125 protein-coding genes, 2 tRNA genes and 1 riboswitch (2 of these 128 only partly in view) are annotated in these 113,141 nt (G+C 57.4%); of the genes, 7 read left to right on the forward strand and 120 right to left on the reverse strand.

What is annotated here, in order from left to right; translation table 11 throughout:
- The 7 genes from sdhA to rph form a co-directional block, all read right to left on the reverse strand.
- Window positions 1-1,213, reverse strand: the 5' portion of a protein-coding gene (gene sdhA, locus C8273_RS07125; protein ID WP_106627053.1) for a succinate dehydrogenase flavoprotein subunit. The gene continues 599 nt to the left of window position 1, outside the view; the window shows 1,213 of its 1,812 coding nt (coding positions 1-1,213); its start codon is at window positions 1,211-1,213; the stop codon falls past the left edge of the window.
- Between the two features lie 24 nt (window positions 1,214-1,237).
- A complete protein-coding gene (locus C8273_RS07130; RefSeq protein ID WP_106627054.1) occupies window positions 1,238-1,870 on the reverse strand; it encodes a succinate dehydrogenase in 633 nt (210 codons plus the stop codon).
- Between the two features lie 114 nt (window positions 1,871-1,984).
- On the reverse strand, window positions 1,985-2,542 hold the full coding sequence (locus tag C8273_RS07135) for a Fe-S-containing hydro-lyase (RefSeq protein ID WP_006692615.1): 558 nt from the start codon (window positions 2,540-2,542) through the stop codon (window positions 1,985-1,987).
- Window positions 2,543-2,580: 38 nt separating this feature from the next.
- Window positions 2,581-3,423, reverse strand: coding sequence for a fumarate hydratase (locus tag C8273_RS07140; protein ID WP_106627055.1), 843 nt, complete (start codon window positions 3,421-3,423; stop codon window positions 2,581-2,583).
- A gap of 341 nt (window positions 3,424-3,764) precedes the next feature.
- Window positions 3,765-4,247: a YfcE family phosphodiesterase gene (locus tag C8273_RS07145; RefSeq protein ID WP_106627056.1), complete on the reverse strand. Its 483-nt coding sequence runs from the start codon at window positions 4,245-4,247 to the stop codon at window positions 3,765-3,767.
- Window positions 4,244-4,867, reverse strand: coding sequence for an RdgB/HAM1 family non-canonical purine NTP pyrophosphatase (gene rdgB / locus C8273_RS07150; RefSeq protein WP_106627057.1), 624 nt, complete (start codon window positions 4,865-4,867; stop codon window positions 4,244-4,246). The genes C8273_RS07145 and rdgB overlap by 4 nt, the downstream gene beginning before the upstream one ends.
- Window position 4,868: 1 nt before the next feature.
- Window positions 4,869-5,615, reverse strand: a complete 747-nt coding sequence (gene rph / locus C8273_RS07155; RefSeq protein WP_106627058.1) for a ribonuclease PH — start codon at window positions 5,613-5,615, stop codon at window positions 4,869-4,871.
- 141 nt (window positions 5,616-5,756) lie between these two features.
- On the opposite strand from rph, the gene C8273_RS13170 reads away from it, so the two are divergent.
- Window positions 5,757-5,870, forward strand: a complete 114-nt coding sequence (locus tag C8273_RS13170; protein ID WP_106627304.1) for a secretion protein HlyD — start codon at window positions 5,757-5,759, stop codon at window positions 5,868-5,870.
- Between the two features lie 62 nt (window positions 5,871-5,932).
- Here C8273_RS13170 and C8273_RS07165 read toward each other — a convergent pair whose 3' ends face one another.
- The 6 genes from C8273_RS07165 to C8273_RS07190 all read right to left on the reverse strand — a co-directional run bounded on the left by C8273_RS07165 (window position 5,933) and on the right by C8273_RS07190 (window position 9,156).
- Window positions 5,933-6,595, reverse strand: coding sequence for a Rossmann-fold NAD(P)-binding domain-containing protein (locus tag C8273_RS07165; RefSeq protein ID WP_106627059.1), 663 nt, complete (start codon window positions 6,593-6,595; stop codon window positions 5,933-5,935).
- Complete coding sequence (locus C8273_RS07170) at window positions 6,588-7,160, reverse strand: hypothetical protein (protein ID WP_106627060.1); 573 nt, start codon at window positions 7,158-7,160, stop codon at window positions 6,588-6,590. The genes C8273_RS07165 and C8273_RS07170 overlap by 8 nt, the downstream gene beginning before the upstream one ends.
- Complete coding sequence (locus C8273_RS07175; RefSeq protein WP_106627061.1) at window positions 7,150-7,584, reverse strand: acyl-CoA thioesterase; 435 nt, start codon at window positions 7,582-7,584, stop codon at window positions 7,150-7,152. The genes C8273_RS07170 and C8273_RS07175 overlap by 11 nt, the downstream gene beginning before the upstream one ends.
- Window positions 7,585-7,607: 23 nt before the next feature.
- On the reverse strand, window positions 7,608-8,396 hold the full coding sequence (murI, locus tag C8273_RS07180; RefSeq protein WP_106627062.1) for a glutamate racemase: 789 nt from the start codon (window positions 8,394-8,396) through the stop codon (window positions 7,608-7,610).
- 131 nt (window positions 8,397-8,527) lie between these two features.
- Window positions 8,528-8,932 (reverse strand): type II toxin-antitoxin system VapC family toxin, encoded by a 405-nt coding sequence (locus C8273_RS07185; RefSeq protein ID WP_106627063.1) that lies wholly within the window; start codon window positions 8,930-8,932, stop codon window positions 8,528-8,530.
- Window positions 8,932-9,156, reverse strand: coding sequence for a type II toxin-antitoxin system Phd/YefM family antitoxin (locus C8273_RS07190; protein ID WP_234343935.1), 225 nt, complete (start codon window positions 9,154-9,156; stop codon window positions 8,932-8,934). Before C8273_RS07190 ends, C8273_RS07185 begins: the two co-directional genes overlap by 1 nt.
- A 157-nt stretch (window positions 9,157-9,313) precedes the next feature.
- On the opposite strand from C8273_RS07190, the gene C8273_RS07195 reads away from it, so the two are divergent.
- A tRNA-Ser gene (locus C8273_RS07195) sits at window positions 9,314-9,402 on the forward strand.
- 111 nt (window positions 9,403-9,513) lie between these two features.
- Here the strand turns inward: C8273_RS07195 and upp are convergent.
- The 43 genes from upp to C8273_RS07410 form a co-directional block, all read right to left on the reverse strand.
- Window positions 9,514-10,170: a uracil phosphoribosyltransferase gene (gene upp / locus C8273_RS07200; protein WP_106627065.1), complete on the reverse strand. Its 657-nt coding sequence runs from the start codon at window positions 10,168-10,170 to the stop codon at window positions 9,514-9,516.
- A 25-nt stretch (window positions 10,171-10,195) separates the two neighbouring features.
- Complete coding sequence (gene glyA, locus C8273_RS07205; protein WP_106627066.1) at window positions 10,196-11,443, reverse strand: serine hydroxymethyltransferase; 1,248 nt, start codon at window positions 11,441-11,443, stop codon at window positions 10,196-10,198.
- A 12-nt stretch (window positions 11,444-11,455) separates the two neighbouring features.
- Window positions 11,456-11,908, reverse strand: coding sequence for a ribose 5-phosphate isomerase B (gene rpiB / locus C8273_RS07210; protein ID WP_106627067.1), 453 nt, complete (start codon window positions 11,906-11,908; stop codon window positions 11,456-11,458).
- Between the two features lie 80 nt (window positions 11,909-11,988).
- Window positions 11,989-12,831, reverse strand: coding sequence for a metal ABC transporter permease (locus tag C8273_RS07215; RefSeq protein WP_106627068.1), 843 nt, complete (start codon window positions 12,829-12,831; stop codon window positions 11,989-11,991).
- Window positions 12,815-13,633, reverse strand: coding sequence for a metal ABC transporter ATP-binding protein (locus C8273_RS07220; RefSeq protein ID WP_106627069.1), 819 nt, complete (start codon window positions 13,631-13,633; stop codon window positions 12,815-12,817). Before C8273_RS07220 ends, C8273_RS07215 begins: the two co-directional genes overlap by 17 nt.
- A 9-nt stretch (window positions 13,634-13,642) precedes the next feature.
- A complete protein-coding gene (locus C8273_RS07225) occupies window positions 13,643-14,380 on the reverse strand; it encodes an ABC transporter permease (protein WP_106627070.1) in 738 nt (245 codons plus the stop codon).
- Window positions 14,380-15,267: an ABC transporter ATP-binding protein gene (locus tag C8273_RS07230; RefSeq protein WP_106627071.1), complete on the reverse strand. Its 888-nt coding sequence runs from the start codon at window positions 15,265-15,267 to the stop codon at window positions 14,380-14,382. Before C8273_RS07230 ends, C8273_RS07225 begins: the two co-directional genes overlap by 1 nt.
- Before the next feature lie 5 nt (window positions 15,268-15,272).
- Entirely contained in the window at window positions 15,273-16,259 is a 987-nt protein-coding gene (locus C8273_RS07235) for a Gfo/Idh/MocA family protein (RefSeq protein WP_106627305.1), read from the reverse strand.
- A gap of 141 nt (window positions 16,260-16,400) precedes the next feature.
- Window positions 16,401-17,432, reverse strand: coding sequence for a sirohydrochlorin cobaltochelatase (locus tag C8273_RS07240; protein WP_106627072.1), 1,032 nt, complete (start codon window positions 17,430-17,432; stop codon window positions 16,401-16,403).
- A 115-nt stretch (window positions 17,433-17,547) separates the two neighbouring features.
- A riboswitch (cobalamin riboswitch) is annotated at window positions 17,548-17,734 on the reverse strand.
- 80 nt (window positions 17,735-17,814) lie between these two features.
- Window positions 17,815-18,627 (reverse strand): RNA polymerase sporulation sigma factor SigH, encoded by an 813-nt coding sequence (sigH, locus tag C8273_RS07245; protein ID WP_106627073.1) that lies wholly within the window; start codon window positions 18,625-18,627, stop codon window positions 17,815-17,817.
- A 191-nt stretch (window positions 18,628-18,818) separates the two neighbouring features.
- The gene (gene pyrR, locus C8273_RS07250; protein ID WP_106627074.1) at window positions 18,819-19,367 is read right to left on the reverse strand and encodes a bifunctional pyr operon transcriptional regulator/uracil phosphoribosyltransferase PyrR; all 549 of its coding nucleotides are present in this window, start codon (window positions 19,365-19,367) and stop codon (window positions 18,819-18,821) included.
- Window positions 19,368-19,379: 12 nt separating this feature from the next.
- Window positions 19,380-20,288 carry an RluA family pseudouridine synthase gene (locus C8273_RS07255; protein ID WP_106627075.1) on the reverse strand — a complete coding sequence of 303 codons (909 nt, stop codon included), beginning with the start codon at window positions 20,286-20,288 and terminating at the stop codon, window positions 19,380-19,382.
- Window positions 20,285-20,743 (reverse strand): signal peptidase II, encoded by a 459-nt coding sequence (lspA, locus tag C8273_RS07260; RefSeq protein ID WP_106627076.1) that lies wholly within the window; start codon window positions 20,741-20,743, stop codon window positions 20,285-20,287. Before lspA ends, C8273_RS07255 begins: the two co-directional genes overlap by 4 nt.
- A gap of 5 nt (window positions 20,744-20,748) precedes the next feature.
- Window positions 20,749-21,303, reverse strand: a complete 555-nt coding sequence (locus C8273_RS07265) for a DivIVA domain-containing protein (protein ID WP_199821023.1) — start codon at window positions 21,301-21,303, stop codon at window positions 20,749-20,751.
- A 16-nt stretch (window positions 21,304-21,319) separates the two neighbouring features.
- Window positions 21,320-22,114 carry a YlmH family RNA-binding protein gene (locus C8273_RS07270; protein ID WP_106627077.1) on the reverse strand — a complete coding sequence of 265 codons (795 nt, stop codon included), beginning with the start codon at window positions 22,112-22,114 and terminating at the stop codon, window positions 21,320-21,322.
- Complete coding sequence (proC, locus tag C8273_RS07275; RefSeq protein ID WP_106627078.1) at window positions 22,114-22,926, reverse strand: pyrroline-5-carboxylate reductase; 813 nt, start codon at window positions 22,924-22,926, stop codon at window positions 22,114-22,116. The genes C8273_RS07270 and proC overlap by 1 nt, the downstream gene beginning before the upstream one ends.
- Before the next feature lie 5 nt (window positions 22,927-22,931).
- Window positions 22,932-23,441, reverse strand: a complete 510-nt coding sequence (locus C8273_RS07280) for a cell division protein SepF (RefSeq protein WP_106627079.1) — start codon at window positions 23,439-23,441, stop codon at window positions 22,932-22,934.
- A gap of 7 nt (window positions 23,442-23,448) precedes the next feature.
- Window positions 23,449-24,171, reverse strand: a complete 723-nt coding sequence (locus C8273_RS07285; protein WP_106627080.1) for a YggS family pyridoxal phosphate-dependent enzyme — start codon at window positions 24,169-24,171, stop codon at window positions 23,449-23,451.
- Window positions 24,168-24,983 (reverse strand): peptidoglycan editing factor PgeF, encoded by an 816-nt coding sequence (pgeF, locus tag C8273_RS07290; protein WP_106627081.1) that lies wholly within the window; start codon window positions 24,981-24,983, stop codon window positions 24,168-24,170. The genes C8273_RS07285 and pgeF overlap by 4 nt, the downstream gene beginning before the upstream one ends.
- Window positions 24,980-26,731, reverse strand: coding sequence for a radical SAM protein (locus C8273_RS07295; protein ID WP_106627082.1), 1,752 nt, complete (start codon window positions 26,729-26,731; stop codon window positions 24,980-24,982). Before C8273_RS07295 ends, pgeF begins: the two co-directional genes overlap by 4 nt.
- Before the next feature lie 21 nt (window positions 26,732-26,752).
- Window positions 26,753-27,217: a transcriptional regulator NrdR gene (gene nrdR / locus C8273_RS07300; RefSeq protein ID WP_106627083.1), complete on the reverse strand. Its 465-nt coding sequence runs from the start codon at window positions 27,215-27,217 to the stop codon at window positions 26,753-26,755.
- Window positions 27,218-27,247: 30 nt separating this feature from the next.
- Window positions 27,248-28,183 carry a helix-turn-helix domain-containing protein gene (locus tag C8273_RS07305; protein WP_106627084.1) on the reverse strand — a complete coding sequence of 312 codons (936 nt, stop codon included), beginning with the start codon at window positions 28,181-28,183 and terminating at the stop codon, window positions 27,248-27,250.
- A gap of 81 nt (window positions 28,184-28,264) precedes the next feature.
- Window positions 28,265-29,410, reverse strand: coding sequence for a cysteine desulfurase family protein (locus tag C8273_RS07310; protein WP_106627085.1), 1,146 nt, complete (start codon window positions 29,408-29,410; stop codon window positions 28,265-28,267).
- Window positions 29,398-29,841: an RrF2 family transcriptional regulator gene (locus C8273_RS07315; protein WP_106627086.1), complete on the reverse strand. Its 444-nt coding sequence runs from the start codon at window positions 29,839-29,841 to the stop codon at window positions 29,398-29,400. The genes C8273_RS07310 and C8273_RS07315 overlap by 13 nt, the downstream gene beginning before the upstream one ends.
- A gap of 95 nt (window positions 29,842-29,936) precedes the next feature.
- Window positions 29,937-30,389, reverse strand: a complete 453-nt coding sequence (locus tag C8273_RS07320) for a dCTP deaminase/dUTPase family protein (protein WP_106627087.1) — start codon at window positions 30,387-30,389, stop codon at window positions 29,937-29,939.
- Window positions 30,390-30,452: 63 nt separating this feature from the next.
- Window positions 30,453-30,686: an RNA chaperone Hfq gene (gene hfq / locus C8273_RS07325; protein ID WP_106627088.1), complete on the reverse strand. Its 234-nt coding sequence runs from the start codon at window positions 30,684-30,686 to the stop codon at window positions 30,453-30,455.
- Window positions 30,683-31,651 (reverse strand): tRNA (adenosine(37)-N6)-dimethylallyltransferase MiaA, encoded by a 969-nt coding sequence (miaA, locus tag C8273_RS07330; RefSeq protein WP_106627089.1) that lies wholly within the window; start codon window positions 31,649-31,651, stop codon window positions 30,683-30,685. Before miaA ends, hfq begins: the two co-directional genes overlap by 4 nt.
- Window positions 31,648-32,325, reverse strand: coding sequence for a metal-dependent hydrolase (locus C8273_RS07335; RefSeq protein ID WP_106627090.1), 678 nt, complete (start codon window positions 32,323-32,325; stop codon window positions 31,648-31,650). The genes miaA and C8273_RS07335 overlap by 4 nt, the downstream gene beginning before the upstream one ends.
- A 125-nt stretch (window positions 32,326-32,450) precedes the next feature.
- Window positions 32,451-35,570 carry an isoleucine--tRNA ligase gene (gene ileS, locus C8273_RS07340; protein ID WP_106627091.1) on the reverse strand — a complete coding sequence of 1,040 codons (3,120 nt, stop codon included), beginning with the start codon at window positions 35,568-35,570 and terminating at the stop codon, window positions 32,451-32,453.
- A 192-nt stretch (window positions 35,571-35,762) separates the two neighbouring features.
- Window positions 35,763-36,548, reverse strand: coding sequence for a tryptophan synthase subunit alpha (gene trpA, locus C8273_RS07345; RefSeq protein ID WP_106627092.1), 786 nt, complete (start codon window positions 36,546-36,548; stop codon window positions 35,763-35,765).
- A complete protein-coding gene (gene trpB, locus C8273_RS07350; protein WP_106627093.1) occupies window positions 36,545-37,732 on the reverse strand; it encodes a tryptophan synthase subunit beta in 1,188 nt (395 codons plus the stop codon). The genes trpA and trpB overlap by 4 nt, the downstream gene beginning before the upstream one ends.
- Window positions 37,733-37,735: 3 nt before the next feature.
- Window positions 37,736-38,515, reverse strand: a complete 780-nt coding sequence (gene trpC, locus C8273_RS07355) for an indole-3-glycerol phosphate synthase TrpC (RefSeq protein WP_106627094.1) — start codon at window positions 38,513-38,515, stop codon at window positions 37,736-37,738.
- Between the two features lie 20 nt (window positions 38,516-38,535).
- The gene (locus C8273_RS07360; protein WP_106627095.1) at window positions 38,536-39,207 is read right to left on the reverse strand and encodes a phosphoribosylanthranilate isomerase; all 672 of its coding nucleotides are present in this window, start codon (window positions 39,205-39,207) and stop codon (window positions 38,536-38,538) included.
- Window positions 39,208-39,304: 97 nt separating this feature from the next.
- On the reverse strand, window positions 39,305-40,408 hold the full coding sequence (locus C8273_RS07365) for an ABC transporter substrate-binding protein (RefSeq protein WP_106627096.1): 1,104 nt from the start codon (window positions 40,406-40,408) through the stop codon (window positions 39,305-39,307).
- Complete coding sequence (locus C8273_RS07370; protein WP_106627097.1) at window positions 40,405-41,205, reverse strand: ABC transporter ATP-binding protein; 801 nt, start codon at window positions 41,203-41,205, stop codon at window positions 40,405-40,407. The genes C8273_RS07365 and C8273_RS07370 overlap by 4 nt, the downstream gene beginning before the upstream one ends.
- A gap of 20 nt (window positions 41,206-41,225) precedes the next feature.
- Window positions 41,226-42,230 (reverse strand): FecCD family ABC transporter permease, encoded by a 1,005-nt coding sequence (locus C8273_RS07375; protein ID WP_106627098.1) that lies wholly within the window; start codon window positions 42,228-42,230, stop codon window positions 41,226-41,228.
- Entirely contained in the window at window positions 42,227-43,255 is a 1,029-nt protein-coding gene (locus tag C8273_RS07380; protein ID WP_106627099.1) for a FecCD family ABC transporter permease, read from the reverse strand. The genes C8273_RS07375 and C8273_RS07380 overlap by 4 nt, the downstream gene beginning before the upstream one ends.
- A gap of 67 nt (window positions 43,256-43,322) precedes the next feature.
- Complete coding sequence (locus C8273_RS07385) at window positions 43,323-45,533, reverse strand: TonB-dependent receptor (protein ID WP_106627100.1); 2,211 nt, start codon at window positions 45,531-45,533, stop codon at window positions 43,323-43,325.
- 47 nt (window positions 45,534-45,580) lie between these two features.
- Complete coding sequence (locus C8273_RS07390; RefSeq protein ID WP_234343938.1) at window positions 45,581-46,270, reverse strand: energy transducer TonB; 690 nt, start codon at window positions 46,268-46,270, stop codon at window positions 45,581-45,583.
- A 168-nt stretch (window positions 46,271-46,438) separates the two neighbouring features.
- Window positions 46,439-48,490: a glycine--tRNA ligase subunit beta gene (gene glyS / locus C8273_RS07395; protein ID WP_106627101.1), complete on the reverse strand. Its 2,052-nt coding sequence runs from the start codon at window positions 48,488-48,490 to the stop codon at window positions 46,439-46,441.
- The gene (gene glyQ / locus C8273_RS07400) at window positions 48,487-49,368 is read right to left on the reverse strand and encodes a glycine--tRNA ligase subunit alpha (protein WP_106627102.1); all 882 of its coding nucleotides are present in this window, start codon (window positions 49,366-49,368) and stop codon (window positions 48,487-48,489) included. The genes glyS and glyQ overlap by 4 nt, the downstream gene beginning before the upstream one ends.
- A gap of 71 nt (window positions 49,369-49,439) precedes the next feature.
- Window positions 49,440-49,718, reverse strand: coding sequence for a hypothetical protein (locus tag C8273_RS07405; protein ID WP_106627103.1), 279 nt, complete (start codon window positions 49,716-49,718; stop codon window positions 49,440-49,442).
- 29 nt (window positions 49,719-49,747) lie between these two features.
- Window positions 49,748-50,287 (reverse strand): 3'-5' exonuclease, encoded by a 540-nt coding sequence (locus tag C8273_RS07410; protein ID WP_106627104.1) that lies wholly within the window; start codon window positions 50,285-50,287, stop codon window positions 49,748-49,750.
- A gap of 482 nt (window positions 50,288-50,769) precedes the next feature.
- Here C8273_RS07410 and C8273_RS07415 point away from each other — a divergent pair, with 482 nt between their 5' ends.
- Window positions 50,770-51,930, forward strand: coding sequence for an FprA family A-type flavoprotein (locus C8273_RS07415; RefSeq protein ID WP_106627105.1), 1,161 nt, complete (start codon window positions 50,770-50,772; stop codon window positions 51,928-51,930).
- A gap of 84 nt (window positions 51,931-52,014) precedes the next feature.
- Here C8273_RS07415 and C8273_RS07420 read toward each other — a convergent pair whose 3' ends face one another.
- The 17 genes from C8273_RS07420 to C8273_RS07500 all read right to left on the reverse strand — a co-directional run bounded on the left by C8273_RS07420 (window position 52,015) and on the right by C8273_RS07500 (window position 65,358).
- Entirely contained in the window at window positions 52,015-52,284 is a 270-nt protein-coding gene (locus C8273_RS07420; protein WP_106627106.1) for a type II toxin-antitoxin system RelE family toxin, read from the reverse strand.
- Window positions 52,285-52,512 carry a type II toxin-antitoxin system RelB family antitoxin gene (relB, locus tag C8273_RS07425; RefSeq protein WP_106627107.1) on the reverse strand — a complete coding sequence of 76 codons (228 nt, stop codon included), beginning with the start codon at window positions 52,510-52,512 and terminating at the stop codon, window positions 52,285-52,287.
- Window positions 52,513-52,558: 46 nt separating this feature from the next.
- Window positions 52,559-53,047 carry a siroheme decarboxylase subunit beta gene (ahbB, locus tag C8273_RS07430; protein WP_106627108.1) on the reverse strand — a complete coding sequence of 163 codons (489 nt, stop codon included), beginning with the start codon at window positions 53,045-53,047 and terminating at the stop codon, window positions 52,559-52,561.
- Window positions 53,048-53,065: 18 nt separating this feature from the next.
- On the reverse strand, window positions 53,066-53,539 hold the full coding sequence (gene ahbA, locus C8273_RS07435; protein ID WP_106627308.1) for a siroheme decarboxylase subunit alpha: 474 nt from the start codon (window positions 53,537-53,539) through the stop codon (window positions 53,066-53,068).
- A 100-nt stretch (window positions 53,540-53,639) separates the two neighbouring features.
- Window positions 53,640-54,263: a ribosome biogenesis GTP-binding protein YihA/YsxC gene (gene yihA, locus C8273_RS07440; RefSeq protein ID WP_106627109.1), complete on the reverse strand. Its 624-nt coding sequence runs from the start codon at window positions 54,261-54,263 to the stop codon at window positions 53,640-53,642.
- 11 nt (window positions 54,264-54,274) lie between these two features.
- Window positions 54,275-56,590 (reverse strand): endopeptidase La, encoded by a 2,316-nt coding sequence (gene lon / locus C8273_RS07445; protein WP_106627110.1) that lies wholly within the window; start codon window positions 56,588-56,590, stop codon window positions 54,275-54,277.
- 87 nt (window positions 56,591-56,677) lie between these two features.
- Window positions 56,678-56,791: a secretion protein HlyD gene (locus C8273_RS13175; protein ID WP_106626817.1), complete on the reverse strand. Its 114-nt coding sequence runs from the start codon at window positions 56,789-56,791 to the stop codon at window positions 56,678-56,680.
- A gap of 53 nt (window positions 56,792-56,844) precedes the next feature.
- Entirely contained in the window at window positions 56,845-58,110 is a 1,266-nt protein-coding gene (gene clpX / locus C8273_RS07455) for an ATP-dependent Clp protease ATP-binding subunit ClpX (RefSeq protein WP_106627111.1), read from the reverse strand.
- Window positions 58,111-58,124: 14 nt separating this feature from the next.
- Window positions 58,125-58,736, reverse strand: coding sequence for an ATP-dependent Clp endopeptidase proteolytic subunit ClpP (clpP, locus tag C8273_RS07460; RefSeq protein ID WP_106627112.1), 612 nt, complete (start codon window positions 58,734-58,736; stop codon window positions 58,125-58,127).
- Window positions 58,737-58,760: 24 nt separating this feature from the next.
- A complete protein-coding gene (tig, locus tag C8273_RS07465; RefSeq protein ID WP_106627113.1) occupies window positions 58,761-60,050 on the reverse strand; it encodes a trigger factor in 1,290 nt (429 codons plus the stop codon).
- A gap of 136 nt (window positions 60,051-60,186) precedes the next feature.
- Window positions 60,187-60,756, reverse strand: a complete 570-nt coding sequence (locus tag C8273_RS07470; RefSeq protein WP_407695408.1) for a GerMN domain-containing protein — start codon at window positions 60,754-60,756, stop codon at window positions 60,187-60,189.
- Window positions 60,757-60,785: 29 nt separating this feature from the next.
- Entirely contained in the window at window positions 60,786-61,832 is a 1,047-nt protein-coding gene (locus C8273_RS07475; protein ID WP_106627309.1) for an N-acetylmuramoyl-L-alanine amidase family protein, read from the reverse strand.
- A gap of 22 nt (window positions 61,833-61,854) precedes the next feature.
- Window positions 61,855-62,055: a DUF3006 domain-containing protein gene (locus C8273_RS07480; RefSeq protein WP_106627115.1), complete on the reverse strand. Its 201-nt coding sequence runs from the start codon at window positions 62,053-62,055 to the stop codon at window positions 61,855-61,857.
- A complete protein-coding gene (locus C8273_RS07485; RefSeq protein ID WP_106627116.1) occupies window positions 62,052-62,966 on the reverse strand; it encodes a ComEC/Rec2 family competence protein in 915 nt (304 codons plus the stop codon). The genes C8273_RS07480 and C8273_RS07485 overlap by 4 nt, the downstream gene beginning before the upstream one ends.
- Before the next feature lie 21 nt (window positions 62,967-62,987).
- Window positions 62,988-64,322, reverse strand: coding sequence for an NCS2 family permease (locus C8273_RS07490; protein WP_106627117.1), 1,335 nt, complete (start codon window positions 64,320-64,322; stop codon window positions 62,988-62,990).
- 59 nt (window positions 64,323-64,381) lie between these two features.
- Window positions 64,382-64,472, reverse strand: a tRNA-Ser gene (locus C8273_RS07495).
- A 205-nt stretch (window positions 64,473-64,677) separates the two neighbouring features.
- Window positions 64,678-65,358: a hypothetical protein gene (locus tag C8273_RS07500; protein ID WP_234343942.1), complete on the reverse strand. Its 681-nt coding sequence runs from the start codon at window positions 65,356-65,358 to the stop codon at window positions 64,678-64,680.
- A gap of 121 nt (window positions 65,359-65,479) precedes the next feature.
- Between C8273_RS07500 and C8273_RS07505 the strand changes: the two genes are divergently transcribed.
- Window positions 65,480-66,382, forward strand: coding sequence for a LysR family transcriptional regulator (locus C8273_RS07505; RefSeq protein ID WP_106627119.1), 903 nt, complete (start codon window positions 65,480-65,482; stop codon window positions 66,380-66,382).
- 75 nt (window positions 66,383-66,457) lie between these two features.
- Here the strand turns inward: C8273_RS07505 and C8273_RS07510 are convergent, their stop codons facing one another.
- The 8 genes from C8273_RS07510 to C8273_RS07540 are packed head-to-tail and all read right to left on the reverse strand — an operon-like array spanning window position 66,458 to window position 75,013.
- Window positions 66,458-67,003, reverse strand: a complete 546-nt coding sequence (locus C8273_RS07510; RefSeq protein WP_106627120.1) for a flagellar hook assembly protein FlgD — start codon at window positions 67,001-67,003, stop codon at window positions 66,458-66,460.
- A gap of 19 nt (window positions 67,004-67,022) precedes the next feature.
- On the reverse strand, window positions 67,023-68,798 hold the full coding sequence (locus C8273_RS07515; protein ID WP_106627121.1) for a flagellar hook-length control protein FliK: 1,776 nt from the start codon (window positions 68,796-68,798) through the stop codon (window positions 67,023-67,025).
- A 48-nt stretch (window positions 68,799-68,846) separates the two neighbouring features.
- On the reverse strand, window positions 68,847-70,223 hold the full coding sequence (gene radA / locus C8273_RS07520) for a DNA repair protein RadA (protein WP_106627122.1): 1,377 nt from the start codon (window positions 70,221-70,223) through the stop codon (window positions 68,847-68,849).
- 30 nt (window positions 70,224-70,253) lie between these two features.
- Complete coding sequence (locus C8273_RS12740; protein ID WP_199821025.1) at window positions 70,254-70,403, reverse strand: hypothetical protein; 150 nt, start codon at window positions 70,401-70,403, stop codon at window positions 70,254-70,256.
- Window positions 70,393-72,897 carry an ATP-dependent Clp protease ATP-binding subunit gene (locus C8273_RS07525; RefSeq protein ID WP_106627123.1) on the reverse strand — a complete coding sequence of 835 codons (2,505 nt, stop codon included), beginning with the start codon at window positions 72,895-72,897 and terminating at the stop codon, window positions 70,393-70,395. The genes C8273_RS12740 and C8273_RS07525 overlap by 11 nt, the downstream gene beginning before the upstream one ends.
- A 13-nt stretch (window positions 72,898-72,910) precedes the next feature.
- Window positions 72,911-73,981: an ATP--guanido phosphotransferase gene (locus tag C8273_RS07530; RefSeq protein WP_106627124.1), complete on the reverse strand. Its 1,071-nt coding sequence runs from the start codon at window positions 73,979-73,981 to the stop codon at window positions 72,911-72,913.
- Window positions 73,971-74,501, reverse strand: coding sequence for a UvrB/UvrC motif-containing protein (locus tag C8273_RS07535; protein ID WP_106627125.1), 531 nt, complete (start codon window positions 74,499-74,501; stop codon window positions 73,971-73,973). Before C8273_RS07535 ends, C8273_RS07530 begins: the two co-directional genes overlap by 11 nt.
- Window positions 74,502-74,560: 59 nt before the next feature.
- Window positions 74,561-75,013, reverse strand: a complete 453-nt coding sequence (locus C8273_RS07540) for a CtsR family transcriptional regulator (RefSeq protein ID WP_106627310.1) — start codon at window positions 75,011-75,013, stop codon at window positions 74,561-74,563.
- A gap of 182 nt (window positions 75,014-75,195) precedes the next feature.
- Between C8273_RS07540 and C8273_RS07545 the strand changes: the two genes are divergently transcribed.
- The 3 genes from C8273_RS07545 to C8273_RS07560 all read left to right on the forward strand — a co-directional run bounded on the left by C8273_RS07545 (window position 75,196) and on the right by C8273_RS07560 (window position 76,504).
- Window positions 75,196-75,423: a hypothetical protein gene (locus C8273_RS07545; RefSeq protein ID WP_106627126.1), complete on the forward strand. Its 228-nt coding sequence runs from the start codon at window positions 75,196-75,198 to the stop codon at window positions 75,421-75,423.
- Window positions 75,420-75,821 (forward strand): type II toxin-antitoxin system death-on-curing family toxin, encoded by a 402-nt coding sequence (locus tag C8273_RS07550; RefSeq protein ID WP_106627127.1) that lies wholly within the window; start codon window positions 75,420-75,422, stop codon window positions 75,819-75,821. The genes C8273_RS07545 and C8273_RS07550 overlap by 4 nt, the downstream gene beginning before the upstream one ends.
- A 461-nt stretch (window positions 75,822-76,282) precedes the next feature.
- Window positions 76,283-76,504 carry a nuclease gene (locus tag C8273_RS07560; protein WP_106627128.1) on the forward strand — a complete coding sequence of 74 codons (222 nt, stop codon included), beginning with the start codon at window positions 76,283-76,285 and terminating at the stop codon, window positions 76,502-76,504.
- Between the two features lie 139 nt (window positions 76,505-76,643).
- Here the strand turns inward: C8273_RS07560 and C8273_RS07565 are convergent, their stop codons facing one another.
- The 39 genes from C8273_RS07565 to C8273_RS07755 form a co-directional block, all read right to left on the reverse strand.
- Window positions 76,644-77,624, reverse strand: coding sequence for a lysylphosphatidylglycerol synthase transmembrane domain-containing protein (locus C8273_RS07565; protein WP_106627129.1), 981 nt, complete (start codon window positions 77,622-77,624; stop codon window positions 76,644-76,646).
- A 22-nt stretch (window positions 77,625-77,646) separates the two neighbouring features.
- Window positions 77,647-78,438, reverse strand: a complete 792-nt coding sequence (folE2, locus tag C8273_RS07570; RefSeq protein WP_106627130.1) for a GTP cyclohydrolase FolE2 — start codon at window positions 78,436-78,438, stop codon at window positions 77,647-77,649.
- Window positions 78,438-79,124, reverse strand: coding sequence for a 7-cyano-7-deazaguanine synthase QueC (gene queC / locus C8273_RS07575; RefSeq protein WP_106627131.1), 687 nt, complete (start codon window positions 79,122-79,124; stop codon window positions 78,438-78,440). Before queC ends, folE2 begins: the two co-directional genes overlap by 1 nt.
- Window positions 79,125-79,134: 10 nt before the next feature.
- Window positions 79,135-79,848 (reverse strand): ribulose-phosphate 3-epimerase, encoded by a 714-nt coding sequence (gene rpe, locus C8273_RS07580; protein WP_106627132.1) that lies wholly within the window; start codon window positions 79,846-79,848, stop codon window positions 79,135-79,137.
- Between the two features lie 10 nt (window positions 79,849-79,858).
- Complete coding sequence (rsgA, locus tag C8273_RS07585) at window positions 79,859-80,734, reverse strand: ribosome small subunit-dependent GTPase A (RefSeq protein ID WP_199821028.1); 876 nt, start codon at window positions 80,732-80,734, stop codon at window positions 79,859-79,861.
- 7 nt (window positions 80,735-80,741) lie between these two features.
- Window positions 80,742-82,496: a Stk1 family PASTA domain-containing Ser/Thr kinase gene (pknB, locus tag C8273_RS07590; RefSeq protein ID WP_106627133.1), complete on the reverse strand. Its 1,755-nt coding sequence runs from the start codon at window positions 82,494-82,496 to the stop codon at window positions 80,742-80,744.
- 63 nt (window positions 82,497-82,559) lie between these two features.
- Window positions 82,560-83,963 carry a peptidoglycan D,D-transpeptidase FtsI family protein gene (locus C8273_RS07595; RefSeq protein WP_106627134.1) on the reverse strand — a complete coding sequence of 468 codons (1,404 nt, stop codon included), beginning with the start codon at window positions 83,961-83,963 and terminating at the stop codon, window positions 82,560-82,562.
- The gene (locus C8273_RS07600) at window positions 83,956-85,230 is read right to left on the reverse strand and encodes an FtsW/RodA/SpoVE family cell cycle protein (RefSeq protein ID WP_106627135.1); all 1,275 of its coding nucleotides are present in this window, start codon (window positions 85,228-85,230) and stop codon (window positions 83,956-83,958) included. Before C8273_RS07600 ends, C8273_RS07595 begins: the two co-directional genes overlap by 8 nt.
- Complete coding sequence (locus C8273_RS07605; protein ID WP_106627136.1) at window positions 85,227-85,940, reverse strand: Stp1/IreP family PP2C-type Ser/Thr phosphatase; 714 nt, start codon at window positions 85,938-85,940, stop codon at window positions 85,227-85,229. Before C8273_RS07605 ends, C8273_RS07600 begins: the two co-directional genes overlap by 4 nt.
- A 4-nt stretch (window positions 85,941-85,944) precedes the next feature.
- Complete coding sequence (locus tag C8273_RS07610) at window positions 85,945-86,388, reverse strand: FHA domain-containing protein (protein ID WP_106627137.1); 444 nt, start codon at window positions 86,386-86,388, stop codon at window positions 85,945-85,947.
- Window positions 86,388-87,134: an FhaA domain-containing protein gene (locus C8273_RS07615; RefSeq protein WP_106627138.1), complete on the reverse strand. Its 747-nt coding sequence runs from the start codon at window positions 87,132-87,134 to the stop codon at window positions 86,388-86,390. The genes C8273_RS07610 and C8273_RS07615 overlap by 1 nt, the downstream gene beginning before the upstream one ends.
- Window positions 87,135-87,211: 77 nt before the next feature.
- Window positions 87,212-88,252, reverse strand: coding sequence for a 23S rRNA (adenine(2503)-C(2))-methyltransferase RlmN (gene rlmN, locus C8273_RS07620; protein WP_106627139.1), 1,041 nt, complete (start codon window positions 88,250-88,252; stop codon window positions 87,212-87,214).
- A complete protein-coding gene (gene rsmB / locus C8273_RS07625; protein WP_106627312.1) occupies window positions 88,249-89,595 on the reverse strand; it encodes a 16S rRNA (cytosine(967)-C(5))-methyltransferase RsmB in 1,347 nt (448 codons plus the stop codon). Before rsmB ends, rlmN begins: the two co-directional genes overlap by 4 nt.
- Window positions 89,595-90,437, reverse strand: a complete 843-nt coding sequence (locus tag C8273_RS07630; RefSeq protein ID WP_106627140.1) for a DUF116 domain-containing protein — start codon at window positions 90,435-90,437, stop codon at window positions 89,595-89,597. Before C8273_RS07630 ends, rsmB begins: the two co-directional genes overlap by 1 nt.
- The gene (gene fmt / locus C8273_RS07635) at window positions 90,434-91,372 is read right to left on the reverse strand and encodes a methionyl-tRNA formyltransferase (protein WP_106627313.1); all 939 of its coding nucleotides are present in this window, start codon (window positions 91,370-91,372) and stop codon (window positions 90,434-90,436) included. Before fmt ends, C8273_RS07630 begins: the two co-directional genes overlap by 4 nt.
- 5 nt (window positions 91,373-91,377) lie before the next feature.
- Complete coding sequence (gene def, locus C8273_RS07640) at window positions 91,378-91,848, reverse strand: peptide deformylase (RefSeq protein WP_106627141.1); 471 nt, start codon at window positions 91,846-91,848, stop codon at window positions 91,378-91,380.
- A 13-nt stretch (window positions 91,849-91,861) separates the two neighbouring features.
- Entirely contained in the window at window positions 91,862-92,683 is an 822-nt protein-coding gene (locus C8273_RS07645; protein WP_106627142.1) for an amidohydrolase family protein, read from the reverse strand.
- A gap of 86 nt (window positions 92,684-92,769) precedes the next feature.
- A complete protein-coding gene (locus C8273_RS07650; RefSeq protein ID WP_106627143.1) occupies window positions 92,770-93,501 on the reverse strand; it encodes a 7-carboxy-7-deazaguanine synthase QueE in 732 nt (243 codons plus the stop codon).
- A 1-nt stretch (window position 93,502) separates the two neighbouring features.
- Entirely contained in the window at window positions 93,503-93,883 is a 381-nt protein-coding gene (gene queD / locus C8273_RS07655; RefSeq protein WP_106627144.1) for a 6-carboxytetrahydropterin synthase QueD, read from the reverse strand.
- 65 nt (window positions 93,884-93,948) lie between these two features.
- Window positions 93,949-95,223 carry a glycosyltransferase family 2 protein gene (locus tag C8273_RS07660; RefSeq protein WP_106627145.1) on the reverse strand — a complete coding sequence of 425 codons (1,275 nt, stop codon included), beginning with the start codon at window positions 95,221-95,223 and terminating at the stop codon, window positions 93,949-93,951.
- A gap of 6 nt (window positions 95,224-95,229) precedes the next feature.
- Window positions 95,230-95,943 (reverse strand): CDP-diacylglycerol--serine O-phosphatidyltransferase, encoded by a 714-nt coding sequence (gene pssA, locus C8273_RS07665; protein WP_106627146.1) that lies wholly within the window; start codon window positions 95,941-95,943, stop codon window positions 95,230-95,232.
- On the reverse strand, window positions 95,940-96,572 hold the full coding sequence (locus C8273_RS07670) for a phosphatidylserine decarboxylase (protein WP_106627147.1): 633 nt from the start codon (window positions 96,570-96,572) through the stop codon (window positions 95,940-95,942). The genes pssA and C8273_RS07670 overlap by 4 nt, the downstream gene beginning before the upstream one ends.
- 258 nt (window positions 96,573-96,830) lie before the next feature.
- The gene (locus C8273_RS07675) at window positions 96,831-97,556 is read right to left on the reverse strand and encodes a WecB/TagA/CpsF family glycosyltransferase (protein ID WP_106627314.1); all 726 of its coding nucleotides are present in this window, start codon (window positions 97,554-97,556) and stop codon (window positions 96,831-96,833) included.
- 65 nt (window positions 97,557-97,621) lie between these two features.
- Entirely contained in the window at window positions 97,622-99,430 is a 1,809-nt protein-coding gene (aspS, locus tag C8273_RS07680; RefSeq protein ID WP_106627148.1) for an aspartate--tRNA ligase, read from the reverse strand.
- Window position 99,431: 1 nt separating this feature from the next.
- Window positions 99,432-100,697, reverse strand: a complete 1,266-nt coding sequence (hisS, locus tag C8273_RS07685) for a histidine--tRNA ligase (protein ID WP_106627149.1) — start codon at window positions 100,695-100,697, stop codon at window positions 99,432-99,434.
- Window positions 100,697-102,202 carry a coproporphyrinogen dehydrogenase HemZ gene (gene hemZ, locus C8273_RS07690; protein ID WP_106627150.1) on the reverse strand — a complete coding sequence of 502 codons (1,506 nt, stop codon included), beginning with the start codon at window positions 102,200-102,202 and terminating at the stop codon, window positions 100,697-100,699. Before hemZ ends, hisS begins: the two co-directional genes overlap by 1 nt.
- Entirely contained in the window at window positions 102,199-102,681 is a 483-nt protein-coding gene (locus C8273_RS07695) for a Fur family transcriptional regulator (protein WP_106627151.1), read from the reverse strand. The genes hemZ and C8273_RS07695 overlap by 4 nt, the downstream gene beginning before the upstream one ends.
- Before the next feature lie 125 nt (window positions 102,682-102,806).
- Window positions 102,807-104,261 (reverse strand): beta-Ala-His dipeptidase, encoded by a 1,455-nt coding sequence (gene pepD / locus C8273_RS07700; RefSeq protein ID WP_106627152.1) that lies wholly within the window; start codon window positions 104,259-104,261, stop codon window positions 102,807-102,809.
- Window positions 104,262-104,351: 90 nt separating this feature from the next.
- A complete protein-coding gene (locus C8273_RS07705) occupies window positions 104,352-104,822 on the reverse strand; it encodes an FMN-binding protein (protein WP_106627153.1) in 471 nt (156 codons plus the stop codon).
- A 2-nt stretch (window positions 104,823-104,824) separates the two neighbouring features.
- Complete coding sequence (locus tag C8273_RS07710) at window positions 104,825-105,484, reverse strand: ABC transporter ATP-binding protein (RefSeq protein ID WP_106627154.1); 660 nt, start codon at window positions 105,482-105,484, stop codon at window positions 104,825-104,827.
- Between the two features lie 13 nt (window positions 105,485-105,497).
- Window positions 105,498-106,631 carry an ABC transporter permease gene (locus tag C8273_RS07715; protein WP_106627155.1) on the reverse strand — a complete coding sequence of 378 codons (1,134 nt, stop codon included), beginning with the start codon at window positions 106,629-106,631 and terminating at the stop codon, window positions 105,498-105,500.
- Window positions 106,632-106,634: 3 nt separating this feature from the next.
- On the reverse strand, window positions 106,635-107,918 hold the full coding sequence (locus C8273_RS07720; RefSeq protein ID WP_106627156.1) for an ABC transporter permease: 1,284 nt from the start codon (window positions 107,916-107,918) through the stop codon (window positions 106,635-106,637).
- 21 nt (window positions 107,919-107,939) lie between these two features.
- Window positions 107,940-109,205, reverse strand: a complete 1,266-nt coding sequence (locus C8273_RS07725) for a DUF2318 domain-containing protein (protein ID WP_106627157.1) — start codon at window positions 109,203-109,205, stop codon at window positions 107,940-107,942.
- Window positions 109,206-109,326: 121 nt separating this feature from the next.
- Complete coding sequence (locus tag C8273_RS07730) at window positions 109,327-109,896, reverse strand: iron transporter (RefSeq protein WP_106627158.1); 570 nt, start codon at window positions 109,894-109,896, stop codon at window positions 109,327-109,329.
- Between the two features lie 51 nt (window positions 109,897-109,947).
- Window positions 109,948-111,144: an FTR1 family iron permease gene (locus C8273_RS07735; protein WP_106627159.1), complete on the reverse strand. Its 1,197-nt coding sequence runs from the start codon at window positions 111,142-111,144 to the stop codon at window positions 109,948-109,950.
- 33 nt (window positions 111,145-111,177) lie between these two features.
- Window positions 111,178-111,828, reverse strand: a complete 651-nt coding sequence (locus C8273_RS07740; RefSeq protein ID WP_106627160.1) for an energy transducer TonB — start codon at window positions 111,826-111,828, stop codon at window positions 111,178-111,180.
- Complete coding sequence (locus tag C8273_RS07745) at window positions 111,829-112,239, reverse strand: ExbD/TolR family protein (protein WP_106627161.1); 411 nt, start codon at window positions 112,237-112,239, stop codon at window positions 111,829-111,831. It abuts the gene before it with no gap.
- A complete protein-coding gene (locus C8273_RS07750) occupies window positions 112,229-112,816 on the reverse strand; it encodes a MotA/TolQ/ExbB proton channel family protein (RefSeq protein ID WP_106627315.1) in 588 nt (195 codons plus the stop codon). The genes C8273_RS07745 and C8273_RS07750 overlap by 11 nt, the downstream gene beginning before the upstream one ends.
- A gap of 205 nt (window positions 112,817-113,021) precedes the next feature.
- On the reverse strand, window positions 113,022-113,141 hold the 3' portion of the coding sequence (locus tag C8273_RS07755; protein ID WP_106627162.1) for a pyridoxal phosphate-dependent aminotransferase. 1,077 nt of this gene lie beyond the right edge of the window; the window shows 120 of its 1,197 coding nt (coding positions 1,078-1,197); its start codon lies beyond the right edge, outside the window; the stop codon is at window positions 113,022-113,024.

Genomic DNA, 113,141 nt, shown 5'->3' on the forward strand with positions numbered 1-113,141 from the left:
CGACGTAGCCGGAGTAGCTCGCTGAGAGAAGCGAGTTCGCACCAAGACGGTTCGCACCGTGGTACTGGTGATCGCACTCGCCCGCCGCCATGAGACCGGGGATGTTCGTGTGGTGCATACGGTCGACCCAGATGCCGCCCATCGAGTAGTGCACGGACGGGAAGATCTCCATCGGCACCTTGCGCGGATCCTGACCGACAAACTCGGAGTACATCTCGAGAATGCCGCCGAGCTTATGCTCGAGGTAGTCCGCAGGGATGTGCGAGAGGTCGAGGTAGACGCGGCGGTCGTTGTTGACGCCGAGTCCCATGTGCACGCAGACCTTGAAGATCGCGCGTGAGGCAACGTCACGCGGAACGAGGTTGCCGTATGCGGGGTACATCTCCTCAAGGAAGTACCAAGGCTTGCCGTCCTTGTACGTCCAGACGCGTCCGCCCTCACCGCGGCACGCCTCGGACATGAGACGGTTCTTATCCGATCCGGGGATTGCGGTCGGATGGATCTGGATGAACTCGGGGTTGCCGATGTGCGCGCCCTGCTGGTACGCAGAGGAGACAGCCGAGCCGTTGCAGATCGTGGACGCTGTGCAGCGGCCGAACACCTGTCCGGGGCCGCCCGTCGCGAGGATGACGACATCCGCAGGGAATGCCTTGATCTCGTTTGAGTTCATGTTCTGTGCGACCAGACCGCGGACGATGCCGTCCTTGTTCTTGATCGCGCGGATGTATTCCCAGAACTCGTATTTCGTGATCTTGCCCTTGACCTCCCAACGGCGCACCTGCTCGTCGAGTGCATAGAGAAGCTGCTGCCCCGTCGTAGAACCGGCAAAGACCGTGCGCTTGTTCTTCTGTCCGCCGAAGTTGCGCAGATCGAGCACGCCCTCTGGCGTACGGTTGAACGGAACACCCATGCGGTCAAACATCTTGACGAGCTTCGGCGCTGCCTCGACCATGCCCTTGACGGCAAGCTGATCGGCGAGGAAGTCACCGCCGTAAACGGTGTCGTCGAAATGCTCGTAGACACTGTCGTGCTCGCCCTTCGTATCCATGCAGGCATTCATGCCGCCCTGTGCACAGAGCGAGTGCGAACGCTTCACCGGGCAATAGGAAAAGAGGTCGACCTTACCGCCGCCCTCGCAGATCTTCAGTGCTGCAAGAAGTCCCGCAAGACCGCCGCCGATGATCGCAATGTTGTTTTCTGGTAGCTTAGCCATTCTTACTCTCCTTTGCTGCGGTTCTTACATGAAATAGCTTGCCATAAAGGCGAGCGTAATGAGACTCATCAGCGTGCAGAGACCCATCGACAGTGCGTTGATGACGGACTGTGCACGAGGCCCCTTCGCGATGCCCCACGTCATGCAGAACGTCGAGATGCCGTTGCAGAAGTGGAAGATCGCTGCAAGCATACCGAGCGTATAGAGCACCGTGTGGAGGATTGCATAATCGCCGGACACAAAGTAGGTGTAGAGGAGGTCATAGTTGATATGGGTTCCCATGACGCCCTTTTCCCATACGCGCATATAGCCGACGTGCCAGACGAGGAAGGGGATGAGCAGCCATGCCGTATAGCGCTGCACGGCGAACTGCCAGTTGCGGACATAGCCATAATTGCTGGGGTTGTTCTTCGCCTGCGCTGCGATGTAGATGCCATAGATCGCGTGGAAGAGGATCGGCACGGCGATGGCAAAGACCTCAAGCCCATAGAACACAGGGCGCGGGATGAGATCCATCATGGCGAGCGAGTCATTGAACGCCTTCGCCCCACCCAGCACGGTCGAGTTCGTAAAGACGTGCTCGAAGAGGAACACGCCGATGATGACGAGTCCGACCAATGAATGCAGCCGCCGCATGTAAAAGGTTGTGTGGAACATTTCATACCTCCTGAAATATGTTGACCTTTGGAGCCGCTGCTCCGAACCACGTCCGGAGCAGCGTCCCCGAATGATTTGTCATGCGCCAAACCATCGGCATGAACACTCTCTAAATTAGAGTTTGCGGTAGGGTTTCTGCCCCATTTCGTAGAAGTTGTTGCCCTCGGAGTCAATGACGACGATGCAGGGGAAGTCCTCGACCGTCAGCTTTGCGACTGCCTCAGGGCCAAGCTCGGGATAGCCTACGACTTCGTACTTCTTCACGGATTTCGCGATGAGCGCCGCAGCGCCGCCGACAGCGGCAAAATAGGTGACGCCGTTCTTCTTCATCGACTCCACGACAGCAGCCGAGCGTGAGCCCTTGCCCACCATGCCCTTGATGCCCTGCTCAAGCATCGTCGGCGTGTAGGCATCCATGCGGCCGGAGGTCGTCGGACCTGCCGAGCCGATCGGATCGCCCGGCTTTGCAGGGGTCGGCCCCAGGTAGTAGACGATCTGGTCGTGCCAGTCGACCGGCAGCGGCTCGCCCTTTGCAAGCGCCTCCGTCATCGCCTTGTGCGCCGCATCGCGCGCGCTGATGATCGTGCCCGTAATGAGAACGCTGTCGCCCGCCTTCAGCTTACGCGACATTTCCTCCGTGAACGGAGTCGTAATACGGATACTTTCCGCCATGAGTATTCCTCCCTAACGATAATACACAGAAAAATTTGTTACAGGGCACGATGTGCATGACGAAGTGCGTGGCAGCAGATCGTCACCGCAACGGGGAGGCCGGCGATGTGCGTCGCGCCCCACTCTACGTTCACAGCAAGTGCAGTCGTCGTTCCGCCCAGCTGCGGTCCGATGCCCGTCTTGTTGATCATCTCAAGGAGCTCACCCTCAAGCTTTGCATACTCGGGCATCGGATGGCGCTGGTCGATGGGACGCGTGAGCGCCTTCTTCGAGAGGAGTGCCGCCTGATCCATCGTACCGCCGATGCCGACACCGACCACCTCGGGGGGGCACGGATTCGGCCCTGCGTGCTGGATGATCTCCATGACCGCCTTCTTCACGCCCTCCACGCCGTCCGCAGGAACGAGCATCTTGACACCGGACTTGTTTTCCGAACCAAAGCCCTTTGGTGCAATCGTGATGCTGAGTGCGTCCCCCGCGACAATCTTCGTGTAGATCACGCCCGGCGTGTTGTTCTGCGTGTTCTTGCGGTTGAAGAGCGGCTCCGCGACGACCGACTTGCGCAGATAGCCCTCCGTGTAGCCCTTCGCAATGCCTTCGTTGATCGCGTCCTCAAGGAGTCCGTCTGTGATGTGGAGATCCTGCCCGACCTCTACGAACACAATCGTCATGCCCGTATCCTGGCAATACGGACGATCCTCTTCACGCGCGATCTCAGCATTGCGAATGATCTGATCCAATACGACTCTTCCTACGGGTGACTCCTCTATCTCTCGCCCCTTTTTGAGTCCCTCGTAGACATCATCCGGGAGATAGTACGCCGCTTCTTTGCACATCTCGGCGACGTTCTCCGTGATTGCTTTTGCGCTTAGCTCTCGCAAAATAATCCCTCCTATAAATATAACTTATACACAGGTTAGTTAGACTATATCATATTTTTTTCTTGCTTTCAAGTCTTTCAAATTCGCCGCAAAGCCTTGAAAAAAGTGAATCTCATTCAATTTAGGAATGAGATTCACAAGGTGGAACAATATCGTTCTTTTTCATCTTTATCTTATTGTTTTATATTTCAATCGAATTATTTTATGCGAAACAAGATATTGTTTATGTTTAATTTGTTATTATATATATAAAATCCATATCATAAGATATGGATTTTATATCGTAAATTTTTTTGAAAATTTTTTATATGGCTCCATCCTCGATCAATCAAGGCGATCCATTATATGCGAATGAGCTGCACCGTTGGTGTTTCGTTCTCACGCAGATCGACCAGCATGAACGAACCGCGGGCAGCATCGCGCGGGCGTGCAATGCTGCCGGGGTTGAGCACGGTCACATCTCCATGCTCCTCCAGTGCGATATGCGTATGCCCATAGACTGCGATATCCGCCCCCGCAGTGCGCGCTGCCTCGGCGAGCATCATGGTGTCAAAGCGCACGTTGAAGAGATGTCCGTGCGTGAGGAAGATGCGGTGTCCCGCCGCCTCGACCACGGTTTCATCATAGACGCCGTCCATGAAAAGGTCACAGTTGCCCAGCACGCGTGCAACGCGTCTGCCCGACAGGATCTCCAAATCATCCGCATCGGGCGCGAAGTCCCCCGCATGCAGCCACAGCTCTGCCTCGCGTGCCCCCGGCACGGCAAGCATCGTCTCAAATACACTGGTGTTCCCATGGCTGTCACTGACAATTCCGATCTTCACACGACACCTCTTTCCAGCAGTAATTTCTTCATCATGTCGAGTGCCGCGCCGCGATGGCTGATCGCGTGCTTTTCCTCACGCGAGAGCTCTGCCATCGATCTCCCGTCTGCGCGATAGAAATGCGGGTCGTAGCCAAACCCCTCCGTACCGCGTGCCTCGGGGCGGATGAAGCCCGTGCACGTTCCCTCGGCAGTGAGTTCCCGTCCGTCCTCCAGTGCCAGCACAAGGGCGCAGTGATAGGCGGCAGCCGCATTCTCCGTACCGTGTGCCCGTATATCTGCGATGAGCTTTGCGTTGTTCGCCGCATCATCGCCGTGCACGCCGGCATAGCGTGCGGAGTAGACACCGGGAGCACCGTCCAGTATCTCCACGGAGAGTCCGGAGTCATCGGCAAGCGCGGCAAGTCCTGTTTTCTCCATGTAGTAATGCGCTTTGATCCGTGCATTTTCCATAAAGGTCGCTCCGTCCTCCACCGGCTCTTCGATCTGCCCCACCGAGGGAAGTACCTCACGAATGCGTGAAAGCGGGACAAGGCGCACGGGAAGCCCCGTAAACGCTTTCTCCATCTCGCGCACCTTGCCTTCGTTCGATGTGGCAATCAGTATTATTTTTTCGCTCATACTATCCCTCCCGCCCCGGCATCCATGAGAGCGCTTCGCCGAGTGCCACTTTCTGCGCATCGATGAGTTCGCGTATGCCGCGTTCGCCGAGGTCGAGCAGCGCGTTCATCTCCGCACGCGAGAACGCGCGTCCCTCACCCGTTCCCTGTACCTCGACAAACGCCCCCGCGCCCGTCATGACGAGGTTCATGTCGACCATCGCCGTCGAATCCTCCTCATAGCAGAGATCGAGCAGCGGCGTATTCTCCGCATCGATGCCGACGCTGACCGCCGCCACGTAGTCGCGCACAGGGAAGATGCCGCGTCTCGTGTAAAACGTCGCGCACGCCTCCACAAGTGCGACAAATGCTCCCGTGATCGACGCTGTACGCGTCCCCCCATCCGCCTGCAGGACATCGCAGTCAAGGTGGATCGTGCGCTCACCGAGTGCCTTCGTATCGACGACGGCGCGCAGTGCACGCCCGATGAGCCGCTGGATCTCCTGCGTCCGCCCCGTCTGATGTCCGCGCATTGCCTCGCGTGCCGTACGCTCGGTGCCCGCACCGGGGAGCATGGAGTACTCCGCCGTCACCCAGCCCGTCCCCGTGCCCTTCAAAAAGAACGGTACGCGTTCCTCCACGGTCGCCGCGCACAGGACGCGCGTATGCCCCATCTCGATGAGCGCCGAGCCTGCGGGGTAGCGCTGGTATCCACGCTCGATCCGCACGGGACGCAGCTGGTCAGCACGCCTCAGATCTCTTCTTGGCATGAAATATGTTCTCCTTTGGAAGATTATGCAGAGTGCCCCTATCGGCTCTCTTTGCACGCCACTTCCCCCGTTTCGACGGGGGACGCTAAGGAATCGCTGATAAAATGAAGTCCGTCAGATTGGCGTAGATTTTTTCGTCCGATTGAGGAGGCAAACCGGACGCATAGCCAAAGCTATGTGGAGGATTTGCCGACAAAAAGCGGGCAAAAAAGATGCGCTAAGATGGCGCGGCTGAATTTATCAGTGCTTCCCTAATATACCGTAATGCAAAGCCTCCCCCGTCGAAACGAGGGAGGGGAACCATGCACAGCATGGTGTTACGCCTGATGACGCTCCTGATACTGCCGATAGTTTTTGATGATGCAGATCGGCGTTTTCTGCGAGGCGTTGCCGAATGGATTGTCGAGCAGCAGCTTCGCTGCGAGTTCGCCGTTGACCCCATCCGATACGCCGACCACACGCGAACGCTTCAGGTCGTTCACGTCTGCGATCATGCCGCCGAATGCGCCCACACGGTCGCGAATCTGCGTGGCGACCACATCCGGCTCGGCAGGGCCGTAGACAACCACCTTGTCGAACGGCGGCATCGTTCCCGTCACGTCGTCGATGAGCGCCGCCTCCTTGCCGCCCCACTGGTAGAACAGCCCGTTTTTGCCGACGAGCTTTCCGAGGAATCCCGCAAAAAGTGCAGCCGTGACGCGCCATTTGCCCTCGACATCCATGAGTGACTGCATCCCATGCGGGGTTGCAAGACTGCCATAGTCCGGAATAAAGCGACACAGAAATTTTGCCATGCCGGAAATATGAAGTTCCTCCGGTCGGACAAAGCGCCCCTGCGTCACCGCAACGACACTCTCGGCACAACAGACGAGATCATCCGCCGTTACCTGCGCACCCGCATAGTACGCAATGGCATCTGCGATGTCGTCCGCATCGGTCAGAATGCGCGTCGGAACGGGGAGAATATTCAGTTCAGCCATTCTTCCTGCCCCCTTCCTGTGCAAGCGTGACGCCTGCAAGCGCAGCAATTTCCGCCGCCGTAATCTTCAGTATAACTTTTGAATAGTGCGCAGGAATGCGTCCCGTCTCCTGATAAATGAGATCCATGCGGAAGTCCGGCAGACCTGCAATCGCCTCTTCGAGCGTATTTCCCTTGCGTCCCTCGATGGAAAGTTTCAGGACGAGGTCGATGCGCTCACGCTTCTGGATCAGCGCCGCCTCGAAATAGTCGTCCTCACGCGGTGCGCCTGCTAGCTCGACCTTACCGCGCACGCATGCGCCGTCATACTGCTCGAATGGAAGCTGCACGCGCAGGATCGCATCCATGATGACGCCACATTGCTCTCCCTCGTTCGCAAGGGGAAGTGCCGCGCCGATCACGAGCCTGTCCTCCGTTCGTTCAACCACGGAGAACGGTGTCATCTCCTCCGCTTTCGGAACGATCTTCTCCGCGCCAAAATAGGAAAAAAATGCCTTCTTTCCAAGCTCTAAAAGAACCACCAATGCAAGCAGCCAATAGGTCCACCATACGAACTCAGTATCCAATGTCCCGTCCTTCTTTCTCCGCGCTCATCGCTGCCTCAAAGCGCTCATAAAACTCCTTTGGCAGGCGTGTGATATGCCCCGTCTCGCGCACGGTAAATACATTTTCCGAAAATCCCGTCACGAGCACGGTTCCCGCCGCATTCAGAATGCGGTAGGAAAACGCCATCTTTGCTCTTGTGAGAGCGGTCGCCGTTGTTTCAATCACGAGTTCATCGTCGAAGTGTCCCGGCGCGTGAAACTCTGCGCCAACCTTTATGATGGGAAAGACGTAGCCCGCCTCCATCAATGCCCCGAGTGTAATGCCGATGCGGCGCAGATAGGCGACGCGCCCGATCTCGAACCAACGGATATAATTTGCATGGTGCACAACCTCCATCGCATCCGTATCGTAAAAATTCACCCGATGTGTAGAAATAACCGGCATGAATGCTCCCTTCCTTCAAATCTTCAGACAATCTCCTCCATGCGCGCCGCGCGTACCAGGTAACTCTCGATGCGCGCCAGCGGCTCAACCCCCGTGACCGGTCTGCCGGACTCAAAAAACGTACAGTGCGCCGTCTGCACGCCGGCAGCTGCAATATGGAGCCCTGTGCGCCGCGCCAGTTCCTCGACCGTTCCCTCGTTGCCATCAACGAAGCGAATCGTCTTTGGCAACAGCCGCCGCAAGGTGTCCTTAAAATAGTTAAAATGTGTGCAGCCGAGTACAATCGCTGAGTATTTCAACAGGTCGTAGGGCGCAAGCGCATTCCATAGATACTCCTCCACCTGCGGCGAGACGAACTCTTTGCGCTCCGCGAACTCCACCAGACGCGGCAATGCGAGGAGGTCGACGAGAGACTTTGTATCATGTGCCGAAACAAGCCGCCGCAGCTTCTCCCCATTGATCGTGATGGGCGTCGCTGTCACGAGTACGCGCCGTTCACCGTCCTGCTCAAGCGCTTTCTTGACCGCTGGCTCCATCCCGATGATCGGCACCTCGTAAAGCCGCCGCATCTCATCCACAGCGACCGAGGTCGCCGTATTGCACGCGACGACAACCGCCTCAGCGCCCTGTTTTTCGACGAGGAAGCGAAAGGCCTCGCGAACATAGCCGCGCACAGCAGTGACGGACTTCGTCCCATAAGGGACGTGATCCCGATCAGCAAAGAATAAAAACTCCTCCGATGGAAGCACCCGCCGTGCATGACTGAGTACGGTCAGTCCGCCAATCCCCGAATCAAACAGAGCAATTCGCATACGCCATCTCCTCCTTTGCGTCAATGATATTTTCTTATTATAGCAACTTCTTCTGTCTTTGGCTATATGTAGTTCGTGCAGCAGCCCCATGATGATCGTCTATGACTGCTCCGAAAATATCAGCGATTCCCTTATACAATGCTTACACACGGCTCATTGTAATCTCGAAGCAGAACATCATGGGTGAGAAAGAGCATATTCTCACATTTTGCCTGACAGATGAGCAGACGGTCAAACGGATCTTTGTGGGGCTTCGCAGAATCGGTGCGCGCAAGGGTATGCAGCAAAAAAATATGCTTTCCGTATATGGGGAGTTGAGGAATTCCTGCCTCCGCACAATACCCGCTGATGTCCTCGGCATTGACTGGCATTTGCACCGGATGCAGCAGATGTTTGAGCTCGATCTCCCAAAGGGAAATGATACTATGGTATATGTCATTTTTAGGATGTTTGATGAGCGCCCTTGCCTGCTGCGACAGTTTTTCGTCATCCGAGAGCGCCCACAGTAAAATATGCGTATCCAGTAAAATCTTCATCAGGATTCCTCAAACAGATCCACGACTTCCTCATCCCAGCGCTGGAAGTCGTCGGGAACAACGAATTTCCCCCGTGCCACACCGATGCGCTCCGTTTCCTTCTTCGGGTGGATGAGCGTCATTTGTACGATGGGCGTGCCGCTGCGCGCAATGCAGATCACATCCTCCTCGCCGCTTTCCAGCGTTTTGACGAGTTTCGACAGATCCGTTTTCGCTTCGAGCATATTTACCTGACGCATAGCAAACTTCACTTCCTCTCTGGCTAACTTGACTAATATCATGATACTACAAAGAAGATGTGTGTCAAGATGGCGCGGCTGAATTTATCCGTGCTTCCTTGACAGTGCCCTGTAATTTCTGATACAATAACCACGCTGACACGGAGAGGTGTCCGAGTGGTTTAAGGAGCCGGTCTTGAAAACCGGTGATGCGGCAACGCACCGTGGGTTCGAATCCCACCCTCTCCGCCATATTTTGAAACTTAAAAGAGACTGTTACACGAATGTAGCAGTCTCTTTTTTGTCCCCCTTCCACCGCTTGCGCGGTCCCCCTTCCCCGTCATACGGGGAAGGCTGAAGGTTTTACAGCGTCCCAAAGATACGGTCGCCTGCATCACCGAGGCCAGGTACAATGTAGCCGTGCTCATTGAGGCATTTGTCCACGGCGGCGACGTAGATCGGCACGTCCGGATGATCGGCAGCTACGCGCCGAATGCCCTCGGGCGCCGACACGAGGCACATGAGGATGATGTTCTTTGCCCCCTTCTGCTTGAGCATGGTGAGCGCTGCCGATGCGCTTCCGCCCGTTGCGAGCATGGGATCCGGAACGATGAGCGTGCGATCCTCCACGCCGCTCGGGAGTTTGGCGTAGTACTCGACCGGCTCCAAGGTCTCCGGATCACGATAGAGTCCGATGTGTCCCACGCGTGCGGCGGGCACAAGCGTCAGGATGCCGTCGAGCATGCCAAGGCCTGCGCGCAGGATGGGGACGATGCCGAGTTTCTTGCCCGCAAGCATCTTTGCATGGCATTTTGCGACGGGTGTCTCGATCTCCACGTCACGCAAGGGGAAATCACGCGTGATCTCATACGCCATGAGCATGGCGATCTCCGAGAGCAGTTCGCGGAACTCCTTCGTCCCCGTCTCCTTCCTGCGCATGATCGTCAGCTTATGCTGAATCAGTGGATGATCGACGAGATGGAGACTCTTGATGTCGGACGGATGAAATGTATCAGCCATGGAAGGCTTCCTTTCTTCCAGAAAATTACTCATAGATGGGATATTTTGCACAGAGCGCAGCAACACGACTCCGCGCCTCTTCCTTGCGCGCTTCGTCCGTCGGCGCATCCAGGACATGAGCGATGATCCGCGCGACCTCGCGCATATCCTCCTCCTTGAAGCCGCGCGTGGTGAGGGCGGGCGAGCCGAGGCGGAGTCCGCTCGTGACGAACGGGCTGCGCGGCTCAAACGGGATCGTATTGCGGTTCGCCGTGATGTTGACCTCGTCGAGGAGGGTCTGTGCCTCCTTGCCCGTGATCTCCTTATTCGTGAGATCAACGAGCATGACATGGGTATCCGTTCCGCCCGAGACGATGCGATAGCCGTGCTTCATCAACTCGTCTGCGAGCACTGCCGCATTCTTTACCACCTGTGCGCCGTACTCCTTGAACGAGGGGGCGAGTGCCTCGCCAAGCGCCACCGCTTTCGCTGCAATGACGTGCATCAGGGGGCCGCCCTGAATGCCGGGGAATACCGCCTTGTCGATCTTCTTGCCCATCTCCGCATCGCGGCTGAGGATGATGCCGCCGCGCGGACCGCGCAGGGTCTTGTGCGTCGTCGAGGTGACTACGTCGGCATGGGGCACGGGGCTTGGATGCTGCCCTGCGGCAACGAGTCCCGCAATATGTGCCATGTCCACCATGAAGATCGCACCGACTGCCTTTGAAATTGCTTCGATGCGCTCGAAGTCAATGATCCGCGCATAGGCAGATGCACCCGCAATAATCATCTTCGGCTTGTTCTCTTTGGCGAGGCGCTCCAGAGCGTCGTAGTCAATGCGCTCCGTCTCCCTGTCCACGCCATAGGGAATGACCTTGTAATAGGCGCCGGAGATATTGACGGGGCTTCCGTGCGTCAGATGTCCGCCATCCGTCAGATTCATGCCGAGGATCGTGTCGCCCGGCTGCAGGAGTGCAAAGAACACCGCCATATTCGCCTGTGCGCCCGAATGCGGCTGCACATTTGCCCATGCTGCGCCGAAGAGTTCCTTCGCGCGGTCAATGGCAAGCTGCTCCGCCACATCGACATACTCACAGCCGCCGTAGTAGCGCCTACCGGGATAGCCCTCCGCATACTTGTTGGTGAGTACGCTTCCCTGCGCCTCCATGACGGCGCGGCTGACGATGTTCTCCGAGGCGATGAGTTCCAGCTTTGTGCGCTGGCGGTTCAGCTCCTGCTCAATCGCCGCATACGCCTGTGGGTCAACCTTTTCCAGTGGATCCATAATGCTCATACAAAACTCTCCTTAATCATTTTTCTGCTGCTCAAGTGCCATCATCTTCTCGATGCGGCGGGCATGGCGTCCGCCCTCGAACTCCGTGCGAATCCACGCGCGCACAATCTCACCCGCAGGACCGAAGCCCGTGACGCGTCCGCCGAGAGCGAGCACATTTGCATCGTTGTGTTTCCGCGCCATGATCGCCGTATAGACATCGCCGCAGAGTGCGGCACGAATGCCGTGAATCTTGTTCGCTGCAATCGAGATGCCGAGTCCTGTGCCGCAGAGCACAATGCCGCGATCCGCTTTGCCTGAGACAACATCGGCGCAAACCTTCTCTGCGATATCCGGATAGTCAACCGCCTCTTTGCCAAATGTACCGACATCCTTGACGCGCACATCGCTGAACTCGTGGAGCACCATCTTGACCTCATCCTTGAGCTCCACTGCACCATGGTCGCTTCCAATCGTAATGTTCATGACAGCTGCCTCCTTTACATAATACGCCTCTGTCATTGTAGCATAGTTCGGTGAAAAAAGACAGGGTTCTAGCCGGGACATCAGCGCCGAAAATGCGAACGCAGAGAGAGAGAGACGAAGAAGATGAATGCCGCCGCCGCGACGATTGCAGCGCCTGCCGCAATACCGAGGTAATAGGCGGAAAAGAGTCCGATCAGTCCGGCAAAGAGCGCGATCAGGACGGAGATGAGGTGATACTCCTTTACGCTGCGTGCGATGTTGCGCGCAGCTGCCCCCGGCAGTACAAGCAGTGCGTTGATGATGAGGATGCCGACCCACTGGATGCTCACGGCAACGACGACGGCAAGCAGAACAGCAAAAAGAGATTCCACAGCAAAGATGGAAATGCCGCGGCTGCGCGCGAGCGAGGGGTTGACCGAGAGCAGGAGCAAGCGGTTGAAGAGAAGCACCCAACCGATGAAAACAAAGACGTTAACCGCAGCCAGTCCCGCAAGATCGGCGGGGGTAATGCTCAGGATGTCACCGATGAGCAGCGGCGAGAATTTTGAAAACCCTCCGCCACGGCTCATAATCATAAGGCCAACGGCAATCGCCGTCGAGGAGAATACGCCGATCACCGTATCCGCCGACGCTGCCGTCCGGTGCTTGATGTAGGTGATGAGGAGCGCAAAGACGATCGAGAAGAGGATCAGCGAGGTCAGCGGTGAAGCCATCCCCACAAGCGCACCGACGGCAATGCCCGTGAACGCGCCGTGCCCGAGCGAGTCCGAAAAGAACGCCATGCGGCTTGAGACCACCATCGTGGAGAGCAGCCCGAAGAGCGGCGTCATGAGGAGTATTGCAAGGAGAGCGTTCTTCATGAATGTATACTCCACCCACGCAAATGGCAGAAGCATATCCATTCCGTCATAGATCAGATCCATGTGCGCCCCCTTCCTCTGCCGCTTCCGGTAAATGACGCAGATCGGGCAGAATGCCAAAGAGGCGCTCCATCTGCGGGTCGGAGAATACCTCCATCACACTTCCCGCCGCAGCAATCCCGTGATCCATCAGCACTACCTTGTCTGCATGGCGCGCAACCATGCCGAGATCGTGGGAGATCAGGAGGATCGCCAGATCCTCCTTGGTGCGCAGCCCACTGACGATATCGTAGAAGAGTGCAAGACCGCTTTGATCGACGCCCGAGACCGGCTCATCGAGGAGCAGGAGGTTCGGCATGGGATCGAGCGCAAGCGCGAGCAGCACGCGCTGCAGCTCCCCGCCCGAGAGTGCGCCGAGACGGCGGTCAATGAGATGCTCCGCACGCACGCGTGTCAGCCCCGCACGCACGCGCGCACGATAGCCCCGCGCAGGAAAGAGCCAGACGGGACGCGCGGTAAGACACGCCATAAAGAGATCCATGACCGTCGTCGGCGCACTCACATCGAGGCGCAGATACTGCGGCACATACCCAATGACGGGATGTCCCGTACGCCGGTCGTCCGCATCGACAAAACGCAGATCGCCGGTGTGCTTTGTCTCGCCGAGGATGGCGCGCAGGAGCGTACTCTTGCCCGCACCGTTGGGTCCGATGATGGCGGTCAGTTCCCCGCAGTGAAAATGCAGGTTGACATGCGAAAAGACCTCAAACGTTCCGAAGGAAACGCCGAAGTCTTCGATTTTGGTACAGCAGAAGTGCGCGCAGCCCTCCGCTGCCCCCTTGTGATGAAAGATGTGCCTGAGCATGGTGATCCTTTAATCCGTCAATCTACGAAACTTCCACGTCCCCGCCGCAATGCCGCATACGGCATACGCAATAACCACCACAAGCGAGAGCACGGAAAACTCTCCGGTCATGCCAATGCTGCGCAGAAGATGACTCGTGTGCGTCAGCGGCAGTACCTCTACGATCCACCGCATGAGGTCTGGCAGTGCCGCTGTCGAGAAGAATGTCCCGCAGAGAAACGACATGGGAAGCAGTACGTAGAGGTTGACCTGACTCATCTCCTCGTATGTAGAGATATACATCGCCGCAAGAAAGCCGATCTCCGCAAAGATCATGCAGTTCAGTACGAGTACGAGAAGGAAGAGCGGCGTAATCGTAAAATGTGCACCGAAGAGAACACTGAGCGCGATGATGATCGCCGAGGAGATCAGTCCGCGCACAACCGCACCCGCAACCTTGCCGATGACGAAGGCATCAGGGCGAATCGGCGCAATCAGGTACTCCTCGAGGCTCTTGTGATAAATGCGCTCGGCGTGCACGGAGATAATACTGTTGAAGCTGATGTTCATGGAGTTCATCGCGAGGAGTCCCGGCACGAGAAAGTCCAGATAGGAGCCCGTCCCCACATCGATGCTGCGTCCGAGTCCCCAGCCGAACGCGATGAGGAACATCAGCGGTGAAACCATACGGCTCAGCACATACTTCGTCAGACGGCGGCGCAGCACAACCCAGTCACGCCAGAACACCGTCCATACATCATGCAGCATCAGAGTCCCTCCTTTCGCCCCGTCATCTCGATAAAGACATCCTCTAGGTTGGTCGGACGCAAAAGGACGCGCTGCAGATCCTCCTCGATGCTCCGCGCGTGGGCACGTGCCTCCGCCCGCGTATGAAAGAAGCGATAGGCACGACCAGCCGCTCCGTCCCATTCTACGGCATATTCACCGAGCTTCCTGCAAAATGCACGCGGCGTCTGCACATCAAGGAGCGCGCCCTTGTTGATGATGGACACACGGTCGCAGAGCGCCTCTGCCTCCTCGATGTAATGCGTCGTGAGGAGAACCGTCACCCCGCTTCGCGCAATCTCGCGCACAAGATCCCATATATGCCGTCGAATCTGCGGGTCGAGTGCCACCGTCGGCTCGTCAAGGAAGAGTACCTGTGGGCGGTGAATCAGTGCGCGCGCAATGAGCAGCCGTCGCTTCATGCCGCCCGAGAGGCGGCGTACTCCATCGTTGCGCACCTCTGCCAGCTCCATCTCTGCAAGCAGTTCCTCAATGCGAGCCACGCGCTCTGCGCGTCCCATACGGTAGAGACGTGCATGCAGCTCCATATTGTCCCAAACCGTAAGTTCCTGGTCAAAATTGACATGCTGCGGAACAACGCCGATCAGCGCCTTGATTCCTCGTTCATCCGCACGAATGTCCCGTCCATCGATACGAATTGTGCCGCTCGTCGGCCGCGTCTGCATCGTAAGCATACGGATGATCGTTGTCTTTCCCGCACCGTTGGGTCCCAAGAGTCCGAACACCTCACCGCGCTGCACGGAGAGGCAGACCCCGTTCACCGCCGTCTTCCATGTTTTTTTCTGTGCCGCATCCGTATGCGGAAATTTCTTGACGAGATCTTCCATCTCGATCATCATGTGTTCCATTCTGCCTAGTCCGCCCGAAACTGAATTCCTGCCATAAGACGCGCCTTCTCCATCACCGCCATCACTGTGCGCGACGTGCGAAGCCCCTCCTCCACGCACGCATAGTCCGCGCGTGCAAAGATGTCCCGCATCGCCTCAAATTCGTGTACCATACGGTGCTCATGACGATTCAGCGCGTACGTTTCCGGTTCTCTGCCGCGCAGACCGACCGTAAAGGACGGAAGCTCGTTCGGTGTGCCATCGACGCGGATCCAGCCTGCCTCCCCCTGTATCATAAAGAAGGAGGGACTGGAACTGTCCTTCGCCGCCGCCGCCGTCGCAGCAAATCCATCATAGCGCAGTGTCAGAATCCCCGAGGTGTCGATGCCGTTAAAGCCGATGTTCGGCACGTACGAGGCAGACCGTGGGCGCCCAAAGAGAGAAACGATGAGTTCGAGATTGTAAACATTCAGGTCGTAGAGGGCACCGCCCGAGAGGGCGGGATCGAATGCGGGCGCAACATCGCGTGCAAGATAGCGTTCATAGCGGCTCGAATACTGTGAGAAATTTGCCTGCACAAGACGGATCAGGCCGAGGCGCGGGAGCGCTTCCAAGATCCCCAGATAGTTGGGCAAAAAAAGAGGTGTTACCGCCTCAAAAAGATACGTGTGTGCCGCACACGCGCGTGCGATCAGCTCCTCTGCTTCTGCAAGCGTCGAGGCAAAGGGTTTTTCCACAATGACGTGCCAGCCTGCCTTAATCGCCTGCCGCGCGTAGTCAAAATGGGCACTGTTAACGATGCCGAGGTAAACGAAATCCGCCTCATGTGCCGCGAGCATTGCCCCATAGTCCGTCGCCACCTGCGCTATGCCGAACTCCTGTGCGAGTGCCAGCGCCTTCTCCCGGCTATGCGGACGCGCACAGATCGCTGCGATCTCGACGCCCTCCACCTGACGCAGAGCAGTGAGTGCCTCACGCGCAATCATCCCTGTCCCAACAACTGCAATCTTCATTGCCGTACGCTCCTTCATGTGCGGATCCCTTCGCTTCTGCACATATTATAGCAGGGTATCTCCGCAAAGAAAAGGGGCTGCCGCAGAAGCAAACACTCCTGCGACAGCCCCCTCATCATACAAAGGGCGGATATATGCGCCTTACTTCATCATTTTGATATGATCTGCGTCCGCGCCCTTATCGCCCTGCAGCGCAGCCCATGCGTCGTTGGCGCGCTCCACATACATGTCACGGATCATCTCGTTTTCGCCAAGACCATGGAGATACGCGTTGACCTTGTAGCCCTCGCTCTCAAGAATGCTCTTGTGCGAATCCGGCTCGCTGCCCGCCATATCGTTGTTGGCATGGTCACCCGCCACCATCATGATTGGCATGAGCGTCACGCGCTTGATCTTGTTCGCCTTGAGCTTCGGAATGACATCCTCAAGGCTCGGCCAGCCCTCGACCGTATAGACATAGACGTTCTTGTAGCCGAGCGCATCGAGCTTCGCCTGAATCACAGCATAGTACGCATTCGAGATATGCGGCGTGCCATGTGCCATGAGCAGCAGCGCCTCGTCCTTCCCCATCTTCGGGAACTGGCTGGAAACGGCCTGAATGAACTCGGTGATATCGTCCGGCTGCTCCTCCTGTCCCTGCCAGTACATGAGGGACGTGCCGCAGGTCATCGTCTTGAACTGGTTCTTGTAGCCGTGGAACACGCCTCTGACATAGGCATACTCCATGCCGGGGATGACATCGAGCGAAACGAGCGCCACGCGGGAATACCCATCCGCCTTGAGCTGCGTCAGTGCCTCCTCGGGCGTCGGGTACTTCACTCCCTCGTTCTTTTCAATGCGGTCGATGATGATATGGGAGGTGAATGCGGTCACGACCTTCACGCCCGGATTTGCCGCCTTGATATCGCGCACCGTCGCCTCGATCGTCTTCTCGCGCGTCTCCTTGAATGTCGTGCCGAAGCTGGTCACAACAATGGCATCCTTGTTCGTGTAGTTCCGCATCTCGGGATTCTCATACTTCAGAACGCCGATTTCCGATGCCTCCATGAGTGCCGGCGTAACCGTCTTTACCTCGGGGTTCAGCTCGTACGAAGCCTCCGCAGGGCTGTAGGAAAAGCCCAGAACCGCAGAGCACGCAAGCGAAGCGACCAGCATTTTCTTCCAATGTTTCATCCGAATTCCTCCCAAAATGATTATAAAAAAGGCCTTCCTGCGCAACAAGAAAGCCTCGTGAAGTCCTCTCCACGAATCCCCTTCCTGTCGCTCGCAGGTCTGTGCCCTCGGCACACGGTGGATTGTCAAACAGGCAGTTCTCCTGACTCGGTTCATCACTCCCCTGCGCCTTCCCATGAGGATATCCCTCCCAGTGACACAATGCAGGTTTGCTCCCCTCACAGTGGCGGGACCGCGCCGGCTCATCCGGCTTCTCTATTAAGCATGCGCATTTGCGCCGCACCTGTTTCCCATTGATTCAGTTGTACACCTAACATAATACATCGTTATCCGATTATTGTCAATCATTTGATGAGCTAGGAAGCACGCCCCCACTCGACCGCTACTCTTCCTCCGTTGTCCGCACGCTGCGGTTGATCGTCGTGAGTCCGCGATAGACGGTGCCGATGTCGAGATCGTCCCCGCGCGACTCCATGTATTTTTCCAGCTTGCGCTTGACGCGCTGCAGCGCATTGTCGATGGATTTTACCTGGCGATGCAGGTCAACGGCGATCTCCTGATACGACTTGCCGTCGAGATAGCTCATGAGTACGCGCCACTCAAGATCGCTCAGGATCTCCTCCATCTTCTGCTCGATGTCCACAAACTCCTCACGGCTGATGACGAGTTCCTCGGGGTCACTGATGCGTGCACCCGAGAGAACGTCAAGCAAGGTGCGGTCGGAATCCTCATCGTAGATCGGCTTGTTGAGCGAGACGTAGGAGTTCAGCGGTATGTGCTTCTGCCGTGTCGCCGTCTTGATCGCCGTGATGATTTGCCGCGTCACGCAAAGCTCGGCGAAGGCGCGGAAGGAGGAAAGCTTGTCCTCACGGTAGTCGCGAATCGCCTTGAAAAAACCGATCATGCCTTCCTGTACGATATCCTCGCGGTCAGCGCCGATGAGAAAGTACGAGCGCGCTTTGGAGCGCACAAAGTTACGGTACTTGTTGATGAGATAGTCGAGTGCCTCATCGCCCTCATTGGCTCGAATATGGGCAAGCAAATCCTCATCGCTGTAACCGTCATAGACGCTGCTCTCTGTCGTGGACTCGTCCGGTTCTTCCTCTCCCGTATCGAGCTCCTCCGCCTCCAGTTCATCCGATACTGCCTGTTCCTCATCCAACATGGACTTTTGCTTATCGCCGTAAAAAATCATACGATTGCTCCGTCACCTTCAAAGGACTTTTCAGACTCTCCCATACGCATAAGCGTATAATCTAAGGAAGCACTGATAAATGATCTGTGCTTCCTTAGATTATACCTCTATTGCAAAACTGCCGTCAAGTAACAAAAAACGGGCTGTTGCACGAAGCTAAAAAACTTCGTACGACAGCCCCTCTCCTTCTCTCAGACACGCTCACGAATGACGACCTTTTCTTCCGCATCGGTATCGTGGAGCAGGACGGACACGTCTTCGAGCGCTGCGGTCGGGACATTCTTGCCGACGTAGTCCGCACGAATGGGCAGCTCCCGATGCCCACGGTCGATGAGGACGGCAAGCTGGATCATGCGCGGCCGCCCAATGTCGAGGAGTGCGTTCATCGCCGCACGGATCGTACGTCCCGTATACAGCACGTCGTCCACAAGTACGATGGTCTTGCCCGTGATATCCAGCGGCATTTCCGTGGGGTGCACAATCGGCTGGTAGGAAAGCTCATTGAGATCATCGCGGTAGAGTGTGATATCGAGGACGCCGCGCGGCAGATCGCGCTGCTCAATCCGTGCGATCTCCTCGGCGATGCGTGCGGCAAGCGGCACACCACGCGAGCGGATTCCGACGAGCACCAGATGCTCCGTGCCCTTGTTCTTCTCTACAATCTCATGGGCAATACGCATGAGCGCACGCCGAATGCCCGCCTCATCCATGAGAACTGCCTTTTCGCGAAACTCCGTCATGTCGTCATCTCCTTATGAACTCGTGCGCAGTATGCGCAGGATCTCCTCCATATCCGCCGGAAGAGGTGCCGTAAACACCATCTCCGCCCTCGTGCGCGGGTGCGCAAGGCTGAGTGTCAGCGAGTGCAGCGCCTGCCCCGTAATGGCAAAGGGGTTCTTCTTCGCCGTATACTTCGTATCGCCGACGAGCGGATGACCGATGCTCGTCAAATGGACGCGGATCTGATGCGTACGCCCCGTCTCAAGACGGCAGGCGATGAAGGTATAGTCGCCAAAGCGTTCAAGCACCTCGAAATGCGTGGTCGCGGGCTTTCCGTTCTCGCGCACAATCGCCATCTTCTTACGCTCCGTCGGGTGACGCCCAATATCGCCGGTGATGACGCCCGCGCGCGGGACGATGTTGCCATGCACAATAGCGCGGTATTCACGGTGCGCATCCTTCATACGGATCTGCTGTGCGAGAAAGTGATGCGCCATATCATTTTTCGCCGCAACCATGACCCCCGAGGTATCCTTGTCGAGGCGGTGCACGATGCCGGGGCGCAGAGCACCGTTGATGCCTGAGAGATCCTGACAGTGCCAGAGCAGCGCGTTGACCAGCGTCCCCGTTGTAACGCCCGCAGCAGGATGAACCACCATGCCGCGCGCCTTGTTGACGACGATCATATCCTCATCTTCATACAGGATATCGAGGGGGATTTCCTCTGCACGAATCGCAATCTCCTCGGCAGGCGGTACGGTACAAATAATTTTCTCGCCGCCGCGCAGCTTATAGTTTGCCTTGCGTACCGCCCCATCCACCGTGACCAGGGACGCCTCAATGAGGCGTTGGATGTAGCTGCGCGAGAGATCGGGCTGCTTTCGCGCGAGAAAGCGATCCAAGCGCTCATCCACCCGGTCGGAGATGTAGGTTTCGCTCATGAGAGAAGCTCCTTTTTCTGGACAAAGAGCGCCCAAAGAACGGCTGCTGTCCCGAGGACAATGGCGATATCCGCCACATTGAACACAGGCCACACGCGGAAGTCAAAAAAGTCCACCACGTGCCCGAGTCGAATGCGGTCGATCAGATTGCTTACAGCCCCCGCCGCGAGTGCGACGCTGCCGTAGTGAATGAGTGTGCCGCTGCGGCGCAGCCGCTCATAGAACGCAAGAAAAGCAACGGCAAATACGGCTGCCGTGACGAGGAAAAGCCACTGCTGACCGCGAAATATTCCAAACGCCGCACCCGGATTGAGCACGAAGGTGATATGAAAAAAAGGGTCTGCAACGGGGATCGACTCCCCCGGCAGCATCGTCAGCTCTACACAGTATTTTACGAGTTGATCCACCAGTACTATGCCTAAAAAAGAAAATGCGGCTTTCACGCGTCCGCTCATCGCTCTCAAACGTCCTCCTCGTCCTCATGCTGCTCAGCCACCGTACGGCTTGTTTCCTTCTTTTCAGCCACCATATCGGGCATCTCTGCAATCGCGTCCTCGATGAGCGCGAGTTCCGCCTGCACATTCCCCTTCATCCGGCGCAGGAATTGGTGCTTCTCACGCACGAGACGCTCGTACTCCGCAACGATGACACGCACCCTGTCCGCAGCATCGTCCAGCTGTGCCTTTGCCTGAAGCGTCGCCTCACGCCGCATATTCTGTGCCTCTTTTGCCGCCAACTCCAACGTATGATCGGCATTTTTCTTGGCACTCTCCATGACATCCTCGGCAGTCTTCTGGGCGACAATGAGCGTCTCCCGCATACTTTGCTCGATCCGCCGAAACTCGTCAACCGTTTCCTGTTCCCGTGCAAGTTCCGCGCGGAGTTGATCGCGCTCATCCAGTACCGTTGCGTACGCTTTCATCACTTCGTTGAGAAACTCGTTGACCTCGTTCTCGTCAAAGCCGCGAAAGCTCTTGCCAAATTCTTTCGCGTGAATATCCATCGGTGTCAACATTCTGCCCCGCCCTTCCTCAAAAGAATCGATTCAGCACAACGACCGTGCGTCCCTTCTTCGTCTGTCCGCGCACCTCTGTCACCTCGACCCGTCCGCGCCCGCGCATGGAGAGGACATCCCCCTCCTTGATCGTTTTGGAAGCACTCGCCGCACTCTGCCAGTTGAGCTTCACCTTGTCCGCCGCAATATCGTCTGCCGCACGGCTGCGCGAGATCCCAAAGCCTGCTGCGACAATGGAGTCAAGGCGCAGTGAAGCGACCGTCGCACGGATCTCCTTCGTCCGTTCCTCACGCGGTGCGATATCTGCCACATCGCCGCGCACGGTCTTGACACCGACCGCACCGATCATGGTCAGATTGTTCACGATGAAATCCGCAATCTTTGCATCGCAGATAATCTTTGCCGTATCGGCTGCGGGCAGGATATCCCCGATCAGCTCGCGCTCAATGCCAAGCCCCATGACGGCACCAAGCACATCGCGGTGCGTGAGCCGTGCAAACTGTCCGTTCCACGCTGCCTCCACACAGGCAATGGAAAAGCCGTCCGGCGTGCCCGCAAAATCCCGATGGCGCAGCATGGCACGCTGACGCTCTGCGCCCACATAGCCTCCGTCAAAGTCGAGCTGAATCCCATCGCAGTTCGCACAGATCGTCTCTGCAATCTCCTGCCCGTAGGGGTCGAGAAAGGGACTGATCCGAAACCTTGCTGTCTTCATCACTGCCTCTGCCAGATCGAGAAGGCGCATTGCCGTCTCCTCGCCCTCGCTGCCGCGATAAAAGCGGAGTATCCGCTCCCTCTGCTGCTCTGCCATTATTTTCTCCCCAATTCTCTTGAACGCTCCGTCGCTGCAAGAACTGCCTCGATCAGTGCGGAGCGCACACCTGCGCGTTCCATGACACGCAGCCCCGCCGCCGTCGTTCCCGCAGGGCTGGTCACCGCCGCCCTGAGATCGGCGGGCGAACATGCTGCCGTGAGTACCATCTGCGCAGCCCCCAGCAGGGTCTGCGCAGCAAGGAGCGCTGCCGTCTCGCGTTTCAGCCCCGCCGCAACGCCGCCCTCAACGAGCGCCTCCATCACGAGGAATGTATACGCAGGGCCGCTGCCCGAGAGTCCCGTCACGGCATCAAGGTCGCCCTCGTGTACACGCACCGTGCGCCCCGCCGCACCGAGCACCATCTCAGCCCGTTCGGCAGCCGTTTCGTCCGCATGTGTCCCGCACGCATAGGCGGACATACCTGCCCCCACGGCAAGCGGTGTATTCGGCATCGCGCGGATGACGGGCTGATGCGGATATGCCGCCTCGATTGCATGGATCGGAAGCCCCGCGACGATGGAGAGGACAAGTGCGCCCCGCTTGAGGTGCGGTGCCGTCTCCCGCATGGCGGCTGCAGCCGCTGCGGGCTTGATGGCGAGAATGAGCAGATCAATACGGGGCAGAAAGGATTCTGCCCCTACTTGCGCACGTATACCGTATTTGCGCACGAGTTCATCGCAGCGCATTGCCTTGTGCTCTGATACAGAGATGTGGGACGGCGGCACCGTACCCGCATGGAGCAGCCCTGCGACCAGAGCCTCTGCCATTGCACCTCCGCCGATGATGCCAATCTGAACAGCCCCCTGCATGGGTGTCACCGATTGGGAAAGGGCATATCGTCGCCAAGGCGATGCCCATCCTCAGAGTAGCTGACATTGACATTGTTCGGCGCACAGAGAAAGACGTTGTTGCTGATCTTCTTGATATCACCATTCAGTGCGTACGTTGTGCCGCTGATAAAGTCGATGATGCGGCTCGCTACAGACTTCTCCGTTTTCTCAAAGTTGAGCACAACGGGTTTTTTCTTCTGGAGATTGGATGCCACCTGCTGCGCATCGTCAAACGACTGCGGCTCGATGACGATCACATTCATGCGGTATGCTGCGACCACATTGTCAATCGCTGCATTGCCCGTTCCGCCCAAAGAAGCAGAGAAGTCCGGAAAGGAAGATGCGTTTGCACCGGTCTCTGCACGTCGACCGGTGCGCGTGCCGATCTCCGTCACGGGAGCACTCTTCTTTTCCTCCTCGTGAATCTCATCGTCCTCCATCTCATCCTCCGCTGTGACGCCGATGAACTTCGATACTTTCTTAAAGATACTCACTGATCCCTCACACTCCTAGAGCGTTATACACACGTGCGCCAAAAATCGCTGTTCCGACCCGCACGAGATTCGCCCCCTCCTCGACCGCAATCTCATAATCATGGGTCATCCCCATCGAGAGATAGCGAATATCCGCCGTGCGCGGTTCTGCCGCCTTTACCTGCTGAAAGATTTCATACATTGTACGGAAGAGCGGTCTGCACTCCTCCACATCGTCATAATTCGGCGCAATGCACATAAAACCCTGCAAGCGAACACAGCGCAGGTCATCAATCGCTGCAAGCATCGCATCCAGTTCTGTGCGGTCGATCCCGGATTTGCTCGCCTCACGTGCCAGATTGATCTGTATGAGGATGTTCTGCACCTTGCCAAACTTCGCCGCCGCCTTGTCGATCTCCTGCGCTAGGTGCAGGGAATCCACGGAGTGAATCAGATCGAACTGCCGCACGGCGTGCTTCACCTTATTGGTCTGCAAATGTCCAATGAGGTGCCATTTTACCTCGCGTTCCAATGTTTCTGCCTTTGCGATTGCCTCCTGCACGCGGTTCTCCCCGATGTTCATGATTCCCGCATCGATGGCCTCCTGCATCGCCTCTACAGGGTGGTTCTTGGTTACGGCAATCAGTTCCACAGGCGCATCCTTTGAGACTTGCGTGCGCCGTGCACGCGCCGCCGCAATGCGCGTACGAACATCTTGAATGTGTGCTTCGATCATTGTATCTTGATTCATCTTAGTTCCATCACCGCCGCAAGTCGTCCCGTCCTGCCGTCTGCGGCACGATAGGAATAAAAGAAATTTCGATCACAGGAAGTGCATATATCCGCACGATCAATATTCTGCTTGGAGATCCCTGCCTCCATGAGCTGTATGCAGTTCGCCGCCCAGAGATCGAGATGGATTTTGCCGTCCCGCTCCTGCACAATTTCATCTGCATCAGCGGGGAACGCCGCACGAAAGTGCGCCGCGACATCCGCGCCAACGGCATAGCAGCCAGCTCCGATCGAGGGACCGATCCCCGCCAGCACATCCGCGGCATCTGTTCCAAACTCCTCGCCCATGCGTGCGAGCGTCTTTGCTGCAATCCTCTGCACCGTCCCCTTCCACCCTGCGTGGACGACGCCAGCCGCGTTGTGCACGGGGTCATAGAACAGGACGGGAACACAGTCCGCATAGCAGAGCATGAGCGCAACACCGCTGTCATTCGTGATGAGCGCATCCGCATCCGCAAGGGCATCGGCATAGTCACGCGCCCCGCGTCCCGCATCCCGCCGAAAGGCGCGCACAATCTCCGTGCCATGCACCTGACGTATCGTGCAGATCTGCGCCGCATCGAGTCCGAGCGCGGCAAAATAACGCCGCCGATTCTCCCATACGTGCGCGGGATCATCGCCGACATGCAGCGCCATATTGAGGGTATCAAAGGGCGCTGCACTCACGCCGCCCTGCCGCGCCGAGAAGCCATGCACGAGCCTGTCTTCGGGGAAGATGGAGAGACTGCCGCTCCACAGATTGCCGCCTGTATGGCGCAGTACAAAACTCATACGCTGATCCTTTCTTCCTTCGCCCTGCATACACCGCAGCGCGTACAGCCGTCAAAGCAGCCGAGGGTCTGTTTGAGTGCCGCTGCTCGTTCATACTCCTGCCGCAGATAGTGTTTCGTAAAGCCCATGTCCAGATGCTCCCACGGGAGGAGATCGTCTGCCTCCCATGCCCGCACAAGATAGGCATCGGGGGAAAGCCCATCTGCACGCATCTCCCCCACGAGATCCTTTGCTCCACGTCCCTGTGCAGCGCGCATAAGGGGCACTGCCAGCCGTCGGTCGCCGCGCGCAAGGATCGCCTGTACGAGCGCCTCCCGCGGCGACTCGAAGTTGACGACGATTCTTTTATGGCGGCGCAGTTCCCCCGTGAGCATCTTCATGATTGCATCGAGACGCCTCTTGTCCGCCATTGGCATCCACTGGAACGGTGTGAACGGCTTCGGCACAAACGGGTTGACACTGAGCGTCAGTGTGCCGCGGCTGCCCTTTTCATCCATATAGCCGCGCAGCCGCACGGCGAGATCGATGATCGCGGCAATATCCGCATCCTCTTCAAACGGCAGCCCCACCATGATATAGAGTTTGAAGTTTGGAATATGCGCCGCTGCGCCGAGGTCAATCGCCGTGAAGAGGTGATGTTCCTCGATTCCCTTGTTGATGACAGCACGCATGCGGGCACTCCCTGCCTCGGGCGCAAGCGTCAGCGTCTTTAGCCCACTCGCGGCGAGAGATTCAACGAGTTCCCGTGTCACCGAATCCGCACGGAAAGATGCGACCGACATGGACAGCCCCTCACCGAGAATGGAACGGCAGAGCGCATCGATCTCCGGATAGTCCGAGATCGCAGCCCCCATCAGTCCGATTTTCTTTCCGTAGGGAAGTGCGGCGCGCACCTCCGCCTCGACCACGGAGAGAGAACGGTTGCGCGGCCGGCGAAAGCAGTAGCCTGCCATACAGAAACGGCAGTGCCTTCCACAGCCGCGTGCCGTTTCAATAAGGTAGAAGTTGAACTCCGTATCATCGGTAACAACAACCGTGTGGGCAGGGTGGGCATCGAGATCCTCCACCCACTGCCGCGCGACCACAGGGGGGGCACCTTCCTCCGGCACAAGGCGCGTGAGCCGCCCCTCTGCATCGTAGGAGGGTGTGTAGCACGCGGGCACATAGACCCCGGGCACGTGCGCAAGGCGGCGAAGGAGCGTCGAGCGATCCAGCCCCTGACGAACGCACTCATGATAGGCATCCATCAGAGCAGGCATAACTGCCTCGCCCTCCCCGATCACAAATGCGTCAACAATTTCCGCAAGCGGCTCGGGGTTAAAGGTCGCACACGGTCCGCCCGCAACGACAAGCGGATCACGCGCCGTACGTGCTGAGGCAAGAGGTCTTACGTGACTCATTGCAAGCATTTTGACGACGTTGAAATAGTCCATCTCAAAGGAAATGGCAAAACCGATGACGGCGAAGTCCGCAAGAGGCGTCTGCGTCTCCACGCTCATCATCGGCGTCTGCGTGCGCTCATAGCGCGGGAGTTCCGTGCGGTCAGGCAGGAAGAAACGCTCGCACGCAGTGTCCGTGCGCTGGTTGAGAAGATCATAGATGATGTGCAGTCCGAGGTTCGACATCCCGACAAAGTAGGTATTCGGATAGACCAATGCAAACCGCGTGCGCCCTCCCGCCGGATAGCGATAGGCTCCGCGCTCATTTGCACAGCGTTCCTGCAAGCTGCTCTTCAGCCGATGATCCAAATCATACCTCTTTCGTTTCCCCTACTCCTTTCCTCGACGTGCACGGAGTGTTTCCAGTTCCTCGATGAAATTCGTGATGTCATCAAATTTTCGATAGACGGAGGCAAAGCGGATGTAAGCGACCTCGTCGAAATCCTTCAGCCGCTCCATCACGATCTCCCCAATCTTCTCGGACGGCACCTCCGGCTCCGTCCGGTTGCGGATATCCCGCTCGATCTCCGCGACAAAATTTGTGATCCGCTCCATTGAGATATCACGCTTGTCGCAGGAACGGATGATTCCCGTCAGGAGTTTGTCACGGCTGAACGGCTCGCGGCGATTATCACGCTTCACCACCATAAGCGGCAGCTTCTCCACCACTTCATAAGTTGTAAAGCGCCGTCCACATTCGCTGCACTCACGCCTGCGGCGAATTGTCGCTCCGTCGTCTGCGGCGCGCGAGTCGATCACCCGACTGTCCGGCTTCTTGCAAAAAGGACATTTCATCGTGCATCATCCTTCCTCGTATGCCGTGGATCACTGCGTATTCGCCATATTCCTTGCAGGCTTTGCATCCTTCGTGTCGGCGATGGGTGTCTTTCTCTCCTGCGCCTGCGCAGGCGAATCCGGCTGTGCTGGCGCAGGAGAGGCTGCAGCGGGTTCCTGGGCGCGCGCAGAAGGAAGCGTATCCTTCAAGTCCTTCGTGGTATTCGTAAAGCGGCGTTCGAGGACTTCTCCGTTGTCACCGAATTTGCCGAGTTTCTTGCCATTGAGTGTCACATCCAGTGCGCCCGCATTGCCCGCACGAATGACGACGGATTCCTTGCCCTGCCAGTTCTCCGTCTTGCCCTTCTCGATGATTCCCTCAAAGACGCTCTTGCCGTCAACACTGACCTCCGTCCAGCAGCGCTCCGTCAGCGTCACACTCACACGAACCCCATCAGCGCTCTTCTGCGTGTCCGGCGGATTGGCAGGTGCGGCAGCCGGTGCTGCGGCGGGCTGCTCCGCCTTGACGGGCGGCTGCACAGCCTCGCGTGCTGGTGCATTGATCGCGGAGATAACGGCTGCTCCCCCACCCACGAGCGCAGCCAGAACGACGATCCCCGCCGCGAGTTTTCCAAAGATCCCCGCGTATGAAGAGCTCTGCTGACCGATGGAGATCTCCGAGAGGGACTCGTCCCCCACATTGCTCAGGGAGATGCGCCGCGCAGGGCTTTCCACCTCCACCGGAGGCGGCACGGGCGCGCTCCCATTCTCCTCTGCAAACTGCTGCACAAGCTGTTCTGCGTCCAGACGCAGAAATTTTGCATAGTTACGAACAAATCCCTTCGCATAGACCAGCCCTGGCAGCTCCTTGATATTCCCGCGCTCGATGTGCTCAATATAAAGCCCACGAATACTCGTCCCTTGCTCGATATCGGCAATCGTCAGCCCTTGTTTCTCGCGCTCTCTTCGCAAGATGTCCCCTACCATGAGACTCCCTCCCTGACTTTTGTCACTTTCGGAATACATTGCCCTCATTATACATGAACTACTCTACAAAGACAAATGTTTTCAGCGTTCCGATGCGATTTGGCGCAGCGCATCGACAAATGCGGTCACATCCGCCCGTGTTGTAAACCGACCGAGGCTGACGCGTATCGCCCTGCGCGCCTCAGCCTCGGAAAGCCCCATCGCGCGCAGGACGTGAGAGGGGTGTGCCGCCCCCGCACTGCACGCACTCCCCGCAGAAACGGCAAATCCTGCGAGATCGAGCCGAATGAGAAGTGTGTCCTGCCCAAAGCCCTCAATGCCGAAGTTCAAAATCCCCGCGAGGCGCTCTGTCTGCGCCCCATAAAAGGCGATGCCGTCCACCGCGCTGAGCATCGTCCGAAGGTGCTCCGTATCATCGCGCAGACGCTGCGCCTCCACCGCCATCTCTGCACGCGCAAGCTCCGCTGCGTGACCGCAGCCGACAAGAGCCGCGACATTCTCCGTGCCCGCACGGCTGTCACGTTCCTGTGCGCCGCCATAGAGAAGCGGCGCACATTTCGTCCCACGCCGGAGATAGAGAGCACCAACGCCCTTGGGCCCGCAGAATTTATGCGCAGAGAAGGAAAGGGCATCCACCTGCAGCGCATTCACATCGAGTGGAATATGTCCAGCCGCCTGCACCGCATCCGTATGAAACGGGATCCCATGCGCGCGTACACGATCCCCGATCTCCTGAATCGGCTGAAGCGTTCCGACCTCATTGTTCGCCGTCATAATGCTGACAAGCGCGGTATCGGCACGCAGCGCCGCCTCCACAGCGGCGGGGTCGACACGCCCCTGCCCGTCGACCGCAACCTCGGTGACGGAAAATCCACAGCGTTCAAGACAGCGGCACGTTGCACGCACGGCAGCATGCTCGACCGCCGAGATCACGATATGCGCACCGCCCCCCGCCGCTCTGCGCTCCTCGGCAATCCCACGGACTGCCCAGTTGTCACTCTCCGTGCCACCGCTCGTAAAGTAGATCTCATCCGGCTGCGCCCCGATGAGCGCAGCCGTCTGCTCCCGTGCACGCATGACCGCACGGCGGGCAGCCTGACCAAAGCCGTGCAGACTGGACGGATTGCCATACACATACGTCAAATACGGCTGCATCGCATCGCAGACACGCGGATCAAGCGGGCTCGTCGCGGCATAGTCAAGATAGACCGGCTTCACTGATTGCATCCCACGCGGGCACGATTGCGCTGCACGAGATCAGCGAGCGAAATATTATTCAGCACGGAGTTGATGCTGTCACAGACTTCTCCCCAGATCTGACGCGTCACGCAGCTTCCCGCACGCACACAGCTCTGATCATCCGCCTCCGCACTCGTCAAAAGGCAGTCCACGAGAGCAATCGGTCCCTCCACCGCCGTGATGATCCGCCCGATTGTCACCTCCTCGGGGGGCAGTGCAAGCGTATAGCCTCCCTGCGCACCGCGCACGCTCTCCACAAGCCCCGCACGCCGCAGCGGCGACATCAGCTGCTCAAGATAGTTCTCCGAAAGCCCCTGCGTCTTTGCAATCGCCTTGAGAGGCACAACCCTCTCTCCATAGTGCAGGGCAAGTTCATAGAGCGCCGTCACACTGTAGCGCCCCCTCGTTGATAACTTCATAGCATCTCCTAGACGGGTGGACATTCCCCACCAATCCCGACAAAACCAGTCCGCTTCACGTCATTATAGATGAGTTTTGTTCTCCTGTCAAAGCATCATGCACCCGTCGAGCCGAACCCGCCTGCGCGCGCGTGCCCGCGCCCTGCCGAATCTCCATCCACCGTGAGATAGCGTGTGAAAATCCCCTGCGCGATCCGCTCCCCCGCCGCGATTTGCACCGTACCTTTCCCATAGTTGTAGAGCGGGATGTAGATATGCCCTTCGTTCTCCGCATTGCCATAGTAGTCCGCATCAATCACGCCCACACTGTTCATCAGCATGAGGCGCTTCCTGAGTGCCGTGCTCGACCGGATATAGATGAGCAGCACTTCATCGGGCTGCATATACGCCTTGACCCCCGTCGGCACGAGCGCACACTCTCCCGACGCGATCTCCACCATCTCTGCCGCTGCAAAGTCGTAGCCCGTGCTCGCCCCCGTCTTGCGCTCCGGCAGGTGGATCCCCGTCGTCTGATACATCGAAACAATCTCAAATCCGCGTATTTTCATATCGTCTCCTCAAATAAAAAGCCGCCGCGCCGAACTCGGTGCAGCAGCACTGTTTTTCTGCCATCAGGACTCCTCGGGCAGCACTTTCACCATCTGCGCAGGTGTAATCGTGGAAATCGCGTGCTTGTAGAGCATCTGCTGTTTCCCCATCGCATCCACGAGGATGACAAAGCTGTCAAAGCCCCGTACGATTCCCTTGATCTGAAATCCGTTCACGAGATGGATCGTCACAGGAATACCATCCTTACGCACCTGATTGAGAAAATTGTCCTGCAAGTTGATGATTTTTGCCGTCACGCCTGAGCGCTCCTTTCTCGTTCCTCCAACCATTCACGCACATCTACAAGGATCGCACGCAGGAGCTCGGATGCCGTCAATGTATCCGCATCATACCAGCGAATGTAGGACATACGGCGATACCACGTCATCTGCCGCTTCGCGAAGTGCCGCGTCGCCGTCTGAATGGCGCGGATCGCATCGCTGCGGCTCATCTCTCCTGCGAGATAGGCCGCCGTTTCCCTGTAGCCGATTCCCTTCATCGCCGGTGCATCGCGGCTCACCCCGCACGCAAGAAGCCCCGCGACCTCATCCGGCAGTCCCGCTGCGAACATCTCCTCCACGCGTGCATTGATCCGCTCATAGAGATGCGCACGTCCCCGTGAGAATCCGACGACAAAGGCATCGTACGGACTCTCACCGCCCGCGTGTGCGCACTCCTGCGAGATGCTCTCCGCACCGTAGCGGACGACCTCAAGTGCGCGGATCACACGTCTGAGATTGTTCGCATGCAGCCGTTCCGCTGCAGCCGAATCACGATGCGCCAGAAAGGAATGTACGCGCACATTTCCACGCCGCCGTGCAATCCCCTCCATCGCACGGCGGAACAATGTGTGCGCACTCGTTTCGTTAAAATGATACCCCTCGACAAGTGCCTTGATATACAGCCCCGTCCCGCCAACGACGAACGGCAGCCGCCCCTCAGCCGCATGCGTGCGCACAAGAGCGTTCACGCGTGCCACAAACTCCGTCACGGAGAAGCTCGCCTCTGCAGCCAACACATCCACGAGATGATGTGCGACGCGCGCCCGTTCCTCTCGTGTCGGCTTCGCGCTGCCGATGTCAAAGCCGCGATAGAGGCACATGGAGTCGCCCGAGATGATGTCCGTCCCCAGTTCCTCTGCAAGCTGCAGCGAAAGCTCCGTCTTTCCGACCGCCGTTGGTCCGACGAGAACGAGCAGCGGGCTTTTTGAATGTGCGGTCAAAGTTCGAGCGTTTCGCCGGGTGCAACGACATTCACCTTTGCACGCGTCATTGCCTCGGTGACCTCCTTGTAGCGGTTCACTTCCTGTGCAATGATCGGCCACGTGTCATAGTGTATGGGGATGACGTGCCCTGCGTTGAGCCACTGTGCCGCCATCGCCGCATCCTCAAGCCCCATCGTATAGTTATCGCCAATGGGGAGGACTGCGTAGTCAATCGCGTCCTTGCGTCCAATCAGCTGCATATCGCTAAAGAGTGCTGTGTCGCCGGCGTAGTAAACGACCTTGCCGCCGATGTAGATGACGAAGCCGCACGCAATCCCGCCCGCAACGCCCGCGCTGTGCTGGGCAAACGTCATGCGCACCTTGCCGAACGGCAGACTGAGCGACCCGCCAATGTTCATCGGATGCGACTGAATCTCTGCACACGCCTGGCTCTCACAGACCGAGATCACCTCGGGGATGGCGACAATCGCCGCCCCCGTGCGCACCGCAATCGCAGGCGCATCGCCGAGATGATCCCCATGCGCGTGTGTGAGGAGGATAAAGTCACAGTCGACCTCGTTCGCCGCAATGCTCGCCATCGGATTTCCCGTCAGGAATGGATCCACGAGCACCTTATGTGTTCCGTCATCGAGCAAAAAAGCCGCATGACCGTAGTAGCTGAATTTTACCATTGCGACCACTCTCCTATTTCACAATTCGCTTGTTGTGTTTCATTATACGATATGTCCCCACAATGTCAATAGAAAAGCCGCTTCATTCGAGTTATCCTCAAACAAAGCGGCTTTTTCAACCAAATTTATTTAATACTGATCGTCAGCTTTTCACCGTTGATGTTCCACTCCTTGCTTGTACCCGCAGGCGCATCGTAGGAAATGGCGTCGGCAAGCGTAATCTCGCAAATGAACGCCTCGTTCTTCTGGGCGATTGCCGTAAGCTTCGCGTTGCCCGAAAGATCGAGCGCGATATGATCGGTGACCTCAAGCCCGCACTCCTTGCGCATGGTCTGCACCTTGCTGATGATCTCGCGGACAAAGCCCTCCGCGAGGAGTTCCTCCGTAAGTGTCGTCTCAAGCGCGACCGTGACGCCGCCGTAGCTCTGGCAGTTGTAGCCCTCCTGCTGCGAAACGGTCACCTCGACATCCTCCGACGTGACCGTGACATCGCCGTCTGCGAGGTGCAGCGTATAGCTGCCGCCGCCCGCAAGTGCATCCTTCACCGCTGCGCCGTCGCTCTCTTCGAGCGCCTTCTTGACCGCCCCCATGCGCTTGCCGACCTTGGGGCCAAGTGCATGGAAGTTCGGCTTCACATGATAGGCGAGGAAGTCCGACATATCGTCGCGGAACGCAACCTCCTTGACGTTAAGCTCATCTTCAATGATCTCAACGAAGAACTCCGGCAGTGCGTGCTCCGCCTTGACAAACATACGCGCGACCGGCTGACGGTTCTTGATGTTCGCCGCGTTGCGCGCCGCGCGTCCGAGCGTCACGACCTCAAGGACGATCTCCATGTTCTCCTCAAGCTGCGTGTCAATGAGCGCCTCGTTCACCGTTGGGAAGTCCGCAAGGTGCACGGAGATCGGCGCGGACTTGTCCACCGAGCAGACGAGGTTGCGGTAGATGCTCTCCGTGATGAACGGCACCATCGGTGCCGCCGCCTTCACGGTCGTCACAAGCGCGGTATAGAGCGTGAGGTAGGCATCCACCTTGTCCTGCTCCATCCCCTTCGCCCAGAAGCGGCTGCGGCTGCGGCGCACGTACCAGTTCGACAACTCCTCGACGAAGGACTGCACCGCCTTTGCCGCCTCGGTCACACGATAGCTCCCAAGGCAGTCGTCCACCGTACGCACCATCGTATTGAGGCGCGAAAGCGCCCAGCGATCCATGACCGAAAGCTGCCTATAGTCAAGGCTGTGCTGCGTCGGGTCGAAATTGTCGATGTTCGCATAGAGGACATAGAACGCATAGGTGTTCCAGAGCGTCCCCATGAACTTGCGTGCGCCCTCCTGCACCGCATCATCGGAGAAGCGGTTCGGCAGCCACGGCGCGCTGTTCTCGTAGAAGTACCAGCGGATCGCATCCGCACCGTGACGGCGCAGCGCATCCATCGGCTCGACCGCGTTCCCCTTCGACTTGCTCATCTTCTGCCCGTTCTCGTCCTGCACATGTCCGAGAACGATAACGTTCCTGTACGGGCTCTTGTCAAAGAGCAGCGTCGAGATTGCAATCAGCGAGTAGAACCAGCCGCGCGTCTGATCGACCGCCTCAGAGATGAAGTCTGCGGGGAAGTATTTCTCAAAGATCTCCTTGTTCTCAAACGGATAGTGCCACTGCGCAAACGGCATCGCACCGGAGTCGAACCAACAGTCGATGACCTCGGGTACGCGGTGCATTTCCTCACCGCACTTTTCGCAGGGGAACGTGATCGCATCGATGTACGGACGGTGCAGCTCGATGTCTGCAGGGCAGTTCGGCTGAAGCTCGCGCAGCTCCGCAATCGAGCCAACGGAATGCTCGTGCCCGCAGGAGCATTTCCAGATATTGAGCGGTGTACCCCAGTAGCGATCACGGCTGATGCCCCAATCCTGCACATGCTCGATCCAGTTGCCGAAGCGCCCGTCGCCGATGGTCTTCGGGATCCAGTTGACCGTGGCATTGTTCGCAACAAGTGCGTCGCGCACTGCCGTCATGCGGATGAACCACGAGGCACGCGCGTAGTAGATCAGCGGCGTGTCGCACCGCCAGCAGTGCGGATAGCTGTGCGTGAACTCGGGGGCTTTGAAGAGCTTGCCGCTCTTTTCGAGATCCGCGAGGATCAAGGGATCCGCATCCTTCACAAATACGCCCGGCCAGTCCGTCTCCTCCGTCATCTCGCCCTTGTCGTTGACGAACTGAACGAACGGCATGCCGTACTTGCGGCAGACGCGGTTATCGTCCTCACCGAAAGCGGGCGCGATGTGAACGATGCCCGTGCCGTCCTCGGTGGTAACATAGTCGTCGCAGGTGACAAAGAACGCCTTGTCCCGCACGTCCTTGTCCGCAAACGGATAGAGCGGCTCGTACTTGCGGTACTCAAGGTCTTTGCCCTTCATCGTTTCGAGCACCTCACGGTCGCCCCACGAGTCCGCAAACACACTGTCCATCAGCGCCTCGGCGAGATAGTAGACCTTGCCGTAGACGCGCACCTTTACGTACGTTACATTCGGGTTTACGCAGAGACCAAGGTTCGACGGGAGCGTCCACGGCGTCGTCGTCCACGCGAGGAAGCAGGCGTCCTCGTCTGCCGCCTTGAAGCGTACGATTGCCGAGCGTTCCGTCACGTCCTTGTAGCCCTGTGCAACCTCATGCGAGGAGAGCGGCGTACCGCAGCGCGGGCAGTACGGGACGATCTTGTGTCCCTGATAGAGGAGCCCCTTCTTCCAGATCTCCTTCAGCGCCCACCACTCGGACTCGATGAAGTTGTTCTCGTACGTGATGTAGGGGTGTTCCATATCCGCCCAGAACCCGACGACATCGGAGAACTCCTCCCACATCGCCTTGTACGTCCAGACAGATTCACGGCACTTTTTGATGAACGGCTCAATGCCGTAGTCCTCGATCTGCTCCTTGCCGTTGATGCCAATCGCCTTCTCGACCTCAAGCTCCACGGGCAGACCGTGCGTATCCCAGCCCGCCTTGCGAAGCACCTTGCGCCCCTTCATCGACTGGTAGCGCGGCAGCATATCCTTGATGACGCGCGTCAGGACGTGCCCGATGTGCGGGCGTCCGTTCGCCGTCGGCGGCCCGTCGTAGAACGTAAACGTCTCACAGCCCTCACGCTGATCCACCGCCTGCTGTGCAATATGATTCTCGCGCCAAAAATCCGCAACGGCTTTCTCACGCGCGGCAAAATTCAAATTTGTATCTACTTTCTCGTACAAAGAAACCCCTCCCGTCGCATAGTCACGTCATTCTAGCACACGGGAGGGGATTTTTCAACGTTTTTATAATGCTCTGCAGAACTGCCCGCAAGAGGACTGACAGCTTGGATTATAAATAGACAGAAGCTGTTAGCTTCATGGACAGCTCCTGTCTGCAGGTCAGATATATCGCCGCAAGCGTCTCTTATTCATTTACGCATCGAGCGCCTTGCGCATATCGGCAATGAGCTGAATGCCGCCATCGATGTTGCCATCGATGATCTGTTTCACCACGGCGCTGCCGACGATGACACCGTCCGCCTGTTTGCCCGCGCGTGCCGCCGCCTCGGGGGTGCCGATGCCGAAGCCAATGGCGAGCGGTACGTCCGTATAGCGGCGTGCCGCCTTGCAGACAGAGCCGATGATGGAGTAGTCGATTTCCTTGACGCCCGTGACGCCATAGTTCGAGATGCAGTAGATGAAGCCGCGTGCATCCTTGCACGTCTCCGCCATGCGCTCCTCGGTCGTGCCGGGCGTGATGAACTCGGTCAGGGTAAAGTCATGCGCGGCGCATACACGGCGCATGTCCTCGGACTCCTCATGCGGCACGTCGGGGAAGATCACGCCGTCCATCCCCGCTGCCTTGAAATCCGTGACGAACTTCTCAAACCCGTAGTGGTTCACCATATTGATGTAGCCCATGCCGATGAGCGGGATCTCCGAGTGCCTGCGAATCTCCTTGACGACCTCAAGTGCCTTCGCCATCGTCATGCCGTTCCTCAGGGCAATGACGCTTGCCTCCTGAATGACAGGACCGTCCGCCATCGGGTCGGAGAACGGCAGTCCGAGTTCGATCACATCCGCGCCCGCCTCCTCGGCACGGCGCACGATGTCCACGGTCGCCTCTGCGCTCGGGCAGCCCGCCGTCACATAGATGTAAAGCCCTGTGCGTCCGTCCGCACGGAGCTTCGCGAGTTTTTCATCCAGACGCTTGCTCATGCGATCTCCTCCCCCAGTTCCTTTGCGACCATCTGCACGTCCTTATCGCCGCGCCCCGAGAGACAGACGACGACGTTTTCGCCCGCCTTCGTCTCGGGCATGAGCTTCTCAAGATACGCAAGCGCGTGCGAGCTCTCAAGCGCGGGGATGATGCCCTCAATGCGCGAGAGACGCTGAAATGCTGCAAGTGCCTCCTTGTCCGTGACGGAAACATAAGTGACGATGCCCTTGTCCTTGAAATAGGAATGCTCGGGTCCGACACCCGGGTAGTCCAATCCCGCCGAGATGCTGTACGCCTCGACGACCTGTCCGTCTGCATCCTGCAAGAGATAGCTGTATGCACCGTGGAGGATGCCGGGTGTACCCGCGCCGCTGAGGGTCTTGGCGTTGTCCCCATCCGCGTCGCCGCGTCCGCCGCCCTCGACGCAGAACTTCTTGACATCCGCATCATCGCGGAAGTCGTAGAACGTTCCAATGGCGTTGCTGCCGCCGCCGATGCATGCGACGAGGTAGTCGGGCTTTGCGTCAAAACGCTCCTTTGCCTGTGCGCGGATCTCCTCGCCGATGACCTTCTGGAAGTCGCGCACCATCTCCGGATACGGATGCGGGCCGACCGCAGATCCGATCACGTAGTAGGTGTCTGTGATGTTCGTCGCCCAGTAGCGGATCGCCTCGCTCGTTGCATCCTTGAGCGTGCCCGTGCCGCTCGATACGGGAATGACCGTCGCCCCGAGCAAACGCATGCGAAACACGTTGAGCCGCTGACGCTCGACGTCAACCGCCCCCATGAACACATGACACTCCATGCCGAAGAGCGCCGCGACCGTCGCCGTCGCAACGCCGTGCTGACCTGCGCCCGTCTCCGCGACGATGCGCTTCTTGCCCATGCGCTGCGCGAGAAGCGCCTGTCCAAGCGCGTTGTTGATCTTATGCGCGCCCGTGTGCAGGAGGTCTTCGCGTTTCAGATAGATATTCGCCTTGCCGTAGTGCTTCGTCAGCCGTTCGGCAAAGTAGAGATTCGTTGGACGCCCTGCATAGTCGCGGAGATAGGCGCGGAACTCCGTGAGGAACTCCTCATCCGCACGGTATTTCAGATATGCCTCTTCCAGCTCGTTCAGCGCGGGCATTGCGATCTCGGGCACGTACTGCCCGCCGTAGTCACCGAATCTTCCCTTCTTGCTCATATATCATTGCTCCTTTATATTTGCCAATTCTCGTGCAAATGCGCCCACATCTGCCGCCCGCACAAGCCCCTCACCTACGAGCACGCCCTTGCAGCCCGCCTCATGCACGCGTATGGCGTCCGCGCGGGTGAAGATGCCGCTCTCACTGATAAGGGTGCGATTCATGTCCGCGTACGGCAGGAGGTCAAGCGTCGTCTGGACGCTCGTCTCAAAGGTCACGAGATTGCGGTTGTTGATGCCGATGAACTCCGCCGGCGTCTGCTGTGCGATCGCAAGATCCGCACGGTCATGCACCTCGACGAGGGCATCCATCCCGAGGCTCCATGTGAGGTAGAGCAGCTCTTTCAGCTCCTCGGGCGTCAGGATGCGTACGATCAGCAGCACGGCATCCGCACCGAGGGCACGCGCCTCGTAGACTTGATACGGGTCGATGATGAAGTCCTTGCGCAGGAGCGGTGTATCCACACGCGCGCGCACCGCCGCGAAGTCCTCGTTGCTCCCGAGGAAGTGCGGGTCGGTATGCACGGACAGCACCGCCGCCCCCGCCGCCGTATAGATATCGGCGAGTTCCAGGACGCTGTGCGCGGTCGTCAGCCGCCCCTTTGCGGGCGACTGGAGCTTGCACTCTGCGATCAGTCCCCAGCCTCGCCATCGGAAGTGCTCCGCCATGCGGAACGTACCGCATGGGAGATCTGCTTTCAGTTCATCGAGCGGGCGACGTTTCTTTGCCTCCGCCACGATGGTGCGTTTCTTTTCGACAATTTCGGCTAATATATCGCGCACACTGCACCTCCTTCGAGCTTCTATGATTGACGTATGTTCCCCATTCTAGTGGAGGAGAGAGAATTTGTCAATCTTAGGGAAGCGCGCGCCGCTCGCATTGCCTCCATAAACGCACAGATTTTCTCCTCGGACTTCTCCCCGCCCTTTTCCAATCCGCCCGATACATCCACGCCGAACGGCTGAAAGAGCGCAGCGGCCTCACCGACATTCTCCGCCGTAATGCCGCCCGCTATCAGCACGGGTTTTGTCACACGCGCAATTTCCCGTGCCGCCTCCTGCCAGTGGAACACCGTCCCCGTGCCGCCCGCCGCGCCCGCAACATAGCTGTCCACAAGGATCATCTCGGCGGGATAGGCATTTGCCGCCTCCACCGAGAAATCATCGCCATAGCGGTATGCCTTGATGACGGGACGCTCCGACTGTCGTGCCATCTCCGCACTCTCATGCCCGTGCAGCTGCACGTAGTCCAGTCCAACGTACGCGGCAATTTCATTGACCTCATCCATCGGCGCATCCACAAAGACACCGACGCTCTTTACGCGGCGCAGCGTGCGCACAATCTCCCGCGCCGCCTCGGGCGCGACATAGCGCCGACTGTTTTTCGCGAAGATAAAGCCGACATAGTCCGCGCCTGCCTCCTCTGCCGCACGCGCCGCCGTGATCGTCCTCATCCCGCACATCTTTACGCGCATCCGATCCCTCCGTTCATATTTGTTCATCTTAGGGGCAGGGACGATGTTTGTCAAATAAAAAGAATCTGTACCCGTCAGAATACAGATTCTCTCTCCGTTATTGTGCCTCCATCCAATCCGCCAGCGCATCCATCGCCAGCTCTTTTGAGATGATGCCGTGCGCGTTCCAGATCATCGCATCCACCACATCCATGCGCCCCGTGCGCACCGCCGGCACGCTCTGCCAGAGCGGATCGCGCTGCATCGCCTCGAACCGCTTGCGTGCGATGGCACTGTTCTGCCGGCTGCTCGGTCCGAACCCCGCATTGATGAGCAGATAGTCCGTGTCGAGTTCGGGCAGCAGTTCAAGCGAGATCGCGTTGTTCGCATCGTTCCCGTCGATGTCCACCACCATCTGCGGCGGACGCAGGTTCAGCAGCTCGTACATGAATCGGTTGATGTCGTTCGTCGCATAGGGATAGAGACGCACCTCCTTATTCATGATGCGCAGGAGGGCAACCGTCGCATCCCCTATTTTCCCCTTGATCCGCATGCGGTCACGCTTTGCCGTATCATAGAACTGACGCAGACGCGTCTCCCCATCCGCAGGACGCTGGAGAACCATCGAGAGCGCGAGGAGCGACCGCTCGTAGTCGCGGAGGTCAAAGGCAGCGACGGGTGCGATCTTCGCGAGATCCTGATAGACGCCCTTGCCGAAGCTGTCGCGCATGACGATGAGGTCGGGCTTTGCCGCCTGTACCTGCTCAAGGTTGATTGTCTTGTTCTCGTCGTTGATGCTGATGCGCATGATGCCGCGCGCTGCAAGCCGGTCATGCAGGTAGTACTGCGGGAAATCGTACGCCGCAACCATCGATTCATCGAGTGCGAGCATGGGATCCTCCATGCGGATGCAGACGATGCGTACGGGTGCATCGGGCAGCTCCGTCTCGCCGAACTTATGCTTCAGGATGCGTTTGCCGTCCTCCTCGCGATAGAGTTTCTCCGCCGCCTTGCGCTTGTCCGCAAAACGCGCGGCAAACTCCGCCTCGATTGCCTCGGGCGTATCGGCACGCACTGCGGCAGGATCGAAGCGTCGCGCCTTTGCCACCGCCTCCTGTGCTTTTTCGGACTTCGGTGCACGAATGTCCGTCTGTCCGCAGCCTGCGGCACCGACAAGCACAGACAGGGCAAGCAGGACGGCAATCCCCTTCCCGCGCCTCATACCGAATGCTCCGACTCGTTCACGCAGTACGGAATACACATGGGCTTCCCCGTGCGCGGATCGCTCATCAGCTCCGCATCGATGTGGAACACGCGGTGCAGCATCTCCTTGTGAAAGACCTCCTCGGGCGTGCCGCAGTAGAGCAGCTGCCCGCGGCACATTCCCACGAGGCAGTGTGCGAAGCGCGCCGCCTGATTCAGCTCGTGGAGCACCATGATGATCGTCTTGCCGTACGCCTCGTTGAGGTGCTGTACGAGACGCAGCACCTCCATTTGATGTGCCACATCGAGAAAGCTTGTGGGCTCATCGAGAAAGAGGATCTCGGTATCCTGCGCAATCGCCATCGCAATCCATGCGCGCTGGCGCTGACCGCCCGACATCGCACCGATTGGACGGTGCTGAAACTCCATCATGTTCGTCTCCGTGAGCGCCCAGTCGATCATCTCGCGATCCTTCGCCGTCGTACGCGAGAAAAACGATGTCTTGTATGGTGCGCGTCCGTACGATACGAGTTCGCGTACGGTCAGCCCCTCGGGTGCCGTCGGATTCTGCGGCAGGATGGCAATCGACTTTGCAAGCGTGCGCGGGTCAGCCTCGTGCACGTCCGCGCCATCGAGGAGCACGCGCCCGCCGAGGCGCGGCTGGATGCGGCAGATGGTCTTGAGCAGGGTGGACTTGCCGCAGCCGTTCGCGCCGATGAGTGCCGTGATCTTCCCCTCGGGGATCGCAAGGCTCAGGTCGTCGATGATGACGACACTATCGTAGCCCGCCTTCAGATGTTCTATCGTTAATTTCATAGCTGTTTCACCTCCGAGGATCACGCCTTTGCACGCGCGAGTACAAACAGGAAATACGGCGCGCCGATGAGCGCGATGACGATGCCGAGCAGCATCTCATCCGGCGCGATGATAACGCGCCCCACCCAGTCCGCCGACACAACGAGCAGCGCACCGATCAGCACGGTCAGGGGGATGCTGCGTGCATGCTGCACACCGACGAGCCGCCGCGCGATGTGCGGACAGAGCAGCCCCACGAATCCGATGCTCCCGCCGATGGCGACGCAGGAGGCCGCAAGTGCGACCGCGGCCATCAGATAGAGGAAACGCGCGCGGTTCAGCGGCACGCCGAGCCCGATTGCCGTCTCATCCGAGAGCGCGAGCACGTCGAGATCCGTCTGCCGCAGATAGAAGAACACGGCGAGGAGGATGATGATCGGAAGCAGCAGAGCGACGTGCTCCCACGTTCCGCCAAAAATGCTGCCGATAATCCACGTATTGACCTGACTGAACTTCTCTTGACTGAGCCGCACGATCAGCATCATCTCGATCGCATGGATGCCCGCAGTGAGCGAGATGCCCATCAGGACGAGCGTATAGGTCGAGAGGTTCTTCCCCTTCTCGTAGCTCATGCGGTAGATGAAGACCGCCGCCAGAGCCGCCCCGATCGTCGCGACGAGCGGCTGCAGCCAGAGCGACGAGCTCGCCGTATCCGAGAAGTAGATGAGCAGCAGAACGCCAAAGCCCGCGCCCGCATTCACGCCGAGGAGGCCGGGGCTCGCGAGCTCATTGCGTGAGATCGTTTGAAAGACAAGCCCCGCAAGCGCCAATCCCGCGCCGATGAGCAGGGCAAGCACGGAGCGCACCATGCGGAAGTCAAACACGGTCATATTTTCCTCTGCCGTTCCGCCGCCGAGCAGGATGCGCGCAAGATCCACATAGGAAAGATCGGCAAAGCCCGTCCCGAGATGCAGGACGAACATGACGGCAATCAACACGATAAATACCGCGCTGTATAGGTAGAAACGCTTTTGCAGAACATTCATCGCACACCTCTCTTTCGGCGGATCAGCCAGAGGAAGAACGGTACGCCGACGAGCGCCGTCACCGCGCCAAGCGGTGTTTCATACGGTGGATGAATCGTGCGCGAGACGATGTCCGCAACGACCACGAGGAGTGCTCCGAGAATCGCCGAGAGCGGGATGACCTTGCGGTAGTCGATGCCGATGATCCTGCGTGCGATGTGCGGTGTCACAAGGCCGACAAAGCCGACAGGACCCGCGACTGCAACCGCCGAGCCGCCGAGGATCAGCACCGTGATCCCCGCGAGGACGCGGATGCGCTGAATCTTGCTCCCGAGCCCGATGGCGACCTCCTCACCGAACGCGAGCAGCGTCACAGAGCGTGCAATCCCCATCGCCATGAGAAGCCCCAGAATCGTCCACGGCAGGATAAAGAGAGCCTGCTCCATGCGTACGCCACTGATGCCGCCCGCCGTCCAGTAGGACATATCCTGCGCCACCTCGAAATAGACGGTCATCGCCTGTGTCACTGCGCCGAACACCGCGCCGATCGCCGTGCCCGCGAGCGCGAGGAACACCGCACCGCGCCCCGCACCCTTTGCCTGTGCGAGCAGAAAGATGGCAAGCGTCGCAATCGCCGCACCTGCGAATGAAAAGACAAGCGACAGTCCGAGACTGCCCTGCGGGAACAAAATCATTGCAACGGCAAGCCCGAACCCCGCTCCGGCATTGATGCCCAGAATCGAAGGACTTGCCATCGGGTTGTTCGTCACCCCCTGCATGATCGCCCCCGCAACGGCAAAGCTTGCCCCGCAGGTGAGCGCAGCGAGGAGACGCGGAAAGCGCAGCGTCTGCACAATCATCTCCTGTACGTTCGCCGCATTGTATGACGTGAACGACTGCATGATCGTCGCGATGCTGATGTCCTGCGCCCCGACCCAGAGGGAGAGCAGACACGCCCCCGCGAGCACGATGCAGAGGACAAGAGAGAGTGCTGCCTGCGGCAGGACAGAGCGCGGCTCCGCAGCAGCAGCAGTATTTCCTTCCATAGTACCCCCCTTACGAAAAAACGGCTCACGCCGCCAAAGCGCGAGCCGTTCGATAACACGAAATATCTTAGAAGTCTGCGGTCAGAGAAAGCATGAATGTACGCTCCTTACCAAGGAATACGCCGTTGTTGATGAGCGCACGCCAGTAGTTGCGGTTCGTCACATTGTAGACATCCATACGCACCGTCATTGGGGTGCTGCCCGCATTGAATTTATAGCGTGCCCCGAGATCCCATGTTGTCCACGGCTTGACACTAAAATCTTTTGCCTCGTTGATATAGGCACTGCTATTGTAGGTCAAACGCGTGGTAAAGGTCAGCCCCGGCACGGACTTCAGATCATGCTCCAGACCGAGCACTCCACTCCAGCGCGAGGTGGCAGGGACACGATTGCCGTCATAAGCTCCGCCCTCGGATTTCGTATACTTCGCATCGAGGAGCATCAGACCGCCAAGGAGGCGCGTCCCTTTCACGGGTTCGCCGAAGAAGTTCCACTCAAGTCCGCGGTGACGCACTTCACCACTCGGAGAGTAGATTTTCGTCGCCGCATCTTCGATCAGCGTTGGCGATTCGATATTAAAGAACGAAAGAGTCGTTGCCCAACGTCCGAAATCATACTTCACGCCAAATTCATACTGCTTCGTCTTGAACGGAGCAAATGCCGTCCCATAGTTCGCTGCATCCGTATCCGTAACGACAGCATCGCCCGCATCAAGTCCCTGCATATAGTTCGCGTAAACCGACATATTCGTCTTCGGTTTGTAGACAAGTGCAAAGGCGGGAGTAAAGACGGATTCGTCATAACTCTGCTTCACACGTCCTGTCGCAATGTTGTAGTTGTCGATCTTTACCTGCTGCTGACGACCGCCTACGACAAACTGCCAGCGCTCATCCTGCGTGGAGATGATGTCCGCCACAGAGAAGCCCGTCAGTGTGTTCTCATCATTCTTCGGCTGTGACCAGCTGTATGGATTATTCGGTATTTGCAGATTGATATTCCAGAAGTTTGTCGTTCCGGTACCAAGCTTGCGGTTGTGCATATAGCGCGTATAGTGGATGCGGTTTGCCGCAAATGTCAGCTCATGCTTGAGTGATCCCGTCTGTACTTTGCCGCGCACGCCAAACTCGACAGAGTCCGCCTTATTCAGCTGATTTTTATAGTTATATGTTACACCCGTTCTTCCGTCTGCTCGGTTCACTGCAAAGTTGTTGTCAATCGACTCCATCTTCGTGGTACGCATACCGAACTTCAAAAAACCCATCCAGTTCTTTGAAAAGTCATATTCACCCGAAACCATACCGTAATGCTCATGGAGCGTGCGATAGCCACCGTACGCACCAAACTTGGTATCATGTGAAACGTGCGGCATGGCTCCCCATGCCTTTCGCAGTGCTGCTCCTGCTGGTTTATTATTGCCAACCGTCACCTGATACTGTTGATCCTCAACCTTGTTGTAGACTAGACCGTAGTCAAAGCCGATACGATAGCGATCTCCCTGATAGTCCGCACCGATGGCAAGCGAATTCGTGCGGTTGTGCTCATCAAAGGACGAATCGCCGTTGCGGTTGAGTACAGTGACGCGCACCCCCGCCTTGCCATCCGTCGTACGACGCCCGATGTCAATCTGCTGTGTGAAGATACCGCCGTCACCATAGGACAATGCGAGGCGATTCAACGGCTCTTTGCCCGCACGCTTCGTCGTATAGTTCACCACACCGCCGAGCGATCCGTTCGGCGCAATGCCCGAAAGCAGGACAGCGGGTCCCTTGAGCACATCAACGCGCTCAAGCGACTCCGTACCGCCGTAAAACCGTGGTGCAATGCCGTAGAGGCCATTGAGCTGGACATCCTGATGCTGTGCCTTGAAACCGCGCACATTCCACGCACTCGACACGCCCGAGAGAGTCTGATTGGTGACCGACGGATCATTTGCAAGAAGGTCAGCAAGCAAAGATACCTGTGTATTCTTGATCTGCTCCTCGGTATAACCAACGATGTTGAACGGCACATCGAGAGCCTTCTTCTCTCCGAGTGCACCGAGCGTCACCGTATTGGACACCTGCCCGCCCGCATAGACGTTCGGCGTTTCCTCCGCAGGTTCTTCCACCGTTTCCACGGGCTGCGAGACGGGACGCTGTCCTACGACCTCGACCGTGTCGAGATCGTAGGTCGCGATCTCTCCACTCTCCGCCGCGAATGCCGTCATCGGCAGTGCGGTAACAGCCGCCGCAAGGGCGACACGAATGCTGCTCTTGAGCTTCTTCGACTCGTATTTCACTAAATAACCTCCATGTAATTCCACTTCCAAAAATCCACTGTGTTCTCCTACGAGAACGAGAACGAACGGTTGACGCGGCACGCGACCGGCTCATCGTAGATGTTGCGTGCCGGCTCGAAGCTGTAGGTATACGCTGCTGTAATCGCCGCCTGATCGAGCTCCGCGTGCCCCGAGGAGCTCGTGACATCGACGCTCTGTACGCCGCCATTTGCCCCGACCACGATGGCAAGCCCGACCGTCCCCGTGATCCCCTTACGCTCAAGCTCCTTCGGATAGGCGGGCGCAGAGCCAGAGAGGAGCTTCGGCGGAACGCTCGGTCGCTGCGCTGCCGCTGCGTCACGTCCCGTTCCCTCACCGGAGCCGGTACCGGTATTCTCCGAAGGTGCAGCACCCTGTTTCTCACTCTTTCCCTCGGAGGTACTCGGTGCAGTGCTCGAATTCGTCGCTGCAGTCTTCGGCGTATCCTTCGGCTGCTCCTGCTGCTCTTGCGGCTGCTCCTTCTTCGGAGGCTCAAGCGGGATATCGTCGATGCTCGGCATCGGCGCAGCCGCCTCTGCCGCAGGCTCGGGTGCACTCTCCGGCGCAGACGCATCGTAGATCTCAACGTCAATCGGGCGCTTTTCCGGCTCCGTCGCCATCGAGAAAAGCCCCATCGCTGCCGCCACCGCGATGATGCAGAAATGAATCCCGAACGACGCCCCCCACGACAGGTACTTTTCCCTCATTGTTACATCCAATTTTTCACCTCCCGAACATTGTATTCATACAATGATAACCTGTATCATTTTTAACTTGCACATAATAGCATAAACTTATCTCTTTGACTAGAGGGCAAAAGAAAAATAGTGGACGACCGCACGAGATTCATCTCCGAATCCGTACATCGTCCACCATTATGTCTTTGCTCAGTTCAGTACGATCTTGCTGTAGTCTGCCGTGCAGAGCAGATAGTTGTCAATCACCTTGAGAAGCGTCAGACGATTTTTCCTGATGCGCTCGTCCTTGTCCATCACCATGACCGCATCAAAGAACGCATCGATTGCCGCCGCAAGCGCCTGCTCTGCCGGAAGCGTATCCGCCCCCGCAGCGCGCGCTGCGACTGCACGTTCGTATGCGGCGTGGAGTGCTCCCTCCTCCTGCGCCGCAAAGAGTGCCGGATCGACAATCCCGGTCTCTGTCATGCGCGCGATATTGCCGACGCGGACAAAGGACTGCACGAGTGCATCCGCTCCATCCGATGCAAGCAAGCGCTCCACATAGGCGGCGCGCACGGGCACGTCTGCAACGAAGTCCACATCCGTGAGCACCGCCTCCTGCACATCATAGCGCACGCCGCGCTCCGTGAGCACATTTTTGAGGCGTAGACGGATGAAATCTGCAACATAGACCTGCATTTTCTGACACAGAGACACATCGAGGTCATAGAGATCGGATGCCTCCTCAACGAGATCAGAGAGCAGCAGCCCGCTCTTGTGATCGATCAGCATGAGCACGAGCCCGAGTGCCTGACGGCGCAGGGCAAATGGATCCTGCGAGCCGGTCGGGATCTTGCCGCGGCTGAATGTGCCGACGATGTTGTCGATCTTGTCCGCAACGCTGAGCGCAAAGCCGAGATCGCTCTGCGGCAGCTCGTCCCCCGCGAAGCGCGGCATGTACTGCTCGTCAATCGCACGCGCAACCTCCGGCTTCTCGCCGTCAAGGAGCGCATACTCGCGCCCCATAATGCCCTGCAGCTCCGTGAACTCCGTGACCATGCCCGTCACGAGATCCGCCTTCGACAGCTCCGCTGCGCGGCGTGCATCCGGCTCCATCGCCTCATACGCAGCTTCGTCCGGAGCAAGCTCCTCGACGATTGCCGTAACAAGCTCCATCAGACGCTCGGTCTTCTCGTACATCGAGCCAAGTCCCTGCTGGAACACAACGGTCTTCAGCTTCTCGCGGTGCTCTGCGAGCGACTTCTTGCGATCCTCGTCAAAGAAGAACTGGGCATCTGCAAGGCGTGCGCGCAGGACGCGCTCATTGCCGTGCGCGACCACGTCCAGATGCTCTCTGCCGCCGTTGCGCACGGTGATGAATACGGGCAGGAGGCTGCCGTCCGCCGCCTTGACGGGGAAGTAGCGCTGATGGTCACGCATGGGCGTGATGACCGTCTCGGCGGGCAGCGCGAGATATTTCTCCTCGAACGCACCGCTGAGTGCCGTCGGGTACTCGACGAGGTAGAGTACCTCCTCAAGGAGGTCAGGCGTGATCTCCGCTGTTCCGCCCGCCGCCTTTGCCACCTCGTTGATCTGCTCCGTAATCATAGAGCGGCGGCGCACGGGATCGACGATGATGTATGCCTTTTCGCACGCCGTTTCATAGTCTGCGGGCGAAGAAATAACGAAGTCCTGTGGGGAAAGCGTCCGATGTCCGCGTGACGTATTCCCGCTCGTGACATTTGCAAGCGTAAACGGCACGACCTCCGTCCCGTAGAGGGCGACAATCCAGCGGATCGGGCGGATGAAGCGAAAGTCGAGATCGCCCCAGCGCATGCTGTTCGGCAGCGGAATCGCGCGAATGAGCTCGGGCAGCAGCTCCGTGAGCAGCTGCGCCGTCTCCGCCCCCCGCTCATGCACGGAGGCATAGACATAGCCGTCGCGCTGAATGAGTGCCGCCGGGTCAACCCCCTGCCCACGCGCAAAGCCCGCACCTGCCTTCGTCGGTTTTCCCTCCGCATCAAAGGCAATGGCAACCGATGGGCCGCGCGTCTCCGTACTGATATCCTCCTGCCGTTCGGCAAGCCCCGTCACGAGAAGTGCCGTGCGGCGCGGTGTGCCAATCGTGCGCAGACTGTCATAGGCGAGGCGACGCTCCGCGAACACGTCCCCCGCGAGACGTTTCAGATCAGCGAGGAGGTGCGGCATAACGTGCGCAGGAACTTCCTCCGTCCCGATTTCAAGCAACAGATCCTTACTCATGCCTTCCCCTCCTTCTTCAGCATCGGATAGCCGAGCGCCTCGCGCTGTGCGAGGTACGCCTCCGCGCAGAGTCGCGCGAGTTTACGAACGCGCCCGATGAACGCCGTGCGCTGTGAGACGCTGATCGCGCCGCGCGCATCGAGCAGATTGAATGTATGCGAACACTTCAGCACATAGTCATGCGCGGGGTGCACATGTCCTGCGCCAATGACGCGCACTGCCTCCGCCTCGTACTTGTCAAAGAGGTCAAAGAGCAGCGCCTCATCCGAGAGATCAAACGCATAGGTCGACTGCTCGAACTCATTCTGATGGAACACATCGCCGTAGGTCACATCGTCCGTCCACGCGATGTCATAGACGTTCTCTACGCCCTGGATATACATGGCGAGGCGTTCGAGGCCATAGGTGATCTCGACCGAAACGGGCTTCACGTCGTGACTGCCAACCTGCTGGAAATACGTGAACTGCGTGATCTCCATGCCGTCAAGCCAGACCTCCCAGCCAAGCCCCCACGCACCGAGCGTCGGCGACTCCCAGTTGTCCTCGACAAAGCGGATGTCATGCTCCTCGGCACGGATGCCAAGACGCGCGAGACTCTCAAGATAGAGTTCCTGGATGTTGTCCGGCGAGGGCTTCATGATGACCTGGAATTGGTGGTGCTGATAAAGACGGTTCGGATTGTCCCCATAGCGTCCGTCGGCGGGACGGCGGGACGGCTCCACGTATGCGACGTTCCACGGCTCAGGGCCAAGAACGCGCAGGAATGTCCACGGACTCATCGTTCCCGCGCCCTTCTCCACATCATAAGGCTGGGCGAGGATACAGCCCTGCCCCGACCAGAACTCCTGCAATGCGAGGATGACCTCCTGGAATTTCATGCAAACAACTCCTTCATCAAAAAAACCGCGTTCCTTTATAGAATACGCGGTTTTTGGAAAATGGCAAGTACTTACTTAAAATTATCCTGCAAACTCTGCAAAATTCTTGTCTGGCGGTCGTTCACCGGCTTTTTCCACTTTTCGTCATAGCCGGTCGAATCGTCGCTGGGCAGAAGTGCGCAAAGAATGATAAGTATGATGAAGAACACCACGACGGTACCGATAATCTTGCGCTGATAGGAGGCGCGGCGTTTCCGCACGCGTGCAAGACGCCGTTCCAGTTCCCTCTGCTTGCGCTCCCGTATGGACTCTGTGGGACTCGGAGTGTCCCCGTATGGACTCTTTGCCATAACACACCCCCTCCTCTCCTTGCTTTGCGTTAAAACAGGCTCTGCTCCTCGTATATGGGCTGCTGCATTTTTTGGTAGCAGTAGAGCGTCGCAAGCGTATCTGCGAGTGCTCCGTGTGCCTCGGTCATGCCCCAGTCATAGCGGTAGTACGCCGCACATTCTGTGAGCTTCCACCAACGATAACCGCCGCGCCGCGCATCGGGAACCTTGCGGAACTCCGAAAAGGCAAGCATGACATCATGGCGGTTCGGATTCGTGATGCGAATGCCGGATTGTCTCAAAAGACGGATATCAAACTCGATATTATAGCCGACAAGCAGGGTATCCGGATCATTGAAGATCTGTTCAAGCTGCGCCTGCTGCGCACGAATCGGCGGACAGTCTGCAACCATTGCGGGCGAGATCCGATTGATCTTCTCCGCATCCGGCCACGCCGTCTTACGCACGGGCGCGTACATCCCATCCACTACAGTCGTTCCGCTTCCATCTACGACAGCAAGCGTCAGCACCTCATCGTCGCTGCGAAAACCCGTTGTCTCGGTATCAAAGACCAGAATTCTTTCTAGCATGAAAGTCCTTCCTTTTCTAGTCGTTTTTTCCTGGTTTTACGTGGCTTTCGTTGTAAATATTATATCGTATACAAAATCATCTGTCAAGAAAGTGCCCGAACTCGGGTCTATGGAACTGTTACGGATTCGCGATGCGTACTCCACGCAGAACCCTCGTTACGCAAGCGGACGTGTGCTCGTCCGCCTAAATACCTGCGGATTCCAAACGCGCTGCGCTTGAACGGTTAAAATCCGCAGGGGGCGGGTCGCACACTCTACGCCGCTTGCTCCACTAGGGTTTGCTTAGGAGTACTGCATTTGCTTTTGTCCGTAACATTTATCATAGTGCCCTGTACTCTGCCGTTTCTGTGGAGAAAAATACGCTGAAATTCCTGTTGCAAAAGATTTGTAATTAAGCTAGAATACTTCTATAAATATAGTTCTTATTTATAGAAAGAAGCTATAAGTTTTATATATGATTCTATCGTTGAAAGGAGCAATCTATGAACGCCATAAAAATCCGGGACAATATCTACTGGGTCGGAGCTATCGACTGGTCGATGCGCAGCTTTCACGGCTACGACACGCAGCGCGGTTCTTCCTACAATGCCTACCTCATCATAGACGAAAAGATCACCCTCATCGACACGGTCAAGCGCGGCTTCGAGGAGGAAATGCTCGCGCGCATCTCCTCTGTCATTGACCCATCGCAGATTGACTACATCATCTCGAACCACGTCGAGCCGGATCACTCGTACGGCGTGCCGCTCATCGCCGAGCTTGCACCGAACGCGAAGGTCGTCACGAGCGCACCGAACGGACTGAAAGGGCTGCGCGCCTACTACGGTGAACTGCCCTACGAAACGGTCAAGGCGGGCGACACGCTCTCCATCGGCAAGCGCACGCTCGCGTTTGTCCCGACCCCGATGCTCCACTGGCCGGACAGCATGGTGACGTACTGCCCCGAGGAAAAGATCCTCTTCTCGAACGACGCCTTTGGCCAGCACCTTGCCTCCGGCAAACGCTATGACGATGAGAATGATCTCTCCATCGTCATCGAGGAGGCAAAGAAGTACTACGCGAACATCCTCTTCCTCTATGGGAGACAGGCGCAGGCGGCACTCAAGGCTCTGCACGGACTCGACATCGAACTGATTGCCACGGGTCATGGCATTTTGTGGCGTTCGCATATCCCCGAGATCATTGATCTCTACAACAAATGGTCGCTCGGCGAGACCGAGGATCGTGCAGTCATCGTCTTTGACAGCATGTGGCATTCCACGGAGATGATGGCGCATACAATTCTTGAGGCATTCATCGACAAGGGCTTCTCCGTCGGCTATTACGACATCCAAAAGAATAAGCACGCCGACATCATGACGGATATACTCACGAGCCGTTATCTCGCCGTTGGTTCGCCGACGCTGAACAATCAGATGCTCCCGACCATTGCCGGCTTCCTCTGCTATATGAAGGGGCTTGCCCCGATTGGACGCAAGGCGTTCGCATTCGGCTCCTACGGCTGGGGCGGGCAAAGCATCCAGCAGATCGAAGATGAGCTGAAGGCGGGCGGCTGCGAGATTGTCATGGACAAGGTGCGCATGCTCTACGTCCCCTCTGCGGAGCAGCTTGCAGGACTGCGCGATCAGATTCTCGCGCTGTAAACGACAAACAAACCCCCGAAGGATTAACATTGATCCTTCGGGGCTTTTTCATGTGTCATTCTACATTCATAAGAGCGCTGACACTCATTTTCTTTTGTATACACTTTTCCTATGCTCAATTTCTATGGCAACAATGATGAGTTCATCGTCTTTTATGATCGCCAAGAGACGATAGTTTCCAATCCGATACCGCCAATACCCTTTTAGATTCCCTACCAGGGCTTTCCCAAATGCACGTGGATTGTCGCAGTCCATCAGATGCTTCTTAATCCACTGCGTTATCATTACTCGAACGGTTTTATCGAGTTTCTTAAATTCTCTCTCAAAATTTTCATCCGTACTAAACGTATACATCTACATACCACATTCAGCGAAAAATTCTTTTGCAGGACGAACTTTGCTCTTTCCCTCTGCTTCACGCTTTTCAAACTCACGAAGAACAGAAACATCATATTCATCTTCGATTTTTTCAAATGCAAAGTTCTTAATCAACGATGCTATACTGCAATCATACATCTGCACCACTTTTTCAAGCATTTTCTGCTCATCGTCGTTAATATTGATCGTGATTCGCTTTGCCATGATATTTTGCCTCCTGCCTATATTCCATGATGTCAACGCATCCGGCTTATTCCTCCGTAAAATATTTCATCGACGTTTTTTTCCACTCTCTCTTGGTGTAGAGCATACGACGATCCTCAATGCCGGTGGCTGCAGCGAGTTCTGCCGCGATCCCCTCGCATTCCTCCCGACTGTAACCATGGATCATCGTATAGAGGTTGTACTTCCAGTCGTCCGTACGGTTGCGGTCATAGCAGTGCGAGACACGCGGGTGCTCCGCCATGCGCCGCGCAACCTCATCCACGCGCTCATCGGGCACGTTCCAGACGCAGAGGCTGTTCGCCGTGAAGCCCACCTCGCGGTGGCGCAGAACGGCTCCCATCTTGCGGATCTTCTTTTCCTCACGCAGGGCGGCAATGCGTGCAAGCAGTTCCTCCTCCGCAATGCCGATCTCTGCGGCGAGCACCTTATACGGCTCTGCAACAAGGGGGAAATCCCCCTGCAAGAGGCGGACGATCTTCTGATCGAGTTCGCTGATCTCAATTTCTTCTGTCATATCGATACCTTCCCACGGTTATGCAAGCTTAAACTGCACGTTGATCTTATAGCGGCGATTCGCCTTGAGGCTCATCAGTCCCTCGACACCCGGCAGTGCCGCAACCTCGGCAAGGATCTTCTCCTCTGCCGCACGCGAGGGCGTCAGCAGTGTGAACCAGAGGTTGTAGTCCCCCTCGCGCTCGTAGTTGTGCGTCGCCCCAGCGTAACGGTTGACCGCCTGTGCCACCGCCGGAAGATGCTGCTCCGCAACGCGCAGTGCAATGAGCGTCCCATGGTAGCCAAGCTGTTCCGAGTTAAAGAATGTCCCGATCCGTCGGAGATAACCCTCGCGTTTCAGCTCGTCCAAGCGGCTGAGCACGTGTTCCTCCGTTGTGTCGAGCATCTCGCCCAAACGCGCAAATGGCCGCGAACACAGCGGCAGGTTGCCCTGCAGTATGTTCAGCAGCCGCTTGTCAAAATCCGTAAGTGAATTCACAATATCATCCCCCATAATACACACGACCGGCAGTACATCTTTCTGCCGGTCGTGCATCTGCCTTGCTCATGGGCGGATTCCAATACAGAAATATGAACCCCGTTCATTTCTTTGCCTATTCTACCAGATACTCCTTCATCACGTCAAGTAATTCTGAACGACCTTCATTTTTCGGAGATGCGTAAGGCAGAATCGTTAACTCGGGTACGCCGAGTGCCTTCTGCATCGCCGCGATCTGCACGCGCCGCGCATTCTTTCCGATCTTGTCCGCCTTCGTGGCAATGACGAGCACGGGGATGTCATGCTCTACAAGCCAGTCGAACATGCGGCGGTCGGATTCCATCGGCGTATGACGAATATCGAGCAGGAGACAGACAAAGCGCAGCTCCTCCGCATGGAGGAAGTATTCCTCGATAAACTTCGCCCAGACCTTTCGGCTCTCGCGTGAGGTCTTTGCATAGCCGTATCCCGGCAGATCGACGAGATGAACGGGATGCCGCTCCTCTCCCCCATCAATCTTGAGGAGAAGTTCGTAGAAGTTGATGGTCTGCGTCTTGCCCGGCTTCGAGGAGACGCGTGCAAGCTGACGAATGCGCGTCAGTGAGTTGATGAGCGAGGATTTCCCGACGTTGGAACGCCCGATGAAGGCGACGGCGGGACGCCGCTCCTCGGGGTACTGATCCCGCCGCACGGCGGAGGCGAGATAGGTGGCTTTTGTGATAACAACCGGCTCCGGCACGTCCACACCTCCTAGTTATACAGAGCAATCTTGAGTACCTCGTCCATGTGCGCAACGGGCACAAATTCAATCGAGGCACGGACGGCATCGGGGATGTCCTCAAGATCACACGCATTCTCCTGCGGCAGAACGATGGTCTTTACCCCCTCACGGTAGGCAGCGAGCGTCTTTTCCTTAAGCCCGCCGATGGGCAAAACATTTCCGCGCAGTGTGATCTCCCCTGTCATGGCAACATCGGAGCGTACCTTGCGCCCCGTGAGCGCGGAGATCATCGCCGTCGCCATCGTGATGCCGGCTGAGGGGCCGTCCTTCGGTATGGCACCCTCGGGCAGATGGATGTGAATGTCGTCCTTCTCATAAAAGTCTTTGGCGAGATGGAGTGCACCCGCACGGCTGCGCACGTAGGAGAGTGCCGCCTGCGCCGACTCCTGCATGACCTCGCCGAGCTGTCCCGTGAGAATGAGCTTGCCCTTGCCGCGCATGATGTTGACCTCGGTGCGCAGGACATCACCGCCGACCTCCGTCCATGCGAGCCCTGTCACGACACCGACAAGCGGTTTTTTCGCCTGCCGTGCCGCGTGATATTTCGGACGCTCAAGGAAATCTGCGAGGTTCGTCTTCGTTACCACGATGGGCGGCTTCACATCATCGACGATACGGCGCGCTGCCTTACGGCAAAGCTGACCGATCACGCGCTCCAGTTCACGCACGCCCGCCTCACGCGTATAGGAGCGGATGATCTCCGGCCAAACGCCCGCATTCACGCGGATGTCCTTTGCCCTAAGTCCGTTCTGCGTACGTTGGCGCGGCAGGAGATGACGGCGTGCAATCTCAATTTTCTCAAATTCAGTATAGCTTGAGAGGTTCAGGATCTCCATGCGGTCGCGCAGGGGGGATGGAATTTTAGCGGCATTGTTCGCCGTCACGATCCAGAATACGCGCGAGAGATCAAACGGCAGCTCGACAAAGTGATCGCTGAATGTGCAGTTCTGCGCAGGATCGAGCACCTCAAGGAGTGCCGCCGACGGGTCGCCGTGGAAATCCATCGCGATCTTATCGACCTCATCGAGCAGGAATACGGGGTTCTTCGTTCCTGCTCGACGAACTCCTTCGAGAATACGCCCCGGCATTGCGCCGACGTAGGTGCGCCGATGTCCGCGAATCTCCGCCTCGTCGCGGATGCCGCCGAGCGAGATGCGGATGAACTTGCGCCCCATCGCGCGCGCAATCGAGGCACCGAGTGAGGTCTTGCCGACGCCGGGCGCACCAACGAGGCAGAGGATGGGCGCATTCTGTTCGGGCGCAAGGCGCCGTACAGCGAGATAGTCGAGGATGCGCTCCTTCATCTTTTCGAGTCCATAGTGATCGTGCTCAAGAATTTTCTGCGCCGCCGTCATATCGACGTGCTCCTCGGTGACCTCCGACCACGGCAATTCAATGAGCGTATCGAGGTAGTTGCGAATGACGCCGACCTCCGCACTCATCGCATGGCTCATGTCTAAACGGTGTATCTCGCGCTCGATGGTCTCGCGTACGGCATCGGGGAACTCCTTTGCCGCCAGTGCCTCCCGATAGCGATCCACCTCGGCTGCCTTGTCCTCATCATCGCCGAGTTCCTTACGGATTGCCTTAATCTGCTCGCGCAGATAGAAATCGCGCTGCACCTTGTCCATCTGCTTGCGTACGCGACGGTTGATCTCACTCTCGATCCCCATGATGTCGAGTTCGTGCACAAGTGCCTGGTAGAGTCGTTCGAGACGGGTTCGTACATCGATGGCGGCAAGCAGATCCTGCCGCACCTCATGCTTGAGGCTCAGATGGCTTGCGATGATGTCTGCAAGGCGTCCCATATCCTCCATGATGGAGATGGAAACAAGTGCCTCGGGCGGAATCTTGTGCGAGAGTTTCACCCATTCCTCGAACTTGCTTGTGACGCCATGGACAAGTGCCTCGATATCCCGCCCCTGCGGCTCGTCCCCCGACTCCTCGATCTCATGCACATCTGCCTCGGCATAAGCATCGCCCTCCCGAATGGCAAGGATCTCTGCGCGCTTCTGTCCGTCGACAAGAATGCGCAGAACCCCCTCGGGCATGCGAAGAAATTGCCGTATCTCCGCAACAGCACCAACGCTATAGAGATCGTCCGCCGTCGGGTCATCGCATTCCGGATCCCGCTGCGCCACAACGAGGATCTTGCTGTCCCCCGCAATCGCGCTCTCAATGGCGGCAACCGAGCGGTCACGCCCGACATCGAGGTTGACCATCATGTGCGGGTAGACCACCAAGCCACGCAGTGGGAGGAGCGGGAGCGTTCGTTTTTCGGACATCGTATTTCCTTCCGTCTATGTAAAGGGAGTATTCCCGTATGAAAAAAGGAGCGCCGCAGTGCAGAGCTCCTTTCGTAAAGTATCGTGTTAGGGAAGCACTGATAAATTCAGCCGCGCCATCTTAGCGCATCTTTTTTGCCCGCTTTTCGTTAGCAAATCCTCCACATAGCTTTGGCTATGCGTCCGGTTTGCCGCCTCAATCGGACGAAAAAATCTACGCCAATCTGACGAACCTCATTTTATCAGTGATTCCCTTAGTTTGCCGCCGCCATCTTCTGTGCGCCGGCACCGTCGATGGTTAGGATGGGGTCACTGTGGTTCGCAATGACATCCTTCGTGACCTGACACGCCGTTACCCCCTGAATCGAGGGCACCTCGTACATGACGTTGCGCATAATGCCCTCGATGATGGAACGGAGTCCACGTGCCCCCGTCTTGTGCGTAAGTGCTTCCTTCGCAATCAGATGCAGCGCATCATCATCAAAGGTGAGCCGTACACCGTCCAGCTCCAAGAGCTTCTGGAACTGCTTGACGAGTGCGTTCTTCGGTTCGGTCAGAATGCGTACAAGTGACGCCTCATCGAGCGAGTTCAGCGTTACAACGACCGGCAGACGCCCGATGAACTCAGGGATCAGCCCATTCTTCATCAGATCCTCGGAAATCACCTTGCTGAGCGATTCGCCAACCGAAACGCGCTTCTTCGAGCGCACCTCGGCGCCAAAGCCCATTTGCTTTTTCCCAAGGCGCGACTCAATGATCTCCTCAATGCCGTCAAACGCACCGCCACAGATAAAGAGGATATTGGTCGTATCAATCTGCAGGAGTTCCTGCTGCGGGTGCTTGCGCCCGCCCTGCGGCGGCACGGACGCTGTCGTTCCTTCGAGGATCTTGAGAAGCGCCTGCTGAACACCCTCGCCCGAGACATCGCGGGTAATTGATGGATTCTCCGACTTGCGTGCAATCTTGTCGATCTCGTCGATGTAGATGATGCCGCGCTGTGCCTTTTCGATGTCGTAGTCCGCTGCCTGTATCAATTTCAGCAAAATGTTCTCGACATCCTCGCCGACGTAGCCCGCCTCTGTGAGGGAGGTCGCATCTGCAATCGCAAACGGCACGTTCAAAATACGCGCGAGCGTCTGCGCAAGCAGCGTTTTGCCGCTGCCCGTGGGACCTATCATGAGAATGTTGGACTTCTTCAGTTCCACATCCTCATTCTTCCCCTGCCCCACATTGATGCGCTTGTAGTGATTGTAGACAGCAACGGACAGCGACTTCTTTGCCTCGTCCTGACCGATGACGTATTGGTCGAGAATGTGGCGGATTTCCTTCGGTTTCGGAACATCCTTGAGTCCGATTTCAGCGTCTTCACTGAATTCCTCTGCTATGATTTCATTGCAGAGCTCGATGCACTCATCACAGATATAGACACCGGGACCGGCTACGAGTTTCCGCACCTGCTCCTGCGTCTTGCCGCAGAATGAGCATTTCAGCTGCCCCTTGTCTTCCTCTCCAAATTTCATCGCGTCACACCCCCTCAGCCTTTATTCTCCGTGGTTGCAGCCTTGGGACGGGTGACAACCTCGTCGATCAGCCCGTACGCCTTGGCTTCCTCCGCCGACATAAAGTTGTCGCGTTCCGTATCGACATTGATCTTCTCTGGATCCTGCCCCGTATGCTGCGCCAAGATGTTGTTGCCGACCTCACGCAGGCGCAGGATCTCCTTCGCCTGAATCTGAATATCCGTCGACTGTCCCTGCGCACCGCCGAGCGGCTGATGAATCATGATGCGTGCATGCGGCAATGCGTAGCGTTTCCCTGCAGCCCCCGCCGTCAGAAGGATGGAGCCCATGCTCGCTGCCTGCCCGATGCAGATCGTCGAAACATCGGGTTTGATGTACTGCATCGTGTCATAGATGGCAAGCCCTGCCGTCACGACACCACCCGGACTGTTGATGTAGAGGTGGATGTCCTTATCGGGATCCTCGGACTCCAGAAAGAGCAGCTGCGCCACAACGACGTTAGCAACTGCATCGTCTATCGGACCACCCAAAAAGATGATGCGCTCCTTGAGCAGACGGGAGTAGATGTCATAAGCACGCTCCCCTCGGCTTGAGTTCTCCACCACCATTGGTACATAATAACTCATGTGTTCCTCCCCACAGGGGATCCCTTATGCCGTGATGTTGTCCACGATGAACTGCGCCGTTTTCTTGCGCAGAACAGTCGCAGCAAGGTCACTGACACGCCCCTGCTCCTTGATGATCTTCTGAACCTGCTTGGGCGTTGCTCCATAGGACAATGCCATCGCGTAGACCTCCTGATCAAGATCCCTTCCCTCGACCTTGATTCCCTCAGCCTTTGCGACCTCCTCAAGCATGAGATCCGTGCGGACGTTCTTCTCCGCCGTCTCACGATACTCGTCACGGATACGCGCCATATCAAGACCTGCATACTGGAGATACTGCTCAAGGCTCATCCCCTGCTGCTCAAGGCGCAGCGCCATTTCCTGAATCATCGCCGTAACACGGTTGTCCACCATGACCGGCGGTATCTCCATCGTGCAGTTATCCGTCGCCATGTCGATCGCCTTCGTGCGGCGCTCGACCTCAGCCTGACGCTCCGCACTCTCCGTGAGGTTCTTGCGGATATCTTCACGCAGCTCCGCGAGCGTCTCGAACTTGCTCGCCTTCTTGGCAAACTCGTCATTCAGCTCCGGCAGCTCGCGCGACTTGATGCTGCGCACCGTGCACTTGAATATCGCAGGCTTTCCCTTGAGGTTCTCTGCGTGATACTCCTCGGGGAATGTGACGCTGACCTCACGCTCCTCACCGATCTTTGCGCCGATCAGCTGATCCTCAAAGCCCGGAATAAAGCTGCCCGACCCGATCTGGAGCGGATAGTCTTCGCCCTTGCCGCCCTCAAACGCTTCGCCGTCCACGAAGCCCTCGAAGTCAAGCGTTACAAAGTCGTCCTTTTTGACTGCGGCATCTGCCGGTGCATCCACGAGCGTTCCCTGGTGCTGGCGCATCCCCTCGATCTGACGATCAATCTCCTCATCGGATACGGTGACCTCCGGCTTCTCCACCGTCAGCCCCTTGTAGTCGCCGAGCGTGACCTCGGGGCGCTGCGTGAATTTCGCCGTAAAGACGACATCCTTGCCCTCTTCAAGGGTCACGATGTCGATCTCCGGACGCGTCACAGGCTCCATGTTCTGTTCCGTCAGCGCATCCTCGAAGGCCTGCTGTGCAACGCCCTCAAACGCCTCCTGAACAATCGCATCCTTGCCGACAAAATTCTCAACGATCTTGCGCGGCGCCTTTCCCTTGCGGAAGCCGGGAATGTTGACGCGTGCGGAGATGCGCTTTGCCGCGCCGTCCGTCGCCTTCTCAAGCTTTGCCTGCTCAACTTCAATCGTCAGAGTGACCTCGCGGTTTTCACCATGCTCTGCCGTAACCTTCATTGTATGAAACAACCTCCTGCTATTTTCATATAGGAGCACGCAAACGCGTGTTCCCCCTGATGCGGACATGCAAAGAGCATAGCGCCCGCAATTCTATTTGTATCGTATCACAAAAATACGCAAATGACAAGCTTCCTTATTTCAGCAGCTCCGTCATGCGCGGGAGCGGCTCGGAGAGATCCAAATGCCCCGACAGCGTCTCTACAGATGCACCGTCAATGAGGATCTGCACCTTCTTCACCTCGGGGAAGTCCGTCAGCGTGTTCACAATCGAGCCGACGAGCATTTCTTCCCCCGTCGATCCACCGCTGAAGTTCTGCTGCAGCTCCTTTGAGAAGTCCACCGTGGCAACGCCGTCCTTTACGGTAACGCTGCGCAGCTTTGCCTTCTTTGGAATGACATTCGTCTGTCCCTTTTCCTTCGTACCCGTGAGGAGAGACTTGAGTGCAGCCGTATACTTATCCTCTTTTTCCAGCTTCACCGTACGGCTGACAGGAAGAAGCCCCGTGCCATCATCCCGTGGATAGTAGACATTCACCTTGACTTCCTTTGATGCTGCAGCAGCGGGTGCTCCGGCATCCTTTGTCTGCTCCGTCTGGGCGGCAGTTCCCGTCTGCGGTTCCTTCTGCTCATCTGTGCAGCCTGCCGTGAGGGCAAGAATGCCTACGGCACTGACCGCAGCAACGGTATGTGTCATCTTTCTCATTTGCAGAAACATCTCCGATGCTCCCCCCTTTACTCAAAATAACGCTCAATGGCATGAAACAGAGCCTGTGCGAGCGTCGCCTGATAATCGCCATCGGCAAGCAGTGCCTCCTCGTCGGGATTTGAGAGAAAGCCGAGCTCCACCAGTGAGGCAGGGATTTCCGTATGCCGCAGAAGATAGAAACGCGCGTATTTGACACCGCGATTGTAGAGTCCGCCCGCTGCCGCGAGTTCCTCATTGAGCAAGGTCGCAAAACGCTCATCCGCATCCGTCTTCGGATAGTAGTAGGTCTCCATGCCATGCGCCTCTGGGTTCGTGAACGAGTTGCAGTGTACGGAGAGGAAGAGTTCCGCCTCCGGGTGCGCAAGACTGACATCGACGCGTGCCTGAAGCTCCTGCGAGGCCGAACTGCCCGCATGGGATACATCCACATCCTCCGTGCGCGTCATAATGACCTCAGCACCCGCACGCCGCAGTAGTTCCTCTGTGCGCAGAGAAACGGCTAAGGCAACATCCTTCTCGCGTATGCCCGTGTAGCCGACTGCGCCCGAGTCGCTGCCCCCATGCCCCGGATCAAGGACAACCGTGTGCCCGCGTGCGGGACTGGGCGGCGGAGGCGGCAGAGGCGCAAGGAGATCGATCACGAGATACTCCTTTGCCTTTCCATGCGGATCGCCTGGCATGGTGTAGACACGATAGGCATCGGCATGGGAAAGTGCCTCTGCCGCATGGACAGTGAGAAGCGCATTGCGCTTTCCCACTGTCGTTGCAGTGATCTGTTCTGCAATCTTCCCGCTCGGAACGTACTCCTGCGGGAATTTTTTATCGAACTTCACATCCTCAAGTGAGATAATCAGCTCATTTTGCTCATTTAATTTGTATGTGCAGAAAAGTCCCGTGCGGTTCGTTCCGATCTGAATGCGCACGGCTGCACGCCCATCCACCTCCACCTCATGACTCTCTATGCTCATAAGGCGGCAGGTCTTCCCCTTTGCCTCGCCCGTTCCCGTCAAAAGGACTGTGAAACAGACAAAAAGTGCTGCCACGGTGAGCAGCAACCTTTCACTCCACCGCATCAATGCCAATAACACCTCCAGATCATTCCTTCAAGAGTTCCAGAGCCTCCGCCTCGGCAGCCTCCGTGGCTGCTGCGTCGCGCTCCATCGAGATCGTCAGATAGTCTCCCTCGGAGATATCTGCAGGGAGAAAACTGCGCGGGAAATTTACCTTTTCCATCGCGTCGCCGAGCAGAAGCACGGCGTATTTTCCTTCAAAGCGATCAAGATAAGCCGAAATCATTGTTTCTCCCCCTGTTCGACCGCAATCTTATATGTTTTTCCATCGCTCGTCACGGTGATTGTCCCGTTCACTGCCGTCACGTAGATGGGAATATTCAATGCGTGGTACTTCTTCATCGTCTCCTTGTGCGGATGTCCGTAGTCGTTGTTCACGCCGCAGGAGATGAGTGCCGCCTCCGGCTGCACAGCGCGCAGGAAGTCCGGCGAGGAGGATGTCTTGCTGCCGTGATGTCCGGACTTCAGAATGGTGCTCTTCACATTGGCATCGCCCACGGCAAGAATGTCCTGCTCCTCCTTCTTCTCCGCATCGCCCGTGAGCATCATGGAGAAATTTCCAAAGACGAGCCGCCCGACTACGGACTCATTGTTTGGGTCGTGCTTATATCCCTTGACATTCCCCTGTTTCACAAGATCGGCAGAGGGGGCAAGCACCTCGAACACGGCGCCGCCGCCCAGATCAACGCGATCCCCCGCAACCAGACCCTTGCGCTCGATCTTCTTTTCCTTCAGCTTTTTCACATAGCCGAGATAGAGCTTCGAGGTCGAGGGCATGCCATTGTCGTAGACCATACCGACCGTGTACTCATCGAGCAGGACATCCATGCCGCCGATGTGATCGGCGTGCGGGTGCGTGAGGATAACAGTGTCGATCTTCTTGACATTTGCCTTTTTTAGCTCCGTGCGCAGCTTGTCACGCTCATCCACATCACTCGTATCGACGAGGATATTCTTCTCACCCGTCTGGATGAGAATGGAGTCCCCCTGCCCAATATTGAGCACCTTGACCGTGATCTCTCCCTGCGCCGCCTGTGCATTCGACGCATCGGAGGCGGGTGCGGATGTACAGCCCGCAAAAAACTGTGCTGTGAGGAGCACTGCGCCCGCAAGGACGGATGCAAGCCACCGTTTCATTTGCAAGTCCCTCCCCGTACGTTACGAACGCAGTGCCAGATTGATCAGAAAGGCAATGGACACGAGATACATGATCCAGCTGACCTTCTTGTACTGCCCTGCAAAGAGTTTCATGATCGTATAGCTGATGAAGCCGAACGCAAAGCCGTTCGCAATGCTCGACGTGAGCGGCATCATGATGATCGTCAGGAATGCCGGAAGTGCATTCGTAAAATCACTGAAATCAATCTTGCCGACCTCGGACATGAGCAGTGCGCCGACGAGGATCAGCGCGGGTGCCGTCGCAAACGCGGGCACAAGTCCGATGAGCGGCGTAAAGAGGAGAGCGGCAAGGAACAGCCCCCCCGCTGCGACCGCCGTAAGCCCCGTACGTCCGCCGGCGGCAATGCCCGCCGCACTCTCGATGTAGGATGTGACCGTGGACGTACCGAATACGGCGGACACCATGGTACCAACCGCATCCGTCGTCAGAGCCTTGTCGATGTTTTCGATATGCCCGTCGGGCTTGACCATCTTCGCCTTTGTGGTAAGGCCGATCAGCGTCCCCATATTATCGAACAGCTCCACCACCGTAAACGTAAAGATGATGGAAACAAGACCGTAGTTCCACGCACCTGCGAGATCGAGCTGACCGAACGTCGCTCCCATGTGCGGAAGCGACGTGCTGATGATATCGCCAAGTCCCTGCGGCGCAGGCGTCATACCGAGCAGCATCGCAAGAATCGTCGTGACAAAGATGCCGATGAGGATCGCACCGTGCACATTGCGTGCCATGAGTGCCGCCGTAAAGAGCAGCCCGAAGAGCGAGAGCAGTGTCGTCGGTGCGGTCACATGACCGAGCGAAACATACGTCGCGGAATTCTCCACGATCAGCCCCGTCCCCTTGAGTCCAATGAATGCAATAAAAAGTCCGATGCCGACGCTGATCGCGAGTTTCAGATCGCGCGGTACGGCATTGATGATCGCCTGCCGAATCCCGCCAATCGTCAGAATGAGGAAGAGTACGCCCGAGAAGAACACCGCGCCGAGCGCGACCGTCCAATGAAGACCGAGCACACCGCAGACGTAGTAGGCAAAGAACGCATTGAGTCCCATGCCCGGCGCAAGCGCAACGGGATAGTTCGCAAATGCGCCCATCGCCAGAGAGGCGAGTGCCGCAATCCAGATCGTCGAGGCAATCGCCGCGTCCTTTGGAATCCCCGCATCCGCGAGAATATTCGGATTGACAAAGAGGATGTACGCCATTGCAATAAAGGTCGTTACTCCTGCAAGCAGCTCCGTGCGCACGGTCGAGCCCTTTTCGCGGATTTTGAAATACCGCTCGATAAAGGATGGCGGCGTTCCCTGCATCTCCATGTAAACATCTCCTTGAAAACGAAAAATAAAAAAAGCCCGATAAAGGCTTAGGATAGAAATGGCGGAGTGGGAGAGATTCGAACTCTCGCAGCGGTTACCCACTCTAACGATTTAGCAAACCGTCCTCTTCAGCCTCTTGAGTACCACTCCATATTCACTTCTCGCGCTGTCTGCGACATGAGATATATTAACAGAACATATAGAACTTGTCAAGATAAAATTATGCAGCCGATCGCGCAGCATACAGAGCTGCATAGACCGCATATATGAAAAAAAGAAAGTTCCCTCTGCTCTGCCGCTCTTTCGCAGAAGCAAAGGAAACCTCCCCGCATGAATCATTTTGTTGAAACAGATCTCACCTGTCGTCCTTCTTCGCCTTGATAAATGCATCGAGAAGCTCATCATACAGACGGAGATGGCGCTTGATGATCGCAAAGCTCTCCTCATCTACAACGCCGGCGCTGTCATGTGCAACTTCCTTCATCCATTTTTGACCTTCTTCCAGAACGCCGCGATAGCCGAGCTTTTGGATTTTTTCGGTCATCTCATCATAGCTGAGGTAATCTTTTTCACCGCGCAAAGCCAAGGAAATATCCGACGTGAACAACTGCATCTCCAAATGAGATAAGCCTTTGACGGCTTCATACCAAGCACGCTGCTGCTCGACCGGAGCGTCATGCGGCGGGAAATATACAACGTGATCGGCATCATAACGCAGACCGATGAAATGCCACCGATACTCCTCGTCGGGAATACCGAGAGGATTCCTCGGGTTCGACTCTTTCTCCGCTGCCTTCTCCGTCTGGTCGGACTGAACCGATGAAAGCACCGACGCAAAGTCGCCCGCATTATGTTTCTTTGCACCTTGCGTCTGATTCATCCGCCCAAGAACATCCGTTGACGTTTGCTCGATTCTCATGATCCTCTTCCTTTCATTTTTATATAACAAATTATATTTTACCCTATCAAATATATCGTTTTTCACAAAAAAAAAATTAACCTTGGAAATTTCATGCAGACTGAGTACTTTCTGCATAAGCGCATATTATACCAATCGGTAATAAAAAATATGAAAAAGCTATATAGATAATTACTTTTTCTACATTGTATGTTACTCTTTCTACAGATATAATAGAATACCAGAAAGGAATGACTGAATGGAACTTGCACAATTAAAATACTTTCAAGTTATGGCAAACATCCGCCACTACACGCGCGCGGCGCGGATGCTGGACGTGACACAGCCCGCACTCAGCCGCTCGATGGCAAAGCTGGAAAAGGATCTCGGCGTCCCCCTCTTCAAGCGTCACGAGGGCGAGATTGAAGTGACGCCGGAGGGAGAACGTCTCCTGCGCCGCGTGGATCGCATCCTGCGCGAGGTGGATAGTGCCCGTGAGGAAGCAAGCAACGCGAATGCGGAGGTCTCAAAGGAGTTCCGCCTCTCCTTCATTCACTCACTCGGCAGCTATGTTCTGCCGCATATACTGCAGGACTTTCGCGCACTCTATCCCGATATCCGCATCCAACTGAACCAGCAGGATTCGGCGACACTCGCGCAGCAGGTCGCCGCCGGAGAAACGGATCTCTGCCTCTGCTCCACGATTCCAACGACGGAGTACAGCGCCTGGGTCTATCTCTGGTCAGAGGAGCTTTTTGTCACGGTTCCGCTCGGACATCCGTTTGCCGAGCGAAAAAGAATCAATCTGAATGAACTTGTGGATGAGCCGCTCATCGCAATGAAGAGCAGCTACAGCCTGCGCATCCTCGTCGACCAGTTCTTCGACCTCGCGGGCATTCATCCAGAGATCACTTTTGAGGGGGATGATGTGTCGACGATGTCGGGGCTGGTCGCAGCGGGGCTCGGTGTGAGCCTCCTGCCAAAACTCGCAGGGGTCGAGCATCCGGAGCTGCGTTACATCCCCGTCTCGTTCCCGATTTGTAAGCGAGCAGTCGGTGTTGCCTGGAACACGCAGCGACAGCTCCCCCCACCTGCGGTCTGCTTCCAGCAGTTCCTGATCCGGCGTTTTGACAGTCCAAGCGATAAAGCACAGACAACCTAGTGATTCCCTTGTCTTACTCACAAAAAACCGTGAGGACACACGAGATGCGTCCTCACGGTTTTTATGCGATGATCCTCAGGGCGATGCCTTGAGACGACCGACGCGCACAATCTGCGAAACCTGAACCTGATGCGACTCGCCGTTCACGTCGGCAATGACGCTCGGCTGACCGTCGGAGATGCTCACGCCGATGATCTTGCCCTCGTAGGTCTTTGTCGTTGGCTTCCCATCCTTATCCTTAATGACCTTTCCGTTGCTGTCCTTTACCTCGGTTTGCCACTGGACAGGCTGACCGATCATACTGCTCAGCTGACCGACGAGGACGGAGGAGTTGATGTTATCGACGATCTTCGACACATTCTCAAGCCCCTTGGAGACGTTCGTCATCTGTTCGAGTGCGGAGAACTGTGCGAGCTGCGAAAGATACTCGCTGTTGTCCTGTGGATCGAGCGGATCCTGATACTTCATCTGCGTGACGAGCAGTTTCAGGAAAGCATCCTTTCCAAGAGCGTCGTTCTTCTTGTCCTTCGCTTTCGCCTGATTCTGCGCTGCCTCGTAGTCAGACAGTTTCTGGGTTACGCCGCCGACCGTGATTGTATTCAGTGGGTTTGAACTTGCCACGATATTTCCTCCTCAACCGTTATACACGATAGTCTACGCCGTCTGCACTGACGCTGCCGCTGTGCTCCTCTGCTGTCATCGCAGGCGCAAGCGTGTCAATCTCATCGAGATAGTCGTCAGCATCGCCACGCCCATAAATGCGTGTCTCACCGCGGTGACTGCTCTGCTGCTGCCACGCTTCCTGTCCTTGCCCCTGCGGCATCTGCCCATCCGTAAGTCCTGCGTAGACACCAACGCGGTCGACCTTGAGTCCCTGATTGTTCAGTTCCTGCCGGAGTTGGACAAGGGAGTTCTCGATCACGTTGCGCACTTGAGCATTGTCGCTGTGGAAGGATGCCTGCACCGCACCGTTCGAGCCGACCGAAACACGCAGGGTAAGCTCACCGAGGTGTTCGGGATGCAGTCGAATGACCATCTGCGTATCATTGAGCGTGCGCAGGAGCCTCGCCTGTTCCACGATCTGACGCGGGATCTCATAGTCCGGCTGGGGACGCTGTGCGTCCTGCGTCTGCACAGGAGCCTCAACCTCCTGCGTTGGAAGTGGAGTTGTTCCCAGCTGTGCCGCAATGGGCTGTGCGGGCTGCGGTGCTGCCGTCTCCGTCGTACGCGACGGAAGCTCGAACACCGTGCCCGATGCCATGCGCACATCCTGCTGTCCGCTTGTCGGAAGCTGCTGCTCCTCCTGTGCGTCGCTCTGCTGACTTGTCGTATCGCCCTGCGTCGTATCATGGCGCATGGTACGCTGTGCAAGCACGGTCAGCGGATTTGCCGCATCCAAATTCTCATCTGTTACGAGATTGTTGCCGACGAGTTCCGCAGCCCAACGCGTTCCAAGCTGTACGGGTTCTGCCTGTGCGCGCAGGAGCGGTGCGGCAATCGTCTCTGCCGTTACCTCCGTGTTTGGCTGCGGCGCAAGCACCGATGTATTGAGCGTGCTGCGCTGTGCTGCATTCTCCCCATTCTCTGCAGTGGGTGGCGTGGGGAGGGTATCTGCCGCAATGGCGGGCATATTTTCCTGCGCCACAGGCACTTCCGTGTTTGCCGCCACACCCAGCTTGGCAGACAACGGCGTATCCAGTGCCGCAAGACGCAAAACAGACGCATCGACATTCTGTGTCGATGCCGGAAGCACCTGCCCTTCTTGCGCACCGATCTGCTGAGCAGGTGCGTTGGGGGATACTCCAGCATTTTCCGGTACGAGTGGCTGCCCCTCAAGTGCAAGGAGAAGGTTGCTGTTCTTCGCCCCCTCCGCCGGCACCTGCTGCAGAAGGTTCTGTACGGCATTCTTCAGCTTCGTATCACCGAGCTGATCTGCTGTCAGCCCATACCGCTCAAGAATTTCTGTGAGCGCGGCATCCAAGCCCTCGTTCACATCCGTATCGATCTGTGCAGCATCCACATTGACGAGTGCTGCAAGTGCCGCTGCGGCAATGGGATCGGCAGCCGCATCATCCGCAGACAATACCTTTGTCTTTTCCGTCGCGGGCTCGGCCTGTTTTTCATCGGCAGCTTTCGGCGTTTTCGCCGTCACATCCTGTGTGTCCTGCGACAGCGCTGTGCTTTCCGTCTGCGCCACATTCCTCTGTGCCGCAGAGCCGGAGCCATCACGCGTCTCTGTCTTTGCCGCTTCTGCGTCAATTCCCTTTTGCAGAGCACCAAATGTATCGCTGAACGAATTCTTCCCTGAGGTTGTTTGCGCACGATTCTCTGCGGATCCGACGCGCCCCTTCGGAGCCCCTGCTCCCGCAGAGATCCCATCTGCTGTCGCTGCAGCCATGAGATTACCTGCATTCATCTACACATCACCTCTTCTATCTTTTTATCGGAACGAATCCCCTATTTCTTAAATGTTTTTTGGCATGGCACATTTCAGTGCGTCGCCGATTGTCTCTGCACCAAAGAGCTGCATATCCGTGAATTTCCCTGCAAGCTGCCGATAGTTTTTCATGGGCAGAACGGCAGCGCGAAAGCCCAGCCGCCGCGCCTCGGCGACGCGCAGCTCCGCCTGTGAAACGGCGCGCACCTCACCCGAGAGTCCGACCTCACCGCAGACAACGGTATGCGGACGCGGCAGACGGTTGGCAAAACTCGATGCCATCGCAACGCTGAGTGCGAGATCGGCGGCAGGCTCATCGAGCCGTATGCCGCCCGCGACCTTCACATAGACATCGGCGGCTCCAATGGGCAGCTTCACGCGCTTTTCGAGCACGGCGAGCAGGAGCTGGATGCGCTTTACATCCACGGAATCCGCCGTGCGGCGCGGCGGCTGATACGGGGTCGGAGCAACAAGCGCCTGCACCTCAACGAGCAGGGGACGTGTCCCCTCCACCGTCGGCACGATGATCGATCCGCTCTCCATCGCACGCTCCGAGAGAAAGAGTTTCGATGCGTCGGGCACATCGACAAGGCCGACATCGCGCATCTCAAAAAGGCCGAGTTCATTCGTGCTGCCGAAGCGGTTCTTCACGGCGCGCAGCACGCGGTACTCGGCGTTGCGCTCCCCCTCAAAGTAGAGCACGGTATCGACGATGTGCTCAAGGACACGCGGCCCCGCAAGACTGCCCTCCTTGGTTACATGTCCAATGACGAAGACGGCAATTCCTGCCGTCTTTGCCACGCGCATGAGCTCCATTGCGCACTCGCGCACCTGCGAGACACTGCCGGGTGCACTCTCAATGTCGGGACGATACATGGTCTGAATGGAGTCGATGATGAAGAGTGCAGGCCGCTCGCGCTCCACATGGGCACAGATCGCATCGAGGTTCGTCTCACTGACGACGAGAAGGTCATCCGCAATCGCCTGCAGACGATCCGCGCGCATGCGAATTTGCCGCGCGCTCTCTTCCCCCGTCACATAGAGGACACGCTGCCCTGCACGCGCAATATCCGCCGATACACGGAGGGTAAGGCTCGACTTGCCAACCCCTGGATCGCCGACAATGAGTACCATAGAGCCCGGAATAACACCGCCGCCAAGCACGCGGTCGAGTTCGCCCGATCCGGTCGAAAAGCGCGGCAGATCCTCCACCGCAATATTCCCGATTGGCTGCGGCGGCTCTGCGCTGCCTGCGCCGACTCCGCGACGCTCCTCGGCAGGAGGAGCTACAATCTCTTCCACAAGCGAGTTCCAAGCACCGCAGCCGGGACATTTTCCCATCCACTTTAAGGTATCATAGCCGCATTCCTGGCAGACGTATGCCGTCTTTTTTTTCTTCGCCATAACAACTCCTACAAAAGAAAGGGACTGCGGTTACAGTCCCTTCCGTTTCCGATGTGTCAGCATGCGAAATGCCGAACGCGCGAGCCAGTACAATGACCAGCCCAGATTGAGGAGAAAATCGCCGATGCGCCCCGCCTGTGTCGGCGGGGCGAGCACATTGCGCGATCCCTCAGACTTCATGATACGATGCCTTCTTCTCATTCTTCGCGCGCTTATTGCGGCTCGTATCCTTCTTTACAAAGTCCAGTCCGTCACCAGACTTGCGCACAGAGATGATATCTCCTGCCGTAAAGGCGCGTGCCAGAATACGCTCGGCAATTTCGTCCTCGATATTCTTTTGGATGGCGCGGCGCAGCGGACGTGCACCGAATTTGACATCAGTGCCCTTGGAGATGAGAACGCGCTTCGCCGAGGGGCTGATCTCAATGTTGATCTCCTGCTCGGCAAGCCGCGCCTTCACATCACACAGCAGAATGTCCACAATCTTCGTCAGCTCCGGCTCACCGAGGGCATTGAAGACGATCATATCGTCCACGCGGTTCAGGAACTCGGGGCGGAAAAGCTTCCGCACCTCCTCCATAACGCGCTTCTTTGTACGCTGTTCATCCGTATCCATCGCCTGCTGACCAACGGAGAAGCCAATCGTCCCCGTTGTTGAGCGCAGATGGTTCGCCCCCGCGTTCGAGGTCATGATGATGATGGTATTGCGGAAATCCGTGACCGTGCCCTGTCCATCCGTGAGGCGCCCATCCTCAAGTACCTGCAGGAGCATGTGAAAAACATCGGGATGCGCCTTCTCCACCTCATCAAACAGAACGATGGAAAACGGCTTCTTGCGGACAGCGTCCGTAAGCTGGCCGCCCTCCTCGTAGCCGACATAGCCCGGAGGCGCACCGACCAGACGTGCCGTCGTATGCTTCTCCATGTACTCGGACATATCGAAACGAATGATCGCCTCCTCCGTTCCGAATACGGATTCCGCGAGCGCGCGCGCAAGCTCCGTCTTGCCAACTCCCGTAGAGCCAAGGAAGAGAAACGATCCAATCGGACGGCGCGGATCCTTCACCCCTGCACGCGCACGGCGCACTGCCTTGGAGACGGCACGCACTGCCTCCTCCTGACCAATGACACGGCGCCCGATCTGCTTTTCAAGGGCAAGCAGACGATCCGACTCCTTCGCCGCAATGCGCTGCACGGGAATGCCTGTCCACTGTGCCACAACATCCGCGATATCATCCTCCGACACAACGATCTCCGTATGCTGATCCTCCCCCCGCCGCGCTGTCTCAAGCTGTGTGCGCAGCTTTTGCTCACGGTCACGCAGACGCGCTGCCGCCTCATAGTCTTGGGCGTCAATCGCCGTCCCCTTTTCCTTTACGACCTCTGCAATCTCCGTGCGCAGCCCCATGATCTGATCCGTGTCACCGATATTCTTCATGCGTACGCGCGACGCTGCTTCGTCCATAAGGTCAATCGCCTTGTCCGGCAGACAGCGATCCGTAATATAGCGCTTTGAGAGGCGCACCGCTGCGTGTACGGCGGCATCCTCAATGTGCGCACGATGAAACTCCTCATATTTGCCGCGCAGACCGAGAAGGATCTTCTCCGCATCCTCCTCGCTCGGCTCCTCAACCATGACGGTCTGAAAGCGACGCGCAAGTGCACTGTCCTTTGCAAAATGCTTTTTGTACTCACTGAGCGTCGTTGCGCCAATGATCTGCATCTCCCCGCGTGCAAGGGCGGGCTTCAGGATATTCGCCGCATCCAGCGAGCCCTCCGCCCCGCCGGCACGGATGAGCGTATGGATCTCGTCGATGAATAGGATGATATTCTTCGCCTTGATGACATCATCCACGACATTTTTGAGACGTTCCTCAAACTCACCGCGGTACTTCGTCCCTGCAACAAGTGCTGTCATCGACAGCGTGACAACACGCTTATCCTCCAGCAGGAACGGCACTTCACCGTCCGCAATGCGCTGCGCCAGCCCCTCGGCGACGGCAGTCTTGCCAACCCCCGCCTCTCCGAGGAGGATGGGGTTGTTCTTCGTCCGCCGCGCGAGGATCTGAATGACACGATCAATCTCCGCCGCACGTCCGATAACGGGGTCAATCCCACCCGTACGCGCAACGCCGACCAGATCTCGCCCGAACTTCTTAAGCGAGGCGGGAAGTCCTTTGCCCTCTCCCTTGGATGGCTTTCTGCGCACAGCCTTCTCCTTGGACTCCTCCGCATCGCTCATACGCGCCAAGACATCACGCCGCAGCTCCTCGATGTCGACGTCCATCTCCTCAATCGTACGGACTGCCGTCCCTTCGGCCTCCGTGAGCAGACTGAGCAGAATATGTTCCGTCGTCACAAAGGAACGCTCTTCGCGTGCGGTATCAATCGCCCCCTGCATGACACGCTGGGCACGCCGCGTATAGTACGGAACTTCCTCAGAGGGGTGCAGGACATCCTGAAACCCGTCCGATGCGCGAATCACTTGCTCCGCACTGTCGTAATCCACGCCAAATTTATCCAGTGCCGTCGCCGCAATCGTATCGCGCATGTGAAGAATCCCCAGCAGAAGCTGGCCTGTTCCGATATACCCCTTGCCGCGCCGCTGCGCGATGTATTGTGAAAACTCTACGGCTTTAATCGCCGCCTGTGTAAAAAATTGACGGTAGTTCAAGCTGTCCCCCTCCTCATCCCTGTGTTCGATATTTTTGTAAGATCGCGCGCACACGCGTAGCGCGTATGGCACTGATTTCCCCCGCAGATAAATTTTCGTTTTCTGCAAAATACTTGAGATGACCGTCGCGTGCCGCAACAATGATCTCCGAATATGCGGCCGGCATTACCTCTTTGATGATTCCACGGTCAATGCCGTAGCGCATACGTGAGACAAGTGCAAAAAACTCCTGCTCTGTCAGCGAACGCGCGTAGGACAGAATGCCAAAGGAACGCCATACGCCGTCCTCCACACCGTCCTTGCCAAAGTAAGACAGTGCCTTACGGGCGCGCCGCTCATGCGAAACGATCTCCCCGACAGCAGCCTGCAGATTCTCGATCATCTCCGCCTCCGAGTACCCAAGCGTGAGCTGGTTCGAAATCTTGTAGAGATGTGCACCTTCGCCAATCCCCTCAAGCGGGTGCACCCCCAAGCCAAGCTGCGGCGTTGTGTTGACGATATTCTCTATGTTGCGTGTGTAGACCAGCCCCGGCAGATGCAGGATGACAGAGGCACGCAGCCCCGTCCCGAGGTTCGTCGGATATGCCGTCAGATACCCCATTGTCTCGTCAAAAGCAAGATCCAGATGCTCCTCGATAAAGTCATCCACACGCGACGCCATTTTGAACGCTGCGGCGAGCGAAAGCCCCGGCGTCATGGACTGGATGCGCAGATGATCGTCCTCATTGACAAGGATACTGACGCGCGTGTCCGCGCTGATGTACGCCATGCGATGAGGCTGTTCCTCTGCAAATTTCTCACTGATAAGCCGTTTTTCGATCAGCACCTCCCGCTGAAGTGCACTCATCTGATCGAGTACGATCCGATCAAATGGCTGTCCAAATTCCGTGTCAAGATCCGCAAGCACCGCATCCAGCATCTGCTGAATCTGTGCCAGCTGCCCCAGATCGGCTCGCCCGGGGAACGGAAGCCCCACCAGATTTCGTGCAAGACGCACACGGCTCGAAAGGACGACATCACTGTCCGCCCCCTCCGTACCGAACCATGAGAGTCGACCACTCCGGAGAAGCTCCTCAACTGCCATAGGACTGCTCCTCCATCCGGCTCTCCAGTGCACGAATCCGGTCGCGATACTCCGCTGCCTTCTCATACTCCTCGCGCGCAACCGCCTCCTTCAGACGGGCACGGAGCTGCTCCGACTCCCTGCGCAGCATAATCGAACTCCCCGAGCGGTGCGGAATCTTGCCGCGATGAACACTCGACCCGTGAATCCGCCGCAGAAGCGGCGTCATCTCATGATGAAACGTCTCATAGCAGACGGAGCAGCCAATCTGCCCCGTCTGCGGGAAATCCTGAAACCGCATCCCGCAGTTCGGGCATGTGATGTGTGGTGCATCCTCCTCGATCTCATTCTCCTGCTGATTGCTGCCAAAGATCCCCCTCAGGAAATCCTCTGCCGACACATTTCCCTGCTGCGCGCGGAGAATGGACGCACCATAGCGTGCAGCACAGCTCATACATATATTCTTTTCACTCCGACCATCGGGACCAATCTGCACAATATGCACAATCGCATCATTTTTGCCGCATTCCTCACAAATCATTGTGTTTCCTTCCATCATCCTCAGAATAATATAGTTTTTCCTATTTATATATCGAGCAGCTATCTGAAGTTCTCTAGCGTCAATATCATTGTTTTCAGCATTTGCACACGCTCCTGTGCGGCAAGTGTCTCCGACTGAAAGAGCCCCGTTATCATCTGCATGAGCAGCGCAGCCTCACGCGTCTCCACCATCCCATGTTGGGTGAGGTAGCGCACCATGGACTGCACCGTCTCCATATCCGTGTCCTCATTGATCTTTGACAGCATATCCTGATAGACGAGATCACGCAGCGGCACCTGAACAATGCGTATAAAGCCGCCCAGCCCGCGCCGCGACTCCACCACAAATCCCTTATCCTGCGTAAACCGCGTGGAGAGCACATAGCTGATCTGCGATGGTGCGCATGAAATCTCATCCGCAATATCCGTCCGCCGCAGCTCGACCTGTCCATCCTGCCGCGTGGCAAGCTGACGCAAGATATAGGATTCGATCATATCGGCAATGTTGCTCATCATATCACCTGCTTCTGTACTTCTTAATTGTGCTTTTCTCTATTATATTTGATTTTTTGACTTTTGGCAAGTACCAATTATGACGCTCAAAATATTTATGTCAAGTTTTTTCGCATCGCCGCAATTTTTATTGCGTATTTGCGAAAAAAGATGTTATTATCAAAAAACAAGAGGTACATGTTATGACCGTTGGGAGTCGCATACGAGAGATTGCAGGCAGAGGAAATAAAAAGGAGAACTACACCATGAACACAAATCCGCAAAGAAACAAATCACAGCGTTCCATAAACACAACACAAAACATACAGACAAGCCGCAACAACCCAGCCTTGGCACAAAAGATACAAGAAGTATCCATGCGCATTATGAAGGAGAATTATCAGCTCTATAAGGACTTAGAGAACAAATGAGTGATATCGGCTCTGCCATTCAATTTCTTCTCAATGACATCATTGATTTTCATGAAGCATTGGAACAGGCTTTTGCGATGGAAAAAGGGATTCACGATCAAGGGCTTTTGGAGTCCGCTGTTCATACGCCGTTCCAGACATTCGGCGGAGTTGATCTATATCCGAGTGTATTTGATAAGGCTGCCCGCCTTTGTTACGGTCTCGCAAAGGATCACCCATTTCGAGACGGCAACAAGCGCACAGCGCTTCACAGCATGCTCGTCTATCTCGGCGTTCATGACATTTATCTTCACTATGATGCTGCCACGCTGGAAGAAATCATTATCTCGATCGCTGACGGCAGTATGTCAGCTGATGAACTATCGTTGTGGTTGAAAAATAATCATGTACATGTATAGAGAGACTGAACGTATCTTCGACGGGATTGTAGGCAAGTGATACGGTAGACAAACGGTAGACAAATCCATAAATGCAGTTCTGTAAGCCCTTGTATCTCAAGGGTGCAGGGGCTTTCGTTCTGTTTTATTTGTTTTGACTTTTAGCAAGTACCAATTATATCAAGGAGAAAATAAAGGAATCACTGATAAAATGACGTCCGTCGGATTGGTACAGATTTTTTGTCCTGCCAAGGAGACAAACCGGACGCATAGCCAAAGCTATGTGGAGGATTTGTCGACAAAGGCAGGGCGAAAAAGATGTGCTAAGACGGCGCGGCTGAATTTATCAGTGCTTCCTAAATTTTTGCGATCTGATGTTTTCCTATATGATGAGCGTTTTTGTAGAAATTTTTAGCGTTATACTTGCAGTCTGATAACTTTTAGAGCATAATCGTATATCAATAGAAAGAAGGAGAATACGTATGCTTAGGAAAATTGCACTTGCGACGCTTGCCGCCGTTACACTCTCTGCAGCGACACCTGCGCTCGCAACGGACTATCTCGCCAACACGAAGTCGGGCAAGTTCCACTATGCGACCTGCCGAACGATCAAACATCCCGACGCGCCGCACTTTGTTCCCTACAGCTCACGCGAGGCGGCGATTGCCGACGGATACGAACCGTGTGGCGTGTGCCGTCCGTAAGATAATGAACCAGTCTAGAGAATCGCTGATAAATTCAGCCACGACATGTTAGCCGCATATTCTTGGAATTTCTAAAATCGGAGCATTGCATGAAGTTAGAACGCTTCATGCGATGCTCCGATTTTTTTACAACGATCAATCAATACCGTCGCAAAAATTCACGTCCGAAGACGGTGACGGTATAGTAGAATCCGATGAGGAACGGGAGGTATTCGGCGATGAGACGCCAGCAGACGGCGACGATGCCGACGGTGCCGGCGGGAACGGTTGCAGCAAAGAGGAGGACGAAGCCGCCCTCGGCGATGCCGGAGCCGCCCGGCGTCGGACTGAAGTAGAGGAGCATGTTGAGGAAGATCATGCGTCCCATAACGGTATACCAGTCCGCATCCGTGACGCCAAGTCCGAGCAGGAGGCACGGAACGACGGCATAGATACAGAGGAGGTTCAGTCCGGACTCGACAAAGACGACGAGCATCTGACGCGGCGCACCGAGAAGGAGCGAGATGGCGCTCTTCGTGTCACGATAGAGTCCGAAGAGCTGATGCCGCTTCTTGTCGCGCAGCCGGCGTGCAATCCAGACGACGATATAGTCGAGAAAGCCGCGCCGTGCGCCTACGACAATGAATACGATCCCCAAAAATGCCGCAAGCGTAATCGCCATCAGAATGTCATTCGATACGCCTGGCACGATGCCCTCATCGTGCAGAAATATAAATGGCATACAGAGTGCGAGGAAGAAGATCGAAAGCAGTGTACGCACGATGACAAGCACTGCCGCCTTGCCCGTAGGCACACCCGCGTGACGCAGGAACATGACCTGCGCCACCGCGCCGCCCGTTGCCCCCGGTGTGAGGAGCGCAAGGAAATAATTGCCGAAGATTACCTGTACTGCTTGGTACAAGGTGATTTTTTCGTTGGAGATCTTAACGAGGTGCATGAGGCGGCTGCCGTCAAAGAACATGCCCAGCCCGACGGCAAGGAGTGCGAGGAGAAGCGACCACGAGTGAAAGCGCGTCAGATTGTGCAGTGTATTGATGTCGACTGTCGTGTAGATAACGGCGGCAGAGATACCGACAACGAGCGTAAGGAGTAGGAGAAAACGCCGTGCAAATTTACTCATGCCCTACGCGCTCCCCCTTCCCTTACTCGGATATGTATTCTTCATGCGCCGCAAAGGCGTTGTGGTTATGAATGGACTCCTCATTCTCGCATTCGAGCGAGAAATAGGCAAGTCCCGGCTGTGCGCGCAGGGCGAGAACCGTGTCGCGCAGAATGTCCTCAACGAATTTCGGATTCTCATACGCCGCCTCGGTAACATACTTTTCGTCCGCGCGCTTTAAGAGCGGGTAGATGGGTGCCGATCCCTGCTGCTCAAGCAGCGCTGCCAGTTCCTCGATGTAGATGCACGGAACACCCTCCTGATAGCGGAGCCGCACGCGCGCTGTGGAACGCTGATTGTGCGCTCCGTAGGCAGAGATCTCCTTGCTGCACGGGCAGAGCGAGGTGAACGACATAGAGAGTCCAAGCTCAAACCGCATTGGCTCTCCGCGCCGCTTGCGCCCCGTAAAGGAGGCATCCACGTCGAGCAGCGAGGTACGCCCGCTGACGGGCGCCCTCTTTTCGATAAAATACGTAAACGCGAGCGTGACCTCAGCCGCCTCGGCATGGAGACGGTCAAGCGCCTCCGTGAGCATCGCGTCCATCTCCTCCTCGGCGAGCGGTTTCTCGCTCCACGGCAGGAGGATTTCGAGGAAGCGGCTCATGTGCGTGCCCTTAAATTCCATCGGCAGAGAGACCGTGAATGCAATGCGTGCGAGCACCTGCTGATAGCCGCCCGCCTGTTTCTTGATGAGGAAGGGCAGCCGCACTTCCTTAACCCCGACGCGCTGAATTGCAATGCCGCGTTCGTCCTCACGGTTTTGAACATCCAGCATCATCGTACTCCTGCCGCATACGGGATCGGGTCGCGCCGTCCCGCCTCGGCAAAGCCGCGCAGACGCAGGAGACAGCTGTCGCAGACGCCGCACGCCTCCGCCCCCCCCCGATAGCAGCTCGTCGTCAGCTCATAGGGCGCGCCGAGCTGCGTGCCGAGACGGATGATCTCGCCCTTCGAGAGATGTTGGAGCGGGGTTTCAACGACGATGCGCCGTCCGCGCTCGGTGGCAGCTGCCGTCGCCATATCTGCCGCCGCTTGAAATGCCGCGATAAATTCGGGACGGCAGTCGGGATAGCCCGAGTAGTCGACGGAGTTCACGCCGATATAGAGATGCGCCGCACCCACGCGCTCCGCATAGCCAAGCGCATAGCTCAGGAAGATGAGGTTGCGCGCGGGCACATAGGTCACGGGAATATCCGTGCGGTCTGCGTCCCCATCGGGTACGTCAATGCTCTTGTCCGTGACCGCAGAGCCGCCGACCGCATCCATATTCGTCTCGATGATGAGATGCTCCGCCGCGTGAAAATGTGCGGCAATACGCTTCGCACAGTCTACCTCGCGGTCGTAGCGTTGATGATAGTTGAAGCTGATCGGATAGAGCTCATAGCCCGCCGCCTGTGCGACCGCCATACAGGTACAGCTGTCAAGCCCTCCCGAGAGCAGGATTACCGCCTTTTCCCCCATATTTTCCCTCTCATCCGCGCAGCGAGGCAATGGCTGCGGCAACGTCCTGCGCGCCGTAGATATACGAGCCCGCAACGAGCACATTTGCCCCCGCCGAGCGCACGGACTCTGCCGTCTCCGCATTGATGCCGCCGTCGACCTCGATGTCGACCTCCAGTTCGTTGTCCATAACCGTATGATAGAGTGCGTGAATCTTGCCGAGCGTATTCTCAATGAACTTCTGCCCGCCAAAGCCGGGATTGACCGTCATGAGCAGCACCATATCCACATCGTCGATCAGCTCCTCAAGGGTATAGATCGACGTGCCCGGATTGAGTGCAATGCCCGCCTTGCAGCCCGCCGCCTTAATCTGCTGAATGACGCGGTGCGCGTGGCGCGTCGCCTCAACGTGGAACGTGATGATGTCCGCACCTGCCTTTGCAAAGGCATCAATGTGCGTTTCGGGGTGTTCCACCATGAGGTGCACGTCAAAGACCGCCTTGGACACCTTGCGCAGACTCTCCACGACGCAGGGCCCCATTGTAATGTTCGGAACAAACGTACCGTCCATCACATCGATGTGGATGTACTCCGCTCCCGCCTCCTCCACACGCTTCACGTCTGCACCGAGGTTGGCAAAATCCGCAGAGAGAAGCGATGGCGCAATGATTGTGGGGCGCTCGATGTGAATGTGCTCCGCTTCCATCATTTCCTCTTCGTACTCGTGTTCATGTTCGTGTGCCATGTTGATTCTCCTATTTTCTTTTTGATCGCAGCTCTGTGAGCAGTGCAATGTAGGCATCATAGCGCTCACGCGAGAGTGCTTTTTCCGTGACCGCCGTCTTGACGGCGCAGTCCGGCTCGTGGCTGTGGCTGCACGGTGTAAAGCGGCAGCCCCTATACTTGGAAAACTCCGGAAAGCAGTCCGAAAGCTCTTCGGGCAGGATCTCCGTCAGCTCCTGCTGTGTAAAGCCCGGCGTATCCACGACGTATCCGCCCGCAAAGGGGAGCAGTTCGGCGCGCCGCGTCGTGTGCCGCCCGCGTCCGATCTTCTCGCTGATGACGCCTGTGACAAGCGCAAGGGAGGGATCAAGCGCATTGAGCAGCGAGGACTTCCCCGCGCCCGACGGCCCCGCGAGTACGGTGATCTCACCCGCAAGATGCTCACGCAACGCCGTCAGCCCTTCCCCCTGCTCAGCCGAGACGCGCAGGACAGGATAACCCGCTGCCTCGTATTCCGCAAGAACGTCCTCTGGATGCCTGGGACAGAGATCCATCTTGTTCACACAGAGAACGATCTTTTTGACACCGGAGCGTTCGGCGAGCACGAGGAAGCGGCTCACGACGAGCGGGTGTGGGTCGGGCGAGGCGGCTGCAACGGTGATGATGATCTGCGTCGGATTCGCCACGCGCGGGCGCTGCAGGAGATTCGTACGCACTTCGATGCGCTCGATCACACCATCTCCTTCTGCAATGCGTTCAAAGAAAACAATGTCGCCGGGGACGGGCATCATATCACTGCGCCCCTTCTTGACCCTGCCGCGCAACTTGCAGAGGATGACGCCATCCTCTGCCGCGACGTGGAGCACATTGTTGTAGACCTTCAGGATACGTCCGCGCTCTGCCACCATACACTCCCTATTCTGTCTTTTCCGTCTGGATACGGCGTCCGGCGGGATCTTTCTCTGTCTTCTTGCTGTCGCTGCCCTTCGTATCTTCCTTCGTGCCGGAGGATTTCTTGCCGCTCGATACGACAATGCGCACGGCGGAGTCGCTGTCCACCTCTGCGCCCGCAGCGGGCGACTGGCTGATGACCGTTCCTGCCGCCTGTGTGCTCGACTCCTCCGAGGTGCCACCCACTTTCAGACCGCTGCCCTCGATCATGGTACGCGCACGATCCGAGGGTACGCCCTTCACGTCGGGCACGGTGACCTTCTTGATCTTCTGTCCCTTGCTGACCGTGATGTCCACAGACTGTCCCTTGCTGATGCGCGTCCCGCTGCGCGGATCCTGCGAGATGACGGTGCCGCTGTCCTCATCGGAGAATGTCTCATACGCCGAGCCGAGGCGCAGCCCCATCTTCTGCAGCTTGTCGATTGCATCCGCTTGCTTGAGTCCGCGCAGGTTCGGCATCTCGAGTTCCTCACCGCCCTTGCTGACGTAAATGGTGATCGTACGCTCCTCCTTGACCGTCGTGCCCGCCTCCGGTGTCTGGGAAACGACGACGCCCACGGGTACGGAGGCATCAAAGGTCTCGGCGACCGTGACGCGCAAATGCTGATCCTCTAGGATCTGGCGGGCAAGTGTGAGCTGCTTGCCCGTCACGTCGGGCACCGTGATCTCCACAGAGCTCCAGAACTTGCCAAAGCTCAGGAAAAAGCCCGTAAAGAAGCCCAGCAGGAGAATGAGGACGAGTCCAAACTTGAATTTCTTCGTACGGAAGAACGATTTTTCTTCCTCTGCCACAGCTGTCTGCTCTTCAGTTTCGGCGATTGCACCGATTTCCCGCGCCTCCACAGGGGAAAGCACGCGCGTTGCATCTGGATCGAATGCAGGCATCGGCGTCGTTTCTCCCCGCATCATCTGCTCCGTCCGCGTGATATCCTGCACGAGCATCCGGCTGTCCGGGCGCAGTGCGGGATCCTTTGCCATCATACGTGTCACAAGTGCTTCCACGACGGGCGGTATGCTCGGAACGAGGGAGCGCACGGGCTGCGGCTCCTCTTCGAGATGCTTGCGCGCGATGCTCACCGCCGTATTGCCGTCGAACGGAATGCGCCCCGTCAGCATTTCATAGAGGACGACACCGAGCGAGTAGACATCGGATTTCGGCGTGATGATCGTGCCGCGTGCCTGTTCGGGCGAGAAGTAGTGCACGGATCCCATGATGTTGTCGTTGTACGTCATCGTGGACTCCGTGACCGCACGCGCGATTCCGAAGTCCGCGACCTTCACGTTGCCGTCGGGCATAACGAGGATGTTGTGCGGCTTGATGTCGCAGTGTACGAGGTTGTTCGTGTGCGCCTGTGCGAGTGCACCCGCAATCTGCCGCGCGATGTGCAGTGCCTGTGCGGCAGGCACAGGTCCCTCCTCCTTGATGCGCTCCTTCAGCGTCCGACCCGGAACATATTCCATGACGATGTAGTGCCGCCCCTCGGCGACACCGACATCGTAGACGTTGACGATGTTTGGGTGCGTGATGCGCGCTGCCGCTTTCGCTTCGCGCTGAAAGCGCGCAATGAACTCCGTGTCGTTCTCGTACTGTTGGTGGAGAATCTTGACGGCGACGGTACGCTCCAAGAGCTGATCCTTTGCCCGATAGACATCTGCCATGCCACCGCTGCCCACAAGCATTTCCAGCGCGTAGCGTCCATCCAAGACACGCTCAACCATGTTCGTTCCTCCTAACACCTCTGCCACTGCCGAAGCCTCTATCTCAGAAAGGGTACCGACCCGTTACCCTGCGAAATATGTCTGTATGATCCGATGTGCGATCCCTGCCGCTGCACGACCGCCAAAGCCGCCTTCTTCCACGATGACCGCCATAACAATCTTGTGCCCGTCGCGTTCTGCCGAGCCGATGAACCACGCGTGATCCGTACCGCTCGCATTCTCTGCCGTGCCGGTCTTGCCTGTGACGCGCACGCCCGCAACATCTGCCGCCGTGCCCGTGCCCGCCGCAACGACATCCGCCATATAGCCGTCAATCACTGCCGCGCGCTGCGCCGTTGTAGCCGTCCGCCAAACGGTGGGGCTTGCCTCGTAAAGAGGTGTCCCCTGTGCCGTCAGAACCTGCGCAATGAGATACGGCTGCATCATTTTCCCGCCATTGGCGAACGCATCGGCGACCAGTGCCATCTGCAAGGGAGTCACGAGGAGCGCTCCCTGTCCAATGCCAGTCTGGGCGATCTCACCATCGCCGAGCCGCTTCATCTCGGGCACATGTGCCGCCGCCATCGGGAGCTCAGGATCGGCAAGTTCCGTGCCGATGCCGAAGCGCTCAAACGCGGAGGACAGCCCGCTCGCACCGAGGCGGAGCGCCAGCGTCGCAAAGGTGACGTTGCAGGACTCGCGCAGAGCATCTGCAAGATGTAGTTTCCCATGCACCTCGCCGTGACTTTCATGCAGAACGTAATCCGAACCGATGGCAAGTTCCCCTGTGCAGGTAAAGACCTCGTCGGGATTCGTCACGCCCGCCTCAAGTGCAGCGTCGGCAATCAGTGTCTTGAATGTCGACCCCGGCGGATAGAGTCCCTGCGCTGCACGGTTCAGGAGTGGACTGTCCTCGCGTGCCGTGAGCTCATCCCAATGCTTCTCCACCGCAGCGGGGTCAAAGGAAGGCGAGCTCACCATCGCACGCACAGCCCCCGTCGCCGCATCCATAACGATGACGGCACCACGCCGCGTGCCGAGTGCATTCCATGCCGCCTCGGACAGCTCCGCATCCACGGTCAGGCGGACATCGTAGCCCGCATCTGCGCGCAGCAGCGTACGCAGTGGGCCTGCATGCGCCGCATCCGCAGTGACCCCACTGAGTGCCTGACCCGCTGCCTGCTCCACGCCCACACTGCCGTATCGCTCCGTCTGATAGCCCGTCACGGGTGCGAGAATGCGACCGTATGGATAGGAGCGCACATGATCCGCCGAACTCTCCGCAAGCACGCGCCCCTCACGGTCAAGGATGCGCCCACGGCGAATGTCCTGCTCCATCAGCGCAGACCGCGTATTGAGCGGGTGTGCGGCAAGCGCATCGCCATCCCAAACGCTCAGCTTTGCTAGGTATAGAATCTGTATCCCAATGAGCACTAGCAGGAACGCCGCCGCGACTGCGATATGCTTTCGGATTTTTCGATCAGCCATGCGCAGCCTCCTTGCCGCTTCCTGACAGTGCCGTCAGAATACCGATGAGGACAAAGCTCGCCGCCATCGAACTGCCGCCGTAGCTGACAAACGGCAGTGTGATGCCCGTCAGCGGCAGGAGTTTTGTCACGCCCGCCGTGATGATGAATACCTGCAGAAGAATACTCGCGGAGCACCCCGCCGCAAGCAGCGACTCCTGCGCCCGCGGCAGACGCATCGCAATCCGGCTGCCACGCCAAAAGAGCAGCGCGTAGGCGAGAAGGACGAAAGCAGCACCGATCAGGCCAAGCTCCTCGGCAATCGCCGCAAAGATAAAGTCCGTATGAACCTCGGGAATCAGCAGCGGGTGCCCCTCGGAAAAGCCCGTGCCCCACACACCGCCCGAGCCAATGGCGAAGAGGGACTGCACGACCTGATAGGACATACCATTTGGATCCGCCCATGGGTGCAGCCAGATATCAAAGCGCACGCGGACGTGCCCGAAGAGTGCATAGCTGAGTGCCGCTGCGACAAGGATGAATACCCCTGCGAGAAACACGTAAGATTTGCGCCCCGTCCCCATGTAGGTCATGAGCACTGCCATCCCAAAGAAGAGCAGCGCCGCGCCAAGGTCATGCGCAATGACAAACATCAGCACGGCGAGACCCCAGAGTACAATGAGCGGCGCGATGAAGCGCACCGGCGGCAGATGGAGGAAGAGGACACGACGCGCGGGGAGTGTCAGTACGGCAAGATGATCGGCAAGGTACGCCGCCAGAAAGAAGATGAGCAGAATCTTGCCGAACTCAGACGGCTGCACGGAAAACGAGCCGAATGTGAGCCAGTTCTTGTTGCCGCCGATGCTCACGCCAAAGACGAGCGGCAGGAGCAAGACAAGTGTCGTTGCAATCCCGAGCACATACGGATAGTCGAGCATGCGCCGCACGCGCTCCCAGAAGAGAACCACCGCCCCCCAGAGGACAATGCCGACGCACGCCCAACGCAGCTGCGCCGTAAATAGTGCAGGTTTGAGCCGTGCGATCTCCATAAGACCAACGGCTAGCAGGACGTAGGCAAGCGCGAGGGGAACGCAGTCGAGCCCGCGCCGTGCAGCGAGTAGATAGCTGGCCACCCCCATACAGACGAGGAGAAGGAGCCACGGCAGATACGCGAGCTGCACCCGCCAGTCAAACACCCAACCCGGCGCACCGGCCCCCTGCCGCAGGAGCAGAACGCCCAATGCACAGAGGAGTATGCCCACAGGCGCAAATTTCAGAGCCTTCGTCATGATGGATCGTATGCGAGGGCAATCGCCGTGATGTTGTCACTGCCGCCCCCCGCGAGCGCCCGCTCCACCATACGCTCTGCAACATCGGCAAAGCTCCCCCCGAGCAAGGCGGCAAGTTCATCGTCGTTCACCATATTCGTCAGCCCGTCCGTCGCAAGGAGCAGACGGTCTCCCGCCGCAAGCGGAAAGGTGTCCCCGTCCACATGAAGGCGCTCCTCAATGCCGACGGCGCGCAGGAGGAGATTCTTGCGCGGATGGTGCTGCGCTTCTTCCTCACTGAGTTCCCCGCGTGCTACGAGTTCCTCTACGTAGGAGTGATCGCGCGAAACCTGCCGAAAGATGCCCTGCCGCAGCAGATAGAGACGGCTGTCCCCAACGTGTGCATAATAGGCAATCCCTGCACTCTCGTCTATGTGGAGGACGGTCGCTGTCGAGCCCATCCCCTCATACGAGGCGTTTCCTACAGAGGCATTGAGCACCTGTTGATTGGCACGCAGAATGGCACTTTGAAGCGACGCCGTATCGATCTCCTGCCCCTCGTTTGCCATATCGTGCACAGCGGCGACTACCATGCGGCTCGCCACTTCGCCTGCCGCGTGTCCCCCCAGCCCGTCAGCGACGACGTAGACGGCAGGAGAGAATACACCATAGCTGTCCTCGTTCGATGTTCGCACACGTCCAATATCCGACGCACTCGAAACCTCTATCATGTCCTTACCTCTCAAAACGCAGAAGGACGGCACCGATCCGCAGGACATCACCTGCGCGCAGATACGCCCGCCCCGTCAAAATCCCATCGTTCAGATAGGTGTGGTTGCGGCTGCCCAAATCCTCCACGATATACGCATTGTCCCTCTGATAGACGCATACATGATGATGCGATACAAAACTATCTGCAAGCACGATGTCATTGTCTGCACTGCGCCCGATCGTAAGCTCGTGCCCCACGGGAAAACGCTGTCCAATCAGTCCATCCCCTGCAATCGCGACAAATGAAGCAGCTGTTTCAGAAGGCTCGGGGACACGAGCCGCCTCCCTGAGATCCGTGCGCAGCGTATGAAACATATTTTGCCCCAGACGAACAACGACGTAGGCAATCCAGAAAAGCGCGCCGTATTCGAGCAGTACGCGCAGAACTTTAAGTGCAAGTGCCGGCATCACAATACCCCATAGCGCAGCGCCGTCGTGCCAAGTCTGATCTCATCGCCGTCGCGGAGACGCTGCATCTCCGTACGCAGCCCGTTGACGAAGCTCCCGTTGCGGCTATCGGCATCGTAAAGAACGTGGCGGTGTGACTCATACGCAATCCACGCATGAACGCGCGAAACATTTGTATCCGTCAGTATGAACTCGTTCTGCGGCATGCGTCCCATATAGACCTTACGCTCCCCTAGTCGCATGGAAACGCCCTCGTCGGCACCGTTAATCACCGTGAGTGCAGCAATCTCATGAACGGGGGGCAGGTTCAGGCAACGCGCCTCCATCAGAGAGGGACGCTCCAATACGATGGTCTGTTCCATCGTATCGTGAGAAACGGGTGCCTCCCGCACAGGTACGCATTCCTGCTGCATCCGCGCCGCAAGATGATAGGAACCCGCGCGCAGACTCTCATCAAGCGCAAAACAAATACTGAGTTTTCCCTCCATCGTGAGATCGGCACGAATGATGTATTTCTTGAGTGCCACCCCCAGTTCGTCTGCCACTCGATGTGAACAGAGGCGCTGATAGTCCTCCGTCCCGAGAGAGATGGTATATGCGTTGGCAAGCCCCTTGCCCGCGCCCTGCCTCTTTGCCTCCTTCTCAAGCCCCTTGATGAGTTCAACCGGCTCAAGATGACTGCTGAACTTTCGATTGAAGAATCCTTCGATATGATCTCCCAGAAAGGATTCCACGCGATCCATCATCGTGCAATACTCTCCTTTGGCTAATGAACGAAATTGTTTTTATGAACTTTTATATCATAGCATAAAAGCACAAGAATTTACAGTCCCGCTTCCATCAGGCGATTGCGCAGCTGACCGCACGCCGCCTGAATATCCGTCCCCATCTCACGCCGCAGCGTCGCTGTAATGTGCCGCTCTTCGAGAATTTTTTGAAAGCGGCGAATCGCCGCCTTGTCGGGACGGTAGAGATTGCGCTCCGCCACGGGATTGATTGGGATGAGGTTCACGCTCGCGAGCTGTCCGCGCAGGAGTTTTGCGAGCTGCTCCGCCTCGCGCACACCATCGTTCAAGTCACGGATCAGAATGTACTCGTATGTGATGCGCCGCTTCGTCCGCTCTGCATACATACGCGCCGCACGTAGAACATCGGCAAGCGTGTATTTGCGGTTGACAGGCATGATCTGACTCCGCAGTTCCTCCGTCGGCGCGTGCAGCGAGATCGAGAGTGAGATCGGAATCCCCTCCTCCACCAGCCGCTCAATGCCGGGTACAATCCCCGAGGTCGAGAGCGTCACGCCGCGATAACTCAGCCCGATGGTATAGTCCTCGTGCAGCAGACGCAGGGCGGCGATCACATTGTCATAGTTTTCGAGCGGCTCACCCGAACCCATGACGACAATCGTATCGACACGGGCGCCCTCCTGCCGCAAAAAATCCGCGATCCCAATCACCTGCGCCGCGATCTCCCCCGCCGTCAGATTGCGCTGCAAGCCGTGGAGGGTCGACGCACAGAATGCACAGCCCATGCGGCAGCCCGCCTGCGTAGACACGCAGACACTATTGCCGTATGGATGGCGCATCAGCACAGTCTCTGCCGTCTGGCCATCGGCGAATTCATAGAGCAGCTTGATTGTCGCTCCGTCAGCAGAATGCAGACGGGAGACGACCTTCGGGCGGTCGATGGAAAAAAGCTCGGCAAGCTGAGCTCGCAGCCCCTTGGAAAGGTTATCCATGACATCAAAAGAAGCCGCACCGCGCTGATACATCCATCGAACGATCTGATCCGCGCGGAAGCGGGGAATGTCATAGTCTTTGAGCGCCTCGGCAAGCTGTTCCTTTGTCCATCCAAAGATATTCATAGGCGCCTCATGCGTGCGATAAAGAAGCCGTCGGGACCATCTGTCTCCGGCATAATCTGAACCATGCGCTCCGTCGTTTTCTGCACAGGAAGAAAGCCTCCCGCATCCTCAAGCACAAAATCTGTATGCGTCCGCAGAAAGTTCTCGACGATGGCGGCATTTTCACACTCCTCCATCGTACACGTACTGTAGACGAGTATGCCGCCCTTCTTCACCGCCTCTGCGGCGCTCGCAAGGATCGCACGCTGAAGGGGCGGCAAGGTCTTTTGATCCCCTGCGCGCTTCCTCCAACGTGCATCCGGCTTGCGCCTGAGGACGCCAAGTCCCGAGCAGGGTGCATCGACGAGCACGCGATCCGCCTGCCCCGTGTATGCCGCACCGATCGTACGCGCATCGCGCACTTCGGCCTCGATGATGGAGATGCCGAGCCGCTGCGCATTGCGCTCAATGCGGCGAATCTTCTCCTCATAGATGTCAAAGGCGAGAATGCGCCCGCGATTCTCCATGCGCTGTGCAATGTGGGTCGTCTTGCCGCCCGGTGCGGCACAGACGTCGATCACGGTCATACCAGGCGCAGGCGCGAGCACATGAGCGACGAGCATCGAACTCTCATCCTGCACCTGTGCCAGCCCCATACGCAGCGGTGCAAGTTCATCAAGTGCGCCATGCGCGCGCAGCAAGATCCCCTCGGGGACAAGGACAGAGGCACGCGCTTCGGCGCCTGCTGCCGCAAACTGTTCCAGCAGCGCGGGACGATTGGTACGCAGCGTATTCACGCGCACGGAGAGCGGCGCACTCGTGTTGTTGCAGCGGCAGAGTGCCTCCGTGCGCTCGTATCCATAGGCACGCACCCACCGCTCCACCAGCCACTTCGGATGCCATGTTCTGAGGGCAAGTGCGTGTGCGTTCCGTCCGTCCGGAAGCGCGGCACGCTCCGGCTCTCTGAGCGCCGCGCGCAGAACACCGTTGACAAAGGACTCCGCACCCCTGCGCCCATGTTTTTTCGCGAGTTCCACCGCCGTATCACATGCGGCAGACGGCGGCACGCGATCCATGAGAAAAATCTGATAGAAGCCGAGACGCAGCAGCTCACGAATGGCAGGCTGTGCCTTTCGGAGGTCGGCAACATAGCGCCCGATCATATAGTCGAGCGTTTCCCCCGCCTTTGTCACGCCGTATACAAGCTCTGTCAAAAAGCGACGGTCGCGCTCCGGCAGACGCACTTCACGCAGCGTTTCCGCAAGCGCAACATTGGCGTATGCGTCCTCAACATGAACCTTTTGAAGCACCTGCATCGCAAGTTCCCGCACACGGTCGATTTTGTTCTCACGATACTTCTGCATCATGCGCCCTTCCCCGTATCATTCGGTGCCGGCTCGATGATCTCCTCAAGCTGTCGGCGCACCTCGTTCATATCGACACTCGTATTGTAGCATGGCCCGTTCGGGCGGATATTGAGCACACCGACCGCCGGCAGTGGGAAAACGTCCTGTATGCCGCTCATCAGGTCGCGCTCACACGCAATCGCAAGCACAGCCTTCGGGCGCATGTTGTAGATGATCTGGCGTGCGAGCGTGCCGCCCGTCGCCACGAAGAAATGAAAGCCCATCTCCTCGGCAAGCGCAACGAGATCGCCGATGTTGCATCCGCCGCAACGCTTGCAGTTATTTGGGTCGCGCGTCACCTTGTGCGGGCAGCTCGCAAGCTGCAGGCAGTGCGGCGTGACGACGAGCAGACGATTGGCAGGCACGCGGATGTGCATGCGGTGAAAGAGCAGATTGCTCACGGCAATAAACGATCCCTCAAGTTTCCTGCGTTTTATACCGAATACTGCACCAAGGCGCACAGCTGCCGGAAAGAGGAGGTTGATCAGCTCATACGTCTGCCGCTTCATCCAAGGGAGGTACGGGAGTCCTGCAATCGCCAGCACCATATTAAAGATGCCAAAAAAGGAAAGGAGAACGGCGAGCGTCAGCGCGCCCCCAATGACCCACGGCAATGCGGGCTGAATCCGTTCAAGCCCCGGGACGCCGATGTACCAGATCCCAAAGAGGAGCAGCGCCGCAAGACACGTCACGAGGAGCAGCATTCCAATGAAGAGTCGCTTTTTGGGGCGTGACGGCAGTACAATCTTCTTTTTCTCGCCCGCCGTCCTGCCGTTCACCGTCAAGGTCTGTTCACTCATGATGAAAACCTTGCGCCAATGGGAAGCACACAGCCGTTCAAAAAGGCGCGCGTCTCCATCATCTTCTTGCCGGGCGCTTGAATCTCTGTGATCTCCACGTCCCCATCGCCCGCCGCAACGATCAGCCCTGCCTTGCGGTCGGCGACGACAATCGTGCCCGCAGCTGCGCTTGTCGCATGCCCCGCACGGCGCAATGCGCCGATCTTATAGGCGGCACCGTCAAGACTCGTCTGCGCGTACGGCGTCGGGTTCAGCCCACGCACAAGGGCATCGAGTTCGCGTGCTGACTTCGTCCAGTCGATCACAGCCGTCTCGCGCGTGATGCGTGCGGCATAGCAGGATTCGCCCGTCTGCGGTGTCCGCACGAGCGTCCCTTCCGCAAGCTGTTCAAGCGTTTCGACGAGAAGCTTCGCCCCCGTCTCCATCAGTGTGTCATGAAGCTGCCCGTATGTTGTATCCGCGTGGATGGGGACTTCATGCCGCAGGAGCATATCGCCCGTGTCGAGTCCTGCGTCCATCTGCATCGTTGTGATTCCCGTCACTGTTTCACCCGCCATGATGGCGTGCTGGATCGGAGCAGCGCCGCGGTACTTCGGCAGGAGTGAGGCGTGCACATTGATGCAGCCATGCACGGGGATGTCCAACACCTCCTGCGAGAGGATCTGACCGAACGCTACCACGACTGCCACATCGGGTTTGAACGCCCGCAGCTGCGCGACAAACGCCGCATCACGCGCGCGTACGGGCTGCAGCACGGGGATATCATGCGCCGCCGCCCATGCCTTCACGGGTGACGGCACAAGCTTCTGTCCGCGTCCGCGCGGGCGGTCGGGCTGTGTGACGACAGCAACAACCTCCGCGAGATCGAGACGTGCCGCAATCGCCGCAAGCGTCGGCACGGCGAAATCCGGCGTCCCCATAAAGACGACACGCATCTTCGTCACCCCTTTTCCTCCTCCTTGCGCAGATTGATCGCAATGTCAATAAAGAGTCTGCCGTCGAGATGGTCACACTCGTGCTGAATGCAGCGCGCGAGAAGCCCCTCCGCCGTCAGGCTGCGTCTGCGGCTGCGCCGATCCATATACTCCACCGTCACGCGCTCGGCGCGCTCCACATCGCCGTAGACCTGCGGCACGGAGAGGCAGCCCTCCGAGTCCACCACCGTCCCCTCGCGCATCGTGATAACAGGATTCACAAGTTCGAGCAGACCATGCTCGTCCTGCACATCGATCACCACGATGCGCAGGGATTTCCCCACCTGTGGAGCGGCAAGCCCAACGCCATCGGCGGAGTACATCGTCTCCGCCATATCGTCAAGCAGCTGCCGATGCCGCTTCGTGAGGCGGTCAATCGGTTCTGCCACCTGTTTCAGGACGGGATCACCCGCCTTTTTGATTTCCAAGATTGCCATAGAATTTCCTCATTTACAAGTGCAGATGATAAATCCGCACGGCATTGTCATAGAACACCGCATTCCAATGTTCCTCGGGAATGAGCAGCTTCGTGAACGCAATGTAGTCGCCAAAATTCGCGAGCGGCCAGTCCGTCCCAAACATCAGGCGGTCGTACGCATTCAAATACGCGAGCCAGCCATGCAGCTGCTCGATATAGAACTTCTTCTGCTGACAGAATAGCTCAAAATCCTGAATTTTGCCCGCAAGCATCCCCGAAAGATCGGCACTCACATTCGGATTCTTCTCCATGACGGCGACTGCATCCGTGAAATATGGCTCGCCAAAATGACACATGACGAAATGCACCGCACGGAACTTTGTCGCCGCCTCGTCCATCACATTCGGGTGCGCGTATTTCAGCAGCGCCTTCTCCGTCGCCGTCAGCCCCGTGTGCACGGCAACGGGCTTCTTGTACTGCGCCGCGAGCTCGTAAATGGGTGCAAGCACATCGTCATAGATATAGAAATAATGATAGCCCGGATAGAGCTTGATGCCGACGCATCGCTCGCTTTTTAGATGCTGTTCGAGCGCAGGTAGGAGCTTTTCGATGCGCCCCGCCGCGATCTCCGTCACACCGTCGCCCCCGATGCCCACGCAGTAATGGAAGATATCGGGATAGTCTGGATTCGTCTCCTCCACGGGCAGATTACCCATCACGATGCCGTGGACAATGCCCGCCGCACGGAAGTCGCGGCGCAGTGCCGCCTCCGTATTCTCATGCCCCGCAGCCCGCGCCACCGTATCAAAATACTCCCCTCTGCCAAAGTGCAGATGGGCATCAATGATCTTCATGATATTCGCTTTCTATTGCAGACAAGTATTACTATCCGTTTAGTTTACCATACACGTCAATAGTTTTTCGTGATAAATGCGCCATTTTACAATAAATCCATCATGCGATGCGTCTGCGGGATAACGCGGACATCGGAAATGTGACACAGGGCAAGGCGTTGGAGTTCGAGGAGCCGTGCGGGACTCGGTGCGCTGCAGCCGCCGTATGGCGTAACGGGCTGGAGGACGAGGAGCGTCGTGGGTGCGATCGCGGCGACGAGGCGCGCCGCACGCTCCACATCCTCTGCGCGGGTCTCTGCCGCAACGACGACCTTAACATAGACATCCTTGGCGCGTGCGATTTCGAGAAAACGTGCGTGCGTGTCCCAGACGGGCGCGGACAGGACATCGGGCAGCTTCAGATCCATGCTGATGTGTGAAATGCAGTCGATGCACTCTGCAAGAGCCCTGTCAAGCGTGCCGTTTGTTTCAAGAAAAACGGGCAGGTCGATATGTGCGGCGAGTTCCTTGATAAAGGGAACATGAAGCAGCGGCTCACCGCCCGTGATGCTGAGGGAGTGGTGCGGGACATCGCCCACAAGACGTGCAACGATCTCTGCAACCATCTCCACGGAAAGCGGATTTTCGTGTGGGACAAGCGCGTGTGTTCCCGCCCCCTCCTCGACCATGCAGCATGGATGGCGTCCGATCTCGTTCTCCGTATCGCAGTAAGCACAGTCGAGGTTGCACCCCTCAAGGCGCACAAAGACCTGACGGCAACCGACATACTTCCCCTCCCCCTGTATGGAGGAAAAGATTTCAATGATGTTCTCGCGCATATCAGTCCTTTGTATAGGTGACAGAGGACTTCGGCGACTCCCAAACGGTCAGCGCAGTCAGCTCCGCAGGAGATGCCTGCACCTCTGCGCGCGCTTCAAGTCGTTCGTAGATGATGCGGGCAAGATTCTCCGCTGTGGGATTCACCCCCTCGTTAAACGGCGGGAAGTCGTTCAGATAGTAGTGGTCGAACTCGTCCAATAGGTCGGCAAGTACCTTTTTCGCAATCTTAAAGTCGATCAGCATGCCGAGTTCATCGAGCTGCGTGCCCTGAAAGGTCGCCTCGACCACCCAGTTGTGCCCGTGCAGACGATCACATTTGCCGGGATAGTTCACGACGCGGTGCGCCGCCTCGAATGCGCCCTCGACGCGTAATGTATACATAGTGTTCTCCTATTGCAATGCTTGATTGAAAAGAGGCTGCCGCACGTATGCAGCAGCCTTTTGTGTTACTTCACATCGCTCATGACCTCGTCCATGCTCATGGCGCGCGTATGCTTCGTATGGCTCCACTCGTGCTCGTTGCGATGGATGAATCCGAGGAAGATAATCGGAATCCACGAGTAGATGAACACGGGATAGAGGAGCAGATAAAACCACGCCTTGAGCTTCGCACGCACCTTGATGAGAATAATCATGGGCAGGACATACTGCCCGATCATGATTGCGGTCATGAGCTGCGACGGCAGGAACTTGTAGATGCTCGTGTAGAACGGCGGGAACGCAAGCTGCACATAGCTGATGATAATGAAGAAGGTCGAAATCATCAGAAAGTGCGGCTGCAGCAGATAAATACAGCCATCCCAGATCCGTATGTCGCGCCGCTTCCAGCCCTCGCGGATCATGGTTGGAATGAAGCGATGCGCCACATCGAACTGCCCCTGTGCCCAGCGACGGCGCTGATTCCACGCCTGCTTGAACGTCAGCGGCTTCTCATCGTAGACAATGGCGTCATGCGCCCACGTCGTCTTGATGCCCTCGGCGAGCAGCTTCATCGTGAACTCCATGTCCTCCGTGAGACAGGTTGCACGCCAGCCGTGTCGTTTCAGTACATCCGTCGTGATGCACATCCCCGTGCCGCCAAGGCACGCGGAGAGTCCGATGTTCGTCTTTGCGAGATGCGAGATGTGGTCAATGACCCAGAACGCAATCGCAAACGTGCCCGCGACCCACGTATCATAAGGATTCTTCGCGTCGAGAAAGCCCTGAATGACCTTGTCGCCCTTGAGGAGACGGTTGTTCATCTCCTTGAGGAAGTTCGGATGAACGAGGTTATCCGCATCGAAGATTGCGATTGCGTCATACTCCCTGTCCATCGCGAAGAGCCGCTCAAACATCCACTCAAGCGCAAAGCCCTTGCTCTTCTTCGTCGGATGTGTGCGCTCACAGACAATCGCCCCCGCCTTTTCCGCGATCTGTGCCGTTTCGTCCGTGCAGTTGTCCGCGATCACGTAGATGTCATAGAGATCCTTCGGATAGTCAAGGCGTTTCAGATTCTCGATCAGCTGACCGATGACCGCCGCCTCGTTATGCGCGGCGACCACGACAGCAAAGGTCTTTTCGGGCGTCAGGATCTTCTGCTCCTTGGGTCGCCAGAGGCAGCAAAAACCAATGAAGAAGAAATAGAGCGTAAAGAGCAGCAGGACAACCTGCATTGGAATCATCACAATGTCAAAAAGATGCGCCGGAAGATAGGGCGAAACAAATTGAATGAACTCAGTCATGTGGGCTCAGCCTTCCTTTGCACGCGCCATAACGGCTATCGTGTGATTGACAATCCCAAAGAGCGCGTAAGTAGCAAAGATCCCCGCAAAGACTGCGGGCAGGATTGCTGCGCTGCCCAAATACAGTATTCCCATGAAGACGACGAGGGCAAAGAGTTTGGATACCATATAGATTTTCTCACCGCCGCCCTTGAAATCGGGGTAGTGGACATGACTGACCATCAGGTATGCCGTCACAGCGACGGCTATGGGGTAAATCATGCCAAACGAGGTCGGGTCGACTTTAAGCTCCAAGAAGAGCCACGTCGACATGGCGACAAGGTTACCGCCCGCCGGAATCGCAAGCCCCATAAAGTAGCCGTGTACGACGCTCGCGTTCACGTTGAAGCGCGTGAGCCGCCACATACCGCACACAGCAAAGAAAATGGTCACCGCTATACCAATGAATCCATAGCTATGCAGGGCGAGCGACCACGCGAGAAGCGCGGGGGCAACGCCGAACGAACCGAGGTCACAGAGCGAGTCCATCTCCTTGCCAAACTCACTGGACACACCGAACGCACGCGCAATGCGCCCATCCAGACCGTCCGCGATGAGCGCGCAAAAGATGAAAAGTGCGCCCCAATCGAGATGTCCCTCGACCGTCGCGAGGATGGAACACATTCCAAAGACAAGATTCATCGCCGTACACAGATTCGGCAGAAACCGTCTGTAATTCATTCGCTTTCGAGCCTCCCCAGAACGGTTTTGCCGCCCTGCACCTTTTCGCCCTCTTTGACGAGAATCGCCGCCCGCTCGGGCATGACGATCTCAAGACACGATCCGAAACGGATCATGCCGTAAATATCTCCCTGCTGCAGCCGATCATCAAGCGTCACCCACGAAACAATGCGGCGCGCAAGAATCCCCGCGATCTGCTTCACCGTGATCCGCAGATCACCGCGATCAATGCCAATGAGATGATGCTCGTTCTCAAAGCCAACCTCGTCCTCGTATGCAGGCTTAAAACGTCCGCAGTAGTACTTTTGCAGCTTAATTTCGCCATTGATGGGGCTGCGGTTGACGTGTACGTTGAATACCGACATGAAGATGACGACCTTGTTGCACTTCTCCCCCACAAAGTCATCCACACCAACAGACGAAATCTCCGTGACTGTACCGTCCGCAGGTGAGAGGATGTGATTCACGTCCTGCACGATCTCACGCGCAGGACTGCGGAAGAAGTATGCGAAGTAGCACGCAAGCACGACAAATGGAATCGCCGCGTACGGATGTGCAAAAAAACTAAGAATGACAGCCAGTATAAGCGCCGCGCCGATGAATTTATAGCCCTCGCTTACAATGACCATGCGCACCCGCCTCCTTATAAAAAATCTGAGCCAGCTTGTACTCCTAAGCAAACCCTAGTGAAGCAAACGGAGAAAGTACACGTTCTGCCCCCTGCGGATTTTATTCGTTCAAGCGAAGCGCGTTTGGAATCCGCAGGTATTTAGGCAGATAAGTGTACGACCATTTGCGTAACGAGGTGTTTGCGAGGAGTACATACGGCGTGTTACACTGCTTTCAATTATAATGGAAAGCCTATTCTTTGTCCACAGATACGGCGCTTATTTTCGTGAGGCGTGTACCTTCAGTACAAATTTCGGCAATGCGAGCAGCCGTCCCGCGCGCTTCGGCTGAAGCAGCCCACGGAAGAGCCATTCGAGCTTTGCCTTCTGCATCCAGCGCGGTGCGCGCTTCATCACGCCCGCCATGACATCAAGCGTCCCGCCGACACCAATCGCAACGGGTACGTCAAGCGCTGCGAGATGTGCGGCGATCCACTTCTCCTGCTTCGGTACGCCGAGGGCGACAAGCAGGAGGTCAGGATTTGCTCGCCGGATCTCTTCGATAATCGCTGCGTTATCCGACTCTTTGAAGAAGCCGTTGCGCACGCCGACGATTTCAATGCCGGGATACAGCGACTCCGCCTTTGCCTTTGCCTTCTCCGCAACTCCGGGTGCAGAGCCGAAGAAGTAGACGCGCCGCTCCTCTGCGGGTGCGCGGCGCAGTAGTTCCTGCGCGAGATCATAGCCCGCGACGCGCTCGGGCATCGCGTGTCCCAGATGGCGCGCCGCCCAGACCGTCCCCGCTCCGTCCGGCACGACGAGTGCCGCCGCATTGAGGATATCACAAAGCTCCTGATCGTGCGTCGCACGCATAATCATCTCCGCGTTTGCCGTGGCAATCATCACGCCCGTGCGCGCGTCCATATAGGAACGCACGGCATCGACCGCCTCTGCCATCGTGACCGCATCGACCTCCACGCCCAGTATATTGACCCGCTTAGCCAAGGAGTACTCCCCCCACATCGTCAAAAGAGAGCGTCAACTGCGGACGCCCTCCCTATATTCAATCGTTACTGCGCAGCATTCTCCGCCTTTTTCTTCGGCACAGCCGTGCGGATGTAAAGTTCACGCAGCTGCTTCTCGTCAACGGGCGACGGAGCTTCGCACATGACATCCGACGCACTCTGCGTCTTCGGGAACGGAATGACATCGCGAATCGAGCGGCGCTTCGCCATAATCATGACAAGGCGATCCAGCCCGAATGCGAGACCGCCGTGCGGCGGCGTGCCGTACTCAAACGCGTTCATCATGAAGCCGAAGCGCTCGCGCGCCTCCTCCGGTGCAAAGCCAAGCGCCTCAAAGACCTGCTCCTGCAGATCGCTGCGATAGATGCGCAGACTGCCGCCGCCGATCTCGACGCCGTTCAGCACCATGTCATAGGCATTCGCCTTAACGCGTCCAGGGTCGCTCGTGAGCAGCGGAATATCCTCCTCGCGCGGCGCGGTGAACGGATGGTGCATCGCCTTGTAGCGCTTCTCCTCCGCACTGTACTCGAACATCGGGAAGTCCACGACCCAGAGGAAGGACAACTCGTCGGGGTTCATCAGATTGCGGCGGCGCCCCATCTCAAGGCGCAGTTCGCCGAGCGCCTGTGCCACGACGGCGGGTTGGTCGGCGACAACGAGAAGGAGATCGCCCGTCTTTGCCCCGACAGCGTTCTTGATCGTCTCGAACGTCTCATCGGAGTAGAACTTCTTGAAGGGTGACTTTACGCCCTCCTCCGTGTACTGAATCCACGCAAGCCCCTTCGCCCCGTAGTTCTGGACATACAGCACGAGATCGTCAAGCTCACGGCGCGGGATGTTGGCATAGCCCTCGACGTTGATGACCTTGACGCGTCCGCCCGCCTCCATGACGGCATTGAACACCTTGAACTCCGAGCCGCCGACGTAGTCCGTGATATCCTGCAGCTCCATGCCGAAGCGCAGATCGGGCTTGTCCGAGCCGAACCGCTCCATCGCCTCGTCCCACGACATACGGCGGAACGGCGTTTCAATCTTGACGCCCATGCTCTTGTCGAAGAGTTCCTTCACCATCTCCTCCATCAGCGTGAGGATGGAGTCCTGATCCATAAAGGACATCTCGATATCGAGCTGCGTGAATTCGGGCTGACGGTCGGCACGCAGATCCTCATCGCGGAAGCAGCGCACGATCTGGAAATATTTCTCGAAGCCCGAGACCATCAGCAGCTGTTTGAAGATCTGCGGCGACTGCGGCAGCGCGTAGAACTCGCCCGCATTGAGACGGCTCGGTACGAGAAAGTCGCGCGCGCCCTCGGGCGTACTCTTGCAGAGCATCGGTGTCTCGATCTCAAGGAAGCCGTTCCGATCAAAGAAGTCGCGCATGATCTTCGTCACACGATGACGCAGCATGATATTCGCCTGCATCTCGGGGCGGCGCAGATCGAGGTAGCGATAGCGCAGACGGATCATCTCATCCACGTCAATGCCGTCCTGAATGTAGAACGGCGGTGTCTTCGCCTTGTTCAAAATCCGCAGCTCGTTTACAACGACCTCGATCTCACCCGTCGCCATGTTCGGGTTCACCGTCTCCGCACTGCGCGCACGCACTGCACCGCGCACACAGATGACGAACTCCGAGCGCAGCGTCTCCGCCTCGTGGAACGTCCCCTCTGCCATTGCCGCCTCGTCAAAGACGATCTGCACAAATCCGGAGCGGTCACGCATATCGACAAAGATCAGCCCGCCGTGGTCACGGCGGCGCGATACCCAGCCGCACAGCGTTACCTCCGTGCCGACCTGTTCCTTGCGGAGCGTGCCGCAGTCATGTGTCCGTTTGAGTCCCTGCATCGTTTCCATCTCAGCCCTTCACCTCAGAAATCAATCGTTTTACCATATCGTCAAGAGAATATGTCTCCTGCGTACTCTCCGCCATGTTACGAACAACTGCCGTCCCTTGCGCGAGTTCATCCTCACCGAGAATGACGGCATAGCGCGCGCCGGACTTGTTCGCCTGCTTCATCTGCGCCTTCATGCTGCGCCCCGCATAGTCCATCAAAGCGCGTACGCCGCCCTGCCGCAGATTGTGCAGCAGCGGGAACGCCGCAGCTGCTGCCGCCTCCCCGAGTGCGATGATAAACACATCGGCTGCAGCGGGACGCGCGGGCAGGAGATGCTGCTGTTCGAGCGCGAGCAGCACGCGCTCCACCCCCGCCGCAAAGCCCACGGCAGGCGTTGGATTCCCACCGAGCTCCTCGACAAGCCCGTCATAGCGTCCGCCGCCCGCAACGGCACTCTGCGCACCGAGCGGCGGATAGGCGATCTCGAACGCCGTCCGCGTGTAGTAGTCAAGCCCGCGCACGAGACGCGCGTCAAGCTCATACGTGATCCCCGCATGCGTCAGATGTGCCTGCACCGCATCGAAGTGAGCGCTGCACTCCTCACACAGGCAGTCCGTAATCGCAGGTGCATCTGCCATAAACGGCTGATGTGCGTCCGCCTTGCAGTCGAGAATCCGCATGGGTCTTATGGTATAGCGGCTTTGACAGTCACCGCAGAGTGACGCCAGATGCTCCTTGAAATACGCCTGCAGACGCTCCCGATAGACGGGACGGCAGGTTGGGCAGCCGACCGAGTTCAGCTTGAGCGTCAGCCCCTGCAGCCCGAGTGCCGTGAGAAAGTCGTACGCGAGGAGAATCGCCTCGGCATCCACGGCGGGGCTCCCCCCGCCGATTGCCTCCACGCCGAACTGGTGGAACTCGCGCATACGCCCCGCCTGCGGGCGGTCGTAACGAAACATCGAGCCGATGTAGAAGAGCTTCTGCAGCCCGCCGTCCGCATAGAGTTTGTTCTGCAGATAGGCGCGCACAGCGGATGCCGTATTCTCCGGACGCAGCGTCAGGCTGCGGTCACCGCGGTCGGTAAAGGTATACATCTCCTTATCCACGACATCCGTGCCGTCGCCGATTCCGCGCTGAAACAGCTCCGTATGCTCGAACAGCGGCGTACGGATCTCATGATAGCCATAGCGGTCGCAGAGATCGCGGATCACGTTCTCCACGCATGTCCACGCGCCCACTGCATCGGGCAGTATATCCTTCGTTCCCCGTGGCGCATTTGTCAGCATTAGGGCGTTTCCTCCTCGTATTCCGCGCGCAGAAGCGCGCGGCGCTTTTCAATGTAGATGTCAATATCGCGCAGATAGGTCTGGAGATCCTTTGCGTTGAACACCGCGTGCATACGTCCGCTGCGAATGCCGAGCACCTTCGTCGTGGCGGCGCCGCCGATGCCGATGATCGTCTGACGCTCCTCCATGATCTGAATGTTGTAGATGCTCTCCGCCCCCGCGCGGGCATAGCCGACGTTCTCAAGATCGCCGCTCATATAGCCCTGCCGATAGAGATAGTACGGCCGGTAGCCCGCCTCCTCCACCGCGCGCACAGCGACCGCGCTCATGCGCTGCGTCTCTGCATCGGATGGCAGCTCGACGTGCTCAGTCTCCATCTTGCGTCTGAGATTCGAGCCACGCTTGAGGGCAAGTGCGTGGAGCGTGATATCGTCGGGCGCAAGCGCCGTCACCGCCGCCACTGTCCGCTCCACATCCTCTGCCGTTTCCCCCGGGAGTCCCAAGATCACATCCATATTGATGTGGACATCGAACGCCGCACGGATCTCACGCACCATGCGCACGATGTCGTCGGGGCTGTGGTGACGCCCGATGCGTTCGAGCGTCTCCGCCCGCATGGACTGCGGGTTGACGCTGACGCGCGTCACGGCATGCTCCCGCATGGCGGCGATCTTCTCCGCCGTCATGCTGTCGGGGCGCCCTGCCTCCACCGTAAACTCCGCAATATGCGATCCATAAAACGCATTATATACCATTTTGATCATTTCGGCAAAAAAATCATTTGGAAGACTGGTTGGCGTTCCTCCGCCGATGTAAATGCTCTGCACCGTGAGACCAAGTGCACGTACATCCTCCGCTGCCGCATCAAGGTCGCGTGCGAGCACATCCATAAAGGAGCGCAGCTTCTTCTCCGAGGGAAGCAGATTCGATGGAAAGGAGCAGTAGAGGCAGCGCGAAAGGCAGAACGGAATGCCGACGTAAATGCTCACCGTCCGCACATCGCTCTGCGCGAGAAACGGCAGCTGACGCACGGCGACATCGGTGATGAGCCGTGCCTTGCGCGGACTGCAGTCGTAATCATCCCCAAGGCGTGCAGCGATTGCCTCGGGCGACAGCCCCGTACGCAGCCATCGGTGCACAATCTTTGTCGGGCGTACCCCGTGGAGAATGCCCCATGGCGCAGCCGGCAGTGCAAAACGCACGCGGAAAAACGCGTAAACATTCCGCTTGATCGCGCGGTGAACAGCGGCGCGTGCAATTTCATCCGCCTTGCCCTCCGATGTGAAATAAAATTTCTCACACGCACCGTCATTGGCAAAAAGAAAGACCTCGGTCATAACAGAAGGCGGCTCACAGCCCGACTGCCGGTTCACCACCGACAGTTGGGCGTAATCCGCCTCCCCTGCCCGCCCGACGATCTCCACCTTGAAGAGCGTCAGTACCTCACGGACAATTTTGACTATGACCTCGGCGCTGCTGTTGATTGTGAGCGACCGAATCTTCACGCCTTTTTCTGCTTCTCCTGACATTTTTTGCATACGCCGAAAAATTTCGCCTGATGGTTCTCGACCTTGAAGCCGGTTTTCTGAAAAATATCCTCTTCCAGATGATCGAGCATATCCTCCTCGAACTCCGAGATCTCCTTGCACTCTGTGCAGATCAGATGATGATGGAAATGCTGATTTGGGTCAATCGGATTCAGTTCGTAGGAATACGACCCCTTGTTGCGTTTGTCGAACTCCTTGCCGAACTCGATTTTTTGCAAAATCCCAAGCGACACGAGAATTTCGAGGCTGCGGTAAACCGTCGCAAGCCCGATCTCCGACTCCGTACCGCGCAGGATATCATAGATCTTCTCAGCACTCAGATGCTCGCTCGGATGATCGAGGATCACCTGCAGCACGATCTGACGCTGTGGCGTCATTTTGCGCTGCGTCGCCTGCAGACGCTTTTTCAAATCTTCCATCGTATAGGTATCTGCCATACTTTTTCCCTCCATGTGTTATTATATAATAACTCTCCAATATATAATCACAATCAATGAGAATAGTATAGCACAGTGCACAAGTTTTTTCTATAAGAGATGGAAAACTAATTGAGAATATCCTTTTATGCCTTCTCCTGCGCGATGCGACGCAGCGTCTCCATCATCAGCTTTGCCTCCGGAACAATCGTCGTGACATCCACGCGCTCTTCCGGCGTGTGAATGCCCGTTGTCGTCACGCCGATGGACACCATATCGAGATCGGGATTCTTCGCCGCGTGCCAGCTTGTCTCAAGCCCCGCATGAATGCTCTCGATGGTCATCTGTGCTCCGCCGTTCTGCGCCGCATAAACCTCGCCCATCATCTTTGCAAGGACGCTGTCCTCACGCTCGCGCCACGCCGGCGACTGTGCGCCCACAAGGAGCGTAAAGCCCATGCGCTCCGCCATTGTCCGCGCCGCCCGCACGATCTCATCCAGACGCTCATTCACTGAGGAGCGCGGGAAAAACTGAACTGCCGCCGCCATATCATCCATGTGGAGAACGCCAAGATTCGCCGAGGTCTCCACCTTGCCTGCGTGGAGGCGCGACATATCATGAACGCCCGTGTGCAGGAGTGTAAGGAGCGCAATGAGATCATGCTGCTCCGCTTCGCCAATGACCTTCCCCGCATCTTCCACCGCATGAAGCGAAAACTTCATTGCAGGGTCTGCCGCACCGTAGAGTGCATGGAACCGCCGCTCCTCTGCAACAAGGATGTTGACCATCTCGCGTTCGCCGATTGCCGTCCGTATGATGGCCTCTGCCGTCGGTGGGATGGCATTGCGCGCCGTTCCGCCCGTAAAGGAAACGATCTCGATTTTTCGATGATCTTCGAGTGCCTGCAGAGCAAGTGCGAGCGTACGGATCGCGTTGCCGCGCCCGTCACCGATGCGCTCCCCCGAATGTCCGCCGCAGAGCCCCTCCACCGCGATGCGGTAGGCGGGCAGCTCCGATTCCCTGCGCGAAAGCACACGCGAAAAATCGAGGTTGACACTGCCTGCGCTGCCGACCGTCATGATGTGATAGTCCTCGGAGTCGCAGTTGATGAGGAAGCGCGCATTCTTCAAATGATCGGCACTGAGATAGCGCGCTCCTGTCATGCCCTGCTCCTCATCGACCGTGATGATGGCGCGCAGTGGTCCGTGTTCCTCCGAGTACTGCATCACAGTCAAGATCTCTGCAACGCCGATGCCGTCGTCGCCGCCGAGGCTCGTGCCGTCTGCCGTCAGCGCATCCTCCGTACGGACAAGCTTGATCGGATCCTTCAGCGGATCGTAGGCGACGCCCGGCTTTGCTACACAGACCATATCCATGTGCCCCTGCAGGATCGTGCACGGCGCAGCCTCACAGCCCTTCGTCGCGGGCATCTCCGCGATGATGTTCAGCGCCTCGTCCTGCGTCACCGTGCAGCCGATCTCCTCGAAACGCTTCTTGAGGTAGTCGCTGACGGCTTTCTCATGTCCCGAGGGACGCGGTATGCGCGTCAGTGCCTCAAATTCTTTAACGACCGTCTCCAATAATTTTGCATCGTCTATCATAATTCTTCCTCCTATCTAAATGCTATCCCACATTGTACCACAGACAAAAAGAAGCCGCCACACATCTCTGTATGACAGCTTCTATTTTATTTACTTCTTCGCCGCTTCGACCGCCTTTGCGACAGCCTCGTTAAACTGGTCGTAGCTGACGGTCGCGCCCGCGATGGCGTCGACCTTCGCGAGATCCTTCTTGCTCTCCAGTTGGCTTGCATACGACCCGATTGCCTTGTAGGCGTTCTGCGCCTTCTTGCGGACGCCCTCGGGTTTATCCGCGCCGTAGTTCTCGTCCTTCACCTTGCCGTCCTTGTCAAAGCCCGTATGGACGACCTTTGTGATCGCACCGTTCGCAATCGTCAGCTCGACGTGCGAATGCCCAAGCTGTGCGTGCTCGGAGCTGTCCCCCGCGAACGTGCCGTCCTTTGCCCCCGTCAAGTCTACGGATACCGCCTGTGCGGCGGGTTTTGCATCCTCCTTCGGGGCTTCCTTCTTCTCATCGCCGCAGCCCGTAAGCATCACACCGATGGAGAGGAGCACCGCAAGTCCCAACGTCGTTTTTTTCATGCTCATGCCGTCCTTTCACGCATGTGTCCATGCTCAATGATGACGCAGCGCTGCGCCTCCTCGCCGACCTCGGCGGAGTGCGTAACGGTGAGGATCGTGTGCCCCTCATCGTGCAGCTCATGGAAGATCTTCATGACGAGCTTTTGATTCTTCTCGTCCAGGTTGCCCGTCGGCTCGTCCGCGAGGATGAGGACGGGATAGTTGATGAGCGCACGCGCAATGCAGACGCGCTGCTGCTCACCGCCCGAGAGCTGGCTCGGCAGATGGCTCGCACGGTCGGCGAGTCCGACACGCTCAAGTGCCGCCATCGCCTCGTCACGGTCGGGCATACTGTGGTAGTACTGCGCGACCATGATGTTCTCGACCGCCGTGAGGTACGGGATCATGTGGAACTGCTGAAAGACGATGCCGATCTTGTCGCGGCGATAGCGCGTCAGTTCCTCCGGCGTCGCATCCGTCAGCACCTCGCCGTCGAGGATGACCTCTCCGCTCGTCGCGCTGTCCATGCAGCCGATGATGTTCATGAGCGTCGACTTGCCCGAGCCGGAGGGGCCCATGACCGCAAGCCATTCGCCTTTTTCAACCTTCAGATTGACATCGTCCAGAGCAAGCACCTTTTCATTGTACGCCTTGGAAACGTGCCGCAGTTCAAGCAAACTCATGCGTTATTCCTCCTCATTCGCCGCGCAGGATAATCGCGGGATCTACATTCGTCGCAATGCGCACGGGTAGGAGCGATGCAAGCCCCGTGACAAAGATGGACATGACAAGCGCGACGACGACAATAGTCGCCGAGAACTCGATGCCGCGCCCGAATACGTTGACGCTGACACTCTGGGCAAAGAGATAGCCAAAGCCCGAGCCGAGCACGCCGCCGAGCGCACCGAGAAGGCACCCCTCGCCGAAGAACTCAGCGACAATGTGACGGTTGTCCGCACCGAGTGCCTTTTTCAGACCGATCTCGCGGCGACGCTCCGTCACAATCGCCATCATCGTGGTCGAGACGCAGATCAGCGTCAGGACGAGGACGACGACGGTGACGATGAGCACGAGTGCCTGCAGTTTCCCGAGCACCGTGCCCTCGGACTGTGCAATCTGCTTGACGAGCTGGGGCTGAACGCCGGGGACATCCGTGCGAATCTTCTCCTCTGCGCGCGTCAGCTCATCCTGCCCCGCGACAACGGAGACCTGCGCGAGGCTCAGCTCGCCGGGGCGTTCCTTCATGCTCTGCATATCGGGCAGGGAAACAAAGACAAAATTCTCTTCGTTTCCGCCCGTGCGGACGATGCCGGACACGCGGTAATCACTCACAATCGTGCCCTCGCCGCCCGATACGGTAATCGTATCGCCGGGATTCACGCGCAGCTTCGCCGCAACCCCCGCGCCGAGCAGGATCTCCTTCTCGCCCGGTGTCGGCCAGTCGCCGCGAATCTGCCAATACGGGCTGACCTCCTGCAGGACGGCGAAGTCCGTGCCGCCCGCCATCACCGTCTGATGGTTGATGAGAAGGGTATCATACAGGAACGGTGTGATGCCGACGATCTCATAGCCCGAGAGGGACTTGCGCACGGCGGCAACCGAATCCTCCTGAATCGCGCCCTTGTCTGTCCCCGGCAGGATAAGGAGGTTCGCACCGTAGGCGCGGAACGCACGCCCCATCTGTTCGGGGACTTCCTTGTAGACCGTAATCATGCCCGAGATGATCGTCGCCCCGATGGCAACGGCGAGCAGAGCGATTGCCATGCGTGCACGCCGCCGCAGCAGGGAATTGGCGACCATGATAAAGAACATTTTATATCGATTCATCATTCATCACCTGCCATAGAGAACCTCTGCCGGCTGCAGCGACAGAAGCATACGAATCGCGGGCACGCTCCCGATAATCAGCACGAGCGACATGAGCACGGCAATGATCGGAATGACGTACGGATTGACTGCAATGCCCGAGCCAAAGACATTCTCACCAATGAGCTGGGCAAAGCCGAGTCCCACGACGTAGCCAAGAATGCCGCCGAGGATGCCTGCAATAAAGATCTCCGCGAGAACGGAGAGCACGACGGCGCGATTCGTCGCGCCAAGTGCCTTCAGGAGTCCCAGCTCGCGGCTGCGCTCCATGATGTTCGCACTGATGAGGTTGCTGACGCCAAGGCTCGAGGAGAGCAGCGACAAAACCGTAATCAGCAGCATAAGGAGCTGCGTCTTGCCGAGAATCTTGCCCTCGGACTCTGCGATCTGGCGCACGGGATGCGCCGCCGCATTGTGCATGACCTCCTCAATCTGATAGGCAATCGATCCGACGTACGACGTGCAGTACCAGATATCATACTCTGCCTGCGAGAGTGACTTCGGATTCTCCGCCGCCTTGCGCGCAAGATCATTCTCCGGCGTCGTCATTGCACTGACCTCCACCTGATCGATCTTGCCTGCCGCATTCGCAAGCTCTTGTGCACAAGCGAGCGAACCGACGATCTGATTCTCCTCCTCGCCGCCGCCCGAAAGGATGCCGGTAACCATCAACGTGCCGTCCGAACCGTCCGACTTCTTGTAGGAAATCGTACTGCCTGTGGTAACGCCGAGCTTCTGTGCGAGCTTCGTACCGACGAGTACCTGATCCGTCTGCGTATCATCCGCCCAGCTGCCATCGACATGCCACCACGACTTCATGAATTTCACGCCCGTGGTATAGACCTCATCCGTCGGCAGCGTGAGCGTGTGCTCGAACCACGTGCCGAAGAACGGAACCGTCTCACCGTCCGCGAGCGTGATGTTCGTCGTCAATGACGGTGAGAACGCCACGATATTGTTCGTCCAGAAAATCGTCTTGATGTTGCCGAGATCCGCCTCATCCAAATACTCGCGATGTGTGCTCTTCGTCGTCTCCACGCCGTAGAGATCCTTGAGCACCATCGAGTTGCGGGGCGTGACCGTGATGTTCGCACCGAATGCCTTCAGCTCCTGATTGACCTTCTCACCGATGTCGAACATGACATTCAGCATGGCAGTCGCGAGCGAGACGCCGAGCGCAACCGTCAGTGCGATGAGGATAAACCTTCCGCGCTGACGGATGAGCGCCCCTTTTACCATTTGCCAAAACATGGCTTTCCTCCTCTCATGCCGTCACCGGAAGTGAATGCGTGCCGCTTCCAGCGTATCCGCCGAGATCTGCACGCTGCCGCCCGCTACGCGGTACTCCACGGGGATCGGGTTGCAGCCGCCCGGGAGGCCAATCGTCGCCTTGTTCATGACAACGTCGCAGAGGCGGCAAACAATCTGTCCGTCACGCTCGAAGTAACCCGTCGCACCGCAGATCTCACATGCGTCAAGACCCACACCGAACGCGGAGCCGCCCTTCTGTACGATGATGACACGCACATCCGTTCCATCCGAAGCGCGAAAGGCATAGCGGTGGAGATGTCCGTCGGAAACCTCCTCAAGCGGAATCTGCACGAGTCCGTCCTCCGCCTTGACCGCAACGGCAGGGACAAGCTGCTCCTTCTTGTTCGCATACCAGCCGCCGACACTTGAAATGAGTATCGTCAGAACGAGCATTGCGAGAAGCCCTGAACCCCAACGCTTGCGCCGAATCGCACGCGCGAGCAGCTGACGGTACTGCGCGGGATTTGCCCAGAGCGGACGCTCGGGGCGTGGCTGCAAAAAGAGCGTAATGGGCACGAGAATGGAAACGAAGTAGACGACATAGATGATTTTGTTCTGGTTATCGATAAACGGCGCCATAAAGGGGATGAGCGCCTCCGCGCCAAATACCTGCCGCGCCATCATAACCGTCATGACAAAGATGATCTGCTGCACGGCGGTCGCAGCGATCTGCACGGTAAAGACAAAGACGAGCCGCCCGTGATTAAGCGCCGCCGCCGCATGATACGCCAGATACCCCGAGAGGAAGCCGAGGAAGATGCCGCCGAGAAAACCGAGCATCTTGACAAAGAAAATGAGGGTAAAGTAGTCCCCCATCGCAACCTGAACCGTACCAACAGGGATCAGCCAGAGTTCAAGTCCGTGATAGAGGAAGATACCAAGTGCAAGCGCCCCCGTCCCAATACGGAAGACGCGCTCCTCCTTCGTTGTCCATTCACGATGCAGACTGCGCAGGAGGATCGTACAGAGAACGAGCGCGCCCACGAGATCGACACCGATCGCCATGCTCTCGAAAATCTCGCGATTGACTGCGGACTTTGTACCAACACGCACGGCAGTCATAAAGAGCGAGAGGAAAAACCCCCACTTCAAAACGCGCACAAACGTATGGCGGATGCTTTGATTCGGCAGGGGCAGAATGATTGCAAGCAGAATACCGAGCGGCACGGCGAGCTTGATGCTCTCTTCGAGCGCCGGTACCAATTGTTGTAAAAACGCCTGTAACATTGTAATAACCCTTTCCTACTAGAAAAGCCGCCGTCCCCGAAGGACGGCAGCCATTCTAATTCCGGCAGGACAATGTGCAGCACAGGAATCCCGCGCCGTCATCGTCCGGGAGCAGCTGAAATTACCACTTACGCGGAACGTATTTGAACACCCAGCTCATCTTGACCGGCTCGGTCCAGAAATGACCCGGAACGCCCGTCTCCTTGTCGGTGTGGAGCATGTAGTTCTGACGTGCGGGACTGTCGATCGAGAACTCGCAGTCATAGGTGCCCGCGCCGAGCATCTTGACATTCGCGCCGTAGTGCGGGCCGTCGTCTGCGCTCATCGGCATGAAGACGCCCTCAAGGCTCTCGCCCGTCTCACGCTTCGTGAACTTGTAGTGCACCGTCAGATAGGGAATCCACTCGCCGACACCGAAGCCGCAGTCATTGCCCTCAGTTGCATGGATATCCGTCTCAATGTGGATATCTGCCTGATCTGCCGGGAGGCTCATGCCGGCAGGCTCCATCGTGACCGGCTGGAAGTACACGAGCGCAACCTTGAAGTGGTTCGTCGTATCCTCGATCTCGTCGCCGATCGGGAACTCCTCGAATGCTGCTTCGCTGACATTCGCATTGATCGCGAACGTGGAGAACGCGACAGCACCGATTGCAAGTGCCTTCTTGAGCATGCTGAAACTGGATTTCTTCATGGGATAATCCTCCTTGGTAAAGATGAACACTGCTCCCTCTTACGGGAAAGATTACGCCTCTGCCGCAGCAGAGCGTTTTCTATATGATACCATTGCGGCAGCAAACGCAATCAGCAGAAGCTGCGGCACAACGGTTTCATAGGTGGGATAAAGTCCGAGCAGATCAATGCTCGGCACGGGAATCGCCTCAATGACGGATGTGGAGATCACATCTGCCTCCTGCAGTTCCTTGAGTCCGCCGCCGAGGAAGGTGACCGCAAGGATAAACATAAATGCGCTCGTCACCTTGAAGAACGGGCCAATGGGAATGCGCAGCGCACCGCGCTGCATGAGGAAGAAGAGCAGAGCAAGTGCGGCACACGCAGCGACAAAGCCGCCCCAAATCATGTCGACATCGCCGATGGCGTTGTTGAAGAGTGCCTGATAGAAGAGAATGACCTCCGCACCTTCACGATAGACGGCGAGGAATACCGCAAACCCGAGGGCGCGGGACTTGCCGGTCGAGAGCGTCAGCTTCACCTGCTTGTCAATATAGGACTTCCATGCCTTGGCGTTGGACTTGCCGCCCATCCATGCTGATGTACCCAAGAGGACAAGCACGGCGAAGAGAGCGGTACAGCCCTCGATGATCTCACGCCCGGAGCCGGTCGTCGTCGTATTGTCAAGAACTTCAACAAAAAGATAAGCCGAGATAAAGCTTGCAATAACCCCGACAATCGCCCAGTTGTAGACCGTGGAGAGTTCCTTCTCGTGCCCGGCACGCCCGAGATAGGCGATGATGCCGACGAGCACGAGGATCGCCTCAACGCCCTCACGCAGAAGAATCAGAAACGCCTGCAGGAACATCCCCCAGCCGCCCGACTGCACACCCGCCGTTTCAAGGGTTGTCACTTCCGTCTGAACCATATCGAGAAGTTTCTTTCCCTCGGCCTCTACCTCGGACTGCGGCGCACCCGCGCGGATCGCCTTTTTCAGCGTGTAGAACTGGTACTCCGTGAGGTTCGCACTCTTGGAGGAGATCCCGCTGCGCACGGCACTCTCAAGGCCGTCCTTTTCGTAGATGCCGTAGTAAATATCATTGACGGCATCCTTCGCCCCCTCCGCATTGCCCGTTTGGTAGATGGTATAGACATTCTCCATTTCAGCGGCGATGTGGTCGTGGATCTGCTGCCATGTCTGCGCAGCATCGGTGGACGCCGCCGGCAGAAACAGGCAAAGAGCCATAATAAACACAAAGAGTTTTCTCATTGGATTGCTCGTTTCCTCCCATTCTCGTGCACGCTATTTGATGTTGCGCGCAGGCTTCATGTTAAAGTAAACAGGGCACTGCATATCGGATTCCATCGGCTGCCCGTTCATATCCTTCGCAGGCTCGAACTTCCACTGCTTCTCGACAATGCGCCGTGCCATGCGGTCATAGAGTGCATTTCCCGAGGAAACCTGTATGCGCGTGCTGATGACCTTTCCGTCTGTGCCGATGCGTGCCGAAACGGCGATGCGTCCCTTGAACTGAATCACGCCGTATGGCGGCTGCTCTGCATGAAGGATCTTGCCCGGCATGCCGATCTGCTTGCCCTCGCCGGAGCGCAGAACCTTCGGTTCCTCCGGCTTGTCCGCCGTTTCCTCGACTTCCTTCAGGATCTCCGTAATGGCTTCCTCAGGAACCTCCGCCTCAACCACGGCAGGTTCCTCTTCCACCTGTTCCGGTTCGGGCGGTGGGGGCGGCGGCGGAGGAGGTTCCTCCTCCGGCTGCTCCTCCTCGGGAGGACCTGGATCATCCGCGAGTTCGACCCACTCCATCGGCTCCTCCTGCGGAGGTGCTTCCAGCGCTTTGAATACGTGCGGAATCAGGATCGTCAGAAAGAGCCACGCAATGATGTGAAAGAAGAACGCGAGAACAAAGGCGAGACGCCAATGTGTCTGATAGTGCACTCAGACCCCTCCCGTCTCCGTCGCGATGGACACATGACGCGTCCCCGCTTCCTTGAGCGCATCGAACACGGTAACAACGAACTGATAGTCCGCCTTGCGGTCACCGCGCACGACAAAGACCGTATCGGGATCATCCGCAAGCTGTGTCTTGACCCGCGCCGTCAGTTCCCGCGTCGGCTCCTCATCACGGTCGAAGAGCACCTTGCCGTCCTCCGTCACCGTAATGGATACAATGTGGGGACGCGTATCCTGCTTTGCGCTCGCCGCCTGCGGGAGACTCACCTGCACCGTGCTCGCGTTCACCATATACATCGTACTGAGCATAAAGAACACGAGCAAAAAGAGCATAATGTCGATCATCGGGATAATCATGACGAGCGGCTCGCGCACCTCATGAAAATTACGACGCATGAGAACGCCCTCCATCCGTTGCGGCAAAGCCCGCCAACAAGGTATTCATTGTCTTTTCAAGCAGCGTCAGCATCGTATCCATGCGCTGGGCAAAATAGGTATGCACAACAAGCGAAAAGATCGCGACAAGCAGTCCCGTCGCCGTTGCAACGAGCGCCTCACCGATGCCGCCCGTAATCGCCATTGGCTGCCCCGCCTGCAGGTTGAAGACACTGAACGACTGGATCATACCCGAGATCGTACCGAGGAGTCCGAGCAGCGGTGCAAGCGTGACGATTGTCGAAAGGTAATTGAGACGTGCGCGCAGCAGCATTGCCGCCTCGCCGTATACCGCCTCCAATGTCATGGGGACATCCTCCCCCGCTGCACGCGCATCAAGCGCACTGTTCACAAGATAGGCGACCATATTGTCCTTGTCTTTGGCGGCAGACGCGGCTTCCTCCACCTTCCGTCCCCGCAGCGCCTTCGAGACATCCGCCTCAAGCGCCCGCGCACCTTGCGCGGCACGACGGTAGAGCAAAAATCGATCAATCGCAATCGCCGCCACCGTGAGCGAGCACAGGAGCAACAAGTACATTACCGGTCCGCCTTTTTCAAAGAGTTCTGCACTGGTCAAAAAGAACACCTTCCTTATCAAATGCACAGATATATGCGTAATTACCTATGGATTCGTTGTATATCATTGAGAATGATACACCTTGTTAGACGTAAGTCGCTATTAAGTATAGCTCCATGGAGAGTGATTGTCAATATAAATTTAATGAAATTATCAGTATCAATCCTCATTCATGTGTTTCATTGTATGATTTTGCCAACTTTTGAAAACGCGGCAGGGCGCGTTCAATCATTGCCGTGCGTACGCAGTATGCCGCACGGAAGTATCCGGGACAGCCGAAGTCCCG

This window comes from Candidatus Centipeda massiliensis (assembly GCF_900290285.1).
Classification (GTDB): Bacteria; Bacillota; Negativicutes; order Selenomonadales; family Selenomonadaceae; genus Centipeda; species Centipeda massiliensis.

Bases quoted from the DNA above. Each gene is read 5' to 3' on its own strand.
- C8273_RS07130 (WP_106627054.1), bottom strand. From the start codon at position 1,870: ATGTTCCACACAACCTTTTACATGCGGCGGCTGCATTCATTGGTCGGA.
- C8273_RS07135 (WP_006692615.1), bottom strand. From the start codon at position 2,542: ATGGCGGAAAGTATCCGTATTACGACTCCGTTCACGGAGGAAATGTCG.
- rdgB (WP_106627057.1), bottom strand. From the start codon at position 4,867: ATGAGCGAAAAAATAATACTGATTGCCACATCGAACGAAGGCAAGGTG.
- rph (WP_106627058.1), bottom strand. From the start codon at position 5,615: ATGCCAAGAAGAGATCTGAGGCGTGCTGACCAGCTGCGTCCCGTGCGG.
- C8273_RS07165 (WP_106627059.1), bottom strand. From the start codon at position 6,595: ATGGCTGAACTGAATATTCTCCCCGTTCCGACGCGCATTCTGACCGAT.
- C8273_RS07175 (WP_106627061.1), bottom strand. From the start codon at position 7,584: ATGCCGGTTATTTCTACACATCGGGTGAATTTTTACGATACGGATGCG.
- murI (WP_106627062.1), bottom strand. From the start codon at position 8,396: ATGCGAATTGCTCTGTTTGATTCGGGGATTGGCGGACTGACCGTACTC.
- C8273_RS07185 (WP_106627063.1), bottom strand. From the start codon at position 8,932: ATGAAGATTTTACTGGATACGCATATTTTACTGTGGGCGCTCTCGGAT.
- C8273_RS07190 (WP_234343935.1), bottom strand. From the start codon at position 9,156: ATGCTCGAAGCGAAAACGGATCTGTCGAAACTCGTCAAAACGCTGGAA.
- upp (WP_106627065.1), bottom strand. From the start codon at position 10,170: ATGGCTGATACATTTCATCCGTCCGACATCAAGAGTCTCCATCTCGTC.
- glyA (WP_106627066.1), bottom strand. From the start codon at position 11,443: ATGAGCATTATGGATCCACTGGAAAAGGTTGACCCACAGGCGTATGCG.
- rpiB (WP_106627067.1), bottom strand. From the start codon at position 11,908: ATGAACATTACGATTGGAAGCGACCATGGTGCAGTGGAGCTCAAGGAT.
- C8273_RS07215 (WP_106627068.1), bottom strand. From the start codon at position 12,831: ATGGATCTGATCTATGACGGAATGGATATGCTTCTGCCATTTGCGTGG.
- C8273_RS07220 (WP_106627069.1), bottom strand. From the start codon at position 13,633: ATGCTCAGGCACATCTTTCATCACAAGGGGGCAGCGGAGGGCTGCGCG.
- C8273_RS07225 (WP_106627070.1), bottom strand. From the start codon at position 14,380: ATGCTGCATGATGTATGGACGGTGTTCTGGCGTGACTGGGTTGTGCTG.
- C8273_RS07230 (WP_106627071.1), bottom strand. From the start codon at position 15,267: ATGGAACACATGATGATCGAGATGGAAGATCTCGTCAAGAAATTTCCG.
- C8273_RS07235 (WP_106627305.1), bottom strand. From the start codon at position 16,259: ATGAAGATTGCAGTTGTTGGGACAGGGATGATTGCGCGTGAGGCACTC.
- C8273_RS07240 (WP_106627072.1), bottom strand. From the start codon at position 17,432: ATGAAACATTGGAAGAAAATGCTGGTCGCTTCGCTTGCGTGCTCTGCG.
- sigH (WP_106627073.1), bottom strand. From the start codon at position 18,627: ATGATTTTTTACGGCGATAAGCAAAAGTCCATGTTGGATGAGGAACAG.
- pyrR (WP_106627074.1), bottom strand. From the start codon at position 19,367: ATGACGGAGTTTCGCGAAAAGGCAGTTCTCATGGATGAGGCGGGCATT.
- C8273_RS07255 (WP_106627075.1), bottom strand. From the start codon at position 20,288: ATGAGCGAAACCTACATCTCCGACCGGGTGGATGAGCGCTTGGATCGC.
- lspA (WP_106627076.1), bottom strand. From the start codon at position 20,743: ATGAGCGGACGCGTGAAAGCCGCATTTTCTTTTTTAGGCATAGTACTG.
- C8273_RS07265 (WP_199821023.1), bottom strand. From the start codon at position 21,303: ATGTTGACACCGATGGATATTCACGCGAAAGAATTTGGCAAGAGCTTT.
- C8273_RS07270 (WP_106627077.1), bottom strand. From the start codon at position 22,114: ATGGCAGAGCAGCAGAGGGAGCGGATACTCCGCTTTTATCGCGGCAGC.
- proC (WP_106627078.1), bottom strand. From the start codon at position 22,926: ATGCAGGGGGCTGTTCAGATTGGCATCATCGGCGGAGGTGCAATGGCA.
- C8273_RS07285 (WP_106627080.1), bottom strand. From the start codon at position 24,171: ATGAATCAAGATACAATGATCGAAGCACACATTCAAGATGTTCGTACG.
- pgeF (WP_106627081.1), bottom strand. From the start codon at position 24,983: ATGAGTTTTGTACTGCGCCATACAGGCGGCAATCTGTGGAGCGGCAGT.
- nrdR (WP_106627083.1), bottom strand. From the start codon at position 27,217: ATGAAATGTCCTTTTTGCAAGAAGCCGGACAGTCGGGTGATCGACTCG.
- C8273_RS07305 (WP_106627084.1), bottom strand. From the start codon at position 28,183: ATGGTAGGGGACATCTTGCGAAGAGAGCGCGAGAAACAAGGGCTGACG.
- C8273_RS07310 (WP_106627085.1), bottom strand. From the start codon at position 29,410: ATGCAATCAGTGAAGCCGGTCTATCTTGACTATGCCGCGACGAGCCCG.
- C8273_RS07315 (WP_106627086.1), bottom strand. From the start codon at position 29,841: ATGAAGTTATCAACGAGGGGGCGCTACAGTGTGACGGCGCTCTATGAA.
- C8273_RS07320 (WP_106627087.1), bottom strand. From the start codon at position 30,389: ATGAAAATACGCGGATTTGAGATTGTTTCGATGTATCAGACGACGGGG.
- C8273_RS07335 (WP_106627090.1), bottom strand. From the start codon at position 32,325: ATGGTAAAATTCAGCTACTACGGTCATGCGGCTTTTTTGCTCGATGAC.
- trpA (WP_106627092.1), bottom strand. From the start codon at position 36,548: ATGAGCAAGCGTCTGGATGAAAAACTCGCGAAGCTCCGTGCGGACGGA.
- trpB (WP_106627093.1), bottom strand. From the start codon at position 37,732: ATGAGCAAGAAGGGAAGATTCGGTGACTACGGCGGGCAGTACGTGCCC.
- C8273_RS07360 (WP_106627095.1), bottom strand. From the start codon at position 39,207: ATGCGCGTAAAGATGTGCGGGATGAGGACGATCACGGCGGCGCGTGCG.
- C8273_RS07365 (WP_106627096.1), bottom strand. From the start codon at position 40,408: ATGAGGCGCGGGAAGGGGATTGCCGTCCTGCTTGCCCTGTCTGTGCTT.
- C8273_RS07370 (WP_106627097.1), bottom strand. From the start codon at position 41,205: ATGAAATTAACGATAGAACATCTGAAGGCGGGCTACGATAGTGTCGTC.
- C8273_RS07375 (WP_106627098.1), bottom strand. From the start codon at position 42,230: ATGAATGTTCTGCAAAAGCGTTTCTACCTATACAGCGCGGTATTTATC.
- C8273_RS07380 (WP_106627099.1), bottom strand. From the start codon at position 43,255: ATGGAAGGAAATACTGCTGCTGCTGCGGAGCCGCGCTCTGTCCTGCCG.
- glyS (WP_106627101.1), bottom strand. From the start codon at position 48,490: ATGAGTAAGGATCTGTTGCTTGAAATCGGGACGGAGGAAGTTCCTGCG.
- glyQ (WP_106627102.1), bottom strand. From the start codon at position 49,368: ATGAAATTCCAGGAGGTCATCCTCGCATTGCAGGAGTTCTGGTCGGGG.
- C8273_RS07405 (WP_106627103.1), bottom strand. From the start codon at position 49,718: ATGGCAAAGAGTCCATACGGGGACACTCCGAGTCCCACAGAGTCCATA.
- C8273_RS07410 (WP_106627104.1), bottom strand. From the start codon at position 50,287: ATGCTAGAAAGAATTCTGGTCTTTGATACCGAGACAACGGGTTTTCGC.
- C8273_RS07415 (WP_106627105.1), top strand. From the start codon at position 50,770: ATGAACGCCATAAAAATCCGGGACAATATCTACTGGGTCGGAGCTATC.
- C8273_RS07420 (WP_106627106.1), bottom strand. From the start codon at position 52,284: ATGTATACGTTTAGTACGGATGAAAATTTTGAGAGAGAATTTAAGAAA.
- relB (WP_106627107.1), bottom strand. From the start codon at position 52,512: ATGGCAAAGCGAATCACGATCAATATTAACGACGATGAGCAGAAAATG.
- ahbB (WP_106627108.1), bottom strand. From the start codon at position 53,047: ATGACAGAAGAAATTGAGATCAGCGAACTCGATCAGAAGATCGTCCGC.
- ahbA (WP_106627308.1), bottom strand. From the start codon at position 53,539: ATGGGGGATGATATTGTGAATTCACTTACGGATTTTGACAAGCGGCTG.
- lon (WP_106627110.1), bottom strand. From the start codon at position 56,590: ATGTCCGAAAAACGAACGCTCCCGCTCCTCCCACTGCGTGGCTTGGTG.
- clpX (WP_106627111.1), bottom strand. From the start codon at position 58,110: ATGAAATTTGGAGAGGAAGACAAGGGGCAGCTGAAATGCTCATTCTGC.
- clpP (WP_106627112.1), bottom strand. From the start codon at position 58,736: ATGAGTTATTATGTACCAATGGTGGTGGAGAACTCAAGCCGAGGGGAG.
- tig (WP_106627113.1), bottom strand. From the start codon at position 60,050: ATGAAGGTTACGGCAGAGCATGGTGAAAACCGCGAGGTCACTCTGACG.
- C8273_RS07470 (WP_407695408.1), bottom strand. From the start codon at position 60,756: ATGAGAAAGATGACACATACCGTTGCTGCGGTCAGTGCCGTAGGCATT.
- C8273_RS07475 (WP_106627309.1), bottom strand. From the start codon at position 61,832: ATGCGGTGGAGTGAAAGGTTGCTGCTCACCGTGGCAGCACTTTTTGTC.
- C8273_RS07480 (WP_106627115.1), bottom strand. From the start codon at position 62,055: ATGATTTCGGCTTATCTTGATCGCTTTGAAGGAAAATACGCCGTGCTT.
- C8273_RS07485 (WP_106627116.1), bottom strand. From the start codon at position 62,966: ATGAAACGGTGGCTTGCATCCGTCCTTGCGGGCGCAGTGCTCCTCACA.
- C8273_RS07490 (WP_106627117.1), bottom strand. From the start codon at position 64,322: ATGGAGATGCAGGGAACGCCGCCATCCTTTATCGAGCGGTATTTCAAA.
- C8273_RS07500 (WP_234343942.1), bottom strand. From the start codon at position 65,358: ATGCAGAAAGTACTCAGTCTGCATGAAATTTCCAAGGTTAATTTTTTT.
- C8273_RS07505 (WP_106627119.1), top strand. From the start codon at position 65,480: ATGGAACTTGCACAATTAAAATACTTTCAAGTTATGGCAAACATCCGC.
- C8273_RS07515 (WP_106627121.1), bottom strand. From the start codon at position 68,798: ATGAATGCAGGTAATCTCATGGCTGCAGCGACAGCAGATGGGATCTCT.
- radA (WP_106627122.1), bottom strand. From the start codon at position 70,223: ATGGCGAAGAAAAAAAAGACGGCATACGTCTGCCAGGAATGCGGCTAT.
- C8273_RS12740 (WP_199821025.1), bottom strand. From the start codon at position 70,403: ATGAAGTCTGAGGGATCGCGCAATGTGCTCGCCCCGCCGACACAGGCG.
- C8273_RS07530 (WP_106627124.1), bottom strand. From the start codon at position 73,981: ATGGCAGTTGAGGAGCTTCTCCGGAGTGGTCGACTCTCATGGTTCGGT.
- C8273_RS07535 (WP_106627125.1), bottom strand. From the start codon at position 74,501: ATGATTTGTGAGGAATGCGGCAAAAATGATGCGATTGTGCATATTGTG.
- C8273_RS07540 (WP_106627310.1), bottom strand. From the start codon at position 75,013: ATGAGCAACATTGCCGATATGATCGAATCCTATATCTTGCGTCAGCTT.
- C8273_RS07545 (WP_106627126.1), top strand. From the start codon at position 75,196: ATGACCGTTGGGAGTCGCATACGAGAGATTGCAGGCAGAGGAAATAAA.
- C8273_RS07550 (WP_106627127.1), top strand. From the start codon at position 75,420: ATGAGTGATATCGGCTCTGCCATTCAATTTCTTCTCAATGACATCATT.
- C8273_RS07560 (WP_106627128.1), top strand. From the start codon at position 76,283: ATGCTTAGGAAAATTGCACTTGCGACGCTTGCCGCCGTTACACTCTCT.
- C8273_RS07565 (WP_106627129.1), bottom strand. From the start codon at position 77,624: ATGAGTAAATTTGCACGGCGTTTTCTCCTACTCCTTACGCTCGTTGTC.
- folE2 (WP_106627130.1), bottom strand. From the start codon at position 78,438: ATGCTGGATGTTCAAAACCGTGAGGACGAACGCGGCATTGCAATTCAG.
- queC (WP_106627131.1), bottom strand. From the start codon at position 79,124: ATGGGGGAAAAGGCGGTAATCCTGCTCTCGGGAGGGCTTGACAGCTGT.
- rpe (WP_106627132.1), bottom strand. From the start codon at position 79,848: ATGGCACACGAACATGAACACGAGTACGAAGAGGAAATGATGGAAGCG.
- rsgA (WP_199821028.1), bottom strand. From the start codon at position 80,734: ATGGTGGCAGAGCGCGGACGTATCCTGAAGGTCTACAACAATGTGCTC.
- pknB (WP_106627133.1), bottom strand. From the start codon at position 82,496: ATGGTTGAGCGTGTCTTGGATGGACGCTACGCGCTGGAAATGCTTGTG.
- C8273_RS07595 (WP_106627134.1), bottom strand. From the start codon at position 83,963: ATGGCTGATCGAAAAATCCGAAAGCATATCGCAGTCGCGGCGGCGTTC.
- C8273_RS07600 (WP_106627135.1), bottom strand. From the start codon at position 85,230: ATGACGAAGGCTCTGAAATTTGCGCCTGTGGGCATACTCCTCTGTGCA.
- C8273_RS07605 (WP_106627136.1), bottom strand. From the start codon at position 85,940: ATGATAGAGGTTTCGAGTGCGTCGGATATTGGACGTGTGCGAACATCG.
- C8273_RS07610 (WP_106627137.1), bottom strand. From the start codon at position 86,388: ATGCCGGCACTTGCACTTAAAGTTCTGCGCGTACTGCTCGAATACGGC.
- C8273_RS07615 (WP_106627138.1), bottom strand. From the start codon at position 87,134: ATGATGGATCGCGTGGAATCCTTTCTGGGAGATCATATCGAAGGATTC.
- rlmN (WP_106627139.1), bottom strand. From the start codon at position 88,252: ATGAATATCTTTGGATGGACAAAGGAACAGCTTGCCGAGGCGCTCAAA.
- rsmB (WP_106627312.1), bottom strand. From the start codon at position 89,595: ATGCAGAAGTATCGTGAGAACAAAATCGACCGTGTGCGGGAACTTGCG.
- C8273_RS07630 (WP_106627140.1), bottom strand. From the start codon at position 90,437: ATGAGTGAACAGACCTTGACGGTGAACGGCAGGACGGCGGGCGAGAAA.
- fmt (WP_106627313.1), bottom strand. From the start codon at position 91,372: ATGCGTGTCGTCTTTATGGGGACGCCGGATTTCGCCGTGCCGACGCTT.
- def (WP_106627141.1), bottom strand. From the start codon at position 91,848: ATGGCAATCTTGGAAATCAAAAAGGCGGGTGATCCCGTCCTGAAACAG.
- C8273_RS07645 (WP_106627142.1), bottom strand. From the start codon at position 92,683: ATGAAGATCATTGATGCCCATCTGCACTTTGGCAGAGGGGAGTATTTT.
- C8273_RS07650 (WP_106627143.1), bottom strand. From the start codon at position 93,501: ATGCGCGAGAACATCATTGAAATCTTTTCCTCCATACAGGGGGAGGGG.
- queD (WP_106627144.1), bottom strand. From the start codon at position 93,883: ATGTATACATTACGCGTCGAGGGCGCATTCGAGGCGGCGCACCGCGTC.
- C8273_RS07660 (WP_106627145.1), bottom strand. From the start codon at position 95,223: ATGACTGAGTTCATTCAATTTGTTTCGCCCTATCTTCCGGCGCATCTT.
- pssA (WP_106627146.1), bottom strand. From the start codon at position 95,943: ATGAATTACAGACGGTTTCTGCCGAATCTGTGTACGGCGATGAATCTT.
- C8273_RS07670 (WP_106627147.1), bottom strand. From the start codon at position 96,572: ATGGTCATTGTAAGCGAGGGCTATAAATTCATCGGCGCGGCGCTTATA.
- aspS (WP_106627148.1), bottom strand. From the start codon at position 99,430: ATGGAAACGATGCAGGGACTCAAACGGACACATGACTGCGGCACGCTC.
- hisS (WP_106627149.1), bottom strand. From the start codon at position 100,697: ATGCTGACAAATGCGCCACGGGGAACGAAGGATATACTGCCCGATGCA.
- C8273_RS07695 (WP_106627151.1), bottom strand. From the start codon at position 102,681: ATGGCAGATACCTATACGATGGAAGATTTGAAAAAGCGTCTGCAGGCG.
- pepD (WP_106627152.1), bottom strand. From the start codon at position 104,261: ATGATAGACGATGCAAAATTATTGGAGACGGTCGTTAAAGAATTTGAG.
- C8273_RS07705 (WP_106627153.1), bottom strand. From the start codon at position 104,822: ATGAAAAAAACGACGTTGGGACTTGCGGTGCTCCTCTCCATCGGTGTG.
- C8273_RS07710 (WP_106627154.1), bottom strand. From the start codon at position 105,484: ATGAGTTTGCTTGAACTGCGGCACGTTTCCAAGGCGTACAATGAAAAG.
- C8273_RS07715 (WP_106627155.1), bottom strand. From the start codon at position 106,631: ATGATGAATCGATATAAAATGTTCTTTATCATGGTCGCCAATTCCCTG.
- C8273_RS07720 (WP_106627156.1), bottom strand. From the start codon at position 107,918: ATGTTTTGGCAAATGGTAAAAGGGGCGCTCATCCGTCAGCGCGGAAGG.
- C8273_RS07725 (WP_106627157.1), bottom strand. From the start codon at position 109,205: ATGTTACAGGCGTTTTTACAACAATTGGTACCGGCGCTCGAAGAGAGC.
- C8273_RS07730 (WP_106627158.1), bottom strand. From the start codon at position 109,896: ATGAAGAAATCCAGTTTCAGCATGCTCAAGAAGGCACTTGCAATCGGT.
- C8273_RS07735 (WP_106627159.1), bottom strand. From the start codon at position 111,144: ATGAGAAAACTCTTTGTGTTTATTATGGCTCTTTGCCTGTTTCTGCCG.
- C8273_RS07745 (WP_106627161.1), bottom strand. From the start codon at position 112,239: ATGCGTCGTAATTTTCATGAGGTGCGCGAGCCGCTCGTCATGATTATC.
- C8273_RS07750 (WP_106627315.1), bottom strand. From the start codon at position 112,816: ATGTACTTGTTGCTCCTGTGCTCGCTCACGGTGGCGGCGATTGCGATT.